The 109,341-nt window shown below is 71.3% G+C and carries 108 protein-coding genes, 2 pseudogenes and 1 riboswitch (1 of these 111 only partly in view); of the genes and pseudogenes, 59 read left to right on the forward strand and 51 right to left on the reverse strand.

Features of this window, described 5'->3' with window-relative positions; all coding sequences use genetic code 11:
* Positions 1–226: 226 nt before the first annotated feature.
* From NYP07_RS00005 to NYP07_RS00020, 4 genes are all read left to right on the forward strand, one after another.
* Positions 227–1,996, forward strand: coding sequence for a GGDEF domain-containing protein (locus NYP07_RS00005; protein WP_268146030.1), 1,770 nt, complete (start codon positions 227–229; stop codon positions 1,994–1,996).
* A gap of 95 nt (positions 1,997–2,091) precedes the next feature.
* Positions 2,092–3,426, forward strand: a complete 1,335-nt coding sequence (locus NYP07_RS00010) for a hypothetical protein (protein ID WP_268146032.1) — start codon at positions 2,092–2,094, stop codon at positions 3,424–3,426.
* Positions 3,423–5,150, forward strand: coding sequence for an MORN repeat-containing protein (locus NYP07_RS00015; RefSeq protein ID WP_268146034.1), 1,728 nt, complete (start codon positions 3,423–3,425; stop codon positions 5,148–5,150). The genes NYP07_RS00010 and NYP07_RS00015 overlap by 4 nt, the downstream gene beginning before the upstream one ends.
* A gap of 81 nt (positions 5,151–5,231) precedes the next feature.
* Positions 5,232–5,423 (forward strand): hypothetical protein, encoded by a 192-nt coding sequence (locus NYP07_RS00020; protein WP_268146036.1) that lies wholly within the window; start codon positions 5,232–5,234, stop codon positions 5,421–5,423.
* A gap of 18 nt (positions 5,424–5,441) precedes the next feature.
* Here NYP07_RS00020 and metW read toward each other — a convergent pair whose 3' ends face one another.
* Both metW and metX read right to left on the reverse strand, forming a co-directional pair.
* On the reverse strand, positions 5,442–6,017 hold the full coding sequence (gene metW / locus NYP07_RS00025) for a methionine biosynthesis protein MetW (protein ID WP_268146038.1): 576 nt from the start codon (positions 6,015–6,017) through the stop codon (positions 5,442–5,444).
* Positions 6,014–7,153, reverse strand: coding sequence for a homoserine O-succinyltransferase MetX (gene metX, locus NYP07_RS00030; protein ID WP_268146039.1), 1,140 nt, complete (start codon positions 7,151–7,153; stop codon positions 6,014–6,016). Before metX ends, metW begins: the two co-directional genes overlap by 4 nt.
* Before the next feature lie 47 nt (positions 7,154–7,200).
* Positions 7,201–7,276: riboswitch (SAM riboswitch) on the reverse strand.
* 63 nt (positions 7,277–7,339) lie between these two features.
* Between metX and NYP07_RS00035 the strand changes: the two genes are divergently transcribed.
* From NYP07_RS00035 to NYP07_RS00050, 4 genes and pseudogenes are all read left to right on the forward strand, one after another.
* Entirely contained in the window at positions 7,340–8,281 is a 942-nt protein-coding gene (locus tag NYP07_RS00035; protein WP_268146041.1) for an HlyD family secretion protein, read from the forward strand.
* Positions 8,278–8,943 (forward strand): annotated as a pseudogene (gene ccmA / locus NYP07_RS00040) (heme ABC exporter ATP-binding protein CcmA); the annotation flags it as partial. The gene NYP07_RS00035 and the pseudogene ccmA, both read left to right, overlap by 4 nt.
* Before the next feature lie 80 nt (positions 8,944–9,023).
* Positions 9,024–10,151, forward strand: coding sequence for an ABC transporter permease (locus tag NYP07_RS00045; protein ID WP_268146050.1), 1,128 nt, complete (start codon positions 9,024–9,026; stop codon positions 10,149–10,151).
* A 93-nt stretch (positions 10,152–10,244) separates the two neighbouring features.
* Entirely contained in the window at positions 10,245–10,718 is a 474-nt protein-coding gene (locus NYP07_RS00050) for a hypothetical protein (protein WP_268146052.1), read from the forward strand.
* Here NYP07_RS00050 and NYP07_RS00055 read toward each other — a convergent pair whose 3' ends face one another.
* The 5 genes from NYP07_RS00055 to bufA2 form a co-directional block, all read right to left on the reverse strand.
* The gene (locus NYP07_RS00055; protein ID WP_378989794.1) at positions 10,719–12,089 is read right to left on the reverse strand and encodes an amidase; all 1,371 of its coding nucleotides are present in this window, start codon (positions 12,087–12,089) and stop codon (positions 10,719–10,721) included.
* Complete coding sequence (locus NYP07_RS00060) at positions 12,089–12,625, reverse strand: peroxiredoxin (protein WP_268146056.1); 537 nt, start codon at positions 12,623–12,625, stop codon at positions 12,089–12,091. Before NYP07_RS00060 ends, NYP07_RS00055 begins: the two co-directional genes overlap by 1 nt.
* A gap of 68 nt (positions 12,626–12,693) precedes the next feature.
* On the reverse strand, positions 12,694–13,473 hold the full coding sequence (locus tag NYP07_RS00065; protein ID WP_268146058.1) for an HvfC/BufC N-terminal domain-containing protein: 780 nt from the start codon (positions 13,471–13,473) through the stop codon (positions 12,694–12,696).
* Positions 13,470–14,306, reverse strand: a complete 837-nt coding sequence (gene bufB / locus NYP07_RS00070; RefSeq protein WP_268146060.1) for an MNIO family bufferin maturase — start codon at positions 14,304–14,306, stop codon at positions 13,470–13,472. Before bufB ends, NYP07_RS00065 begins: the two co-directional genes overlap by 4 nt.
* A gap of 197 nt (positions 14,307–14,503) precedes the next feature.
* The gene (gene bufA2 / locus NYP07_RS00075; protein WP_268146062.1) at positions 14,504–14,761 is read right to left on the reverse strand and encodes a BufA2 family periplasmic bufferin-type metallophore; all 258 of its coding nucleotides are present in this window, start codon (positions 14,759–14,761) and stop codon (positions 14,504–14,506) included.
* A gap of 219 nt (positions 14,762–14,980) precedes the next feature.
* Here bufA2 and NYP07_RS00080 point away from each other — a divergent pair, with 219 nt between their 5' ends.
* The 3 genes from NYP07_RS00080 to NYP07_RS00090 are packed head-to-tail and all read left to right on the forward strand — an operon-like array spanning position 14,981 to position 18,449.
* Positions 14,981–15,862, forward strand: a complete 882-nt coding sequence (locus NYP07_RS00080) for an N-acetylmuramic acid 6-phosphate etherase (RefSeq protein WP_268146064.1) — start codon at positions 14,981–14,983, stop codon at positions 15,860–15,862.
* Positions 15,859–17,211, forward strand: a complete 1,353-nt coding sequence (locus NYP07_RS00085) for an MFS transporter (protein ID WP_268146066.1) — start codon at positions 15,859–15,861, stop codon at positions 17,209–17,211. Before NYP07_RS00080 ends, NYP07_RS00085 begins: the two co-directional genes overlap by 4 nt.
* Positions 17,208–18,449, forward strand: coding sequence for a glycoside hydrolase family 10-like protein (locus NYP07_RS00090; protein ID WP_268146069.1), 1,242 nt, complete (start codon positions 17,208–17,210; stop codon positions 18,447–18,449). Before NYP07_RS00085 ends, NYP07_RS00090 begins: the two co-directional genes overlap by 4 nt.
* On the opposite strand, the gene NYP07_RS00095 is transcribed toward NYP07_RS00090, so the two are convergent.
* On the reverse strand, positions 18,440–19,228 hold the full coding sequence (locus NYP07_RS00095) for a DeoR/GlpR family DNA-binding transcription regulator (protein ID WP_268146071.1): 789 nt from the start codon (positions 19,226–19,228) through the stop codon (positions 18,440–18,442). The two genes, NYP07_RS00090 and NYP07_RS00095, sit on opposite strands and share 10 nt — an antisense overlap.
* A gap of 233 nt (positions 19,229–19,461) precedes the next feature.
* Here NYP07_RS00095 and NYP07_RS00100 point away from each other — a divergent pair, with 233 nt between their 5' ends.
* From NYP07_RS00100 to NYP07_RS00135, 8 genes are read left to right on the forward strand one after another with little or no spacing between them, the layout of a single operon-like run.
* Positions 19,462–21,729: a TonB-dependent receptor gene (locus NYP07_RS00100; protein ID WP_268146073.1), complete on the forward strand. Its 2,268-nt coding sequence runs from the start codon at positions 19,462–19,464 to the stop codon at positions 21,727–21,729.
* Entirely contained in the window at positions 21,729–22,862 is a 1,134-nt protein-coding gene (locus NYP07_RS00105; RefSeq protein WP_268146075.1) for an alkaline phosphatase D family protein, read from the forward strand. Before NYP07_RS00100 ends, NYP07_RS00105 begins: the two co-directional genes overlap by 1 nt.
* Positions 22,859–23,920, forward strand: a complete 1,062-nt coding sequence (locus tag NYP07_RS00110) for an ABC transporter substrate-binding protein (protein WP_268146077.1) — start codon at positions 22,859–22,861, stop codon at positions 23,918–23,920. The genes NYP07_RS00105 and NYP07_RS00110 overlap by 4 nt, the downstream gene beginning before the upstream one ends.
* Complete coding sequence (locus NYP07_RS00115; RefSeq protein ID WP_268146079.1) at positions 23,917–24,693, forward strand: alkaline phosphatase family protein; 777 nt, start codon at positions 23,917–23,919, stop codon at positions 24,691–24,693. Before NYP07_RS00110 ends, NYP07_RS00115 begins: the two co-directional genes overlap by 4 nt.
* Positions 24,684–25,523, forward strand: coding sequence for a hypothetical protein (locus tag NYP07_RS00120; protein ID WP_268146081.1), 840 nt, complete (start codon positions 24,684–24,686; stop codon positions 25,521–25,523). Before NYP07_RS00115 ends, NYP07_RS00120 begins: the two co-directional genes overlap by 10 nt.
* Positions 25,520–26,332 carry an ABC transporter permease subunit gene (locus NYP07_RS00125; protein ID WP_268146083.1) on the forward strand — a complete coding sequence of 271 codons (813 nt, stop codon included), beginning with the start codon at positions 25,520–25,522 and terminating at the stop codon, positions 26,330–26,332. Before NYP07_RS00120 ends, NYP07_RS00125 begins: the two co-directional genes overlap by 4 nt.
* Entirely contained in the window at positions 26,308–27,321 is a 1,014-nt protein-coding gene (locus tag NYP07_RS00130) for an ABC transporter ATP-binding protein (RefSeq protein ID WP_268146085.1), read from the forward strand. Before NYP07_RS00125 ends, NYP07_RS00130 begins: the two co-directional genes overlap by 25 nt.
* Positions 27,322–27,377: 56 nt before the next feature.
* Positions 27,378–28,598, forward strand: a complete 1,221-nt coding sequence (locus NYP07_RS00135; RefSeq protein ID WP_268146087.1) for a glycerophosphodiester phosphodiesterase family protein — start codon at positions 27,378–27,380, stop codon at positions 28,596–28,598.
* A gap of 19 nt (positions 28,599–28,617) precedes the next feature.
* Here the strand turns inward: NYP07_RS00135 and NYP07_RS00140 are convergent, their stop codons facing one another.
* A complete protein-coding gene (locus tag NYP07_RS00140) occupies positions 28,618–29,190 on the reverse strand; it encodes a cytochrome b (RefSeq protein ID WP_268146089.1) in 573 nt (190 codons plus the stop codon).
* Positions 29,191–29,311: 121 nt separating this feature from the next.
* On the opposite strand from NYP07_RS00140, the gene NYP07_RS00145 reads away from it, so the two are divergent.
* Together NYP07_RS00145 and NYP07_RS00150 are read left to right on the forward strand one after the other, a co-directional pair.
* Complete coding sequence (locus tag NYP07_RS00145; protein WP_268146091.1) at positions 29,312–30,055, forward strand: proteasome-type protease; 744 nt, start codon at positions 29,312–29,314, stop codon at positions 30,053–30,055.
* 2 nt (positions 30,056–30,057) lie between these two features.
* Positions 30,058–30,822: a substrate-binding periplasmic protein gene (locus NYP07_RS00150; RefSeq protein WP_268146093.1), complete on the forward strand. Its 765-nt coding sequence runs from the start codon at positions 30,058–30,060 to the stop codon at positions 30,820–30,822.
* A gap of 115 nt (positions 30,823–30,937) precedes the next feature.
* Here the strand turns inward: NYP07_RS00150 and nadC are convergent, their stop codons facing one another.
* Both nadC and NYP07_RS00160 read right to left on the reverse strand, forming a co-directional pair.
* Positions 30,938–31,810, reverse strand: a complete 873-nt coding sequence (gene nadC, locus NYP07_RS00155; RefSeq protein WP_268146095.1) for a carboxylating nicotinate-nucleotide diphosphorylase — start codon at positions 31,808–31,810, stop codon at positions 30,938–30,940.
* Complete coding sequence (locus NYP07_RS00160; protein ID WP_268146097.1) at positions 31,810–32,508, reverse strand: fumarylacetoacetate hydrolase family protein; 699 nt, start codon at positions 32,506–32,508, stop codon at positions 31,810–31,812. Before NYP07_RS00160 ends, nadC begins: the two co-directional genes overlap by 1 nt.
* 421 nt (positions 32,509–32,929) lie before the next feature.
* Here NYP07_RS00160 and NYP07_RS00165 point away from each other — a divergent pair, with 421 nt between their 5' ends.
* The 3 genes from NYP07_RS00165 (at position 32,930) to NYP07_RS00175 (ending at position 36,114) form a co-directional block, all read left to right on the forward strand.
* A complete protein-coding gene (locus tag NYP07_RS00165; protein WP_268146099.1) occupies positions 32,930–33,685 on the forward strand; it encodes a septal ring lytic transglycosylase RlpA family protein in 756 nt (251 codons plus the stop codon).
* 72 nt (positions 33,686–33,757) lie between these two features.
* Positions 33,758–34,954 (forward strand): GGDEF domain-containing protein, encoded by a 1,197-nt coding sequence (locus NYP07_RS00170; RefSeq protein WP_268146101.1) that lies wholly within the window; start codon positions 33,758–33,760, stop codon positions 34,952–34,954.
* Entirely contained in the window at positions 34,951–36,114 is a 1,164-nt protein-coding gene (locus tag NYP07_RS00175; RefSeq protein ID WP_268146103.1) for a GGDEF domain-containing protein, read from the forward strand. Before NYP07_RS00170 ends, NYP07_RS00175 begins: the two co-directional genes overlap by 4 nt.
* A 130-nt stretch (positions 36,115–36,244) precedes the next feature.
* On the opposite strand, the gene NYP07_RS24085 is transcribed toward NYP07_RS00175, so the two are convergent.
* The 10 genes from NYP07_RS24085 to NYP07_RS00220 all read right to left on the reverse strand — a co-directional run bounded on the left by NYP07_RS24085 (position 36,245) and on the right by NYP07_RS00220 (position 42,900).
* Positions 36,245–36,661, reverse strand: coding sequence for an SMI1/KNR4 family protein (locus NYP07_RS24085; protein ID WP_378989776.1), 417 nt, complete (start codon positions 36,659–36,661; stop codon positions 36,245–36,247).
* A gap of 116 nt (positions 36,662–36,777) precedes the next feature.
* Entirely contained in the window at positions 36,778–37,083 is a 306-nt protein-coding gene (locus NYP07_RS00180; RefSeq protein WP_268146105.1) for a HigA family addiction module antitoxin, read from the reverse strand.
* Between the two features lie 42 nt (positions 37,084–37,125).
* Positions 37,126–37,395: a type II toxin-antitoxin system RelE/ParE family toxin gene (locus tag NYP07_RS00185; protein WP_268146107.1), complete on the reverse strand. Its 270-nt coding sequence runs from the start codon at positions 37,393–37,395 to the stop codon at positions 37,126–37,128.
* A gap of 127 nt (positions 37,396–37,522) precedes the next feature.
* Positions 37,523–38,542 carry an alpha/beta hydrolase gene (locus tag NYP07_RS00190; protein WP_268146109.1) on the reverse strand — a complete coding sequence of 340 codons (1,020 nt, stop codon included), beginning with the start codon at positions 38,540–38,542 and terminating at the stop codon, positions 37,523–37,525.
* A gap of 49 nt (positions 38,543–38,591) precedes the next feature.
* Positions 38,592–39,023 carry a type II toxin-antitoxin system VapC family toxin gene (locus tag NYP07_RS00195; protein WP_268146111.1) on the reverse strand — a complete coding sequence of 144 codons (432 nt, stop codon included), beginning with the start codon at positions 39,021–39,023 and terminating at the stop codon, positions 38,592–38,594.
* Positions 39,010–39,246 carry a FitA-like ribbon-helix-helix domain-containing protein gene (locus NYP07_RS00200; RefSeq protein WP_268146113.1) on the reverse strand — a complete coding sequence of 79 codons (237 nt, stop codon included), beginning with the start codon at positions 39,244–39,246 and terminating at the stop codon, positions 39,010–39,012. Before NYP07_RS00200 ends, NYP07_RS00195 begins: the two co-directional genes overlap by 14 nt.
* A 92-nt stretch (positions 39,247–39,338) precedes the next feature.
* Positions 39,339–39,725 (reverse strand): VOC family protein, encoded by a 387-nt coding sequence (locus NYP07_RS00205; protein WP_268146115.1) that lies wholly within the window; start codon positions 39,723–39,725, stop codon positions 39,339–39,341.
* Between the two features lie 20 nt (positions 39,726–39,745).
* Positions 39,746–41,884: a M13 family metallopeptidase gene (locus NYP07_RS00210; RefSeq protein WP_268146117.1), complete on the reverse strand. Its 2,139-nt coding sequence runs from the start codon at positions 41,882–41,884 to the stop codon at positions 39,746–39,748.
* Between the two features lie 106 nt (positions 41,885–41,990).
* On the reverse strand, positions 41,991–42,401 hold the full coding sequence (locus tag NYP07_RS00215; protein WP_268146119.1) for a VOC family protein: 411 nt from the start codon (positions 42,399–42,401) through the stop codon (positions 41,991–41,993).
* 85 nt (positions 42,402–42,486) lie between these two features.
* Positions 42,487–42,900 (reverse strand): helix-turn-helix transcriptional regulator, encoded by a 414-nt coding sequence (locus NYP07_RS00220; protein ID WP_268146120.1) that lies wholly within the window; start codon positions 42,898–42,900, stop codon positions 42,487–42,489.
* A gap of 71 nt (positions 42,901–42,971) precedes the next feature.
* Here NYP07_RS00220 and NYP07_RS00225 point away from each other — a divergent pair, with 71 nt between their 5' ends.
* On the forward strand, positions 42,972–44,177 hold the full coding sequence (locus NYP07_RS00225) for an erythromycin esterase family protein (RefSeq protein WP_268146122.1): 1,206 nt from the start codon (positions 42,972–42,974) through the stop codon (positions 44,175–44,177).
* A gap of 3 nt (positions 44,178–44,180) precedes the next feature.
* On the opposite strand, the gene NYP07_RS00230 is transcribed toward NYP07_RS00225, so the two are convergent.
* Entirely contained in the window at positions 44,181–44,672 is a 492-nt protein-coding gene (locus tag NYP07_RS00230; protein WP_268146124.1) for a hypothetical protein, read from the reverse strand.
* A gap of 82 nt (positions 44,673–44,754) precedes the next feature.
* A complete protein-coding gene (gntR, locus tag NYP07_RS00235; RefSeq protein WP_268146126.1) occupies positions 44,755–45,786 on the reverse strand; it encodes an HTH-type transcriptional regulator GntR in 1,032 nt (343 codons plus the stop codon).
* A 151-nt stretch (positions 45,787–45,937) separates the two neighbouring features.
* On the opposite strand from gntR, the gene NYP07_RS00240 reads away from it, so the two are divergent.
* Complete coding sequence (locus tag NYP07_RS00240) at positions 45,938–46,465, forward strand: gluconokinase (protein ID WP_268146128.1); 528 nt, start codon at positions 45,938–45,940, stop codon at positions 46,463–46,465.
* A 32-nt stretch (positions 46,466–46,497) separates the two neighbouring features.
* Positions 46,498–47,805, forward strand: coding sequence for an MFS transporter (locus tag NYP07_RS00245; RefSeq protein ID WP_268146130.1), 1,308 nt, complete (start codon positions 46,498–46,500; stop codon positions 47,803–47,805).
* On the opposite strand, the gene NYP07_RS00250 is transcribed toward NYP07_RS00245, so the two are convergent.
* Genes NYP07_RS00250 through NYP07_RS00260 form a run of 3 tightly spaced genes read right to left on the reverse strand, consistent with a single transcriptional unit; the run spans position 47,786 to position 52,445 of the window.
* Entirely contained in the window at positions 47,786–48,838 is a 1,053-nt protein-coding gene (locus NYP07_RS00250; RefSeq protein WP_268146132.1) for a 2-oxoacid:ferredoxin oxidoreductase subunit beta, read from the reverse strand. The two genes, NYP07_RS00245 and NYP07_RS00250, sit on opposite strands and share 20 nt — an antisense overlap.
* Positions 48,835–50,670, reverse strand: a complete 1,836-nt coding sequence (locus NYP07_RS00255; protein ID WP_268146134.1) for a 2-oxoacid:acceptor oxidoreductase subunit alpha — start codon at positions 50,668–50,670, stop codon at positions 48,835–48,837. The genes NYP07_RS00250 and NYP07_RS00255 overlap by 4 nt, the downstream gene beginning before the upstream one ends.
* A complete protein-coding gene (locus NYP07_RS00260; RefSeq protein WP_268146136.1) occupies positions 50,667–52,445 on the reverse strand; it encodes an FAD-dependent oxidoreductase in 1,779 nt (592 codons plus the stop codon). The genes NYP07_RS00255 and NYP07_RS00260 overlap by 4 nt, the downstream gene beginning before the upstream one ends.
* Before the next feature lie 126 nt (positions 52,446–52,571).
* Here NYP07_RS00260 and NYP07_RS00265 point away from each other — a divergent pair, with 126 nt between their 5' ends.
* From NYP07_RS00265 to NYP07_RS00285, 5 genes are all read left to right on the forward strand, one after another.
* Positions 52,572–53,558 carry a KpsF/GutQ family sugar-phosphate isomerase gene (locus NYP07_RS00265; RefSeq protein ID WP_268146138.1) on the forward strand — a complete coding sequence of 329 codons (987 nt, stop codon included), beginning with the start codon at positions 52,572–52,574 and terminating at the stop codon, positions 53,556–53,558.
* The gene (locus NYP07_RS00270) at positions 53,558–54,136 is read left to right on the forward strand and encodes a KdsC family phosphatase (RefSeq protein WP_268146140.1); all 579 of its coding nucleotides are present in this window, start codon (positions 53,558–53,560) and stop codon (positions 54,134–54,136) included. Before NYP07_RS00265 ends, NYP07_RS00270 begins: the two co-directional genes overlap by 1 nt.
* The gene (lptC, locus tag NYP07_RS00275) at positions 54,133–54,795 is read left to right on the forward strand and encodes an LPS export ABC transporter periplasmic protein LptC (protein ID WP_268146142.1); all 663 of its coding nucleotides are present in this window, start codon (positions 54,133–54,135) and stop codon (positions 54,793–54,795) included. Before NYP07_RS00270 ends, lptC begins: the two co-directional genes overlap by 4 nt.
* Positions 54,792–55,565 carry an SDR family oxidoreductase gene (locus tag NYP07_RS00280; RefSeq protein ID WP_268146144.1) on the forward strand — a complete coding sequence of 258 codons (774 nt, stop codon included), beginning with the start codon at positions 54,792–54,794 and terminating at the stop codon, positions 55,563–55,565. The genes lptC and NYP07_RS00280 overlap by 4 nt, the downstream gene beginning before the upstream one ends.
* A 75-nt stretch (positions 55,566–55,640) precedes the next feature.
* On the forward strand, positions 55,641–55,796 hold the full coding sequence (locus tag NYP07_RS00285) for a hypothetical protein (RefSeq protein ID WP_268146146.1): 156 nt from the start codon (positions 55,641–55,643) through the stop codon (positions 55,794–55,796).
* 312 nt (positions 55,797–56,108) lie between these two features.
* Here the strand turns inward: NYP07_RS00285 and NYP07_RS00290 are convergent, their stop codons facing one another.
* Positions 56,109–56,624, reverse strand: coding sequence for an RNA recognition motif domain-containing protein (locus NYP07_RS00290; RefSeq protein WP_268146148.1), 516 nt, complete (start codon positions 56,622–56,624; stop codon positions 56,109–56,111).
* A gap of 236 nt (positions 56,625–56,860) precedes the next feature.
* Between NYP07_RS00290 and NYP07_RS00295 the strand changes: the two genes are divergently transcribed.
* From NYP07_RS00295 to NYP07_RS00340, 10 genes are all read left to right on the forward strand, one after another.
* Positions 56,861–57,760, forward strand: coding sequence for a hypothetical protein (locus tag NYP07_RS00295; RefSeq protein WP_268146150.1), 900 nt, complete (start codon positions 56,861–56,863; stop codon positions 57,758–57,760).
* Positions 57,757–58,530 (forward strand): helical backbone metal receptor, encoded by a 774-nt coding sequence (locus NYP07_RS00300; RefSeq protein ID WP_268146152.1) that lies wholly within the window; start codon positions 57,757–57,759, stop codon positions 58,528–58,530. The genes NYP07_RS00295 and NYP07_RS00300 overlap by 4 nt, the downstream gene beginning before the upstream one ends.
* 40 nt (positions 58,531–58,570) lie before the next feature.
* On the forward strand, positions 58,571–59,212 hold the full coding sequence (locus NYP07_RS00305) for a MarC family protein (RefSeq protein WP_268146154.1): 642 nt from the start codon (positions 58,571–58,573) through the stop codon (positions 59,210–59,212).
* A 110-nt stretch (positions 59,213–59,322) separates the two neighbouring features.
* Complete coding sequence (gene nosR / locus NYP07_RS00310; protein ID WP_268146156.1) at positions 59,323–60,639, forward strand: response regulator c-di-GMP phosphodiesterase, NosR family; 1,317 nt, start codon at positions 59,323–59,325, stop codon at positions 60,637–60,639.
* Positions 60,636–61,199, forward strand: coding sequence for a response regulator (locus NYP07_RS00315; protein WP_268146159.1), 564 nt, complete (start codon positions 60,636–60,638; stop codon positions 61,197–61,199). Before nosR ends, NYP07_RS00315 begins: the two co-directional genes overlap by 4 nt.
* Positions 61,196–63,289: an ATP-binding protein gene (locus NYP07_RS00320; protein ID WP_268146161.1), complete on the forward strand. Its 2,094-nt coding sequence runs from the start codon at positions 61,196–61,198 to the stop codon at positions 63,287–63,289. Before NYP07_RS00315 ends, NYP07_RS00320 begins: the two co-directional genes overlap by 4 nt.
* A 151-nt stretch (positions 63,290–63,440) precedes the next feature.
* Positions 63,441–65,099, forward strand: coding sequence for a GMC family oxidoreductase (locus tag NYP07_RS00325; RefSeq protein WP_268146163.1), 1,659 nt, complete (start codon positions 63,441–63,443; stop codon positions 65,097–65,099).
* A gap of 109 nt (positions 65,100–65,208) precedes the next feature.
* On the forward strand, positions 65,209–67,074 hold the full coding sequence (locus NYP07_RS00330; RefSeq protein ID WP_268146943.1) for a B12-binding domain-containing radical SAM protein: 1,866 nt from the start codon (positions 65,209–65,211) through the stop codon (positions 67,072–67,074).
* Positions 67,075–67,314: 240 nt separating this feature from the next.
* Positions 67,315–67,566, forward strand: a complete 252-nt coding sequence (locus NYP07_RS00335) for a peptidylprolyl isomerase (protein ID WP_268146945.1) — start codon at positions 67,315–67,317, stop codon at positions 67,564–67,566.
* A gap of 52 nt (positions 67,567–67,618) precedes the next feature.
* On the forward strand, positions 67,619–68,383 hold the full coding sequence (locus tag NYP07_RS00340; protein WP_268146165.1) for a ParA family protein: 765 nt from the start codon (positions 67,619–67,621) through the stop codon (positions 68,381–68,383).
* A gap of 135 nt (positions 68,384–68,518) precedes the next feature.
* On the opposite strand, the gene NYP07_RS00345 is transcribed toward NYP07_RS00340, so the two are convergent.
* Positions 68,519–69,901 (reverse strand): sensor histidine kinase, encoded by a 1,383-nt coding sequence (locus NYP07_RS00345; protein ID WP_268146167.1) that lies wholly within the window; start codon positions 69,899–69,901, stop codon positions 68,519–68,521.
* The gene (locus NYP07_RS00350) at positions 69,902–70,570 is read right to left on the reverse strand and encodes a response regulator (protein WP_268146169.1); all 669 of its coding nucleotides are present in this window, start codon (positions 70,568–70,570) and stop codon (positions 69,902–69,904) included.
* 115 nt (positions 70,571–70,685) lie between these two features.
* Here NYP07_RS00350 and NYP07_RS00355 point away from each other — a divergent pair, with 115 nt between their 5' ends.
* From NYP07_RS00355 to NYP07_RS00370, 4 genes are read left to right on the forward strand one after another with little or no spacing between them, the layout of a single operon-like run.
* Complete coding sequence (locus tag NYP07_RS00355) at positions 70,686–71,528, forward strand: alpha/beta hydrolase (RefSeq protein WP_268146171.1); 843 nt, start codon at positions 70,686–70,688, stop codon at positions 71,526–71,528.
* Entirely contained in the window at positions 71,512–71,775 is a 264-nt protein-coding gene (locus NYP07_RS00360) for an acyl carrier protein (RefSeq protein ID WP_268146173.1), read from the forward strand. Before NYP07_RS00355 ends, NYP07_RS00360 begins: the two co-directional genes overlap by 17 nt.
* On the forward strand, positions 71,775–72,995 hold the full coding sequence (locus NYP07_RS00365) for a beta-ketoacyl-[acyl-carrier-protein] synthase family protein (RefSeq protein WP_268146175.1): 1,221 nt from the start codon (positions 71,775–71,777) through the stop codon (positions 72,993–72,995). Before NYP07_RS00360 ends, NYP07_RS00365 begins: the two co-directional genes overlap by 1 nt.
* 55 nt (positions 72,996–73,050) lie before the next feature.
* A complete protein-coding gene (locus tag NYP07_RS00370; RefSeq protein ID WP_268146177.1) occupies positions 73,051–75,789 on the forward strand; it encodes a M16 family metallopeptidase in 2,739 nt (912 codons plus the stop codon).
* A 16-nt stretch (positions 75,790–75,805) separates the two neighbouring features.
* On the opposite strand, the gene NYP07_RS00375 is transcribed toward NYP07_RS00370, so the two are convergent.
* Entirely contained in the window at positions 75,806–76,048 is a 243-nt protein-coding gene (locus NYP07_RS00375) for a hypothetical protein (RefSeq protein WP_268146179.1), read from the reverse strand.
* Positions 76,049–76,161: 113 nt separating this feature from the next.
* On the opposite strand from NYP07_RS00375, the gene NYP07_RS00380 reads away from it, so the two are divergent.
* From NYP07_RS00380 to NYP07_RS00390, 3 genes are read left to right on the forward strand one after another with little or no spacing between them, the layout of a single operon-like run.
* On the forward strand, positions 76,162–76,461 hold the full coding sequence (locus NYP07_RS00380; protein ID WP_268146181.1) for a hypothetical protein: 300 nt from the start codon (positions 76,162–76,164) through the stop codon (positions 76,459–76,461).
* A gap of 58 nt (positions 76,462–76,519) precedes the next feature.
* A complete protein-coding gene (locus NYP07_RS00385; protein WP_268146183.1) occupies positions 76,520–77,392 on the forward strand; it encodes a Tll0287-like domain-containing protein in 873 nt (290 codons plus the stop codon).
* A 9-nt stretch (positions 77,393–77,401) separates the two neighbouring features.
* A complete protein-coding gene (locus NYP07_RS00390; RefSeq protein ID WP_268146185.1) occupies positions 77,402–78,862 on the forward strand; it encodes a serine/threonine-protein kinase in 1,461 nt (486 codons plus the stop codon).
* A 4-nt stretch (positions 78,863–78,866) separates the two neighbouring features.
* Here NYP07_RS00390 and NYP07_RS00395 read toward each other — a convergent pair whose 3' ends face one another.
* Complete coding sequence (locus NYP07_RS00395; protein ID WP_268146187.1) at positions 78,867–79,781, reverse strand: class I SAM-dependent methyltransferase; 915 nt, start codon at positions 79,779–79,781, stop codon at positions 78,867–78,869.
* 23 nt (positions 79,782–79,804) lie between these two features.
* Between NYP07_RS00395 and NYP07_RS00400 the strand changes: the two genes are divergently transcribed.
* Positions 79,805–80,728, forward strand: coding sequence for a glutaminase (locus NYP07_RS00400; protein WP_268146189.1), 924 nt, complete (start codon positions 79,805–79,807; stop codon positions 80,726–80,728).
* Here NYP07_RS00400 and NYP07_RS00405 read toward each other — a convergent pair.
* The 4 genes from NYP07_RS00405 to NYP07_RS00420 form a co-directional block, all read right to left on the reverse strand.
* Entirely contained in the window at positions 80,725–82,797 is a 2,073-nt protein-coding gene (locus NYP07_RS00405; RefSeq protein ID WP_268146191.1) for a protein-disulfide reductase DsbD family protein, read from the reverse strand. The genes NYP07_RS00400 and NYP07_RS00405 overlap by 4 nt on opposite strands.
* A 34-nt stretch (positions 82,798–82,831) precedes the next feature.
* Positions 82,832–83,368 carry a tRNA-uridine aminocarboxypropyltransferase gene (locus NYP07_RS00410; protein WP_268146193.1) on the reverse strand — a complete coding sequence of 179 codons (537 nt, stop codon included), beginning with the start codon at positions 83,366–83,368 and terminating at the stop codon, positions 82,832–82,834.
* A 161-nt stretch (positions 83,369–83,529) separates the two neighbouring features.
* A complete protein-coding gene (locus NYP07_RS00415) occupies positions 83,530–84,108 on the reverse strand; it encodes a hypothetical protein (RefSeq protein WP_268146195.1) in 579 nt (192 codons plus the stop codon).
* A gap of 263 nt (positions 84,109–84,371) precedes the next feature.
* Positions 84,372–84,554: a hypothetical protein gene (locus tag NYP07_RS00420; RefSeq protein ID WP_268146197.1), complete on the reverse strand. Its 183-nt coding sequence runs from the start codon at positions 84,552–84,554 to the stop codon at positions 84,372–84,374.
* A 150-nt stretch (positions 84,555–84,704) separates the two neighbouring features.
* On the opposite strand from NYP07_RS00420, the gene NYP07_RS00425 reads away from it, so the two are divergent.
* Positions 84,705–86,087: a leucyl aminopeptidase family protein gene (locus NYP07_RS00425; RefSeq protein WP_268146199.1), complete on the forward strand. Its 1,383-nt coding sequence runs from the start codon at positions 84,705–84,707 to the stop codon at positions 86,085–86,087.
* 162 nt (positions 86,088–86,249) lie between these two features.
* Here NYP07_RS00425 and NYP07_RS00430 read toward each other — a convergent pair whose 3' ends face one another.
* The 3 genes from NYP07_RS00430 to NYP07_RS00440 all read right to left on the reverse strand — a co-directional run bounded on the left by NYP07_RS00430 (position 86,250) and on the right by NYP07_RS00440 (position 88,932).
* On the reverse strand, positions 86,250–87,125 hold the full coding sequence (locus tag NYP07_RS00430) for a ProQ/FinO family protein (RefSeq protein ID WP_268146201.1): 876 nt from the start codon (positions 87,123–87,125) through the stop codon (positions 86,250–86,252).
* 82 nt (positions 87,126–87,207) lie between these two features.
* Complete coding sequence (locus NYP07_RS00435; RefSeq protein ID WP_268146203.1) at positions 87,208–87,888, reverse strand: DUF4197 domain-containing protein; 681 nt, start codon at positions 87,886–87,888, stop codon at positions 87,208–87,210.
* 48 nt (positions 87,889–87,936) lie between these two features.
* Positions 87,937–88,932, reverse strand: coding sequence for a sensor domain-containing diguanylate cyclase (locus tag NYP07_RS00440; RefSeq protein ID WP_268146205.1), 996 nt, complete (start codon positions 88,930–88,932; stop codon positions 87,937–87,939).
* Positions 88,933–89,138: 206 nt separating this feature from the next.
* Between NYP07_RS00440 and NYP07_RS00445 the strand changes: the two genes are divergently transcribed.
* Positions 89,139–91,847, forward strand: coding sequence for a bifunctional acetate--CoA ligase family protein/GNAT family N-acetyltransferase (locus NYP07_RS00445; RefSeq protein WP_268146207.1), 2,709 nt, complete (start codon positions 89,139–89,141; stop codon positions 91,845–91,847).
* Positions 91,848–92,071: 224 nt separating this feature from the next.
* Here the strand turns inward: NYP07_RS00445 and NYP07_RS00450 are convergent, their stop codons facing one another.
* Both NYP07_RS00450 and NYP07_RS24090 read right to left on the reverse strand, forming a co-directional pair.
* Positions 92,072–93,013 (reverse strand): nucleoside hydrolase, encoded by a 942-nt coding sequence (locus tag NYP07_RS00450; RefSeq protein WP_268146209.1) that lies wholly within the window; start codon positions 93,011–93,013, stop codon positions 92,072–92,074.
* A 523-nt stretch (positions 93,014–93,536) separates the two neighbouring features.
* A pseudogene (locus NYP07_RS24090) lies at positions 93,537–93,783 on the reverse strand (fumarylacetoacetate hydrolase family protein); the annotation flags it as partial.
* Positions 93,784–93,817: 34 nt separating this feature from the next.
* Between NYP07_RS24090 and NYP07_RS00460 the strand changes: the two are divergent.
* From NYP07_RS00460 to NYP07_RS00470, 3 genes are all read left to right on the forward strand, one after another.
* Complete coding sequence (locus NYP07_RS00460) at positions 93,818–94,711, forward strand: hypothetical protein (protein ID WP_268146213.1); 894 nt, start codon at positions 93,818–93,820, stop codon at positions 94,709–94,711.
* Between the two features lie 122 nt (positions 94,712–94,833).
* Complete coding sequence (locus NYP07_RS00465) at positions 94,834–95,115, forward strand: BTH_I0359 family protein (protein WP_268146215.1); 282 nt, start codon at positions 94,834–94,836, stop codon at positions 95,113–95,115.
* Positions 95,116–95,210: 95 nt separating this feature from the next.
* On the forward strand, positions 95,211–97,523 hold the full coding sequence (locus tag NYP07_RS00470) for an ATP-binding protein (RefSeq protein ID WP_268146217.1): 2,313 nt from the start codon (positions 95,211–95,213) through the stop codon (positions 97,521–97,523).
* A 2-nt stretch (positions 97,524–97,525) separates the two neighbouring features.
* On the opposite strand, the gene NYP07_RS00475 is transcribed toward NYP07_RS00470, so the two are convergent.
* From NYP07_RS00475 to NYP07_RS00490, 4 genes are read right to left on the reverse strand one after another with little or no spacing between them, the layout of a single operon-like run.
* Positions 97,526–98,047 (reverse strand): GNAT family N-acetyltransferase, encoded by a 522-nt coding sequence (locus tag NYP07_RS00475; RefSeq protein WP_268146219.1) that lies wholly within the window; start codon positions 98,045–98,047, stop codon positions 97,526–97,528.
* A 14-nt stretch (positions 98,048–98,061) separates the two neighbouring features.
* Positions 98,062–98,580, reverse strand: coding sequence for a GNAT family N-acetyltransferase (locus NYP07_RS00480; protein ID WP_268146221.1), 519 nt, complete (start codon positions 98,578–98,580; stop codon positions 98,062–98,064).
* Entirely contained in the window at positions 98,577–99,149 is a 573-nt protein-coding gene (locus tag NYP07_RS00485; protein ID WP_268146223.1) for a helix-turn-helix domain-containing protein, read from the reverse strand. Before NYP07_RS00485 ends, NYP07_RS00480 begins: the two co-directional genes overlap by 4 nt.
* Positions 99,150–99,193: 44 nt before the next feature.
* Entirely contained in the window at positions 99,194–100,192 is a 999-nt protein-coding gene (locus NYP07_RS00490) for a questin oxidase family protein (RefSeq protein WP_268146225.1), read from the reverse strand.
* 33 nt (positions 100,193–100,225) lie between these two features.
* Between NYP07_RS00490 and soxR the strand changes: the two genes are divergently transcribed.
* On the forward strand, positions 100,226–100,702 hold the full coding sequence (soxR, locus tag NYP07_RS00495; RefSeq protein ID WP_268146227.1) for a redox-sensitive transcriptional activator SoxR: 477 nt from the start codon (positions 100,226–100,228) through the stop codon (positions 100,700–100,702).
* Between the two features lie 68 nt (positions 100,703–100,770).
* A complete protein-coding gene (locus NYP07_RS00500; RefSeq protein ID WP_268146230.1) occupies positions 100,771–101,547 on the forward strand; it encodes a ferredoxin--NADP reductase in 777 nt (258 codons plus the stop codon).
* A 158-nt stretch (positions 101,548–101,705) separates the two neighbouring features.
* Here the strand turns inward: NYP07_RS00500 and NYP07_RS00505 are convergent, their stop codons facing one another.
* Positions 101,706–102,710: a bile acid:sodium symporter family protein gene (locus NYP07_RS00505; RefSeq protein WP_268146232.1), complete on the reverse strand. Its 1,005-nt coding sequence runs from the start codon at positions 102,708–102,710 to the stop codon at positions 101,706–101,708.
* Between the two features lie 86 nt (positions 102,711–102,796).
* On the opposite strand from NYP07_RS00505, the gene NYP07_RS00510 reads away from it, so the two are divergent.
* Entirely contained in the window at positions 102,797–103,702 is a 906-nt protein-coding gene (locus NYP07_RS00510; RefSeq protein WP_268146234.1) for a LysR family transcriptional regulator, read from the forward strand.
* Here NYP07_RS00510 and NYP07_RS00515 read toward each other — a convergent pair.
* The 6 genes from NYP07_RS00515 to NYP07_RS00540 form a co-directional block, all read right to left on the reverse strand.
* Entirely contained in the window at positions 103,689–104,504 is an 816-nt protein-coding gene (locus tag NYP07_RS00515) for a LytR/AlgR family response regulator transcription factor (RefSeq protein WP_268146236.1), read from the reverse strand. The genes NYP07_RS00510 and NYP07_RS00515 overlap by 14 nt on opposite strands.
* 16 nt (positions 104,505–104,520) lie before the next feature.
* Positions 104,521–104,922, reverse strand: a complete 402-nt coding sequence (locus tag NYP07_RS00520; protein WP_268146238.1) for a hypothetical protein — start codon at positions 104,920–104,922, stop codon at positions 104,521–104,523.
* Entirely contained in the window at positions 104,919–106,340 is a 1,422-nt protein-coding gene (locus tag NYP07_RS00525; protein ID WP_268146240.1) for a sensor histidine kinase, read from the reverse strand. Before NYP07_RS00525 ends, NYP07_RS00520 begins: the two co-directional genes overlap by 4 nt.
* 461 nt (positions 106,341–106,801) lie before the next feature.
* Positions 106,802–107,368 (reverse strand): YceI family protein, encoded by a 567-nt coding sequence (locus tag NYP07_RS00530; RefSeq protein WP_268146242.1) that lies wholly within the window; start codon positions 107,366–107,368, stop codon positions 106,802–106,804.
* A gap of 40 nt (positions 107,369–107,408) precedes the next feature.
* On the reverse strand, positions 107,409–107,942 hold the full coding sequence (locus NYP07_RS00535) for a YceI family protein (protein ID WP_268146245.1): 534 nt from the start codon (positions 107,940–107,942) through the stop codon (positions 107,409–107,411).
* 14 nt (positions 107,943–107,956) lie between these two features.
* On the reverse strand, positions 107,957–108,493 hold the full coding sequence (locus tag NYP07_RS00540; RefSeq protein WP_268146247.1) for a cytochrome b: 537 nt from the start codon (positions 108,491–108,493) through the stop codon (positions 107,957–107,959).
* A 188-nt stretch (positions 108,494–108,681) separates the two neighbouring features.
* Here NYP07_RS00540 and NYP07_RS00545 point away from each other — a divergent pair, with 188 nt between their 5' ends.
* A protein-coding gene (locus tag NYP07_RS00545) for a PEP-CTERM/exosortase system-associated acyltransferase (RefSeq protein WP_268146249.1) crosses the window boundary here: on the forward strand, positions 108,682–109,341 show its 5' portion. 156 nt of this gene lie beyond the right edge of the window; 660 of the gene's 816 nt are visible here — the first part of the coding sequence; the start codon lies at positions 108,682–108,684; the stop codon falls past the right edge of the window.

The following is a 109,341-nucleotide window of genomic DNA, read 5'->3' on the forward strand; positions in this document are numbered from 1 at the left end:
CATACGGGCCTTCGCGAGGCCAGCGCCGCAGGCAGTCACCATGGGGGCACGGAAGTCAGTTCCTACCCTCGGTCCACCTCCTCGTCGATGTCAACAAGCAGGAGGTTGCCCAATGAGCCTGGCCGGCGGCGGACGCCTCGATTGCGGCCCCGGGATGCCTTGCGGGCACCATGGGGAGGCCGTGAACAGGTTCTGCGCTCTGATAATCCCTCTACGCTCCGCCGCCATGCGCCTGACCCGCCTCTTCCTGCTCACCACCGGGCTGCTGCTCAGCCTGGTGACGGCGCTGTTGCTGCGCTCCGTCTGGGCCGACTGGCGCCATGTCGACGCCGCCGAGCTCGGCCTGGCCGCCATGCAGCGCGCCTATCTGGACATGAAGGTCGCCGAGAAGGCCTCGGCCGAGCGCGGCCCGGCCATCCCGGTGCTGAACGACACCGAGCCGCCCGACCCCGCCAAGCGGGCCCGCCTCGAGGACTTCCGCCGCAATTCGGATGCCGCCTTCGACCAGGCCCTGGCCGCGCTGGCCGGCTCCACCGACCCGGCCTCGGTGTCGGCCCGCGCCCAGCTGGACCAGGCCCGCGCGGAGCTGGCGCGGGCGCGCGTCGAGGTCGACCGCGTCGCCGCGCTGCCGCATGCCGAGCGCAGCGCGCCGGGCCAGCGCATCACCCGCGCGCCCATCGACCAGATGTTCGCCGTCATCGACACGGTGCAGAGCGCCGTGACGACGCAGTCCGCCGCGGCCGAGGCGGTCTACCCCGAACTGGCCATGCCCCTGGTCGGCGCCCGCTACGCGGCCGAGCTGCGCGAGTACGCCGGCCGGCTGGGCTCGCAGTTCACGACGCCGCTGGCCACCCAGCAGCCGCTGGGCCACGAGGACGAGCGCGAGATCGCCGTGCTGACCGGGCGCATCGAGCAGCTGCACAAGCTCATCAGCCTGCAGGCGCGCGTCAGCCGCGCCGGCGCGGCGCTGCAGGCCGCCATCGCCACGATGGACGCGCGCTACTTCGGCACCGACCTGCCCTTCGTGCGCGAGCTGACCGAGCGCGGCCTGAGCGGCCAGCCCTATGGCATGGACTCGGCGGCCTTCGTCGGCCGCTATGTGCCGCCGATGAAGACCATTGTCGAGCTGCGCGACACGCTGTTCGCCGCCGCGCGCGACGCCGCCACGGCCCGCGTCGCCCAGGCCCGCCGCGACATGGCCATCAACGCCGCGCTGGGCCTGACGGTGCTGTGCATCGAGCTGGCCGTCTTCCTGCTGATCCGCCACCGCGTGCTGCTGCCGCTGCTGCGCGGCACGCAGGCGATGAACACCATCATGGACGGCCGCGGCCTGCCCAGCGACCACCTGCCGCCGGCCACGCGCGGCGACGAGATCGGCGACATGCAGCGTGCCGTCGCCGCGCTACGCGACGCGACGCTGCGCCGCCGCACGCTGGAGGCCGAGCGCGAGCAGCTGATCGCCCAGCTGCGCGTGGCCAGCGACACCGATTTCCTGACCGGCCTGCCCAATCGCCGCGCCTTCGCCGAACAGGCCGCAAGGCTGCTCGCCCAGGGCCGCCGCCACGGCTGGCCGCTCGCCCTGCTGGTCTTCGACCTGGATCACTTCAAGCGCATCAACGACCTGCACGGCCACCCCGCCGGAGACGCGGTGCTGCGCGCCGTCGCCGAACAGGCGCGCGGCCAGGTCCGCCAGGGCGAGCTGCTGGCCCGCCACGGCGGCGAGGAATTCATCATCCTGGCCGTCGACTGCGCCCCCGACGCGGCCGGCCAGTTGGCCGAACGCCTGCGCCGGACGCTGGCCGACGCCACCATCATGCTGCCCGGCGAGGCGAGTCTGCGGGTGACGGCCAGCTTCGGGCTGGCCTGCACCGAGGCGCGCGCGCTGGCCGACCTGGAAGACCTCTACCGCGATGCCGATCGGGCGCTCTACCGCGCCAAGGCCGAGGGCCGCGACCGGGTCTGCCGCAGTGAGACCCTGTTCAAGGTCCTCTCATAGCGCCCGGCTCGACGCCGGCTGATGTCACAAGGCGCTGGCAGGATCGGGGAAAACGACGGCCCGGTCCCACGAGACCTGCACTTAGGCTCGATCCCATGCGCCCCCTCCTGCTGCTCCTTGCCACCTTGCTGCTGGCCGGCTGCGCGTCCGCCCCCAAATTCACGGTGGACGACGGCCGCAAGGTCGACGAGCCGCTGCTGGCCGGCATGCGCGCCTACGGGGCCGGCGAGCGGCTGATCCGCCCGGCCATCGCGCGCAGCGCCGCACTGCAGGACAGGGACTGCGACAAGCAGTGGGAGCTGCCCTTCGCCGTGGCCACCAGCGCCGGCTGGAGCCCCGACGATCGCGTCGCCTGGGTGCGCGCGCTGCAGGTGGACGAGCGCCTGACCGTCATCGCCGTCACGCAGGATTCGCCGCTGCCCATGGGCACGCGCCTCAACCGCATCGGCGCCCAGGCCAGCGACGACGGCGAGCGCCTGCTCGAATGGCTGGCCGAGGCGCGCGACGCGGGCCGGCCCTTCCACGTCGGCACGGCCGCGGGCCAGGATGCCCTCGTCGCGCCCTTCGAGGTCTGCCGCGGCTACACCCGCTTCGCGCCGCCCAACACGCCGCAGCTGCAGGACTACCACTGGCTGCTGAGCCTGCACCCGCTGGCGTTGACCGAGGCCGAGCCCACGCCCGACGAGGCGCTGTGGCTGGTGCTGTGGACCCAGGGCCTGTCCGAAGAGGGCGGCGCCCGCATGAAGACCTACCACTACGCGATCAAGATCGCCGGCACGCTCTACAACCTCGCCACGCTGGCCTCCGGCGTGAAGGCCGCGGCCATGGCGGCCGACGCGGCCCTCAGCGCGGCCAAGAACGCCGCCGCCAACGTGGCCAGCGATATCCTCAGGCAGCAGCTCATCGAGCAGGGCAAGGCGCTGGCCGCGCAGAGGATCCGCGACGGCCTCGCCGACGCCGCCCAGCAGATCAGCCGCCAGCAGGTGCTCAACCTGATGCAGGCCGCCGCCGCCAACCGCGGCTCGCTGGGCGGCATCTCGCGCATCGCCGCCACCGTCTTCGAGCGCGCCGACGCCTGGGCCTTCGCGCGCATGGCGGCCCTGGGCGCGCCGCCGCTGGCCGGCTTCACGCTGCACCAGAAGCTCGTCGAGCGCAGCCTCTACGCCAACGCCTTCCTGTTCGACGCCGACCGCCTGGCCGCGCTGAACAAGCTGGCCGCCGCGCGAGGCTTCGAGGCCGAGGTCACGGCCATCCTCGGCGGCTTCAGGGCCGACACGCTGCTGGCCGAGATCGGCGCGATGCCGCTGGCCTCGGTCCAGGCCCGCTTCTCCTTCGACAGCGCCGACGACCCCGGCGCCGGCCGCTTCTCGCGCGGCCTCGTCGACGCCATGCTCGAACTGCCCACCGAATCGGCCCCCAGGAAGAAATGAAGCCGGCCCGCCTCGCCTTCGCCCTGCTGCTCGCCACCACGGCAGCCCCCGCCCAGACACCTCCGGCCGATGCCGCCAGCGCTCCCGAGGCCCCGGCCTCCGCCGCTTCCGGGGCCGAACCCCTGCCGGCGCCCAGCTGCGCCGTATTGACCAGCCGCGCGCTGTCGGCCGACCTCAAGGCCGCCACGGCCCAGTCGCAGAACCAGCCGCTGCAGGCCCAGGTCAAGCTCTACGACGAGGCCGTGGCCCAGTGGGGCTCGGCCATCACGACATGCGAGGGCCGTGCCCGCGAGCGCGCCGAGCGCAACCTCGCCGACAGCCAGAAGACCCGCGACGGGCTGGCCGAGAAGCTGCAGGCCGGCAGCCAATGCGAGAGCGCCCACCGCGACGCCTCGGCGCTGCAGGACCTGGCGCGCACCGCCTTCGGCGAACGCCGCTTCGCCGAAGCCGCCAGCCTCTACCGCAAGGCCGAGGGCATGTGGGACCTGGCCGTCGACCAGTGCAGCGGCAGCCAGCAGCAGACCGCCCAGCGGCGCCGCGAGCAGAGCGAGATCGACGGTTACAACGCCGAGTTCTGCGCCCCGCCCTTCGAGCGCGCCCGCGACTTCTCCACCAAGCTGCGCAACGGCGGCGCGGCCCTGCCGCTGGCCGAGCGCCAGACCCAGAGCCAGATCGGCGAGACCCTGTGGCGCGACACCGCCAGGCTCTGCAAGGGCAGCGCCCAGGAGCTGGCGATGAACAACGCGCAGGCCCTGGCCCGCGAGCGCGGCACGCCCTGGGTGTCCACGCCTCTGCCCGGCGCACCGCCGGCCATCGCCGTGGCCGCCGTGCCCAAGCCTGCCCCTGCCGCCGCAGCCCCCGCCACCGCCAGGCCGGCCACCGGCACGCCGGCGCCCGCGACAGCCGCCGCAGCCACCAACGCCGCCAAGGTGCCGCTGCGCCAGGCCGCCGCCGTGCCCATCGCCCCCTTGGCCACCGCCCCGGCGCCCGAGGCCAAGCTCTTCGACAGGACGGCGGGTGACACCCACTACGTCGGCCAGTTCGTGCGCGAGGACGACGACACCGTCAGTGGCACCGGCCGCGTCGAGTGGAAGAACGGCGACGCCTACGAAGGCGCACTGGTGCACAGCCGGCGCCAGGGCGCCGGCGAGATCCGCTGGGCCAGCGGCCAGCGCTACAAGGGCGACTGGGCGGGCGACCGCGCCACCGGCCGCGGCCTGATGGTGTTCGCCAACGGCAACCAGTTCGACGGCACGCTGGTGGACGGCCAGCCCGAGGGCGAGGGCAGGCTGACCTATGCGTCGGGCGACGTCTACACCGGCCAGATCCACCAGGGCCTGCCGCATGGCAAGGGCGTCTACGTCTGGACCAGCGGTCAGCGCTACGACGGCGAATGGGTCAACGACAAGCCCCAGGGCCGGGGCCGCATGCGCTTCACCAACGGCAACCAATACGAAGGCCAGCTCGCCGCCGGCCTGCCGCAGGGCCAGGGCCGCATGGTCTTCCCGAGCGGCGACGTCTACGAGGGCCAGTTCGAGGTCGGCAAGGCCCATGGCGAGGGCCAGTACGCCTGGAAGAGCGGCGAACGCTACGAGGGTGCCTGGGCGCGCGGCCTCAAGCACGGCCAGGGCATCTTCTACTGGCCGACCGGTGACCGCTGGGAAGGCGTCTTCAAGGACGACGAGCGCACCGACGACGGCTATATGGTCCGCAAGGGCAATTGAGAGGTTGAGAGTCTTGATGCAGGTCAGCCCGCCCCCGCGCTGCGGCGGTGTAACCTGTACGCATTCTCAGGAGTCTTCCCCATGAAAACCTTGCTCACCGCCGCCGCCCTGGCCCTCGCCTTCGCCGCTCCCGCCGCCGAGGCCCGCGTCGCCCGCCACCACGCGGCCAGCCACGCCAGCAGCCCCGTCAAGGCCCAGGCCGGCGCGAAGAAGGCCGCCAAGGCCAAGCACAAGAAGCACGCCAGGAAGGGCGGCCGCAGGAAGGCCGGCTGATCCGGGCCGGCCCCGCCCCTATTCGCGCTCGAACCTGAACACCGCCACGCTGGCCATCAGATTGGGCAGCGCGCGCACGACGCGGCCGCGCTGCAGGCCGAAGGCGTCCAGCACCTTGAGGCGGTTCTTGCGCGCCAGCACCTCGAAGTCGGCGAAGGTGCCGACGCGGATATTCGGCGTGTCGTACCACTCGTAGGGCAGGGCCCGCGTGACGGGCATGCGGCCGGTCAGCACCTGCAGCCGGTTGGGCCAGTGCGCGAAGTTGGGGAAGCTGACGATGCCCGTCTTGCCCACGCGCGCCGTCTCCTTGAGCATCTGCTCGGCATTGCGCAGATGCTGCAGCGTCTCCAGCTGCAGCACGACGTCGAAGCTCTGGTCCTCGAAGATGGACAGGCCTTCCTCCAGGTTGCGCTGGATCACGCTGACGCCGCGCTTCACGCAGGCCAGCAGGTTGGCGTCGTCCAGCTCCACGCCGTAGCCCGTGCAGCCCTTGTGCCTGATGAGGTGCTCCAGCAGCTCGCCGCTGCCGCAGCCCAGGTCGAGCACGCGCGAGCCGGGCGGCACCAGGGCCGCGATGGCGGGATCGAAGCTCATCGCGTCAGCTCCGTGGCAATGCGCTCGAAATAGGCCCGCAGCAGCCCGTGGTAGCGCGGATCGTCGAGCAGGAAGGCGTCGTGGCCGTGCGGCGCGTCGATCTCCGCGTAGCTCACGTCCAGGCGGTTGTCGAGCAGGGCCTTGACGATCTCGCGCGAGCGCGCCGGCGAGAAGCGCCAGTCGGTCGTGAAGCTGGCGATCAGGAATTTGGCCCGCGCCTTGGCGAAGGCCAGCGCCAGGTCGCCGCCGTGCTCGGCCGCCGGGTCGAAGTAGTCCAGCGCGCGCGTGATGAGCAGATAGGTGTTGGCGTCGAAGTAGTCGCTGAACTTGTCGCCCTGGTAGCGCAGATAGCTCTCGATCTGGAACTCGATGTCCTGGGTGCTGTAGCCCAGCTCGCCGCCCTTGAGCTCGCGGCCGAACCTCTCGGCCATCACGTCGTCGCTCAGATAGGTGATGTGGCCGATCATGCGCGCCACGCGCAGGCCGCGCTTGGGCACCACGCCGTGGGCGTAGAAGTGGCCGCCGTGGAAGTCGGGGTCGGTCACGATGGCGCGGCGGGCCACCTCGTTGAACGCGATGTTCTGCGCCGACAGATTGGGCGCCGTCGCGATGGCGATGCAGTGCGACAGCCGCTCGGGGTAGCGCAGCGCCCAGTCCAGCGCCTGCATGCCGCCGAGCGACCCGCCCAGCACGGCCGCCAGCTTCAGGATGCCGAAGCGCTCGACGACGCGGGCCTGGGCGTCCACCCAGTCCTGCACGGTCACGACGGGGAAGTCCGCGCCCCAGGCCCGGCCCGTCGCCGGGTTGGCATGCATCGGCCCCGTGGAGCCGAAGCAGGAGCCGAGGTTGTTCACGCCGATGACGAAGAAGCGGTCGGTGTCCAGCGGCTTGCCCGGGCCGATCAGGTTGTCCCACCAGCCATCGCTCTTGGCCTGGCCGGCATAGGTGCCGGCGACATGGTGGCTGGCGTTCAGCGCATGGCAGACCAGCACCGCATTGCTGCGCTCGGCATTGAGCCGGCCATAGGTCTCGACCATCAGGTCGTAGGCCGGCAGGCTGGCACCACTGCGCAGCGGCAAGGGTTCGTCGAAATGGAAACTCTGCGGCGACACGTCGCCGACGCTTCGGCCCGTCATGGCCCACTCCAAAAGCAAAAAAACCGGCGGCCACTGTTGCGGGACGCCGGCTGTGCTCGGAGTCCTGTTTAGCGGCATTTGTAGAGCGCCCGCAATCCGGAACAAATCGGCGCTGTGAGGCGACAGTTTAGCGGAGGCCGCCGCGCAGCGGCTGAACGATGATGGCCGGGCTCGAGGAGGCTGCCGATGAGAGTTGCGCTGTTGCTGATCCCCGCCCTGCTGGCCGGCTGCGGCGACAGGCCGCCCGACGGCTGGACCGGCTATGCCGAGGCCGAGCTGGTCTATGTCGCGCCGCCCGTGGCCGGCCGGCTGAGCGACCTGGCCGTGCGCTCCGGCGAGGCCGTGGCCGCCGGCCAGGCGCTGTTCGCGCTGGACGCGACGCCCGAGCTCGCGGCCGATGCCGAGGCGCAGGCCCGCGCGCAGAGCGCCCAGGCCCAGGCACTGGACGCCGACAAGGGCCGGCGCGCGCCCGAGCTGGCCGTCACGCAGGCGCAGCTGGACCAGGCCCGCGCCGCCGAACGCCTGGCCGCCGGCGACCTCGCCCGGCAGCAGCAGCTGCTGGCCCAGGGCTTCGTCGCCCGCGCCCGCGTGGACGACGCGGCGACGACGCTCGCGCAGGCCCGCGCCCGCGTCGCCGAGCTGGAGGCGGCGCTGCAGGTGGCCCGTCTGCCGGCCCGCGATGACGCACGCAGCGCCGCGCGTGCGCTGGCCGAGGCCGCGCAGAACAGCCGCGCGCAGACGGCCTGGCGCGTCGCGCAGAAGCGCCAGAGCGCGCCGGTGGCGGCCCGCGTGCAGGACGTCTTCATGCGCCCCGGCGAATGGGTGGCGGCCGGCCAGCCGGTGCTGGCCCTGCTGCCGCCGGCCAACCGCAAGGCGCGCTTCTATGTGCCGCAGTCGGCCGTCGGCGGCCTCAGGCTGGACGCGCGCGTGAGCCTGCATTGCGATGGCTGCGGCGCGGCCATTCCGGCACGCATCAGCTTCATCGCCAGCGGCCCCGAGTACACGCCGCCCGTCATCTACTCCAACCAGCAGCGCGACAAGCTGGTCTTCCTCGTCGAGGCGCGGCCGCTGAAGGTCGAGGACGCGGAGCGGTTGCATCCGGGCCAGCCACTGGACGTGACGCGATGACCGAGCTGACGATCGACGTCAGGGGACTGACCAAGGCCTATGGCGGCCGCAGGGTCGTCGATGCCGTCGACATGCAGGTCGCCACCGGCCGCATCGTCGGCTTCCTCGGGCCCAACGGCAGCGGCAAGACGACCTCGCTGCGCATGCTCTGCGGCCTGCTGACGCCCGACGCCGGCGAGGGCCGCGTGCTGGGGCTGGACTTCCGCCGCGAGGCCGCGGCGGTCAAGCGCCAGGTCGGCTATATGACGCAGAAGTTCGGCCTCTACGAAGACCTGTCGATCCGCGAGAACCTGGACTTCATCGCGCGCCTGTTCTCGATGCCCGACCGCCGCGCGGCCGTCGACGCCGCGCTGCAGCGCCTGGGCCTGGCCACGCGCCAGCAGCAGCTGGCCGGCGCGCTGTCCGGCGGCTGGAAGCAGCGCCTCGCGCTGGCGGCCTGCCTGCTGCACCGGCCGCGTCTGCTGCTGCTGGACGAGCCCACGGCCGGCGTCGACCCCAAGGCGCGGCGCGAGTTCTGGGACCAGATCCACCGGCTCGCCGGCGAGGGCATCACCGTGCTCGTGTCCACGCACTACATGGACGAAGCCGAGCGCTGCCACGAGCTGGTCTACATCGCCTACGGCCGCGTGCTGGCGCGCGGCACGGCCGCATCCATCGTCGCCGAAGCCGGCGCGCGCGACCTGGAGGACGCCTTCGTGCGCCTCGTCGGCCGGGCCAACGACAACTTCGGGCAGGCCGGCTGATGCAGTCGCTGGCCCGCAGCTTCGCCATCGCGCTGAAGGAGGTGCAGCAGATGCTGCGCGACCGGCTCACTTTCGCGATGGCCGTCGGCATCCCCATCATCCAGCTGGTGCTGTTCGGCTATGCGATCAACACCGACCCCAAGGGCCTGCCGACCGCCGTCGTCAGCCAGGACAGCAGCCCGATGGCGCGCAGCGTCGTCGCGGCGCTGCAGACCAGCGGCTATTTCCGCATCGTCGAGAGCGGCATCGCCGAGTCGCGCGGCGACGCGCTGCTGCAGAGCGGCGACATCCAGTTCCTCATCGTCGTGCCCGACGACTTCGGCGCCCGCATCGTGCGCGGCGAGCGGCCGGTGCTGCTGATCGCGGCCGACGCGAGCGACCCCTCGGCGTCGGGCAATGCCATCGCCGCGCTGAACCAACTCGGCCAGACCGCGCTGAACCGCGAGCTGCGCGGCATGCTCGCGCCGCTGGCGCCCCGGCCGCCGCCCTTCGACCTGCGCATCCAGCGCCGCTACAACCCCGAGGGCCTGACGCGCTACAACATCGTGCCCGGCCTGATCGGCACCATCCTGACGATGACCATGGTCATGCTGACCTCGCTGGCCATGACCCGCGAGCGCGAGCGCGGCACGATGGAGAACCTGCTCGCGACGCCGGTGCGGCCCTTCGAGGTCATGGTCGGCAAGATCCTGCCCTATGTCGTGCTCGGCTATGTGCAGCTGGGCGTCATCCTCGGCGCGGCCTTCCTGCTCTTCCAGGTGCACATGGTGGGCAGCGCGGCGCTGCTGCTGGCGATGATCGGCGTCTTCGTGCTGGCCAACCTCGGCGTCGGCTTCACGTTCTCGACCATCGCGCAGAACCAGCTCCAGGCCCTGCAGCTGACCTTCTTCTTTTTCCTGCCGTCCATGCTGCTGTCGGGCTTCATGTTCCCCTTCCGCGGCATGCCGGCCTGGGCGCAGACGCTGGGCGAGGCGCTGCCGCTGACCCATTTCCTGCGCATCGTGCGCGGCGTCATGCTCAAGGGCGCGGGCGCGGCCGAGCTGCTGCCGGAGCTGTGGCCCATGCTGACCTTCCTGGCCGTGGCCGGCGGCGTGGCGCTGCTGCGCTACCGCCGCACCCTCGACTGAACGACAAGCCTTGGCCATTTTTTCCCTGTCAGCCCCGTGTTGGCATGACGCCACCGTCGAGCGGGCAGAATCGCAGCAGCCGTCCCGCCCATCATGCGACCGATCCCCACCCCGCCCCTGCAACGACGCGTCCATCCCAGCTTCGGCCGCGTCAGCGTCGGCGTGCAGGGCCGCGTGATGATGTCCATCGCCGAAGGCCCCTTCGATGCCGGGCTGATGGCCGCCGTGAAGCGCGCGATCGCGCTGGCCGGCAAGCGCCTGCCGGCCGACCGCCGCTTCGGCGACCTGCTCGAGATCCGCGGCAGCCTGGAGATGAACGCCGACGCGCTGGCCGAACTGCGCGCCAGCATCCACAGCTTCTCGGACCGCGGCGTCGTCGCGATCTCCACGGTCTTCCTGGTGCGCCCGGGCATCCCCGGCATCGAGAGGCTGCCGGCGCTGATGGACATCTGGCGCTCCAGCCGCCCGGTGCGCCGCGCCGACGACTTCGACGCGGCATGGGCCCTGGTCAATGCCGACCTGGCCGCCGCCGGCCTGCCGACGCAGGCCCCGCCGCCGCGGCCCTGATCAGACCGGCCAGCGCCGCTGCGCAGGGCGCAGCCGCTCCCAGGCCGCGCCCAGCGCCAGCACGCCGGCATCGTCGAAGCGGCGGCCGACGATCTGCAGGCCGATGGGCAAACCCGCGTCCGTGTAGCCCGCATTGATGGCCAGCGCCGGCTGCTCGCTCATATTGGCGGGCAGCGTGAACGCGATGTGCTCGAAGGGCCGGGCCGGGTCGTGCAGCGGGCTGGCGAGGTGGGCCGGGTAGGCGGGCATGGGGCTGACGGGCGACAGCACGAAGTCGAAGGGTTCGCAGGCGGTGTTGGCCGCCTCGCGCAGCGCCTGCATCTGGCTGTAGCCGCGGAACACCGTGCCGCCGTCGTAGCCGGCCGCGGGCGCCACCCAGTCGCGGATATAGGCCAGCACCTTGTCGCGCCGCCCGGGCTGCAGGGCCGAGATGTCCAGCCAGGAGCGCATGCGCCAGAAGCGGTCGATGCCGTCGGCCATCTCGGGCGTCGTGAAGGCGGCCAGCGGCTCGACGCCGGCGCCGGCCTGCTCGAAGGCCCGGGCCGCGCCCACGATGGCGGCTTCGACCTCGGGCCGCACGGCCTCGCCCCAGCCTGCGTCCAGCAGCAGGCCGATGCGCAGGCCACGCAGTTCCAGCGGCCTGGGCAGCACGGCGCCCGGCGGCAGCTGCGTCGGGTCGCGCGCATCGGGCCGGGCCAGCGCGGCCAGCATCAGCGCGGCGTCCTCGACGGAGCGCGCCAGCGGCCCGGCGACGCGGCCGGCATAGCCGGGCTTGATGGGCACGCGGCCGTGGCTGGGCTTGAGGCCGACGAGACCGCACCAGCCGGCCGGCAGGCGGATGGAGCCGCCGATGTCGGTGCCCAGGTGCAGCGGGCCGTAGCCGGCCGCCGCCGCCGCGGCCGCGCCGGCGCTGGAGCCGCCCGGCGTCATGCGCAGGTCCCAGGGGTTGCGCGCCGGCTCGGCATGGAGGCTGGACAGGCCCGAGCTCAGCATGCCGTAGTCGGGCATGGTGGTGCGCGCCCAGGCGATGGCGCCGGCCTCGCGCAGCCGCGCGGCGGGCGGGGCCTCGAAATCGAAGCGGGCGTCGCCGGGCGTCGCGGCCGTGCCGGCACGATTCGCTGCGCCGGGCACGGCGATGTTTTCTTTCAAGGTGACGGGGATGCCGTCCAGCGCCAGCGCGCTGCCGGCCCGCCAGCGGGCCTCGCTGGCGCGGGCCGCGGCCAGCGCCGCGTCGGCATCGACGGCGCACAGCGCATGCAGCTCGGCCTCGCGGCGCCCGGCCTGGGCCAGCACGGCCTGCATCAGGTCGACCGGCGACAGCTCGCGCGAGCGATAGGCCGCCAGCAGCGCCGCCGCGCCGAGGCCGGCGATCACTTCTTCAGCTGCTGAACGGCCTTCAGCATCGCGTCGATATGGCCTTCGGGGCTCATGCTGGCGTGGACGGCGGCGATCTTGCCGTCGCTGCCGATCAGATAGGACACGCGGTCGGCCATGCCCGGCAGCAGCTTGAGCGCCGCGTCGTAGTCCTTCATGACCTTGGCACCGGCGTCGGCCGCGACGGCGAACTTGTTGCGGCAGGCCTCGACGCTGAATTTCTTCAGCGTGTCGATGTCGTCGTTGGACATGCCGATGACGGTGGCGCCCAGGGCCTTGAACCTGTCGCTCGCCTCGGCGAACTGGTGGGCCTCGACGGTGCAGCCGCTCGTGAAGGCCTTGGGATAGAAGTACAGCACCACGGGGCCGTTCTTCAGCGCATCGGCGAGATGGAACCTGAAGGCCTGGCCGCCGACGGCGGCATCGGCGCTGAAGTCGGGGGCCGGCGCGCCGATGCCGAGGGCGGCGTGGGCGGCGGGGATGAGCAGCGCGGCGAGCAGGGCCGCGAGCGGGGCCTTCAGGTGTCGGGACATGGTGGACCTCGGTGGTGGTGGCGTGGCCGCAGGATAGCCAAGCCGCAATGGCCGGGCGGGCCAACGGGTCAGGGCCGGCGCAGCAGCCCGTCGGCCAGCCAGCGCTGCAGCGCGCCGACGACGGCGGGCGCCGCGGCATCGGCATCGCCGAGCTCGTCGGCGGCGCGCTCGCAGAGCAGCGCGAAGGTCTGGCCCGCGGCGACGGCGTCGAGCAGCCTGGCCTCCAGCGGCTCCAGCGAGCGCCAGCGCGTCTCCTGGCCCTGGCGCCAGGCCAGCAGCTCATGCGCATGGGGCACGGGCTCGGGCAGCTCGGGCGGGTCGGCGCCGGACTCCGGCTCCCACTCGCGCAGCGCCCGCCAGGCAGGCTCGATGGCATGGGCCAGGGCCACGCGCTGCACGCTGGCCTGCAGATGCAGCACCAGGCCGGCCCAGTCGTCGGGGCCCAGCGCGACCAGCGCTGCGGCATCGGGCGGCGCCGCGTCGGCGGCGTCGAAGGCGGTGCGCAGCGCCCAGTCCATGCGGGCGATGTCGACGAGGCCCGCGTGCGGCACGAGGCCCTCGCCGGCCTCGGCCATGAAGCCGGCCAGCTCGTGGCCGAACCAGCGGATGGACGGGTGCCGGCTCGGCCGCGCCGCGACATAGGCCTGAGCCAGCGCGTCGAAGCCCGCGTCGCCCAGCGCGCGCGACAGCACCGTGTAGTTGTCGGCCAGCGCCGCGGCCAGCCGGACGCGGTAGGCATGGCGGTAGACCTCCAGGCCGGTGGCGCAGTCGCCCGCCAGCAGGCCGGCCGCATCGGCGCCGTCGCGGATGGCGGCGGCGAGCCGGCGCTGTTGCGTGACGAGGCTCATCGCAGGGCCTCCGCGGCCTGCGCTGCCACATGGCGCGCGACGCCGAGCTCGGCCAGCAGCTCGGGCAGCGGCGGGATGTGGTCGTCGCGCTCGATCATCGTCGGCACCGCGCCGAAGCGCTTCACGGCGTACTGGTAGAGCCGCCAGACTTCGTCGCGCACCGGGTGGTCGTGGGTGTCGATGACGATGTCGCCGCGGTCCTCGTGGCCGGCGAGGTGGATCTGGCGCACCGGCTCGACGGGGATGCCGTCAAGGTAGGCCATGGGGTCGAAGCCGTGGTTGCGGCCGGAGACGTAGACGTTGTTGACGTCCAGCAGCATCTTCGCGCCGGTCTGTTGCAGCAGTTGCGCGATGAAGTCCCACTCGGTCATCTCGTCGGCCGCGAAGCGCACATAGCTGGACACGTTCTCCAGCACCAGCGGCCGGCCGAGGATGTCCTGCACCTGGGCGATGCGGCCGCCGACATGGTCGAGCGCGGCACGCGTCAGCGGCACCGGCAGCAGGTCGTGCAGCTGGCTGTGTGCGTCGGCGCTCCAGCACAGGTGGTCGGAAACCCAGCCGGGCTCCAGCCGGTCGGCCAGTGCCCTGAGCTCGCGCAGATGGCCGAGGTCCAGCGGCGCCGGCCCGGCGACGGACAGCGACACGCCGTGCATGACGAGCGGGTAGTCCGCGCGGATGCGTTCCAGATGCGCCAGCGGCGGCCCGCCCGGCACCATGTAGTTCTCGGAAATGATCTCCAGCCAGTCGGGCCGCACGGCCGCATCGACGCCGGCCTCGAAGGCCGCGTAATGCTCGACGCGCAAGCCGAGGCCAAAGCCTTGGATATGGGTCATATCGACAAAAGAAGTTGACGCGAGGCCGAAGGCTCCCGCGCCATCAAGCAGCAGCCGTGGAACTGGCTTTGCCAGGCCACTGGCTGCTGCCAAGGCCAGAGGCCTTGGCCTTCGCCAGGCACAAACAGTCCTCAGGACTGTTTGTGTCCGGGCTCAGCCCCCTTGAGGGCGAGGCGCTCAAGCGCCTCGGGGGTAGGTTACTTCTCCACCTTGCCACCACCCTTGGTGCACTCTTCGGCGGACTTCTTGCTGACCCAGCCCTGGCCCTTGCAGCTGTTGTGGCCCTTGCACTCGTTCTTCGCGGTCTTGCACTCGGAGGTGCCCTTGCAGCTGTTGACGCCGGAACACTTGACCATGCCGTCGGCCGCGACGGCGGCCGTCGGGAAGGCGGTGGTCGCGAACAGGGCGGCGGCCGCAGCGGCAATGCCCAGGCCGGTCTTGAGGGATGCGTTCATTTGGAGTCTCCAGAAAAGAGAAGTGGTTGAGATCGGGTATCACCACAGGTCGATCCGGTCGGTCCCGCATCGACTTGCCAGCTTGTGTCGAGCGACTCGGCGAGTCCTTACAGCCAGCCGGCAGATTCTGATGACCTGTCCTTATGACTGCAATGGCGCGTGGCATTCGTCATGGGCCGGGGGCGAGCTAGAGTCCGCTGGCCAAGCCACCCCCTTCCCATGCTGAACACCGAGACCCCGAGCACCCGGCACCCCGACCTGGACAGCTACGCCACGCCGGCGCTGCTGGATGCATTCATCGACGACCAGGCCGCCGCCGTCGCCGCCGTGAAGGCCGCCGCCCCGCAACTGGCCGCGGCCGTGGACGCGGCCCTGCCGCGCATCCGCGCCGGCGGCCGGCTGCTCTATGCCGGCGCCGGCACGTCCGGCCGGCTGGGCGTGCTCGACAGCGTGGAGCTCTACCCCACCTTCTCGTGGCCGCGCGAGCGGGCCGTCGCCGTCATCGCCGGCGGCGCGGGCGCGATGTTCGTCGCCGTCGAGGGCGCCGAGGACGACCGCGCCCGGGGCGCCGCCGACCTCGCCGCGCTGCGGCCCGGCCCCGACGACGTCGCGCTGCTGCTGGCCGCCTCCGGCGCCACGCCCTATGTGCTGGGCGCCATCGAGGCCGCGCGCGCGGCCGGCGCGCTGACCATAGGCTTCGCCAACAACCCCGGCGCGCCGGTCACGGCCCAGGCCGACATCGGCATCACGCTGGACACCGGCCCCGAGGTCATCTCCGGCAGCACGCGGCTCAAGGCCGGCACGTCGCAGAAGATCGCGCTGAACACGTTCTCGTCGGCGCTGATGGTGAAGCTCCACAAGGTCTACGGCAACCTGATGGTGGACCTGAAGGCCACCAACGCCAAGCTCGTGCGGCGCGCACTCGCGCTGACGGTACGCGCCTCGGGCGCGAGCGAGGCCGATGCGCAGGCGGCGCTGGCGCAGTGCGACCACCATGTGAAGACGGCCCTGGTCATGCTCAAGCGCGGCGTCGGCGCGGCCGAGGCGCGCGCGCTGCTCGATGCGGCCGACGGCAGCGTGAGCAAAGCGCTCGCGGCATGACCGAGGCCGCGGCGCCGGGCCGCCCCAAGCAAGGCCGCATCCCCCCGGGGGATCGCCCGCCGTACCCGGCGGGCGAGGGGCCGGCATCCCCTTGGGCCTGGGTGCCCAGCCTGTACTTCGCGCAGGGCATCCCGTACGTCGTCGTCATGACGCTGTCGGTGGTGCTCTACAAGAACCTCGGCATCTCCAACACCGACATCGCCCTCTACACGAGCTGGCTCTACCTGCCCTGGGTGCTGAAACCGCTGTGGTCGCCGCTGGCCGAGCTGTTCGGCACCCAGCGGCGCTGGGTGACCGTGCTGCAGTTCTTCATCGGCGCCGCGCTGGCCGGCGTGGCGCTGACCCTGCCGATGGAGCGCGCCTTCCAGCTGTCGCTGGCCGTGTTCTGGCTGATGGCCTTCGCGTCGGCCTCGCACGACATCGCGGCCGACGGCTACTACATGCTGGCCCTGCCCCGGCACAGCCAGGCCGCCTTCGTCGGCGTGCGCTCCACCTTCTACCGGCTGGCCAATATCGGCGGCCAGGGCGGCCTCGTCTACCTCGCGGGCGAGCTGACCGAGCGCAGCGGCAGCGCGGCCGCCGCGTGGACGGCCGTGTTCTGGCTGCTGGGCGCGCTGTTCGTCGCGCTGGCCGGCTGGCATGCCTTCGTGCTGCCGCGCCCCGCGGCCGACATCAGGGGCCCGGGTCGCAAAGCCGCACGCGGGCTGGCCCGCGAGTTCCTCGCCGTGTTCGCGAGCTTCTTCCGCAAGCCCGGCATCGTCGTCACGCTGGGCTTTCTGCTGCTCTACCGCTTCCCGGAGGCGCAGCTGCTCAAGCTGGCCTCGCCCTTCCTGCTCGACCCCGCGGACAAGGGCGGCCTGGGCCTGTCGACCAAGGCGGTGGGCATCGCTTACGGCACGGTCGGCCTGACGGCGCTGACGTTGGGCGGCCTGGCCGGCGGCTGGGTCATCGCGCGTTTCGGGCTGAAGCGCGCGCTGTGGCCGCTGGTGCTGGCCATGCACCTGCCCAACCTGGCCTTCCTCGCGCTGGCGCTGGCGCAGCCCGGCAGCCTGTGGGTCGTCAGCGGCGCGCTGGCCGTGGAGCAGTTCGGCTACGGCCTCGGGTTCACGGCCTATCTGATGTACATGATCCTGGTCGCCGAGGGCCCGCACAAGACGGCGCACTACGCGCTGTGCACCGGCTTCATGGCGCTGGGCATGATGATCCCCGGCATGTGGAGCGGCTGGCTGCAGGACCACATCGGCTATGTGCCCTTCTTCGGCTGGGTGCTGCTGGCCACGCTGCCCAGCTTCATGATGACCGCCCTGATCCGCATCCCCGAAGGCTTCGGCAGCAAGGAGTCCGCATGAAGCGCCGCGACCTCCTCGGCCTCGCGACGGCACCGCTGCTGGCGGCCTGCGGCACGCCGCCGTCAACGCAACCCACGCCGCCCCCCGAGGCCGCGCCGGCGCCGGCCGCTTCCGCGCCGCTGCCCGCGCCGCCGCCGCGCGAATGGCGGGCCGCCTGGGTCGCCACGGTCGCCAACATCGACTGGCCCAGCCGCCGCGGCCTGGGCGCCGAGGCCCAGCAGGCCGAGATCCGCGGCCTCTGCGACGCGGCCGCGCGCACCGGCCTGAACGCGCTGATCCTGCAGGTGCGCGCCAGCGCCGACGCGCTCTACGAGTCGACGCTGGAGCCCTGGAGCGAGGTCCTCACCGGCACCCAGGGCAGGCACCCCGGCTACGACCCGCTGGCCGTGTGGCTGGACGAGGCCCGCGCGCGCGGCCTGGAGCTGCACGCCTGGTTCAACCCCTACCGCGCGCGGCACAGCACGGCCAGGTCGGCGCCGGCCGACAGCCACCTGAGCCGCAGCCACCCCGGCTGGGTGAGGCGTTATGGCGACCAGCTCTGGGTCGACCCCGGCGAGCCCGCCGCCGCCGAACACACGCTGGCCGTGGTGCGCGACGTGCTGTCGCGCTATGCGCTGGACGGCGTGCACATCGACGACTACTTCTACCCCTACCCGGTGCAGGACGCGGCCAAGGCCGACCTCGACTTCCCCGACGAGCCGAGCTGGCAGGCCCATGTCGCCGGCGGCGGCGCCCTCGACCGGGCCGACTGGCGGCGCGACAACGTCAACCGCCTCGTGCAGCGGCTCTACGCCCTCGTGCACGAGGTGCGCCCCGGCGCGCGGCTCGGCATCAGCCCCTTCGGCCTGCCGCGGCCCGATGCGCGCCCGCCCGGCATCAGCGGCTTCAGCCAGTTCGACAAGCTCTTTGCCGACGTCGAGCTGTGGCTGCGCGAGGGCTGGCTGGACTATCTCGCGCCCCAGCTCTACTGGCCGCGCGCTCAAGTTCCCCAGGCCTTCGAGACGCTCTTGCAGGCCTGGCGCGCGCTGAACCCGCTGGGCCGGCCCATCCATCCGGGCCTGTTCACGAGCCGCATCGACGCGACGCCGCAGAGCTGGCAGCCCGAAGAGATCCTCGGCCAGATCGACAGCATCCGGCGCCTGTCGCCCGGCAGCGGCCACATCCACTTCAGCATGGCCGCGCTGGCGCAGAACCGCCGCGGCATCGCCGATGCGCTGCGCCGCGGCCCCTATGCCTGAGCGGCCCCAGGCCCCAGAACGCGCTTGACGCCCGCGACCGCGAACGCGGCGAGCAGCCCGGCGTCCGCGCCGCCGTCGGTCACGAGCACGTCCACGTCGGCGGCCGGGCAGATCTGGATGCGGCTGGCCTGGCCGAGCTTGCTGGAGTCCGCCAGCACGACGCGCTTGTTCGCGCGGCCCAGCATCGCGCGCGCCACGGTGGCCTCGTTCCACAGATAGTCCATCGCGCCGTTGACCGCGTCGAAGCCGACCGGCGACACCAGCGCCCAGTCGACCTGCAGCCGGCCGATCTCGGCCACCGTCTGCTCGCCATAGGTGGCGGGCACGTCGGTCTCGATGCGCCCGCCCAGCAGCCTGACCTCGCAGTCCGGCCGACGGGCCAGCACCATGGCCGCCTCCAGCGAGTTGGTGACGACGGTCAGGCCCTCGCGCCGGGCCAGTTCCTCGGCCAGGGCCAGCGTGGTCGAACCCGCGTCCAGGAAGCAGGCCTGGCCAGGCTGGACCAGCGCGGCGGCCAGCCGGGCGATCTCGCGCTTCTGCGGCTGCTGCAGGCCGGTGCGCTCCAGATAGGCCGGCTCGGGCGGCACGGCCGGCGCGACGGCCGGCGGCACCGCGCCGCCGTGCACGCGCGCCAGCTGGCCCGAGCGCTCCAGCTCGATCAGGTCGCGCCGCACGGTCTCCTTGGACACGCTCAGGGCCTCGGCGAAGTGTTCGGTGGTCAGACGGTGATGGGTCTGGAGCAGGTCCAGGATGCGGCGGTGTCGTTCAGCAACCCACATGAGCGGCAGGAAAGGCGGACAGGAAAAGTGGCGGGGCCGAGTAGGCCAGGGCCGTATGGCTTTTGTGTGAATACGAGGTTGGATGTGGAAATCCGTGGATATCCAGTCACAGCCACCGATTTGTCGCAGAACTGTCGTGGATTTTTGTGACATTGCAGCCCGTCACACCACCGACCCCGGGTCTTCCCGAGGCCGCCACCCTCAGCCTCCACACGCGCAACGCGCCCCACATCATGCGATCTGCAGTTCATGCCCTCACCCCCCTGGCCGCCCTGCTGGGCCTGGCCTTCACAGCCCTGCCGGCCCTGGCCCAGAGCAGCGAGACCACCGAGCTCGAACGCGTCACCGTCACGCTCGGCCGCGGCCAGATCCGCTCCGTGCAGGGCCTGACCAAGGCCGACTTCGAGGCCGCCGCCGCGGCCGGCCAGAGCCCGCTGGCCACCGTGTCGCGCCTGCCCGGCGTCAACTTCCAGTCGGCCGACCCGCTGGGCAACTACGAGTGGTCCACCCGCTTCACGGTGCGCGCCTTCTCGCAGAACCAGCTCGGCTTCACGCTGGATGGCGTGCCCCTGGGCGACATGAGCTACGGCAACCTGAACGGCCTGCACATCAGCCGCGCCATCTCCAGCGAGAACGTCGCCCGCGCCGACCTGTCGCAGGGCACCGGCTCGCTGGACACGCCCTCGTCCAGCAACCTCGGCGGCACGCTGCAGTTCTATTCCTCCGACCCGGCCAAGGCCTTCGGCCTGCAGGTTTCGCAGACGCTGGGCAGCAACAGCAACCGCCGCACTTTCGTGCGCCTGGACAGCGGCCAGTCGGCCCTGGGCGGCATCTACGCCAGCTACACCCACCAGCAGGCCGACAAGTGGCGCGGCCACGGCCAGCAGCGCCAGGACCAGTTCAACTTGAAGTACGTGAAGGACTTCGGCGAGACCCGCCTGTCGGCCTTCGTCAACACGTCCAACCGCCGCGAGATCGACTACCAGGACATGTCGCTGGAGATGGTCAACCGCCTCGGCTACAACTGGGACAACTATTACCCCGACTTCAACGCCGCCGTCCAGTCGGCCAAGGGCATCTGGACCCAGGGCGAAACCAGCGTGGACGACGCCTACTACGCCGGCTCGGGCCTGCGCAAGGACACGCTGGCCGGCGTGACGCTGGACGCCAGGCTGGCCGACGGCCTGCGCCTGAAGACCACCGTCTACAACCACCACAACGACGGCCGCGGCCTCTGGTTCACCCCCTACACCTCCTCGATGGACGGCCCGCCCGACGCGAGCGGCAACCCCACCAAGGGCACCCCCGTCGCGCTGCGCACGACCGAATACGCCATCCGCCGCGGCGGCCTGACCGCGACGCTGGACTACGAGATCGGCGCCCACCAGCTGCGCGCCTCGCTCTGGCACGAGGACAACGACTTCAACCAGGCCCGCCGCTTCTACAACGCCAGCCCGAACGCCATCCCCAGCCCCTACGACTTCCCGAGCAACCCCTTCCTGACGCAGTGGCAGTACGCCTTCAACACGAAGACCGACCAGTTCTCGCTGTCAGACACCATCGCGCTGGCCAAGGACCTGACGCTGGGCGCCGGCTTCAAGTCGCTGCGCGCCAAGATCGACGGCAACCTGCTGGTGGGCAGCAACAAGCCGAACGGCTCCATCACGGCCAGCAAGGGCTTCCTGCCCCAGGTCGGCCTGAACTACCAGCTCAGCCGCACGGACGAACTCTTCACCAGCATCTCGCGCAATATGCGCGCCTACCAGGGCGCCGGCACCGGCACGACGCCCTTCGCGACGACGCAGGCGGGCTTCGACGCGATCAAGGGCTCGCTGCACCCCGAGACCTCGGACAACTTCGAGGCCGGCTGGCGCACCAGCAGCAAGCTGTATGAGGCGGCCGTCACCGCCTATGTCGTCAACTTCAAGGACCGCCTGCTCGGCGTGACCCAGGGCTCGGGCATCCAGGGCAACCCGACGGTGCTGAGCAACGTCGGCGGCGTGCGCACCAAGGGCCTGGAAGTCGCGCTGTCGCTGCGCCTGATGCCCGGCCTGAGCTGGTACAACAGCCTGAGCCTGAGCAACTCGACCTACCAGGACAACGTCACCAGCAAGGACGCCAGCAACAACACCGTCACGGTCGCCACCGCCGGCAAGCACGTCGTCGACGCGCCCGACCAGATGGTCAAGAGCATCCTCAGCTACGACGACGGCCAGTGGTTCGGCAACTTCGGTGCCGACTACATGTCCAAGCGCTACTACAGCTACCTGAACGACGCCGCGGTGTCGGGCCGCACGCTGTTCAACCTGAGCGGCGGCCTGCGCACCAAGTCGCTGGGCTTCCTGGCCGAGGGCAGCGTGCAGGTCGGCGTGACCAACCTGACCGACCGCAAATACATCTCGACGGTGGGCAGCAATGGCTTCGGCAACAGCGGCGACAGCCAGACGCTGCTGCAGGGCGCGCCGCGCCAGTTCTTCGTGACCCTGACCGGCAAGCTCTGATGGGCACGTCGCTCGACCGGCGCCAGCTGATGCTGGCCGCCGGGCTGGCGGCGGTGGGCGTGAGCGCGCAGGCGGGCTCGCGCCCGCTGGCGCTCGCGGCGCCCACCGACCCACACCAGCTCCAGCAACTGCGAATTGCCTTCGGCTCCTGCGCCAAGCAGTCCAGGCCGCAGCCCATCTGGGCCGCGGTGCGGGCCGCGCGGCCGGAGCTGTTCCTGTTCCTCGGCGACAACCTGTACGCCGACGCGCAGGACGCCGACACGCTGCGCCAGCGCTATGCCGAGTTCCGCCGCGTCGAGGCGCTGCAGTCCTTCCGCCGCGACGTGCCGCATCTCGCGATCTGGGACGACCACGACTTCGGCGACGACGATGTCGGCGGCGACTACCCGCTGAAGGCCCTGTCGCAGCAGCTCTTCTGCGACGAATGGGGCGAGCCCGCCGACTCGCCGCGCCGCACGCGCCCGGGCATCTACGAGGCCTACCGCATCGAACGCGGCGGCCGCACGGTGCAGGTGCTGATGCTGGACCTGCGCTTCAACCGCACGCCCCTCGTCGCCGACCCCGCGCTGAAGCAGGGTTATGCAGCCATGTACGCGAAGGCCAAGCTCGGCGGCGGCGCGATGAAGGGCTGGTACACGCCCAACCTCGACCCGGCCGCCACGCTGCTGGGCGAGCCGCAATGGGCCTGGCTGGCCGAGCGCCTGGCCGAGCCGGCCGACGTGCGCCTGCTGTGCTCCAGCGTGCAGCTGGCCGCCGAGGGCACGGGCTGGGAGGGCTGGAGCAACTTCCCGCTGGAACGCCAGCGCCTGGTGGACCTGATCCGCGAGAAGCGGGCCGAAGGCGTCGTCGTCATCAGCGGCGACATGCACTACGCCGACCTGTCGCGCTGGGACACGCCCGCCTGCTACCCGCTGTGGGACCTGACCTCCAGCGGCCTGACCGAGGTCTGGGACATCCCGACGCCCAATGCGCGCCGCGTCTCCGAGGTCTATGCTGGCGTCAACTTCGGCCTCGTCGACCTGGACTTCTCCAGGCCGGTGCCCGAGCTGACCCTGGCCATCCGCGACGTGAAGGGCGACACCCGCCTGCAGCAGCGCCTGAGCCTCGACCAACTCCGCTTCACCAAGGCATGAGCACCACACTCACCCGCCGCGACCTCCTCGCCGGCCTGGCCGGCGCCACCGCTTCGGGCCTCGCGCCGCGGGCGCTGGCCCAACCCACCGCGCTCGAAAAGGCCGCCCGCGCCGAAGGCCGCATCGCCAGCGTCGGCATGCCCGACGACTGGGCCAACTGGCGCGCCACCTGGGCCGATCTGCAGCGCCTCTACGGCCTCGCCCATGTCGACACCGACATGAGCAGCGCCGAGGAGATCGCCAAGATCGAGGCCGAGCGCGCCAACGCCAGCATCGACATCGGCGACGTCGGCTTCGAGTTCGGCGCCATCGCCAAGGCCCGCGGCATCACGCGCGCCTACAAGCCGACGACCTGGAGCCAGATCCCCGACTGGGCCAAGGATCCCGATGGCCACTGGGCGCTGGCCTACACCGGCACCATCGCCTTCGCCGTCAACAAGCGCCTGCTGAAGGACGTGCCGCGCAGCTGGAAGGCGCTGTTCGCGGCCCAGCCGCGCGTGCTGATCGGCGCCGTCGGCCGCGCGGCCCAGGCCAACGCGACCGTGCTGGCCGCGGCCCATGCGCTGGGCGGCGACGAGACCCGGCTGCAGCCCGCGCTGCAGGCCTTCGCCCGGCTCGCCAAGGCCCGCAGGCTCATCAGCACCGACCCCTCGCCCGCGCTGATGGAACGCGCCGAGGCCGAGGTCTTCCTGATGTGGGATTTCAATGCACTGAGCTACCGCGACAAGCTGCCCAACGCGGCCGACTACGAGCTGCTGATCCCCAGCGACGGCAGCATCACCAGCGGCTACACGACGCTGCTGAACAGCTATTCCAAGCGCCCCAACGCCGGCAACCTGGCGCGCGAATACATCTTCAGCGACGCCGGCCAGCTCAACCTCGCGCGCGGCAACGCCCGCCCCATCCGCGTGGACCACATGGCCCTGCCCGAGGACGTGAAGAAGAAGCTGCTGCCGGCCGCCCAGTACGCCGCCGCGCGCCCGCTCAAGCCGCAGGTCTGGACCGAGGAAGTGAAGAAGCTACCCAGGGCATGGCAGCGAGAGGTGCTGGGCGCATGAACAAGCTCGTCCTGCTGCTCGTCGACGGCCTGCGCGCCGACACCGCGCGCGACTACCTCGGCTACGTCCAGGCCCTGAACGAGGCCGGCCGCGCGCACTGGAGCAACCTGCGCTGCGAGCTGCCCAGCCTGTCGCGCCCGCTCTACGCCACCGTGCTGAACGGCCGCACGCCGCTGGACCACGGCATCCTCGGCAACGTCCAGGCCGGCCAGCGCTGCGGCAGCACCGTCTTCGACGACCTCGCCGCCGCCGGCCGCAGCTCGGCCGTGGCGGCCTACCACTGGGTGTTCGAACTGCTGACCGGCGCCGTCTTCGACCCGCTGGCCCACCGCGAGACCGCCCTGCCCCAGCTCGGCATCGAGGCCGCGCGCTGGTACTGGGAGGACGACTATCCCGACTCCCACCTGCTGGCCGACGCCGAGGCCCTGCGCCTGGCGCACGCGCCCGACTTCCTGTTCGTGCACCCGATGGGGCTGGACCTGGCCGGCCACCGCCACGGCGGCGAGTCCACCGGCTACAGCTTCGCCGCCCGCAAGCTGGACATGGTGCTGGCCCAGGCCCTGCCGCGCTGGCATGCCGCCGGCTACGACCTGCTGCTGACCAGCGACCACGGCATGCACGCCGACCACTGGCACGGCGGCCCGCTGCCGGTGGAGCGCGACGTGCCGCTGGTCTGGCTGCCGCACCAGGGCGGCGCCGAAGCCCCCGCCGGCTGGCCGGCGACTCAGACCGGCATCCGCGGCTTCGTCGCCCAGCGTCTCGGATGCGCCTGACCCCGGCCCGCGCCTGGCTCACCGCCGGGCCCATGCTGCTGCTGATGGTGGCGGCCCTGCTGCTGCCCTTCGGCTGGCGCAGCGCGGACCTGCTGCGCGCCTGCCTGGGCGGCGGCGAGTGCGCGCTGCACGAGCTGTGGGCCGACCGCTTCTACATCGACGCCATCGCGCGCACCGTGGGGCTGTCGGCCGCCTCCACCGCGCTGGGCCTGGTGCTGGGCCTGGGCGCGGCCCTGCACCTCGTCGCCCACCCGCGCTGGGAGAAGCCGGTCGCCGTGCTGGCCGGCCTGGGCGCCAACTTCGCCGGCGTGCCGCTGGCGCTGGCGCTGACGCTGCTGCTGGGCAGCCAGGGCGTGCTGACGACGCTGGCGCAAAAGAGCCTCAGCCTGGCCGGCCTGCTGCAGGGCTGGGACCTGAACAGCGACGCCGGCCTGCTGCTGGCCTTCACCGCATTCCAGGTGCCGCTGGCCGTCGTGCTGTTGATGGCGCCGGTGCGCCTGCTCGACCCGGCGCTCGCCGAGGCCGCCGCGACGCTGGGCGCGCGCCCCGCCACGTTCTGGCGCCGCGTGGGCCTGCCGCTGCTGGCGCCCAGCCTGATCGAGACGGCCAGCCTGCTGTTCGCCAACGCGGCGGCGGCCTACGCAACGCCGTTCGCGCTGGCCGGCACCGCCAGCCCGGTGCTGGCCGTGCGCATCGCGGCGGCCGTCAGCGGCGACATCTTTTCGCAGCCGGAGCTGGCCACGGCGCTGTCCCTCGTGATGGCGGTGCTGCTGCTCGCCGTCATCGTCGGCGGCCGGCTGTGGTCAGCGCGATTGAGGCGTTCGGCATGAAGACGCCGAAGTCAGCCAACCGCCCCTGGCGCCTGCCCGCCTTCGCCTTCTGGGCCGCGGCCCTGCTCGTGCTGCTGCCGCCGCTGGCCGTGCTGGCCTACGCCTTGAGCGAGCGCTGGGACCAGGGCCTGCTGCCGCAGGGCGCCACGCTGCACTGGCTGGCCGGCCTCGCGGCCGACGAACGCGTGCGCACGGCGGCCTGGAACTCGGTCTGGGTCTCTGGCGCCGCCGCGGCGCTGGCCGTCGTGCTCGGCGGCGCGGCCAGCCTGGCCGGCCATCTCGCGTCGCCGCGCCTCAAGGCCCTGCTGGATGCGCTGGCCCTGCTGCCCTATGCCATCCCGCCGGTTGTCGTCGCCATCGGCGCGCTGGACCTTTTCGTCGGCCGCTGGGGCGATGTGCTGGACCTGCGGGCCGTCTACGTCGGCCTGCTGGCCGCGCTGCTGTTCCCGCTGGTGCACCAGACGCTGTCGGCCGCGCTGCAGCAGCTGGACGCCCAGCCGCTGATCGACGCCGGCCGCACGCTGGGCGCGTCCGACGGCCTGCTGCTGCGCCGCGTGCTGCTGCCGCTGCTGCTGCCGGCCTTCGCCGCGGCCGGCCTGCTGGCCTGGACGACGGCGGCCATGGAGTTCGCCATCGCCAACCTGCTGCTGGCCGGCTCGCTGGAGCTGCTGCAGCCCCTCGTCAACGGCCTGCGCGGCGCCAACGGCCATCTCGCGGCGGCGCTGATCGTCGTCAGCCTCGTCATCGTCACCCTGCTCGGCACCCTCGTGCATCTGCTCACCTCATGGCGAACCCCAGCGCGCTCCTGATCCACCAGGCCGGCCTGGCCCTCGGCGGCCGCGCCATCCTGCAAGGCATCAACCTCGACCTGCCCCCCGGCCAGGTGCTGGCCCTGCTGGGCGGCTCGGGCTGCGGCAAGACCACGCTGCTGCGCGCCATCGCCGGCCTGCAGCCGCTGGACAGCGGCAGCGTGCAGCTCGACGGCCGCGACGTGTCGGCCTTGCCCACGGCCGAGCGCGGCATCGGCGTCGTGTTCCAGCACTACGCCCTCTTCCCCAACCTCAGCGTGCGGGACAACATCGGCTTCGGCCTGCAGGCGCGCGGCGAAGCCGCGGCGGCGCAGCAGGCCCGCGTCGCCGAGCTGCTGGCCCTCGTCGGCCTCGCCGAGCACGCCGCCAAGCGCCCGGCCCAGCTCTCCGGCGGCCAGCGCCAGCGCGTGGCCCTGGCGCGCGCGCTCGCGCCGCACCCGTCGCTGCTGCTGCTGGACGAACCCTTCTCGGCGCTGGACGAATCCTTCCGCGTGCCGCTGCGGCGCTCCTTCCGCCAGCTGCAGCGCGAGCTGGGCCAGAGCTGCGTGCTCGTCACGCACGACCGCGACGAGGCCTTCGAGCTGGCCGACCAGGTGGCCGTGATGTTCGACGGCCGCATCGAGCAATGCAGCCCGCCGGCCGAGCTGTGGCAGCGCCCGCGCACGCGCCGCGTGGCCGACTTCCTCGGCGCCTTCAACCGGCTGGATGCGCGCAGCGCGCCCGAACCCTGGCGGCGCGACGGCGGCTGCTGGATCGCGCCGCTGGCCGCGCTGCAGATCAGCTCACCCGACACGCCGGCCGAGGCCTGGCGCTTCGCCGCCCGCGTGCTGGCCGCCCACCCCGGGCGCCAGCACACCAGCGTCGAGCTGCAGGCCTGGGGCGAGCAAGCGCTGACGCTGAACCTGGTGCCCGACGCGCCCGCGCCGGCTCCCGGCATGCTGCTGGACCTGGCCCTGCCGGCCACGGCCCTGCAGTGGCTGGCGGACTGACATCGATCCATCACGAAACGGGCCTAGCGTCGGCAGGCTGTTTCTCTGGAGCTTTCATGCACCGTCTCTTCGCCGCCCTCTGCCTCTCGCTGCCGTTGTCCGCGGCGCAGGCCGCCCTGCCCGTGCAACTCGGCCCGCGCCCCTTCTTCCTCGTCGAGGACATGGCCGACGGGCCGCTGAAGCAGAAGCTGCAGGCCTGCGCCGCCACGCGCACCGAGTACAAGCCCACGCTGTTCTCCATCGGCCACCGCGGTGCGGCGCTGCAGTTCCCCGAGCACAGCAAGGAGAGCTATGAGGCCGCCGCGCGCATGGGTGCCGGCATCGTCGAGTGCGACGTGACCTTCACCAAGGACAAGGAGCTGGTCTGCCGCCACGCGCAGAACGACCTGCACACGACGACCAACATCCTCGCCACGCCGCTGGCGGCCAAGTGCATCAAGCCCTTCACGGCCGCCGAGTTCGACGCCGAGGGCAAGCTCGTCAAGCCCGCCGCGGCCGAATGCCGAACCAGCGAGCTGACGGTGGCCGAGTTCAAGAGCCTGAAGGCCAAGATGGACGCCTTCAACCCGCGCGCCCGCACCGTGGCCGAGTACATGGCCGCCACGCCCGCCTGGCGCACCGACCTCTACGCCGGCCCCGGCACGCTGATGACGCTGGACGAGGCCATCGCCCTCTACAAAAAGCTGGGCGTGAAGATGACGCCCGAGCTGAAGGCGCCCAGCGTGGCCATGCCCTTCGACGGCTTCAGCCAGGCCGACTACGCGCAGAAGATGATCGACGCGCACAAGGCCGCCGGCGTGCCGCCGGGCGACGTCTACGCGCAGACCTTCTTCAAGGCCGACGTCCTCTACTGGGTGGCTCACGAGCCCGAGTTCGCGAAGCAGGCCGTCTTCCTCGATGCCGCCGAGAAGCCGGCCGACCTGCCGACGGCCGAGCAGCTCAAGCAGTACCGCGCCGAGGGCGTGCGCATCGTCGCGCCGCCGCTGTTTGCGCTGCTGGCGCTGGACGCGAACGGCCAGCTCGTGCCCTCGGACTATGCGCGCAACGCCAAGGCCGCGGGGCTGGACATCATTTCGTGGTCGCTGGAGCGCTCGGGGCCGCTGGTGGGCCCGGGCAACAAAGGCTTCTACTACCAAGGCGTCGGCCACACGCTGACGCGCGATGGCGACCTCTACCGCGTGCTGGACGTGCTGGGCCGCGACATCGGCATCCGCGGCCTGTTCTCGGACTGGCCGGCCACGGTCAGCTTCTATGCGAACTGCATGGGCTTGAAGTAGGCCGCGGCCCGAGGCCGGCTCAGCGCCCCGTGCGCCACGGCAGCATGGCCGCCAGCACGCCGTCCCGGCGCGCGAAGTGGTGGTAGAGCGCGCCGGCCGCATGCAGGCCGGCCAGCCACATCAGCGCGTCGCCGAGCCAGCCGTGCACATCGCCCCAGTCCGCCGCCTCGCCCAGCGGCGAGCCCGCGATCCAGGGCAGCTGCTCCACCCGCACGCCGCCCAGCAGGGTCAGCGGGTGGCTCTCGCTGCCCAGGGCCAGCAGGGCCGTCAGCGGCAGGGCCAGCAGCAGCGCCCACAGCGCGCCATGCACCAGCAGGGCCAACACCCGCATCCCCGCCGGCATGTCGAAATGCGGCTTGCCCGGGCGCAGCGCCACCCACAGCAGGCGCAGCAGCGTCAGCGCGAACACCAGCAGGCCCAGGGACTCGTGCCAGACGATGTCCAGCCGCGTGCCGGGGTCGACGCCCTCGTGCATCAGCCGCCCGAAGCCGTCCGGACCCAGCATGAAGGCGGCCGTCGCGGCAATCGCCGTCAGCCAGTGGAGGGCGCGGCTGATGGGGTCGTAGCGGAGGGAGGACGTCGGTTGGGCCATGGCGCGGGCATGAGTTTGAGGCGATTGTGGCGGCTGCCCGGCGCACCGCCATCGGGGCGGGCCTGGGCGGCCCGGGCGCCGGTCACGATAATCGTTGCAGCATGTCAGCCTCGACCTCCCCATGACCTATTGCGTCGCGATGCGCCTGCGCTCGGGCCTGCTGTTCGCCTCCGACACCCGCACCAATGCGGGCGTCGACCACATCGCGAGCTTTCGCAAGATGTACCAGTTCCAGATCCCGCACCAGCGCGAGATCGTCGTCCTGGCGGCCGGCAACCTGGCGACGACGCAGTCCGTGCTGTCGCTGCTGAATGCGCGCCTGAGCGGCGACGGCGAGCATCTGCTCAACGTGCCCAGCCTCTACGACGGCGCCGTGCTGCTGGGCCGCACGCTGAAGGAGGTCGTCGCGCGCGACGCCGGCGGCGGCATGCAGGGCCAGGGCGTGGACTTCGGCGCCAACTTCCTGCTCGGCGGCCAGATCAAGGGCGAGGGCCCGCGGCTCTTCCACGTCTACCCGCAGGGCAATTTCATCGAGGCCACCGAGGACACGCCCTATTTCCAGATCGGCGAGAGCAAGTACGGCAAGCCCATCATCGACCGCGTCATCAGCTACGAGACGACGCCGCTGGACGAGGCGGCCAAGTGCACGCTGGTGAGCTTCGACTCGACCATCCGCTCCAACCTGTCGGTGGGCCTGCCCATCGACATGCTGATGCTGCGCGCCAACCGGTTCGAGCAGGCCATGAAGCCGCCGCACCGCATCGGCCGCGACGACCCCTATTTCCTGTCGCTGCGCGACGGCTGGAGCAAGGGGCTGCGCGAGGTCTTCGACGAGCTGCCCAACGAACCCTGGTTCGACAGCTGACCATGCCCTGGCGCCACCTCCTGACCGCCTGCGCCCTCGGGGCGGCGCTGTCCTGCGCGGCCCAGGACATCACGGTGCTGCGCACGGTGGCCCAGTCCGGCAACCTGCCCAAGTTCAACGTCGGCGACGCCCACAGGCCGGGCTTCTGCGTGGAGATGCTGCACGCCATCGAGGCCACCGACAGCGCGCTGCGCTTCGAGGGCCTGGAGCAGGCCCTGCCCCTCAAGCGCATCGCGGGCCTGCTGGAAAGCGGGCGGGTCGATGTCTTCTGCGGCCTGGCGCGCACGCCGGCCCGCGAGGCGAAGATCAGCTTCCTGCCGCACATCGTCTATGTCACCCGGCACAAGCTGGCCGTGCGGGCCGACGACCCCTTGCGCATCCACAAGCTGGAAGACCTGCGCCGGCTGTCGCCCGACGAGCCGGTCATGGTCAACCGCAGCAGTGCCTATGAGCAGATCCTGCTGGATGTCGGCCGCATCCCGCTCGACGCCAGCCTGTCCGACCCGATCACCAGCCTTCGCAAGCTGGTCAACCACCGCGGCCGGGCCTACTACTTCAGCGACATGGAGCTGAACTACTACATCCAGCGCGACCAGCTCCAGGACAAGGTCAGGCTGCTGCCCCAGGTCTTCCACGAGGACCGCCCGCTGTTCGCCTACCGCCAGGACCTGCCGCAAGCCGCCGTCGAGCGGCTGCGCGGCGCCCTCGACAGGCTGCAGGCGGACGGCAGCCTCCACCGCATCGCCGCCCGCTACGGCGCGCGCTGAGCCGGCCGGCTCTACGGGTTTGCAATCAAAGCGATAACAAGGCGCGAAGCCGCAGACAGTGCTCTGGCACGGCAAGGCGAAGCAACGCGGTTAGCGCTTTGATTGCGAAGCCGTATCACACCGGCCCGAGCACCCGCATCGAGTAGTCCACCGCGCGCACGTCCTTGGTCAGCCGGCCGACGGAGATGCGGTCCACGCCGGTCGCGGCGATCCAGCGCAGCTGCTCCAGCGCGACGCCGCCCGACACCTCCAGCAATGCCCGAGCCGAATACGCGGCGTTCACCGCCACGGCCTCGCGCATCATGGCCTCGCTGAAGTTGTCCAGCAGCACGCTGACCGCGCCGGCGGCGAGCGCCTCGTGCAGTTGGGCGATGGTCTCGACCTCGATCTGGATATCCACGCCCGCGTTCAGCGCCCGGGCCGCGCGCAGCGCCTGGCCCACGCCGCCGGCCGCGGCGATGTGGTTTTCCTTGATGAGGATGCCGTCATAGAGCGCCAGCCGCTGGTTCTGCCCGCCGCCCACGCGCACCGCGTACTTCTGCGCCAGGCGCAGGCCGGGGAGGGTCTTGCGCGTGTCGAGGATGGCGCAGCCTTTCGGGTTCGGGCTCGCGCCGGCCACTGCGTCGACGTGGGCGCGCGTGAGCGTCGCCGTGCCGGACAGCAGCTGCAGGAAGTTCAGCGCCGGCCGCTCGGCGCTCAGCAGCGCGCGGCCGTCGGCCTCGATGCGGCAGACGATGCCGTCGGCCGCCATCGCGGCGCCTTCGTCGTAGAGCCAGTCGATGCGGCTCGTCGCGTCCAGCGCGGCGAACACGCCGTCGAACCAGTCGCGCCCGCACAGCACGGCCTGCTCGCGCACCCGCACCTGGGCGGCCACGCGCCGGCCCGCGGGCACGAGCTGTGCGGTCCAGTCGCAGCCGCCGATGTCCTCGGCCAGGGCCTCGCGGATGTTGCGGGCGCGGGCCTGCGCCAGGCTTTCCTGCGCGACCATCACTCGGGCTCCCCCACGGTCAGCGTGATCTCGCCCAGGCCCTCGATGCGGCCCGTCACCACGTCGCCCGGCACGACGGCGCCCACGCCGGCCGGCGTGCCCGTGTAGATCAGGTCGCCCGGGTGCAGGCGGTAGAGGTGGGACAGGTTGGACACGATCTCGGCCTGGTGCCAGATCATGTCGGCCAGGTCGCCGTGCTGCTTCTGCACGCCGTTCACGGCCAGCGTGATCGCGCCCTTGTCGAGGCGGCCGATGTCGGACACGCGCACGATCTCGCCGAGGATGGCCGACTGGTCGAAGCCCTTGGCCGTGTCCCAGGGCCGGCCGGCGGCCTTGGCCTCGGCCTGCAGGTCGCGGCGCGTCATGTCCAGGCCCGCGGCATAGCCCCAGATCGCGGCCACCGCGGCCTCGGGCGTGAGCTTGAACACCGGTGCGCCGATGGCCAGCACCAGCTCCATCTCGTAGTGGTAGTTGCGGGTCTCGGTCGGGTAGGGCACGGTGCTGCCCGAGGGCGTCATCGCGGTCGCCGGTTTCGTGAAGTAAAACGGCGGCTCGCGCGTCGGGTCTGAGCCCATCTCGCGGGCATGATCGGCATAGTTGCGGCCGACGCAGAAGATGCGGCGGACCGCGTAGCGGGCGCCCGTGCCGCGCACGGCGGCGCTGGGAATCTCGGCCGGAGGAAAGACGAAATTGCTCATGGCATGGCATCGACGATGGGGGATCAGCGTGCAGCATACTGGGCGAGGAGTCTGTGTGACTGAGCGTGGCGCCCGCGCCGGGGCGATTTGCGGGGCCAGGCAAGGCGCCGGCGAGGCGTGGGTCGGGACCCACAACGAGCCGGCAACGCCGCATGGCCCCGCAAATCGCCCCGGCCCTTCGGGTTGGGCCTGGCTGGGGCGCATGCCGCGTTGCTCGTCGTTGCGGGCACGAGCCCGCGGCCTCCTCGCGCCTTGCCTGCGCCCCAGCCAGGCCCAACGCGGGCACCACGCTCAGTCACACAGACTCCTGCTGCTGCTCACGCTGGCGCTCCTGACCGGCTGCGCGACACGCCCGGTCGCGCCCACCGCTCCCGCCGGCCGTGACGGCGGGCCGGCCAGCCCGCCGGCCGAGCTGCACAAGGTGCCCGACGCCGAGCCGCGCGTCGAGCCCATCCGCAACGGCGGCCCGAACAAGCCCTACGAGGTGGCCGGCGAGCGCTACGAGCCCATCACGACGGACGCGCCCTATGCCGAGCGCGGCCTGGCCTCCTGGTACGGCAACAAGTTCCACGGCCGGCCGACGTCCAGCGGCGAGGTCTACAACATGTATGCGATGACGGCGGCGCATGCGACGCTGCCCATCCCGAGCTATGCGCGCGTGCGCAACCCGGCCAACGGCCGCGAGGTCATCGTCCGCATCAACGACCGCGGCCCCTTCCACAAGGGCCGCATCATCGACCTGAGCTACACGGCCGCGCTCAAGCTCGGCCTGCTGCACGGCGTGGCGCCGGTGGAGGTCAGGCGCCTCACCTATGCCGAGATCCGCGCCGGCGCCTGGCAGAAGCCCGCCAACGAGCCACCGCCCGTCTTCGTGCCCGATGCGCCGCCCGGCTCGCCGCAGCGCGAGACGACGGCCACCGCGACCGCCGCCACGACGGGATCGGGCTACTGGCTGCAGTTCGGCGCCTTCGGCAGGCTCGACGCCGCCGAGGCGCTGCGCGAGCGCGTCGCCCAGGCCGACCTCGGCCTGCTGCCGCTGCTGACCATCGTGCGCGAGGCCGGCCTGAACCGGCTGCGCGCCGGCCCCTTCCCGAACGCCGACGAGGCGCGTGCCCAGGCCGACAAGTTGCGCACCGAGAACGGGCTGGAGTCCAGCCTCGTCGAGCCGCGCCGGTGATCAATACCCGGGCCGGCCGGGCCGGCGCCGAGCCGTTGTCGGAGAAGATGTGCGGCTCAGCCACCGCAGCGCATGGAATTCCTCGACGTCCCGACCGTCCTCCAGGTCAGCGCCCTCTTCAACCTGATGGCGGCCCTGGCCTGGCTGCTGCTCGCCCAGCTGTTCCGCATGGCGCCGCGCGCCAGCCGGCTGATGGCGGCGATGCATCTGGTGCGCATCGCGTCGCAGGGCTGCGGCGACTGCATGGCCGGCTGGCCCGCGCTTGCGCAACGCGCCGTCCCCGAGTTCGGCCTGCTGGCCTGCGCGGTGCTGCTGCTGCTGGCGCTGCGGCGCATGCTGCGCAGCCGCCGGCGCCCGCACGACGTCGCCTGGCTGGGCGGCCTGGGCGCGCTGGCGATTGCGGCCGGCCTGGCCAGCGGCGACGGCCTGGCGCCGCAGCTCGCCGGCACGGCCAGTGCGACGCTGCTGGCGGCCCTGGCCGTGCGCGAGGTCGGGCGCGGCGCCGGCGCGCGCCTGTCGCCCGTCGCCGCCGCGCTCGCGACCCTGCCCTTCGCCGCGCTGGCCGGCCTGGGCCTGGCCCATGCCGCCGAGCTGCTGCTCGTGCCCGGCTGGAGCGGCCGCGTCCCCGGCGGCGCGCCGCCCTCGCCGGCGCGCGCCGTGCTCTGGTTCGTCATCACGGCCAGCATCACGCTCAGCCTCATCGCGCTGATGATCTGGCGCCTCGTCACCCGCATCCAGCACCTCACCTATCGCGACCCGCTCACCGGCGCGCTGAACCGCCGCGCCTTCGAGCAGGCGCTGGCCGAGGCCCAGGCCCAGCTGCAGCGCGGCCACGGCTTCGCGGTCGCGATGATCGACATCGACCACTTCAAGCGCATCAACGACGAGCACGGCCACCCGGCCGGTGACGCCGCGCTGCGGCACTGCCTGCGCATCTGGCAGGCCGGCCTGCGCGAGGTGGACTGCCTCGGGCGCATCGGCGGCGAGGAGTTCTGCGCGCTGCTGCCGCTCGCCGACCCGGCCGACCTGAACAGCGCTGCCGCCGTGGTCGAGCGTCTGCGCGCCAGCCTCGCCGCCCAGCCACTGCAATGGAAGGACATGGAGCTGCAACTGACCGCCAGCTTCGGCGTGGCCCTGCCCGCCACCGACGACCCGGCCGGCGACGTGGCCCTGGCGCGCGCGGACGCCGAGCTCTACCGCGCCAAGGCCGAGGGCCGCAACCGCGTCTGCGTCGCGCAGCCGCTGTTGTCGGAAGCGGCGCCGACATGATCGTCACCCAGGCACAGACCCTGACCCTGCTGGCCGCCCTCATCCTGGTGTCCGGCGCGGCCGCCCTGGTCTGGACCTCGCTGGCCTTCACCGCGCGCATCGCGCCGCGGGCCTCGCTGACGGTGGCCAGCGCCAACGCCGCCACCGCGCTGGCGCTGGCGCTGCATGCGCTGCGCGGCACGCTGCCCGACGCCCTCGCCTACTGGCCCGGCGACGTGCTGGCCGTGGCCGCCTTCGCTCTGCTCGGCGCGGCCGTGCCCGCCGTCACGATGCGCCGGCTGATCTGGAAGCCGGGCGCCGCCGTCGTCGCGGCCTGCGCGCTGACGCTGGCGGCCCTGCCCTACGACGGCGACCTGCGCTGGCAGGCCCGCCTCGTCAACGCGGCCGGCGCCGGCCTCGCGCTGACGGCCGGCCTCGCCGCCTGGCGCAGCCTGGGCCGCTGGGCCAGCGGCCGGCGCACGCCCGCGCCGCTGGCCCTGCCCCTGCTGCTGATCGCGGCGCTGATGGCCGCACGCTGCGCCGAGAGCTTCGTCCACCCGGGCGCCGCGCCCGACCTGCGCCTGCCCACCGGGTTCAACCTCGGCTTCCTGTGGGCCAGCCTGGTGCTGGTGCTGCTGCAGAACGCGACGCTGGCCTTCCTCGTGCTGATGCGCCTGATCCTGCGCATCGAGCACCTGCTCGACCGCGATCCGCTGACCGACACGCTGAACCGCCGCGCCTTCGACCAGTCCCTGGCCCTGGCCCATGCGCGCTTCGGGCGCGGTCGCGGCTACGCCCTCGTCATGATCGACATGGACCGCTTCAAGCAGCTCAACGACACGCTGGGCCACGCGGCCGGCGACGCCGCGCTGCGCCAGATGGTGAAGGAGCTGCAGCCCTGCCTGCGCGAGGTGGACCGCTTCGGGCGCCTGGGCGGCGAGGAGTTCTGCGTGCTGCTGCCCGACACCGGCCTCGCCGGCGCGGCACTGGTGGCCGAGCGCATGCGCTGCCTGATCGACGCGACACCGCTGCGCTGGCTGGAACAGGACTGGCCGCTCAGCGCCAGCTTCGGCATCGCCGAGGCCAGGCCGGGCGACAGCGGCCCCGACGCCGTGCTGGCGCGCGCCGACGCGGCGCTCTACCGGGCCAAGCATCAGGGGCGCAATGTGGTTCAGGGGTGAGGGGAGGCGGCTGCCCGTGCTGGCTGTGCAGCCAGCGGCAGTGGTTGCTTTTCATGGCCTGCGGCAGGCGCGGTGCTTTGTTTGGAAGACGGAGGCGGTGGCGGTTGTTGGCCGAGGGCCGCCGAAGGGCCTATGCGCGCTCCCCGAGCCAAACCTTCCGCAGCCAACTTGCCAGGTCTGGCCATGTCTCTTGCGAGTAGCCGTTGTGCGTCCAAAACCTGACGACCCCGGCCGGGTCCAAGCAGTAAAAATCCGCGTTGTCCTCGCAGATTGGCAACCACTCTCTCGGAACACCGAGTGCACGAGCGCTTGCGACAACTCCTGGCAGGTAGGTGTGGGAACCGGGCTCACAGACTGTCGCAGGCTCCAAGGTGCCGAGGGTTATGTCGCTGGCCTCAAGCAGGAATCGCCGATAGTCATCAGGGAATGACATGCCGACTTGCCGCTCAGAGGCGGCAACCTCCGTGGGCGTCGGCAGGCGGAGCGGGAGAGGCATGAGCTCATTTTGCGCACGCAGCTCGGCCAGTACGGCACTGAGGATGGTCATTTGCACTCCGCTAGGTTTCCCAAATCAGCGCGCCCGAACCTGTCGTTTGTCGAGGGCCGCTCCTGGCCGCCACAAGCCATTCATTCAAGAAGCGCAAATCGGCCGACTCGCGACGCTCATGCCGCGAGCTTCAACGGCCTGATTTCCTTGGCGATGGCCTTGCCCGCAGCGCTCTCTGCAATACGAAGGTCATACGCGGTCTGCAGGTTCAGCCAGCCTTGTGCCTCGCTGCCGAAATATCGCTCCAGCCGCAAGGCGGTATCCGCAGTCACGCCGCGCTCACCCTTGGTGATTTCGCTGAGGCGCGAATAGGGCACATGCAGGGCCAGGGCAACCGCGCGAACACTGACGCCCATGGGCTTGATGTAGTCCTCCAGCAGAACTTCGCCCGGGTGGACAGGACGCATGCCGTTCTTGAACATGATGCACTCCATTGCAATTCAGGATGTCTAGGGCGGGTCGCGTCAGTGCGGGTCTTCGATGATCACGTCGAAGGGGCCGCTGCTGCCCCACTTGAACGTCAACCGCCACTGGTCATTGATTCGCACATGCCAAGCGCCGTGATATTCCTTCAGGTCGTTGCCAGGCGGCGCCTTCATGAAATTCAGTGCCGGCGCCGCGTCGAGCTGGGCCAGCTTGCGCTCAGCCGCAGTTTTGATGTTTGCAAAGCGACGGCTCTTCCCGGTCGTGAACAAGGCCTCCGTGTCGGGGCACGCAAAGGACTGGATCGCCATGGCGGGAGGTTATCCGTTAACCGGATAACGGTCAATCTTGTCGATGCTCGCGCCTGGACGAGGCGGGCCTCGACCGGGCCAACCACCGGGCGCAATTTGGTTCCGGGGTGAGGCCGCACAGCTGGTATCAGCGCCGGAAATAGGCGTCCACGCCAATCAGCGTCTCGGCCAGGATCTGGCTCCAATAGTGGAAGCTGTGACCGCCCGCGTCCTCGCGGTAGTCGGGCGCCTGGCCCCGCTCGCGTAGCGCGGCGACGAGAGCGCGGTTCGTCGGGAGCAGTTCGTCCCCGCGGCCGCAGCGCATCACCAGCTCGACCGGCAAGCCGGCGCGGCGCAGTTGCTCGACCAGCTCGGGCGGGTAGTAGCCGCTCAGCGCATAGGCCAGGCCCCAGCGCTGCGGTGCCGCCAGCGGCAGCCGGACGGCTCCGGTGCCGCCCATCGACATGCCCGCGATGGCCGATTGCGCCCGCGTCGGCGCCAGGCCGTAGCGGGCTTTCAGCCACGCCGGCAGCTCGTCGACGATGAAGCGCTCGGCCGGACCCTCGTAGCGCCGGCCGTTGCTGCTCGGCATGACGATGACCAGGGGCCGGATGCTGCCGGCCGCGATCAGCCGGTCGGCATAACGCTCGATATGACCGGTACGCCACCACTGGTCGGCATCCATGCCGCCGCCGTGCAGCAGGGTCAGCACCGGCAGCGGCTGGCCGCGCTCGAAGCCCGGTGGCAGATAGACGTTGACCTTGACCGTCTCGCCAAAGGCCGCCGACGGCACCTGCCAGGCCTCGACGCGCCCGCCACCGGCAGCCAGCGGCGTCCACGCCCCCTCGCCGACGAAGAGGAAGGAATGCTGGCCGCCCCGGCCGTCTGCATCATGGTCGGACGTGGCCGAGTCGGGCACCCAGCGGCCGTCGACGACGAACTTGTAGAGCCACTGGCCCGGCGCCAGGTCCAGGCGCGTCCGCCAGACGCCGTCGGCGCCACGCGCCATCGCCTGCTTGTGCGCATCCCAGTCCGTCATTTCGCCTGCCAGGTCGACCCGGCGGGCCTCAGGCGCCGCAAGGGCGATGGTGACGGGGTCGGCCCGCAAGCCCGTTGCGCAGCATAGGGCGAGGCAGGCGGTCAGGCGGGAAATCAGCGGGCGTTTCATGGGGCGTGCAGCAGGTCGGATCGGGCAGGATCCTTGAGATCAACGGCGTTCAAGACGGCGCTTGATCGCGAAAAGGATTCAACAGCTTGACACCGCTGGCTCGGAAATGCCGCACGTTTCTCGTGACCACCGTCAAGTCGTGCACCAGCGCGATGGCCGCGATCTGCTTGTCGAGTTCGTGCTCTGGATGCGGCACGCGCAAACGGCCCCACACCTGGGCAGCGTCCGCGTCGAAGGCAAGGATCAGATCCGCGTAGTCGTGGAGGACGGTGTGCATCCAATGCTCCAGCAACCCCGCTTGCGGCTCATCGCCGCGATGGCGGATCAGCTCGATGCCTCTACGCAGTTCGCCAATGGTGACGACCGACAGGTACAGCGCCTCATCCCGAGCTGCCGCCGCGCGCAAGAACGCCAGGACGCCTGGATCGGCGCGCTCGCGCTTGCGCGCCTCGCTGATCACGTTCGTGTCAATCAAATACATCCGGGGCTTCCGCAGCGCTGTCGACGCGCTCGAAATCGCTGTCTTCACCGACGTCGGGAATCGCCGCCAGCACCGCGGCAAGGGATCGTTTCCGAGGCCGTCGCAGTGCCGCCGCCAGGATCTCGCGATGCTCCGCCTCCGCACTGCGGCCATGCGCGACCGCACGCTCCTTGAGCGCCGTGACCAGCGCTTCGTCGATTCCTCGCACCAACAGGTTTGCCATATCTGCCAGCCTCCAATTGCTATCAATGATAGCAATCTGCAAGTGCGCGTGGTGATCGACGGCATGGGCCGATCAGCACACGCCAGGCCACCTCACCCCACCTCGTGGCACACCGCCTCGATGTTGTTGCCATCCGGATCGAGCACGAATGCGCCGTAGTAGCTGGGGTGGTAGTTGGGCCTCAAGCCCGGCGGGCCGTTGTCCGTGCCGCCGGCCGCGAGGGCGGCCTTGTGGAAGCCGTCCACCGCCGCGCGCGTGGGCACGCGGAAGGCGATGTGGACCGGCGGCTGGATGGGCCGGCCCTGGCGTATCCACAGATCAGACCCATCGGCATGGCAGAAGCCCGCGCTGGGCGACTGGCCCGCGGCGGCGGCGGGCAGTTCCACCAGGCGCGAATGGCCGGTCGGCGCGAGTGCGGCCAGGTAGAAGGCCTTGCTCTTCGCGTAGTCGCCGACGGTGAGGCTCAGGTGGTCGATCATCTTGCCTCCGAAGGGTCAACTCACCACACCTTGCAGCGCTCCGCCGCCGGCTTCACGAGCTTGGCGCCGGGCTTGCAGGCGAAGGCCTTCTCGAATTCCGGCATGTTGACGACGACGCCGTTGATGCGCCACCTGGCCGGCGAGTGCGGGTCGATCCTGGCGTGCACGCGCAGCGCCTCGGGGCGGGCGTCGGCGCAGTCCCACTGCGCGAAGCCGACGAAGAAGCGCTGCTCGGGCGTCATGCCGTCGCGAAGAGCCGTCGATGGGCCGCCCCGAGCCGGCTCAGCCCCCGTGGGGGGCAGCGGCGTACCCGCCGCGTGGGGGTCCGAGCCCTCCAGCGTCTTGCCGGTCATGTGCATCTTCCAGGCTTCCCAGGCGAGGATGAGGCCGCCCAGGTCGGCGAGGTCTTCGCCCAGCGTCAGCCTGGAGTTGATCCTGATGTCGTCGACGACGGTGTAGCCGGCGTACTGGTCGGCCACGCAGGCCGCGCGGCGCTCGAACTCCTTGCCGTCCTTCGGTGTCCACCAGTTCTTCAGGTTGCCCTGGGCGTCGAACTGGCGGCCCTCGTCATCAAAGCCGTGGGTCAGCTCGTGGCCGATGGTGCCGCCGGTGTTGCCGTAGTTGGGCGCCTCGTCCAGGCGCGCGTCGTACAGCGGCGCCTGCAGCACGCCGGCCGGGAAGTTGATGTCGTTCATCTGCGCGTCGTAGTAGGCGTTCACCGTCTGCGGCGTCATGCCCCACTCGCCGCGGTCGACGGGCTGGCCGATCTTGGCCAGGCGGCGCCGGGCCTCGAACGCATTGCCGGCCACGACGTTGCCGAGGAAGTCGCCACGCTGCACGGCCAGCGCCGAATAGTCGCGCCAGCGCTCGGGGTAGCCCACCTTGTTGACGATGGCCTTGAGCTTCTGCTGGGCGCGCGCCTGGGTCTCGACGCTCATCCAGGCCAGGCTGGCGATGCTGCGCGACATGGCGGCCTCGATCTCGTCGGTCATCTGCACGGTGGCGGCCTTGAGCTCGGGCGTGAAGTTGCGCGCGACGAACTCCTGGCCCAGGGCCTCGCCCATCTGCAGGTCGACGAGCTGCACGCAGCGCTTCCAGCGCGGCTTGATCTGCGGCTGGCCGGTCAGCGTGTGGCCGTAGAAGTCGAAGTTGGCCTGCACGAAGCCGCTGTCCAGTGCGTTGCTAAGGCTGCTGGCCAACTGCCAGCGCAGATAGGTCTTCAGGTCGGCCAGGCCCATGCCCTTCAGGCGCGCGGCGAAGGCCTTGAAGAAGGCCGGCTCGGTGACGTTGTAGCGCACCTGGCCGGCCGGCGTGCCCAGAGCGGCCTGGAAGGCGGCCCAGTCGAAGCCGGGCGTCAGGGCCTGCAGGCCGCGCGCATCGACGACGTGGAAGGTCTTGTAGGGGTCGCGCTTGTCGACCTTGCTCAGCGACGCCCTGGCCAGCACGGTCTCGGTGGCCAGCACGCTGCGCGCGGCGGCCTTGGCGGCGGCGGGTGCGTCGCCGAGCAGCTCGAAAGTGCGGGCCATATGGGCCTCGTAGGCGCTGCGGATCTTCAGCGTCTTGTCATCGCGCTTCAGGTAGTAGTCACGGTCGGGCAGGCCCAGGCCGCCTGCGCTGGCGAAGGCGATCTGGCGCGTCGCGTCGGCAAAGTCCTGGCCGGCGCTGAAGCCGAAGAAGAGGCGGTCATTGCCGGCGGCGAGCTGCAGCCCGGCCAGCAGGGCCGGCAGCGCCTGCTTGTCCTGCAGCGCCGCGATGCGGTCCAGCGTCGGCTGCAGCGGCCTCAGGCCGGCAGCCTGCACGGCGCCCTCGTCCATGCAGGCGGCGAAGTAGTCGCCCAGCTTGGCCTGGGTCGGGCTGCGCCCGGTGGCGGGGTCGCCGAGCTTGTTCAGCACGCCCCAGAGGTAGCGCTGGTTCTCGTTGGCCATCTTGGCGTAGACCGACCAGCGCGACTGGTCCGCCGGGATGGGGTTGTGCCGGCTCCAGGCGCCGCAGGCATAGCGGTAGAGGTCTTCGCAGGGGTCGGCACTGCGGTCCATGGCCGTCACGTCCAGGCTGGGCGTGTAGGGCAGCGCGTCCAGCGGGCCCTCCGCGGCGGCCGGGTCGGCGGCATGGGCATGGAGCGCAGCGGCCAGCAGGGCCGGCAAGAGCAGTCGTTTCATCGCGGGCGGGAGAGATTTGAAGTGGCGCGATTGTGGGTGCTGCGCGCGCCCCGGCCATTGGGCATGCCCGCGGTCGGGGGATGTGGCGCGCCAGCCCTCGGGCGGCTCAGCGCGCCTGCTGGATGCGCACCATATTGCCGGCCGGGTCGCGCACGCCGCAGTCGCGCACGCCATAGGGCTGGTCGGTCGGCTCCTGCACGATGTCGGCGTCGGCCGCCTGCAGCTTCTGGAAGGTGGCGTCCAGGTCACGGGTGGCGAGCAGCACCATCGCGAAGCTGCCCTTGGCCATCATCTCGGCGATGGTGCGCTTCTCGGCGTCGGTGACGCCGGGCGTGGCCTGCGGCGGGTAGAGCACGATGGACGTGCCGGGCTGGCCTTGGGGGCCGACGGTGATCCAGCGCAGGCCGTTGTAGCCCACGTCGTTGCGCACCTCGAAGCCCAGCGCGTCGCGGTAGAAGGCCAGCGAGGCCTCGGGGTCGCTCTGCGGCAGGAAGCTCGAGTGGATGGTGATGTCCATGGTTGCTGTTTCCTTGGGAGGAGCACGGGAAAGCCGTCGGAGCCAGTCTAGGTTTGGCGCCGTTACGGCGCTTCTCGATTCCTGATCAGTTGCGGACGGGCCGCGTCACCTGCCTGGACACGCAGGACGGCATGCCCTCGGTGGCGCCCGCCGCGTCGCGCCGGTAGACGCTGGGCGGCACGCCCACCAGCGCGGTGAAGCGGGCGCTGAAGCTGCCCAGCGACGCGCAGCCCACCTCGAGGCAGACCTCGGTGACGCTGAGGTCGCCGCGGCGCAGCAGCGCCATCGCGCGCTCGATGCGCCGCGTCATCAGATAGGCGTAGACCGATTCGCCATAGGCCGCGCGGAACTGGCGGCTCAGGTGGCCGGCCGACATGCCGATGCCGCAGGCCAGCGCCTCCACGTCCAGCGGGCGGGCGTAGTCGCGGTCGATGCGGTCGCGCACGCGGCGCAGGCGGGCGAGGTCGCGCAGCTGGGTGTCGACGGCTGGAGCGGGCATGGGCGCGAGGATATGCCGGCCCTGATACCAGTTGGCAATCGCTATCCTGCCGCCTCCCGATGGAGGTGGCGATGAACAGCAAGTGGATGGTGCTGGCCGTGCTGACGCTGAGTCTGGCCGGTGCCCGGGCGGCGCCCGACGACGCGGCGATGGACTGGGTGCGCGCCCAGATGAAGCCGATGACGGCGGCCACGCCGGACGCGCTCGGCGATGCGCAGCTGCAGGCCTTCGGCGACGCGGTCGGCGAGGCCCGCGTCGTGGCCCTGGGCGAACAGACCCACGGCGGCCGCCAGGAGTTCGAGCTCAAGACCCGGCTGCTGCGCTATCTGCACGAACGCAAGGGTTTCGACCTGCTGCTGCTGGAGAGCGGCGTGTTCGACGTCGCGCTGCTGCAGCAGGCCATGCGGCGCGGCGACAAGCTCGACGCGCTGGCGCCGGGCAATGTCTTCTATATGTACGCCAACAGCGACGCCGGCCGCGGCCTGCTGCGCTATCTGGACGAACAGCAGGCGGGCCCGCGGCCGCTACTGCTGGCGGGCATCGACAGCCAGCTCAGCGGTGCGCTCAGCCGCAGCGAACTGCTGCCGCGGCTGCGCGCCCGCCTGCCGGGCGACGGCGCCGGCTGGCCGCTGTTCGAGCGCCTGGCCGGCCGGCTGATGCAGCTGGACCGCTCTCCACCGCCCGCGGCCGAGCAGCGGGCCTTCGACGCGCTGGCCGGCCGGCTGCACGCCACGCTGTGCGCCGTCGGCGGCGACGCGCTGCTGTGCCGCAGCCTGGCCGGCCTGCAGACCCAGGCCGCCAGCCTCTGGCGCGGCGACTACCAGCGCGACCATGCGATGGCCGACAACGTCCTGTGGCAGCTGCGCGACCTCTACCCCGGCAGCAAGGCGGTGATCTGGGCCCATATCGGCCATCTGGCCCGCGGCATGAGGATCGACGCCCGGCATCGCTACGCCGGCGACATCCTGGGCGAGAAGCTGGGCCGCGGCTACTTCGTGCTGAACCTGACCGCGCTGCGGGGCAGCTTCGTGGACTACGCGTCGGGCGAGGTGCAGGCCATCCCGCCGGCCCTGCCGCGCAGCGTCGAAGCGGCCCTCGCGAACGACCCGGCCGGCTTCGCCTTCCTGCACGCACCGCAGCGGCTCGCGGCCAGCCTGGCGGCGCGCGGCATGGACTTCGGCTACGCCCTGCCCGCGGACGCGGGCACAGGCCTGGGCGCGCAGTGGGACGGCCTGTTCTACATCCGCGACATGGCGCCGGTGAAGATGCAGCGTTGAGCTTCAGCGCTTGGCGTCGGCAGCCGGGCAGGCCCTGGCCGCGGCCAGGCCTTTCAGATAGCCGCGCCGCACGCCGCCGGCCACGATGGCCGCGCTGACATGGCGGGCATAGCGCTCCGCGCCGCTGAGCTTGCGCACCCAGCCGCGGAAGGGGATGACGCCCTCGGCCGTGCGCTGCAGCGCGCCGGTGGCGGCATCCTCGCCACGGTCCAGCAGGCCGGGGTTGGCGCCACTGACGGGTGCGTCGATGTCGGGGCCGAGGACTTCGTCCAGCGCATGGATGCCCGCCGCCAGGCCCGCGCAGCTGGCGTCGGCCGGCGGCGCATAGGGCGCCGCGGCGGCGGCCTTGAGCACGTCGGGGATGTCGGCGCGCACGACGTTGAGGTCGCTCAGCGGCGTCGTGGCCGCGGCCGCGACCTTGTCCTGGCTGGAACTGGCGCAGGCGCTCAGCACGAGGGCGGCGGCGACGGCGAGGGGGAATGGGTGTAGGCGCATGGCCCGCGGATCATCTCAGGCTCTCGCCGGGAAGGACGCGCGACGCGACGGGCGAGGTGCTTTTTCACCCGCCCCATCGCATTCAGCTACTCGCGCGCACGACGAGCTCGAAGCCGAGGTCGAGCTGCTGCGCCGCCGGCGCCTCGCCGCGCAGGCGCGCCAGCAGCAGCTCCGCCGCGCGCAGGCCGACCTCGGCGCGTGGCGTGCGCACCGTCGTCAGCGGCGGCGCCGTGTAGGCGCTCTCGGGCAGGTCGTTGAAGCCGGCGATGGCGATGCCGCCCGGCACGGCGAGCCCCAAGCGCGCGGCCGCCAGCAGCGCGCCGTGGGCCAGGTCGTCGTTGTTGAAGAAGATCGCATCGACGGCCGGCCGCAGCGCGCTGATCTGCTCGAACATGCGCACGCCCAGGGCCACCGACGACGGCGCCGGGTCGCGCCACTCCAGCCGCTCGTCGTGGCAGCCGGCCTCGACGAGGACGCGGCGCCAGCCCTCCAGGCGCTGCAGCGTGCGCGGGTCGAGCTGGGCGGCGGCGAAGGCGATGCGGCGATGGCCGCGCGCCAGCAGATGCCGCGTCATCGCGGCGGCGGCGTCGAGCTGCGAGAAGCCGACGCTGCAGAGCCGGGGCTCGGGCGTCGTCTCCATCATGTAGACGCAGGGCAGATCCTGCTCGGCCAGCATGCGGCGCGTTGCGGCGGTCTGCGCGAGGCCGCACAGCAGCAGGCCGGCCGGCCGGTGCAGCAGATGCTCCCGCACCAGCTGCTCCTCCTCGGCCGGGTCGTAGTGCGTGACGCCGATCAGCGTCTGGAAGCCCGCGCCGCGCAGTGCCTGCTGGGCGGACTCCAGCAGCTCGACGAACAGCCGGTTGGTCAGCGACGGGATCAGCACGGCGACGTGGCTGCTGCGCCGCGACGCGAGCGCGCGCGCGGCGGGGTCGGGCACATAACCGATCTTCTGCGCGGCTTCCTGCACGCGGCGGACCAGTTCGGCGTCCACGCGGCGTTCGCCACGCAGCGCGCGCGATGCGGTCATCGGGCTGACCTCGGCGACCCGGGCCACGTCGGCGAGCGTCGTGCGGCCCGTCGCGCGAGGGGAGCGGGGGGTTGCAGGCTTCTTCATCTAGGCAAAACCCCGAATGACGGGTGCTCGTCGTCCATTTAGGATAGCGCTATCCAGATTGGGTCATGAAAGTTGTTGCCATCTTATGCCGGCAATTTCAATATGCGCCCCATTTTTCCAACGAATGAGGTAGCGCTACCCAGGAGGCAAGATGCTGTCAGACCATCCGGGCGCGGGCGCCCCGCCGCTGCGCCTCGTCGTCATGGGAGTGGCCGGCTGCGGTAAGTCGACGCTGGCCCAGGCCCTTGGCGCCGCGCTGCGGCTGCCGACCATCGAGGGCGACGACTTCCACCCGCCGCGCAACCGCGAACTGATGCGCCAGGGCATCGCCCTCACCGACGCCGACCGCGCCGGCTGGCTGGCGGCCCTCGGTGCCGAACTGGCCCGCCACGCGAGCGGCGCCGTGCTCAGCTGCTCGGCGCTGAAGCGCGCCTACCGCGACCGGCTGCGCGACGCCGCACCGGGCCTGCGCTTCGCCTATCTGGCGCTGGACGAGGCCACCGCGCTGGCACGCGTGCAGTCCCGCGCCGGCACGCACTACTTCAACCCCGGCCTGGTGCGCAGCCAGTTCGAGACCCTGGAAGCCCCGGACGGCGAGCCCGGCGTGCTGAACCTGGACGCCACGCAGCCCGTGGCGGCCCTGCGCAACGCGGCGCTGAACTGGCTCGCGCGAGCCTAGCCCGCCTACCCATTCGAACAAGGAGACAAGCCATGACCTCGACCCCAGTTCCCCAAGTACCGCGCCTGCGCTGGCGCATCGCCGGCCTGATCGGCTCCGGCGTGCTGATCAACTATTTCGACCGCATCAGCATCTCCGTGGCCGGGCCGCAGCTGCAGCAGGCCTTCAACCTCAGCCCGACCGACCTGGGCCTGCTGTTCAGCGCCTTCTTCTGGAGCTATGCGCTGCTGCAGATCCCGGCCGGCCTGATCCTGGACCGCTTCGGCGTGACCTGGATCGGCCGCTGGGGCGCCTTCCTGTGGGGCGTGGCTTCGCTGATCAGCGCCTGCGCGACCGGCTTCGCCGGCATCTTCGCGGCGCGCATGCTGCTGGGCATCGCCGAGGCGCCCAGCTTCCCGGCCAATGCCAAGGCCACCGGCTTCTGGTTCCCGCGCACCGAGCGCGCGATGTCGACCGCGCTGTTCGACGCGGCGGCCAAGTTCTCCAACGTCATCGGCGTGCCGCTGATCGCGCTGGCCGTCGTGCACCTGGGCTGGCGCTGGGGCTTCGGCCTGGTGTCGGTGTTCAGCTTCGCCTACTTCGCGGCCTTCTACCTGATCTACCGCGACCCGAGCCAACACCCCAGGCTCAGCCGCGAGGAACACGCCTACATCACCGCCAACGGCGCCACGCCGGAGGGCCAGCTCTCGGCCAACCCGGCGGGCATGCTGGCCTATCTGCTGAAGAGCCGCAAGGTCTGGGGCCTGTCGCTGGGCTTCGCGGCCTATGGCTATTGCTTCTACCTGTTCCTGACCTGGCTGCCGGGCTACCTCGTGCAGACCATGCACATGAGCATCCTGAAGTCGGCCGGCTTCGCGGCCATCCCGTGGATGTGCGCGACGCTGGCCGACCTGCTCGTCGGCGGCTGGCTGATCGACCACCTGATCGCCAAGGGCCACGACGAGACCCGGGTGCGCAAGACGGTGCTGCTGGCCGGCATGACGCTGGGCCTGGCCGTCTTCGGCGCGACGACGACGACCGACCCGGTCGTCGCCATCGTCTGGATCTCGATCGCGCTGAGCGGCCTGGCCGCGGCAGCGCCGGTGGGCTGGTCGCTGCCGTCGCTGATCGCGCCCAAGGGCGGTGTCGGCACGGTCGGCGGCATCATGAACTTTGCGAACAACATGATGGGCGCCGTGGCCCCCATCGTGACCGGCGTCATCGTCGGCCAGACGCAGTCGTTCACGAACGCCTTCATCGTGGCCGGCGTCGTGCTGCTGGCCGGCATGGCCGCCTTCGTCTTCCTGCTGGGGCGCATCGAGCCCCTGCCCGAGCCCGACCTCAGCGCAGGCCCGCGTTGATCTTCGCCAGCGCCGCGGCGCCGGGGCAGAGCTCTTGCTCGCCCTGGCCGTTCAGCGGGCGCGCGGCCGTGTGCTGGGCGGCATGCCAGTCGCGGGCCGCCGGGTCGACGTAGAGCAGGCCCGTCGCGATCTCGCCTTCCGCGGCGCGCCGCTGCATGGCGGCCATCGCGCCGAGACGGTCGGTCGGGTCGTGGTCGGGCGCGACCTTGCGCAGGCGCAGCGTCGTGCCGTCGGACTGGGGCAGGTCGATGACGTCGGGCGAATGCAGGGCGACCTGCTCGGGCGCGAGGTCGATGAAGTCGATGCGGTTCAGCGCCTCGTTGTGCTCCCGGACATGGTCGTAGCTGCGCGTGGAGCCGGCGTGGTTGTTGAAGGCCACGCAGGGGCTGATGACGTCGATGAAGGCCGCGCCGCCATGGCGGATGGCGGCCTCGATCAGCGGCACCAGTTGGGCCTTGTCGCCGGAGAAGCTGCGTGCGACGAAGCTGGCGCCGAGCTGCAGGGCCAGGGCCGCGAGGTCGATGGCGGCGTCGTTGTTGGTGGCGCCTTTCTTGGCGACCGACCCCTTGTCGGCCGTGGCGCTGAACTGGCCCTTGGTCAGGCCGTAGACGCCGTTGTTCTCGACGATGTAGACCATGCGCACGCCGCGCCGCATCGCATGCGCGAACTGGCCCAGGCCGATGGAGGCCGAGTCGCCGTCGCCCGAGACGCCGAGGTAGAGCAGCTCGCGGTTGGCGAGGTAGGCGCCGGTCAGCACGCTGGGCATGCGGCCGTGCACGGTGTTGAAGCCGTGGCTGGCGCCGAGGAAGTAGTCGGGCGTCTTGCTGGAGCAGCCGATGCCGCTGAGCTTGGCCACGCGGTGCGGCTCGATGTCGAGCTGCCAGCAGGCCTGCACGATGGCGCCGGAGACGGAGTCGTGGCCGCAGCCGGCGCACAGCGTCGAGACCTTGCCCTCGTAGTCGCGGCGCGTGTAGCCGACCTTGTTCTTCGTCAGGCTGGGGTGGTGCAGCCTGGGCTTGGCGAGATAGGTCATGCGGCGCTCCTGGGTGTCGTGGCCAGTGCGTGCACATGGCGCGTGATCGCATCGGTGATGAAGCGGGCCGTGATGGGCGTGCCGTCGAAATGCAGCACCGGCGTGAGCCGCGCGGGCGCGATCTCCAGCTCGTTGACCAGCAGGCGGCGCATCTGGGCGTCGCGGTTCTGCTCGACGACGAAGACCGTGTCGTGGGCGGCGATGAATTCCGCGACGGCGGGTGGAAAGGGGTAGGCGCGCAGCCGCATCGCGTCGATGTGGATGCCGGCGTCGGCCAGGCTCGCCAGCGCCTCGTCCATGGCCGGCGACGTGGAGCCGAAGTAGAGGACGGCGACGCGGGTCTTCTGCGCGGCGGCGCGCACCAGGGGTTGGGGCGCGAGCAGGGCCGCGGTGGCGAATTTGCGCTTCAGCCGCTCGACGTTGCGGACGTAGTCGTCGCCGCGCTCGGAGTAGCTGGCCTGCTCGTTGCGCGTCGTGCCGCGCGTGAAATAGGCTCCCTTGCTCGGGTGGGTGCCGGGCAGCGTGCGCCACGGGATGCCGTCGCCGTCCACGTCCTTGTAGCGGGCGAACTCCTGGCCGGCCTCCAGCTGCTCGGCCGTCATGAGCTTGCCGCGGTCGTAGCGGCGCGCGTCGTCCCATTCCAGCGGCCGGCACAGGCGCTGGTTCATGCCGATGTCGAGGTCGCTCATCAGCAAGACGGGCGTCTGCAGCCGTTCGGCCAGGTCCAGCGCCGCGGCCGCGAACTCGAAGCATTCGCGCGGGTCTTCGGGCAGCAGCAGCACCTGCTGGGTATCGCCGTGGGACGCATAGGCGCTGGAGAGCAGGTCGGCCTGCTGGGTGCGCGTGGGCATGCCGGTGCTGGGGCCGCCGCGCTGCACGTCGACGACGACGAAGGGGATCTCGGCGAAATAGGCCAGGCCCAGGAGCTCGGTCATCAGCGACACGCCCGGGCCGGACGTGGCCGTGAAGGCGCGCGCGCCGTTCCAGCCCGCGCCGGTGATGATGCCGATGGACGCGATCTCGTCCTCGGCCTGCACGATGGCGTAGCGCTTCTCGCCGGTGGCGGCGTCCACGCGGAACTTGCCCGCGTATTTCTCGAAGGCCTCGGCCACCGACGACGACGGCGTGATCGGGTACCAGGCGCAGACGGTCGCGCCACCGTAAACGCAGCCCAGGGCCGTCGCGGCATTGCCTTCGAGGAAGATCTTGTCGCCCACCGCGTCGGCGCGCTTCACCCTGAGGCCGAAGGGCTGCACGGAGAGATGGTCGCGCGCGAACTCGCGGCCCGCGTGCAGCGCGCGCACATTGGAGTCCAGCAGCCTCTCCTTGCCGCGGTACTGCTCGGCGAACAGCTTCTCGATGGCCGCGGCCTCGATGCCCATCAGCTCGCTGAGCGCCCCCAGCACGAGGATGTTCTTGAACAGCGTGCGTTCGCGCGGCACGTCGTAGGTCGCGTTGCAGATGGCCGTGGCCGGCATGCCGATGACGTGGACGTCGGGCCTGAACGAACTCGGCGGCATCGGCTTCGTCGAGTCGTAGAACAGATAGCCGCCGGGCTGGATCTCCGCCAGGTCCTGGTCCCAGGTCTGCGGGTTCATCGCCACCATCAGGTCCACGCCGCCGCGCCGGCCCAGCCAGCCGGCTTCGCAGACGCGCACCTCGTACCAGGTCGGCAGGCCCTGGATATTGCTCGGGAAGATGTTGCGCGGGCTGACCGGCACGCCCATGCGCAGGATGGCGCGCGCGAACAGCTCGTTGGCGGACGCCGAGCCCGAGCCGTTCACGTTGGCGAACTTGACGACGAAGTCGTTGGTGGCTTCGATGCGGCTCATGCAGCCTCCTTGCGCGTCGCGTGGTCGCGGCAGGCCGCGCCGGCCTTGGCCGTCACAAGCAGGAACTTCTGCATATCCCACGCGCCCGTCGGGCAGCGCTCGGCGCACAGGCCGCAGTGCAGGCAGACGTCCTCGTCCTTGGCCATCACACGGCCGGTCTTCAGCCCGCCCTCGACGTAGATGTCCTGCATCAGGTTGAGCGCCGGCGCCCTGAGCCGGCCGCGCAGGTCGTCGCCGTCCTCGGTGAACGTGATGCAGTCCATCGGGCAGATGTCCACGCAGGCGTCGCACTCGATGCAGAGCTTGGGCGCGAACACGGTCTGCACGTCGCAGTTCAGGCAGCGCCGGGCTTCCTTGAGCGCGGCCTTGGCATCGAAGCCCAGTTCCACCTCGACCTTGATGCTGGCCAGCGCCTTCTCGGCCGCGGCCCAGGGCACCTTGCCGCGCAGGTCCAGGCTCACCGCGTTGTCGTAGCTCCACTCGTGGATGCCCATCTTCTGCGACACAAGGTTGACGTGGGGCGCCGGGCGCCGGCGCAGGTCCTCGCCGTGCAGCAGCCGGTCGATGCTGACGGCGGCCTCGTGCCCGTGGGCCACGGCGGTGATGATGTTCTTGGGCCCGAAGGCCGCGTCGCCGCCGAAGAACACCTGCGGCAGCGAGGACTGGAAGCTCTGCTTGTCCAGCACCGGCAGGCCATGCTCGTCGAAGGCGATGCCGGCATCGCGCTCGATCCACGGGAAGGCGTTCTCCTGGCCGACGGCGATCAGCACCTCGTCGCAGGGGATGACGACTTCCTCGCCCGTCTGCGCCTTGCGAAAGCGCATGCCGGTCAACCGGCCGTCCGCATGCTCGAAGGCCAGCGGCACATGGAAGTCCAGGATGGGAATGCCCTCGTGCTCGGCGTCCTCCTTCTCCCACGGCGAGGCCTTCATCTGCGCATAGCCGCTGCGCACGGCGACCGTGACGCTCTCGGCGCCTAACCGCCTCGCCGAGCGGCAGCAGTCCATCGCCGTGTTGCCGCCGCCGAGCACGATGACGCGCGGCTGCACGGCCGTGACATGGCCGAAGCTGACGCTGGAGAGCCAGTCGATGCCGATGTGGACCTGGGGCCGCGTCTCGTCCCGCCCCGGCAGCGCCAGGTCGCGCCCGCGCGGCGCACCGCAGCCGACGAAGACGGCGTCATAACCCTCGGCCAGCAGCGCCTTCATCGAATCGACGCGCTGGCCGGCCCGCCACTCCACGCCCAGGCCGAGGATGTAGCCGCACTCCTCGTCGATGACCCGCTCCGGCAGCCGGAAGCGCGGGATCTGCGTGCGGATGAAGCCGCCCGGCTTGGCCTCGCCATCGAACACCGTGACGGCATAACCCTCCAGCGCCAGGTCGCGCGCCACCGCCAGCGAGGCCGGCCCCGCGCCGACGCAGGCCACGCGCCGGCCGTTGCGCGCCGCCGGTTTGGGCAGCATCGCGCGGAACTCGTCCGTCTTGCTGTCCGCGGCCACGCGCTTCAGGCGGCAGATGGCCACCGGCTCGGGCTTGGCCGCCTGCTTCTCTTCCACGCGGCCACGCCGGCAGGCCGGCTCGCAGGGCCGGTCGCAGGTGCGCCCGAGCACGCCGGGGAAGACATTGCTGACCCAGTTGACCCAGTAGGCCTCGTCGTGCCGGCCCTGGGCGATGAGCCGGATGTATTCGGGCACCGGCGTGTGCGCCGGGCAGGCCCATTGGCAATCGACGACCTTGTGGAAATAGGCCGGGTCCGAGATGTCGGTCCGCTGCACGGTGTCTCCTCCGTCGTGCGCCGGGCGCATGGCCGGGCTGCTGTCGGGCCAGTCTAGGCCGACCGCCCCTCGCCCGGCTCTGTGGAAACCCTCTGCGGGCCGCAGGGCTTTGTCTACACTGCCCCGATGTCTTCCGTTTCCTTAGCCGCCGGGCGCGCGATCGCGATGGGCCGAGCGGCCCTCGAGGTCGAGGCCCGTGCACTGACCGAACTGGCGCCGCGCCTGGGCGAGGCCTTTGCCGGCGCCATCCAGACCATGCTCGCCTGCCGCGGCCGCGTGGCCGTCATGGGCATGGGCAAGAGCGGCCATGTCGGCCGCAAGATCGCCGCGACGCTGGCCTCCACCGGCACGCCGGCCCTGTTCGTCCACCCCGCCGAGGCGGCCCACGGCGACCTCGGCATGGTCACGCTGGGCGACGTCGTGCTGGCCCTGTCCAATTCCGGCGAGAGCGACGAGCTCAACGCCATCCTGCCCGTGCTCAAGCGCCTGGGCGTGCCCGTCATCGCGATGACCGGCCGGGCCGAATCCAGCCTGGCGGCCCATGCCGATGTGGTGCTGGACAGCGCCGTCGCCGAGGAGGCCTGCCCGCTGCAGCTCGCGCCCACGGCCAGCACGACGGCCCAGATGGCCCTGGGCGACGCGCTGGCCGTGGCCCTGCTCGACGCGCGCGGCTTCAAGGCCGAGGACTTCGCCCGCTCCCACCCCGGCGGCGCGCTGGGCCGCAAGCTGCTGACCCATGTGCGCGACCTGATGCGCTCCGGCGACGCCCTGCCCCGCGTGGCGGCCGGCACGCCCTTCACCGCGCTGATGCGCGAGATGAGCGCCAAGGCCCTCGGCATGGCCGTGATCGTCGATGACGACGATCACGTCCATGGAATTTTCACGGACGGCGACCTGCGCCGCCTCGTCGAACAGGGCCGCGACCTGCGCGGGCTGACGGCCGCCGAGGTGGCCCACCCCAGGCCGCGCACCGTCGGTGCCGACGCGCTGGCCGTCGACGCCGCCGACCTGATGGAATCGGCCCGCATCACCGTCGTCCTCGTCGTCGATGCCGATCAGCGCCTGCTGGGCGCCATCAGCATCAACGACCTGATGCGCGCGAAGGTGATCTAGTGGCTGCGCTGCGATTCCCGCCCGAGTTGCTGGTCAAGGCCCAGGGCAGCGGCCTGGGCGTCAAGCTCGCCATCTTCGACGTCGACGGCGTACTGACCGACGGCCGCATCTACATCGGCGAGGCCGGCGAGAGCTTCAAGGCCTTCGCGACGCTGGACGGCCACGGCCTGAAGATGCTGCAGCAGGCCGGCATCACGCCCGTCGTCATCACCGGCCGCGACAGCCCGGCCGTGCGCCGCCGCGTGGCCGACCTGGGCCTGCCCCATGCCGTCTACGGCGTGAAGGACAAGCTCGCCGCCGCCACGCCGCTGCTGGCCCGGTTGGGCGCCAGTTGGGGCGAAGTGGCCGCGATGGGCGACGACTGGCCCGACCTGCCCCTGCTCAGCCGCGCCGGCTTCGCCTGCGCGCCGCCCGGGGCGCATGCCGAGGTGCTGGCCGCGGCCCACCACGTCACGCGCGCGCCGGCCGGTTTTGGTGCCGCGCGCGAGTGCTGCGACCTGCTGCTGATGGCCGGCGGCCACTACGAGCGCCTGCTACACGCCCACCACGACACGCTGGACGGCGGAGCACAGCCGTGAGCGCAGCGACGACGCTGCCCCCCCCCGCGCCGCGCCGCCGCCAGGCCCAGCCCTGGCTGTGGCGGGCCCAGGGCCTGCTGTTCAACTACCTGCCGCTGCTGCTGATGGCCCTGCTGGCCGGCGGCACCTGGTGGCTGGTCAAGAACACGCCGCTGGTCGACGCGCCCGCCGAGCAGGCCGCGCCACGCCACGAGCCCGACTACCGCATGACCCGCTTCGAGGTCCAGCGCATCGCGTCCGACGGCCGGCTGCGCGTGCAGATCGCCGGCGCCGAGCTGCGCCACTACCCCGACACCGACACCGTCGAGATCGACCAGGCGCGCGTGCGTGCCATCGCGCCCGACGGCAGCCTGGCCATCGCCGAGGCCAGGCGCGCGATCAGCAACGGCGACGGCAGCGACATGCAGCTGATCGGCGACGTGCACCTGCGCCGCCTGCCGCCCGGCGCCGGCGAGGACGCGCCCGCCCAGCTCGACGTGCGCGGCGAGTTCCTGCAGGCGCTGGCCAACAGCGAAATCCTGCGCTCCCACCTGCCCGTCACCATCCGCCAGGGCGGCTCGACGCTGAACACGCGGAACTTCGAATACCGCCACCTGACCGGCCAGCTCGGCTTCAGCGGCAAGGCCCAGGGCCAGATCGAGAACCGGAGCGCACGATGAGCGAACTCGTCTTCATCACCGGCGCGTCCAGCGGCATCGGCCAGGCGCTGGCGCTGCGCTACTACGAGGGCGGCGCCCGCCTCGCCCTCGTCGCGCGCCGCACCGCCGAGGTCGAACGCTGGGCCGCCGAGCACCGGCTCGACGCGGCCCGCTACAAGGTCTACGGCGCCGACGTGGCCGACCTCGACGCGATGGCCCGCACCGGCCGCGACTGCATCGCGGCCCTGGGCCTGCCCGACATCGTCATCGCCAACGCCGGCATCAGCGTCGGCATGGACACGGCGCATTTCGACGACCTCGACCTGATGCGCCGCACCTTCGCGACCAACAACGTCGGCTTGGCCGCGACCTTCCATCCCTTCGTCGCGGCGATGAACGAGCGCGGCTCGGGCACGCTGGTCGGCATCGCCAGCGTCTCTGCCATCCGCGGCCTGCCGGGCCACGGCGCCTACTGCGCGAGCAAGGCCGCCGTCGTCGCCTACTGCGAAAGCCTGCGCGGCGAATGCCGGCCCTTCGGCGTGCGCGTCGTCACGCTGCTGCCGGGCTATATCGACACGCCGCTGACGCGCCGCAACCGCTACGGCATGCCCTTCCTGATGCAGCCGGACGACTTCGCCGCCCAGGCCGTGCGCGCCATCCGCGCCCAGGCCAGCTACCGCGTCATCCCGTGGCAGATGGGCGTGCTGGCCAAGCTCCTGCGCCTGCTGCCCAATTGGCTTTACGACCGCGCGCTGGCCGGGCGGCCGCGCAAGCGCCGCCAGCACGAGTAGTCGCGCGACAGCCCTCGGACATAGGGAGTGCACCGGGCTGCCGGCCGTGGTCTCGAGTCGAAGAGCAGCCTGAAGATGGACGGCGACAAGATCGTCGGCTTCGCCGGCAGCGGCACCGGCCGCTATGTGCTGGCCACGGGCACCGCCGCGGCCTATCTGCACAAGGCCTTCAGCTACGCCGTCCACTCCACCGGCTTCAACCAGTTCGTCGTCGACGTGACGGTGCAGTGACGGCGGGCGGGCGCCCGCGGTCGGGGCGTCCCGCTGGGCGCAAAGGCCCACGAGAAAGGCGGCACAAACGAAGAATCCGCCACGGCCTCCGCCGAGGGCTGGCGGCCTGTGCGCGTCCTCGAGATCCAGCGCGCCTACGGCAAGGACGCGCCGAGATCGAGGGCGTGCGGCTCAAGTCCGGGTCCAAACGCCCCAGTGGGGCCGCGCGAAGAGCGCCTCCCGGACCCACACAAAGCAAAGGCGCCCGAAGGCGCCTTGCTGTGCTGGGAGCGTGCCTCGTGCCTTGCTTGACGCAGGGCGCGAGGCCGGGGATCAGTAACCGCCGCCGCCGTAGCCGCCGCCACCCGAGCGGCCACCGCCGCCGTAGCCGCCGCCACCGCCGGAGCGGCCACCACCACCGTAGCCGCCACCGCCGCCGCCGTAGCCGCCGCCACCCGAGCGGCCGCCACCACCGTAGCCGCCACCGCCGCCGCCGTAGCCGCCGCCACCCGAACGGCCACCGCCGCCGTAGCCGCCGCCACCGCCGAAGCCGCCACCGCCCGAACGGCCGCCGCCGCCGCCGAAGCCGCCCGGACGCTCTTCACGCGGACGAGCCTCGTTGACGACGATGGCGCGACCTTCCAGGGCCTGGCCGTTCATGCCGTTGATGGCGGCTTGCGCCTCGGCATCGGAGCCCATTTCGACGAAGCCGAAACCCTTGGAGCGACCGGTTTCACGGTCCATCATGACCTTTGCGGAGGTCACGGTGCCGAACTGACCGAACGCCTCTTGCAGCGATTCGTCACGCACGCTGTAGGCCAGATTGCCCACATAAAGCTTGTTTCCCATGGGGAAGCCCTTCTCTCTTCTCTAAACCCAAAAAACCATGTGGAGCTTCAACCCATCGTGAACCATTCAAGCGAAGGTGCGGCGTCCAGACACAGGCAATTGATTATGGTGCGGGGTCAAGGAATGCGTAACGGCACTCCGGCAAGTGTTGTTTTTCCGAGCTAGCACAAACCCTCGCGCCACCGGGCGCTCAGGTTTCCGTCATCGATACCATCGCCGCCGCCCCCTCTCAAGCCATGACGCCGCCCCTGCTTTCCGCCCTCGCCCGCGTGCTCGCCAGCATCGACGCCCCGCGCAATCTGCGCGCGCTCTACGGCCTGCTGACGGGCTTCTGCATGGCCGGCCTGCTGCTGGCCATGGCACGCTCGGCGCTGGGGCGCGACCAGGCCCTGCTCAGCGCGCTATGGCTTGGCCTGGGGCTGGCTGTCGCCTTTTTCAGCGTCAACGCCACCGGCCTGATGCTGATGGACCAGGCCCGCGGCCTGCCGGTGCGCGACCCCCAGGACGCCTTCGCCGCCGCGCTGCACTGCGCCCACCGCGTGCTGCTGGCCCTGCTGGCCTGCGTGGCGCTGGCCGCGCTGGCCCTGCTGCTGCTGGCGGCCCTGCTGTGGGCGACGCGCCTGCCCCTGCTCGGCCCGCCGCTGCTGGCCGTCGTGCTGCCGGCCGGCGTGCTGCTGCTGGGCGGCATCAGCTTCGTCCTCGTCGTACTCGTCGGCCCGCTGGCAGGGCCGGCCGTCTGGGCCGGCCGGCACAGCGGCGGCGTGCTGCGCTTTCTGCGCGAACGGCTGCGCCACGGCCTGCCCGAGACGGCGCTGCTGATGGCTGCCGTCTATCTGCTGGCCGCGCTGGCGACCGCGGCGGTCAGCTTCGTCGTCGTCAGCGGCAGCCAGCTGCTGGCCGGCCTGGCCATCCTGGGCGCCGGCGTCGAGCTGCCGGCCCGGCAGCTGCTGGCCGGCGTCGTGGGCCTGGGGCCACGCGGCCTGGGCGCCAGCGGCATACCGCTGCAGGGCGGCAACCTGGGCCTGGCCGCATTGATCGGTGGCGGCGTGGTGTTCGCGCTGGCCCTGGTGCTGCCGACGCTGGTCTGGCTGCGCGGCTGCTGCGCGGTCTACCTGGCGCTGACCGAGAACGAATGACCTCCCCCCGCATCGCATCGCTGGTTCCCAGCGCCACCGAGACGCTGGTGGCGCTGGGCCTGGCGCCCTGCCTCGTCGCGCGCACCGGCTTCTGCATCCATCCGGCCGAGGCGGTCGCCGCGGTGCCCAAGGTGGGCGGCACCAAGGACGTGAACCTGGCCAAGCTCCGGCGGCTGGCGCCGACCCATGTCGTCGTCAACGTGGACGAGAACCGCCGCGAGACGGCCGAGGCCCTGCGCGAGTTCGTGCCCGAGATCATCGTCACCCACCCGCGCCGGCCCGAGGACAACCTGGCCCTGTTCGAGCAGCTGCGCGCCGCCTTTGCCGGCCAGCCGGGCGTCGACGAGCGCGCCGCCGCGCTGTCGGCCGGGTTCTCCGCGGCCCTGGCGCGCTGCCGCGGCCGCGGCTGGCCGGGCGAGAACGTGCTCTACCTGATCTGGCGCGAGCCATGGATGACGGTGGCGCGCGACACCTATATCTCGACGCTGCTGGCCGAGGCCGGCTGGCGCAGCTGGCCCGACATGGCCGGCGGCGAGCACGGCGCCGGCCGCTACCCGGCGCTCGCCGGCGACGAAGCCTGGCTTCACGACATCGACCGGGTGCTGCTCAGCTCCGAGCCCTACCGCTTCGGCCCCGAGCACCTGGCCGAGGCCCAGGCGCTGTGTCCGCGGGCCAGGGTGCAGCGGGTCGACGGCGAGCTGCTGAGCTGGTGGGGCGCGCGCGGCGCGGCGGGGCTGGACTATCTGCGCGGCCTCGCCGCGGCGGGTTGAAACGCCCTGCGCGGCGCGGCCAGCCGCCACAATCTGCCGCATGGACATCTACAAGCCCCTCGTCGCGCTGCTGGCCATCGTCAACCCGGTCGGCGTGGTGCCCTTCTTCATCCATTTCACGAGCAGCTTCACGCGCACGCAGCGGCGCAACACGATGATCGTCAGCGCCAGCACGGCGGGCATCGTCATCGCGATGAGCGCGCTGTTCGGCCTGAAGATCATCGAGTTCTTCGGCATTTCCCTCGCCAGCTTCCAGGTCGGCGGCGGCTGCCTGCTGCTGATCAGCTCGCTGCAGATGCTCAACGCCCAGCCGGCCGAGGCGCGCAAGGAGGACGTGTCCGAGGGTTCCAGCAAGGTCGACGCCGGCGCCAGCATCGCCGTCGTGCCGCTGGCCATCCCGCTGCTGACCGGCCCGGCCACGATCTCCACGATGGTCATCTACGCCGACAAGACCCGCCACTGGTGGGAGCTGGCCGTGCTGTGCGGCTACGGCGTCGTCGTCGCGGCGGTGACCTTGCTGACCTTCTCGGCCAGCAGCAAGATCGCCCGGGTGCTGGGCCGGACCGGCATCAACATCATGACGCGGCTGATGGGCCTGATCCTCGCGGCGCTGGCCGTGGAGCTGCTGAGCGACGGCCTCATCAAGCTCTTCCCGGTGCTGGCCGTGCGCACCGTGAGCTGACGGCAGCGCCGCCCTGTCGGACTCGCCGTTAGGCATCATGGTTGCCGCTTTTGCGGCCGACATGCCTAAACTTCGTTCTCAGTGGCAATGTCATGCTCAGGGAGAGCGGGATGAATACGACCGCATCTGATTCGCCCGTCGTGCTCTTCGTCGATGACGAGCCGTCCATCCTCAGCGCTCTGCGCCGGCTCTTCAGGCCCCAGGGGTACCGCGTGCTGCTGGCGGAGAGCGGCCCCATGGGCTTGGACCTGCTGGAGAGGGAGCCGGTCGACCTCGTGGTCTCGGACATGCGCATGCCGGAGATGGACGGGGCCACCCTGCTGGAAAAGGTGCGCGAACGCTGGCCGACGGTGGGGCGCATCCTGCTGACCGGCTATGCCGACATCGGCTCCACCGTCGCGGCGATCAACCGCGGCCAGATCCACCGCTATGTCGCCAAGCCCTGGGACGACCGCGAGCTGGTGATGTGCGTGCAGGACGGCCTGGAGCGCCGCCGCCTGGAGCAGGAGAACCGAGCGCTGCTGCGCCTCACGCGCGAACAGAACGACGAGCTGCAGGCTCTCAACACCGACCTTGCCGCCCGCGTGAAGGCACGCACGGCCGAGCTCGAACAGGTCAATGCCATGCTCGAGACCTCGTTCGCGCAGGTGCAGGAGAACTTCCTGCTCTCGATCAACGTCTTCTCGGGCCTCGTCGAACTGCGCTCCAGCGGCCTGGCCGGCTATTCGCGTCAGGTGGCCGATCTGGCTCGGCGCACCGCCCGCCGCCTCAACGGCGGGGCGATGCTCGAGGAGGATGTCTACATCGCCGGGCTGTTGCACGAGATCGGCAAGATCGGTTTTCCGGACACGCTGCTGCGCAAGCCCCTGTCGGCCATGTCCAGCGACGAGCTGGCGCTGTATCGGCGCCATACCCTGAACGGCGAGGCGGCCTTGCTGCCCCTGGGCAGGCTCCAGCGCGTCGCCCGCTATGTTCGCTCGCATCACGAGCGCATCGATGGCAAGGGCTTCCCGGACGCCCTCAGCGGCGAAGGGGTGCTGCTGGGCGCGCAGATCCTCAGCGTCTCCAGCGACTTCTACGCCGCGCAATCGGGGCGGCTGTCGCTCATGCGCTACTCCCCGGCCGAGGCGCAGGCCCTGATCCGCGGCGGTGCCGGAACGCGCTACGAGACCCATGTCGTCGAAGCCTTCGAGCTGGCATTGGGCGACGAGCCGACCGACAAGCCTGACGACCGCGAGATGCAGGCTTACGAGGTCGCCCCCGGCATGGTGCTGTCGAGGGATCTGCTGTCCCCGCAAGGCACCCTGCTGCTGGCCGCAGGCTTCGTTTTCGACGTCCGCGTCGTCAAGCAATTGCGCGAATTTGCCGGCCGTGAGGGCATGAAGCTCAAGATCTTCGTCAAGCTGCCGGAAGGAGGGCATCCATGAGCGAGCACATCCTGCTTGTCGACGACGAGCCCCACATCCTCACGGCCCTTCAGCGCCTGATGCACAACGGACTCAAGGATGCCGGGGGCGGCCGCTACCAGGTGGAATGCTTCACCGACGCGACGTTGGCCCTGGCCCGGGCCAGGGAACGCGCCTTCGCCCTCGTCATCTCGGATCAGCGCATGCCCGGGATGACAGGCGTGCAGTTCCTGACGGCGCTGCGGCAGATCCAGCCCGATTGCGGCCGCATCGTGTTGTCGGGCTACGCGGACCTGAACGCGCTGATGGCCGCAATCAACGAGGCCGCCATCGACCGCTTCATCTCCAAGCCCTGGACCGACTTCGAGCTGCTCAGCGCGGTGCGCCAGGCGCTGCGCATCCGCGAGTTGTCCATGGAGAACCAGCGCTTGGCCGATCAGGTGCGCCAGCAGCACGGCGTGCTCAGCGCGCAGGAAGCCGAGATGCGCCGCCTGGAGCGCATGGAGCCTGGAATCACCCACGTCCAATGGGGCAGCGATGGCTCCTTCATCCTCGAGGATCCAGGCGAGGCCAGGCGGTGAACGCCGACCCGTTGAGCGGCGATTTCCGGCTCGCCCTGCAGGCGGTCACCACGCCGACGCTGGTGCATGGCGTCGACCAGATCCTGCTCGCGAACGCCGCGATGCAGCGGCTGCTGGGCTATGCGGAGGACGAGCTGCGGCAGATGCCGCCGCACGGCTGGGCGGCGGCCGAGCACGCCGAGGAGCTTAGGCGCTATGGGGAGCGCTGCCTGAGCGAGGACGGCGAGTTGCCGGCGATCGAGATCGCGGCCAGCACGGGCAGCGGCGCCCGCCGGGTGCTGGAGGTCAAGGGCCAGCGGGTCGTGCTGGGCGACCAGGCCTGCGTGGTGCTGAGCGGGCAGGATCTCAGCGACATCCGCCACGTCCAAAACAGCCTGCTGGACATGGGCCGCGTGCTCACGCAAATTCTCGAGAACAGCCCCGTCGCCACCTTCGTCATCGACAAGGCACACCGGGTCACGCACTGGAATTCCGCCTGTGCCCAAACGACCGGCCGCGAGGCGGCCTATATGCTGGGCCGGGAAGACGCCTGGTGCGCCTTCTATCCCCGGGCCAGGCCGCTGTTGGCGGACCTGATCGTGGACGGGCTCGCGAAGCAGGAAGGCGAGCATTTGTACGGCGGGCGTTGCGACCCATCGCCCCACATCGCCAACGCCTATGAGGTGGAGAGTTTCTTTCCCGACTTCGGCGAGGGCGGGCGCTGGCTCTTCTTCACGGCCGCACCGATCATCGACTTGCAGGGGCAGATCATCGGAGCCATCGAGACCTTGCAGGACGTCACGCGCCGCCGTCAGGCCGAAGACGAACTGCGCCGTCATCGCAGCGAGCTCGAGAACATGATCGCTGACCGAACGGCCGAATTGCTCAGCACCCACCACGAGCTCGAAGCCTTCCTGGAGAACGCGTCCGTCGGCATCATCGCGACGGCCAACAACCGCGTGCAGCGGGGCAACAAGAAGTTCGCCGAGATGTTCGAGCTCGGCGACGTCCCGGCGCACGGCCTGGAAACGCGACGCCTGTTCAAGAGCGACGAGGACTTCATGGCTCTGGGGCGGATTGCCTACCCGGTGCTGTCCCAGGGCGACTCCCTGCTTCACGAGATGGAGGTCTGCACGCTGGCGGGACATCGGCTGTGGGTGCAGATCATTGCCTATGTCGCCAGCCCTTCGGAGCCGACGGCGGGCACATGGTGGCTGTTGCAGGACCGCACCGAAGTGCGTCGGGTGCAACGCGAGCTTGAGCTGAACTACGAGCGCATCAAGCAGACCAATTCGCGGCTCGAGGAGGCGCAGAACCAGTTGCTGCAGTCCGAGAAGATGGCGTCCATCGGCCAACTCGCCGCCGGCGTCGCCCACGAGATCAACAACCCCATTGGGTTCGTCAGCTCCAACCTCGGGTCGCTGCGGGGCTATATCGAGCCCGTCTTCGGACTGCTGGCCCTCCTCACGCGCCTGCCGGCCGCCACGCTGCCCGCCGAACTGATCGCCGAGGTCAAGCGCGTCGACGACGCCGTCGACCTGGACTTCATTCAGCAGGACTTGCCGCAGTTGCTCAACGAGAGCGAGGACGGGTTGCTGCGAGTGAAGAAGATCGTCCAGGACCTGAAGGACTTTTCGCGCGTCGACCACGCCGACTGGCAGGACGCCGACCTCAACGCCGGCCTGGACTCCACGCTCAACGTCGTCATGAACGAGGTCAAGTACAAGGCCGAGGTGCGCAAGAACTATGGCGCGCTGCCACCGGTTCACTGCATCGCGGCCCAGCTGAACCAGGTCTTCATGAACCTCATCGTCAATGCGGCTCATGCCATCCCCGAACGTGGCACGATCACCCTGGCCAGCCGCGCGGAAAACGGCTGGGTCTGCATCGAGGTCGCCGACACCGGCACCGGCATGACCGAGGAGGTCAAGCGGCGCATCTTCGAGCCCTTCTTCACGACCAAGCCGGTCGGCAAGGGCACGGGACTGGGCCTGTCGCTCTCCTTCTCCATCGTGCAGAAGCATCGCGGGCGTATCGAGGTGGACTCCCAGCCCGGCGCCGGCACGCGTTTTCGCGTTTGGATTCCTGTGCGGGCCACCCAGGCTGGCTGATGCAGCCGGGCGCCGCCTGCCGACGCACAGGCGCGCGATCTCGACGTTATGGCGCGAATTCGCGGGCCCGTTCGACGAGCGCAGCGCCCGACCGGACCGGCCCGCCTCGGCCGCGCGGACTCCCGGGCCTGGCGGTGATTTACGCTAGGGCATGTCCAAAGAAGGTTTCGACACCATCATCGTCGGCGCCGGCACGGCCGGCTGCCTGCTCGCGAACCGCCTCAGCGCCGACCGGAACAAACGCGTGCTCCTCATCGAGGCCGGCGGCAAGGACGACTACCACTGGATCCACATCCCGGTCGGCTACCTCCACTGCATCGGCAACCCGCGCACGGACTGGTGCTTCAACACCGAGGCCGAGCCGGGCCTGAACGGCCGCAGCCTGCGCTACCCGCGCGGCAAGGTGCTGGGCGGCTGCTCCAGCATCAACGGCATGATCTATATGCGCGGCCAGAGCCGCGACTACGAGCACTGGGCCGAGCTGACCGGCGACGACACCTGGCGCTGGGAACGCGTGCTGCGCGCCTTCCGCCGCCACGAAAATCACTGGCGGCTGGACGCCCCCGCCGCCGCGCCCCAGGGCTTTGCCGCCGTGCACGGGCACCGGGGCGAATGGCGCGTCGAGCAGCAGCGCCTGCGCTGGCCCATCCTCGACGCCTTCGCCGCCGCCGCACAGCAGGCCGGCATCCCGGCCACCAGCGACTTCAACGCCGGCACCAACGAGGGCGTCGGCTATTTCGAGGTCAACCAGAAGAAGGGCTGGCGCTGGAACACGGCCCAGGCCTTCCTGCGCCCGACGGCCCTGGGCCGGCCCAACTTCGAGCTGTGGACCGGCGCCCAGGTGCGCAAGCTGCGCCTGATGCACGACAGCTCCGGCGCCGGCGGCCTGCGCTGCAGCGGCGTCGAGGTGCTGACGCCGCATGGCGTGGAGCAGCCGTGGCTGAACTCGGGCGGCGAGGTCATTCTTGCGGCCGGCTCAGTAGGCTCGCCGCAGATCCTGCAGCTCAGCGGCCTGGGGCCGGGTGCGCTGCTGCAGGGCCTGGGCCTGACCGTGGAGAAAGACCTGCCCGGCGTCGGCGCCAACCTGCAGGACCACCTGCAGATCCGCGCCGTCTACAAGGTGCAGGGCGCCAGCACGCTGAACACCCGCGCCGCCACCTGGTGGGGCAAGGCCATGATCGGCCTGGAATACGCGCTGCGCCGCAGCGGCCCGATGAGCATGGCGCCGTCGCAGCTCGGCGCCTTCACGCGCTCCAGCCCCGACCGCGCCTGGCCGGACCTGCAGTACCACGTCCAGCCGCTGTCGCTGGACGCCTTCGGCGAGCCGCTGCACGGCTTCGACGCGTTCACGGCCAGCGTCTGCAACCTGAACCCGACGAGCCGCGGCACGGTGCGCATCACGGCGCCCGACGTGGCAGTGGCGCCGGCCATCCGGCCCCATTACCTCAGCACCGACGAGGACCGCCGCATCGCCGCCGAAAGCCTGCGGCTGACGCGCCGCATCGTGTCGCAGCCGGCACTGGCCGCCTTCAAGCCCGAGGAATACCGGCCCGGGCCGCAATACCAGACCGACGAGGAACTGGCGCGCCTGGCCGGCGACATCGCGACGACCATCTTCCACCCCGTGGGCACCTGCAAGATGGGCCGCCCGTCCGACCCGATGGCCGTCACCGACCCGCGGCTGCGCGTGCGCGGCGTGACCGGCCTGCGCGTGGCCGACGCGAGCGTGATGCCGACGATCACGAGCGGGAACACGAACTCGCCGACGCTGATGATTGCGGAGAAGCTGGCGGGGTGGATGGGGGGCTGAGCCGCCACTGAGCCGCCCAGGCGCCGGGCCGAAGGCCACGTCAGGGACAATTGCCCGGGTGGAAACTCCCGCCGCAACGAAGCTTCGCGTGCTCTCCGTCATCCCCCCGATGACGCAGCTGAACACGCCCTACCCGTCCACCGCCTACCTGACCGGCTTCCTGCGCTCGCAGGGTGTCGCCGCGCAGCAGGTGGACCTGGCGCTGGCCCTCGTGCTGGACTTGTTCTCGCCCGCCGGCCTCGCGCAGATCCACGCGTGCGTCCAGGCCCTGCCCGACGACCGGCGCACGCCGCAGACCGCCTGGTTCGCCGCCGAGTTCGGGCCCATTGCCGCCGCCACGCCGCGGGCGCTGGCCTTTCTGCAGGGCCGCGACCCGACGCTGGCGCATCGCATCAACACGCGCTGCTTCCTGCCCGAGGGCGTGCGCTTCGCGTCGCTGGACCATTACATCGGCGCGGAGGGCGAAGACCCGCTGGCCTGGGCCTTCGGTGCGCTGGGCCTGCAGGACCGCGCCCGCCACCTGGCCACGCTGTTCCTGAACGACCTCGCCGACGTGCTGCGCGACGCGGTGGACCCGCGCTTCGAGTTCGTCCGCTATGCCGAGAAGCTGGCCGCGGCCCAGCCGCATTTCGACCCGCTGGCCGAGGCCCTGGCCGAGCCGCCGCATCTGATCGATGCGACGCTGCAGCGCCTGGCGCTGGAGGCGCTGCAAACCCATGCGCCCGATGTCGTGCTGCTGTCCGTGCCCTTCCCCGGGTCGGTCTACGCGGCGCTGCGCATCGCACAGGCCATCAAGGCCGCGCGGCCCGAGGTGGCGTGCGTGCTGGGCGGCGGCTATGTGAACACCGAGCTGCGCGAGCTCGCCGAGCCGCGGCTGTTCGACTTCGTCGACTATGTGACGCTGGATGCCGGCGAGCGGCCGCTGCTGGCGCTGCTCGAACACCTCTCGGGCAAGCGCTCGAAGGCGCGGCTCGTGCGCAGCTTCTGGCGCGACGACGGGACCGTGACGTACACCAACTTCGTCGAGCCCGACATCGCCTTCGACGCCGTCGGCACGCCGACCTGGGACGGGCTGCCGCTGGACCGCTATCTGTCGCTGCTGGACATGCTCAACCCGATGAACCGGCTGTGGAGCGACGGGCGCTGGAACAAGCTGACCGTGGCCCACGGCTGCTACTGGAAGAAGTGCAGCTTCTGCGACGTCAGCCTGGACTACATCTCGCGTTACGAGGCGGCGTCTGCCTCCGTGCTGGTGGACCGCATCGAAGCCATCGTGAGGGAGACCGGGCAAACCGGCTTCCATTTCGTCGACGAGGCCGCGCCGCCCAAGGCGCTGAAGGCCCTTGCGGAAGAACTGCTGCGGCGGGGCGTGGCCATCAGCTGGTGGGGCAATATCCGCTTTGAAAAAACCTTCACGCCGGAGCTCTGCCAGTTGCTGGCCGACAACGGCTGCATCGCGATCTCGGGCGGGCTGGAGGTGGCGTCCGACCGGCTGCTGAAGCTGATGAAGAAGGGCGTCAGCGTCGAGCAGGTGGCGCGCGTCACCAAGGCTTTTGCCGATGCCGGCGTGCTCGTGCATGCCTATCTGATGTACGGCTTCCCGACGCAGACGACGCAGGACACCGTGGACGCGCTGGAATACGTGCGCCAGCTGTTCGAGAACGGCTGCATCCACAGCGGCTTCTTCCACCGCTTCGCCTGCACCGTGCATTCGCCGGTGGGCCTGAACCCGGCTGACTACGGCGTCACGCTGCAGCCGCTGCCGCCGGGGCGCTTCGCGAAGAACGACATCGCCTTCATCGACCCGACGCCCACCGACCACGACGGCCTCGGCCAGGGGCTGAAAAAGGGCCTCTACAACTTCATGCACGGCATCGGCGTCGACAGCGACATCCGCAGCTGGTTCCCGGTGCGCGTGCCCAGGACGACGGTGCCGCGGCAGTTTGTCGAACGTGCCCTCGCCAACCAGCGCTGATGTTCACCTTCACCCTCGGCCCGGGCTGGGGCCCGCTCACCACACCCGCTGAGGCAGCACCATGCAAAGACGCCACCTGCTCTCTCTCGCCGCACTGCCGCTGGCCGCGCAGGCCGCGACCGTCCGCACCCGCGTGGACACGCCGCTCGGCCCCTTCGCCATCGAGGTCGATACCGCCGTCGCGCCCATCACGGTCGCCAACTACCCGGCCTATATGGACCGAGGCCTGCTGGAAAGGGCCTGCGCCACCGCGACGGCACGGTCTCGATGGCGCGCGGCGCGCCCGGCACGGCGGCGGCCGAGTTCTTCGTCTGCATCGGCGACCAGCCCGAGCTGGACTACGGCGGCCATCGCAACCCCGACGGCCAGGGCTTCGCCGCCTTCGGTCGCGTCGTGCAGGGCATGGAGGTCGTGCGCGCGCTGCACGCGCGGGCCGGCGCCAAGCAGTGGCTGAGAACACCCATCGCGATAGGTCCCGTGCAACGCAGCTGAACCACTTTATTGGTGCGATGCACAATCACCGCATCCAAACGGAGGTGCGGCGATGCGGCGGGTCGTGTTCAACCAGAAGGGCGGCGTGGGCAAGTCCACGATCACGAGCAATCTCGCGGCGATTGCCGCGGCCGCGGGCCAGCGCGTGCTCGTCATCGACCTGGACTGCCAGGCCAACACGACGCGCTATCTGCTCGGCGACGCGGCGGACGAGGAGCACGCCGGCTCGGCCGCCTTCTTCGCGCAGACGCTGAAGTTCAGCGTGCGCGAGGTGGACACCGGCGAGTTCGTCGTCCCGAGCGCCTGGGAGAACCTGGACGTGATGCCGGCCTCGGCCGAGCTGGACGAGCTGCACGGCAAGCTGGAGAGCCGCTACAAGATCTACAAGCTGCGCAATGCGCTGCAGCTGCTGGACGACCAGTACGACGAGATCTGGATCGACACGCCGCCGGCGCTGAACTTCTACACGCGCTCGGCGCTGATTGCGGCCCAGGGCTGCCTGATCCCCTTCGACTGCGACGACTTCTCGCGCCGCGCGCTCTACGGGCTGCTGGAGGCGGTCGAGGAGATCCGCGCCGACCATGCGCCCGAGCTGAGCGTGGAGGGCATCGTCGTCAACCAGTTCCAGGCCCGCGCGACGCTGCCGCAGCGCGTCGTGCAGGAGCTGCTGGACGAGGGCCTGCCGGTGCTGCAGCCCTTCCTGTCCAGCAGCGTCAAGGTGAAGGAGTCGCACGAGCTGAGCCGGCCCATGATCCACCTGGACGCGCGCCACAAGCTGACGCAGGAGATGCTGGCGCTGTACGAGTCGCTCGGCTGAGCTTGTATTCCGGGCCGAGCGCCGGGCCGCTCCCAAGCCGGCCCGCGCCGGCGATGTGCTCGACGGTCGAGCCGTCGAGCATCGCCGCCCCCGCGGGGGCGGACCAGCGTACCCGCTGGGCCGGGGGCTCCGTGCTCAGGGCCGCGGCAGCGTGAGGCGCACGCGCAGGCCGGGGCCGGCGTGCGCGTCCAGCAGCTCCAGCCGGCCGCCGTGGCGGCTGGCGATGTCGGCCGCGATGGCCAGGCCCAGGCCGCTGCCGATGCCGACGGCGCTGCTGCCGCGCCGGAAGCGCTGCGTCGCCGCCGCGCGCTCGGCCGGCGGGATGCCCGGGCCGTTGTCCTCCACCTCCAGCCACGGCCCTGCGGCGTCGCTGCCGCAGCGCACCGTGATGCGGGCGTCGGGGCCGGCGTAGTTGACGGCGTTGTGGATCAGGTTCTCGAGCAGCTCGCGCAGCAGGAAGGCATGGCCCAGGGCCGGCGCGTCGGCCAGCTCGAAGCCCAGGTCCACGCCGCTGGGCAGCGCGCGATGGGCCCAGTCCTGGCCGCTCTCGGTGGCGATGTCGCGCAGGTTCAGCGCGGCGCCGACGTCGACGCTGCGGTCCTCGGCGCGCGCCAGCGACAGCAGCTGCTGGGCCAGCCGCGCGCTGCGCTGCACGCGCTGGCGCAGCCGGGCCAGCAGCGGGTCCAGGCGCTGGTCGTGAGGCTCCAGCAGGGCCAGCTCGATCTCGGTCTGCAGCGAGGTCAGCGGCGTGCGCAGCTGGTGGGCCGCATCGGCCAGGAATTCGCGCTGCGTCTCGGCCGCGCTCGCCAGGCGCTCGAACAGGCGATTGAAGGCGGACTGCAGCGGCACCAGCTCGCGCGGCATGCGGGCCGACAGCGGCGTCAGCCGGTGCAGGTCGCGGTGCTCCAGCTCGGCGCTGAGCTCGGTCAGCGGCGACAGGCCCTGGCGGATGGTCCACCAGGCGGCCAGCGCCAGCAGCAGGGTCAGGCCGGCGCCGTTCAGCGCGACCAGGCCGCCGATCTCGCTCTGCAGCGCGTCGCGCTTGTGCAGGGTCTCGGCCACCAGCACCTGGCAGACGCCCGCGCCGCAGTCCTGGCCGAGCTGGGCCAGGCGCAGCTCACGCCCGCGCAGCCGGACTTCGCCGTAATAGGTGCCGCCCACGGGCTGCGCGGCCGGGCGCGGCTGCAGTTCGGCCAGACCGGCGTCGCCCTGCAACACCTCGCCGTGCGGGCCGAGCACGAGGTAGAAGACGTCGTCCTGGCGGTCGAAGCGCAGCGCGCGGTCCATCGTCGCGCTGATGTCGATGCGCGGTTCGCCGCCGCGGACGTCGATCTGGCCCGCCAGCGTCAGCGCCGTGTCTTCCAGGGCCTCGTCCAGCCAGGTCTGTGCGCTGTGCTGGACCTGCTCGTAGAGGGCGAGGCCCAGCAGCGGCAGGCCCACCAGCAGCGGCAGTATCAGGCCGACGAACAGCCGGCGCTGCAGGCTGGCACGCACGCGGCCGCTCAATGCCTCGGCCACTCAGCCGATTTCCTCGAGCAGATAGCCCAGGCCGCGCACGGTGCGCAGCTGCACGCCGCCGGGCTCGATCTTGGCGCGCAGGCGCGACAGGCAGACCTCGATGGCGTTGTCGCTGACACCCTGGTCCCAGGCATTGCTGGCCAGCGCGATGTGCTCCTTGGGCACGACCTTGCCGGCGCGCGCCATCAGGAAGCCCAGCACGTCCCACTCGCGCGCCGACAAGGCCAGCGGCTCCTCGTCGATGTAGGCGCGGCGCGCCTCCTGGTCGATGCGCAGGCGGGCCAGCTGCAGCTGGTTGCTGGTGCGCGCCTGGCTGCGGCGCACCAGCGCGCGGGCGCGGGCGACCAGCTCGGTCAGCGCGAAGGGCTTGACGAGGTAGTCGTCGGCGCCGCCCTCCAGGCCGCGCACGCGGTCTTCCACCGCGTCGCGGGCGGTCAGGATCAAGGTGGGCACCGACAGGCCGTCGGCGCGCACGCGGCGCAGCGTCTCGAAGCCGTCGATGCCGGCCAGGCCGATGTCGAGGATGAGCAGGTCGTAGGCGTCCTCGCGCAGCGAGCGCGGCACCGGCTCGCCGCGCGCCGTGCAGTCCACCACCCAGCCCTGGGAGCGCAACGCGCGGGCGGTGGTTTCGACGAGTTGTTCGTCGTCTTCGACGAGCAGGATGCGCATGGTGGGAAGTATGGCGCCGGGTGGGCCGGGGTGCTGACATGGGGCTGTCACATAGTCAGCTCACGGCAAGGCTTGAGTCATGCGTACGACGGCCCTGGCTCGGACACTGTCGGCTATGGAATCGTTAGAAGAGAGCCGCCCGGCGGTGCTATTGTTTCACGGCCTGTGCGCCAACCCGATGGAGCTCGCCCCGGTCGCCAAGTCGCTGCGCGAGGTCGGCTACGTCGTCGAAACGCCGGCCATGGCCGGCTACGGCGTCAGCAGCGCCACCGGCGAGCAGCTGCCCGTGCCGCCCTTCGAGCACTGGCTGGCCGAGGCCGAGGCCGCCTTCGACCGGCTGGCCGCCAAGCACGGCCGCGTGGCCATCGGCGGCCTGTGCATGGGTGCCGTGCTGGCCCTGGCCCTGGCCGCGCGCCGCCCGGCCGCGGCCCTGGTGCTGATCTCGACGACCCTGCATTTCGACGGCTGGAACGTCTCGCCCTGGCGCCGCCTGCTGCCGCTGGCCTATCTGCCGATGTTCCGCCGCCGCATGAGCTTCAAGGAGACGGCCCCCTTCGGCCTGAAGAACGAGCGCCTGCGCGCCTGGGTCGAGCAGGCGATGGCCTCCAACCGCGTCTCGGCCGTCGGCGCCGCGCGGCTGTCGGCCGCGTCGCTGTACGAGGCCACGCGGCTGATCCGCCATGTGCGCGGCCGCCTCGCCGGCCTGAGCGCCCCCGCCGTCGTGCTGCATGCCACCGAGGACGACGTCTCCGGCCCGCGCAGCGTGCGCGAACTGCAGGGCCGCCTCGGCCAGGCGCCCGAGGTGCACTGGTTCCACGACAGCTACCACATGCTGACGCTCGACAACGAGCGCATCGCCGTGGCCCGCACCGTGCGCGACTTCCTGCTGCGCCGCCACCCGCTGGCCACGCTCAGCCCCACTTCTGCATTCGGAGATTTCCATGAGCAACACGCTTGACCAACTCTGCAGCATCGCCCAGCGCGAACTCGGCGCCGAGGCGCTGAACGACAAGGTCGACACGCCCTTCTCCGAGCTCGGCATGGACTCCCTCGGCCTGGTCGACTTCATGTTCACCGTGGAAGACCATTTCCACGTCAGCATCGAGCACGACCGCGCGCTGCAGAACCCGACGCTGACCGGCCTGGCCGCGCTGGTGGACGAACTGCTCGCGGCCAAGGCCGAACCGACCGCCGCCGCGGCCTGATGACCCGGGTCTGGATCACCGGACTGGGTGCCGTCAGCGCGCTGGGCCAGGGGGCCGACGCGCTGGCCGACGCGCTGCTGGCCGGCCGCTCCGGCGTCGCCGCCCAGCCGGGCAGCGAGGAGCATGCGCTGCGGCCCTATGCCGCCGCCGCCGTGACGGTGCCGCTGGCCGCAGGCATGCCGCCGGCCCAGCGCAACCTCTACGACCGCCACGGCCTGCTGGCCCTGGAGGCCGCCGCCGAGGCCTGGGCGCAGGCCGGCCTGCCGGCCACCGCGACCGAGCCCGACCGCGCCGCCGTCGCCTGGGGCACGGGCCTGGGCGGCTCGACGTCGATGGAGCTCTCCTACACGCAGATGTTCACGGCCCGCCCGCCGCGGGTGCACCCCTACACGGTCGTGCGCGTGATGGCCAACTCGGCCGCCTCCCACCTGGCCATGCGCCACCAGCTGCGCGCGGCCCAGCTGGCCGTGTCCAACGCCTGCGCGTCGTCGGCCCAGGCCATCGGCGAGGCGCTGTGGCTGCTGCGCAATGGCCGCGCCGACATCGCCCTGGTCGGCGGCTCCGAGGCCATGCTGCACATCGGCAGCGCGCTGGGCTGGCAGGCCATGGGCGTGATGGCGCCGCTGGACGCCGAGGCCCCCGAGCAGAGCTGCCGCCCCTTCGACGACGCCCGCAAGGGCCTGGTGCTGGGCGAAGGCGCCGCGGCCCTGGTCATCGAGACCGAGGCCCATGCCCGCGCGCGCGGCGCCGCGCCGCTGGCCATCCTGGCCGGCTACGGCCACAGCGTCGACGCCGTGCACCTGTCGCGCCCCGACGCGGCCGGCCAGGCGCGCGCGATGGCGGCCGCGCTGCGCGACGCCGGCCTGGCGCCGGCCGACATCGGCTACATCAATGCCCACGGCACGGCCACCGAGGTCGGCGACGCGGTCGAGGCCGAGTCCATCGGCGCGGTGTTCGGCACGCGCGCCGTGCCGGTGTCGGCCACCAAGGCGCTGCATGGCCACCTGATCGGTGCCGGCGGCGCGCTGGAGCTGGTCGCCACCGTGCAGGCCCTGCGCCGCCAGGCGCTGCCGCCCAGCGCCCACGTGCGCAGCAGCCAGCTGAACGAACAGGTCGATATCGTCACCGGCAGCGCCCGCGCAGCGACGCTGCGCGCGGCGATGTCCAACTCCTTCGCCTTTGGCGGCAGCAACGTGGCATTAGTCACCACGCTGGCCTGAGTCGGCGTCAGCGGCGGCTGGCTATGCTGGCCGCCCCGTGACTCCCTGCTCCGCCATGCGACTGCTGCCCCGCCACGCCGCCCTCCTCCTCGCCCTGCCCCTGCTCGCCGCGGCCGCGCCGACGGCAGCACCGCTCGCTCCCGTGCGCGAGGCCGAGGGCGTGCGCGAGTACCGCCTGCCCAACGGCCTGCAGGTGCTGCTGATTCCCGACGCCACCAAGCCCACCGTCACGGTCAACGTGACCTACCGCGTCGGCAGCCGCCACGAAGGCAACGGCGAGACCGGCATGGCGCATCTGCTCGAACACCTGATGTTCAAGACGACGCAGCGCTTTGCCAATGTCGGCGCGGAGCTGTCCAAGCGCGGCATGCAGTTCAACGGCACGACCAACGCCGACCGCACCAACTACTTCGAGACCTTCCCGGCAGACCCGGCCCAGCTGGGCTGGGCGCTGGCGATGGAGGCCGACCGCATGACCGGCGCCAAGGTGCTGAGGAGCGACCTCGACACCGAGATGACCGTCGTGCGCAACGAGATGGAGGCCGGCGAGAACAACGCGCTCAACATCCTCGTGCAGCGCACCCAGGCCGCCGCCTACCAATGGCACCCCTATGGCCGCAGCACCATCGGCGCGCGTTCCGACGTCGAACATGTCGCCATCCCCAGCCTGCAGGCCTTCTACAAGCGCAACTACCAGCCCGACAACGCGACGCTGGTCGTCGCCGGCGCCTTCGACCCGCAGCGCACGCTGGCCGAGGTGCAGCGCCTGTTCGGCGCCCTGCCCCGGCCGACGCGCGTGCTGCCGCCCACCTACACGGTCGAGCCCGTGCAGGAGGGCGAGCGCCTCGTCACGCTGCGCCGCCCGAGCGGCATGCAGGGCGTGCTGGCGAGCTACCACGTCCCGCCGCTGGCCAGCCCCGACTTCGCGGCCTTCGAGGTCGCCGTCACGGCACTGGCCGACACGCCCAGCGGGCGCCTGCACAAGCGCGCCGTCGAGCCCGGCCTCGCGGCCCAGGCCTTCGGCTGGCCCGGCCGCAACACCGAGCCCGGCCTGCTCAACCTCGGCCTCGTGCTGAAGTCGGACAACGACGTCGACCGCGCCCAGCAGCTGCTGGTCGACACCGTCGAGAGCCTCGCCAAGGAGCCCATCACCGCCGAGGAGCTGCAGCGCGCCCAGGCGCAATGGGCCAAGAACTTCGACGAGCTGATGGCCAACCCGCAGAACCTGTGCGTGGCGCTGTCCGAGGCCATCGCCGCCGGTGACTGGCGCCTGCTGTTCCAGCTGCGCAACCGCGTCGAATCGACCACCGTCGACGGCGTCAACACGACGCTGCGCCAGTGGCTGCTGCCCAGCAACCGCACGCTGGGCCGCCTGTACGCGACGGCCGCCCCCGAACGCAGCCCGCTGGCCCTGCCCATCGCCGCGGCCGACGCGCTGAAGGACTTCGTGCCCAAGGCCGCCCTGGCTGCCGGCGAAGCCTTCGACACCAGCCCGGCCAACTTCGACCGCCGCACCGAGCGCTATCAGCTTGCCAACGGCCTGCGCGTGGCCCTGGTGCCCAAGCGCTCACGCGGCGAAACCGTGGAACTGGCGCTGAACCTGCACTACGGCAACGTGGACAGCCTGCGCGGCAAGCGCCCCGAGGCCGCCCTCGTCGGCGAGGCCCTGGCCCTGGGCTCCAGGCAGCACACGCGGGCCCAGATCGCCGACGGCTTCGACAAGCTCAAGACCCGCTTCTCCGCCGGCAGCAGCCCCACCGGCGACGCCCATGTCTCGCTGAGCAGCCACCGCCCGCAGCTGCAGCAAGCCCTCGCGCTGATGGCCGAGGTGCTGCGCGAGCCGAGCTTCCCCGCGGCCGAGGTCGAGCAGGCCGTGCGCCAGCAGGTGGCCCGGATCGAGGAGGCCGCCCAGCAGCCCCAGGCCGTGGCCTCGCATGCGCTGGAACAGGCGCTCAGCGCCGCCTACCCCGCCGACGACCCGCGCCACCGGGGCAGCTTCGCCGAGGGCATTGCCGCGCTGAAGGCCCTGACGCCGGAACGCCTGCAGGCCTTCCACCGCGAGTTCTGGGGCGCCGCCCACGGCGAGCTGGTGCTGGTGGGCGACTTCGACGCCGCCGAGGTCAAGCCGCAGATCGAACGCCTGTTCGGCGGCTTGAGCGCGGCCCAGGCCTATGTGCGCGTGCCCCAGCCCCTGCCGGCCGTGCAGGGCCTGAAGCTCAGCGAGACGCTGAAGGACAAGGCCAACGCGATGGTCTTCGGCGCATTGCTGCTGCCGGTGAACGACGACCACCCCGACTACGCCGCGCTGCGCATCGCCGCCCATGTGCTGGGTGCCAGCGGCTTCGACTCGCGGCTGCTGACCCGGCTGCGCCAGAAGGAGGGTGTCTCCTACGGTGCCGGTGCCTGGCTGAACGCGTCCAGCTTCGAGCCCAATGCCCGCCTCGGCATGGCCGCCATCTTCGCGCCCGAGAACCGGGGCCGCGTCGAGGCCGCGCTGAACGACGAGCTGGCCCGCTTCGTCCGTGAAGGCATCACCCAGGCCGAGCTCGACACCGCCAAGCGCGCGATGAAGGCCCAGAGCGACACCTGGCGCAGCGACGACGGCGCCGTGGCCGGCGCCATCGCCGGCCACCTGGAGCGCGCTCGCCAGTTCAAGTGGAACGCCGAACTGGACGCGCGCGGCGAGGCATTGACTCTGGCGGAGGTGAACGCGGCCATCAAGCGCTGGATCGACCCGACCAAGGCCAATTGGTCGTGGGCGGGGGATTTCGACAAGCCGCAGGCTGCGAAGTGAGGCACTGGCGGCGGCCTCAGGCGCCGCTGCCGAACTCCTTCAACCATTGCCGCAGCTTCTTGCGCCCGTCGCTGTTCGTGCCGCGGTAGGTCTTCAGCGCCAGCGCGAGGAACTGCTGCTCGGCCGGCGTCAGACCTGCGGGCTCGCGTTCCTCGTCGATCCAGCCGGCGGGCTTGTCGCAGTGATGCTCGATCTGGCGCGCCAGCTTGTCGCCGATGGCCTTCCCTTCGGGTTGCGCGAGCTGGTGGACGTGGCGCACACGCTCAAGCAGGTGGTCTGCGTGAAGGGTTGACGGGGCGAAAACCCGCCCTCGAGCGGCATTTGACGCAAGTCGGGCGCCCCTTTCTTCCTTTCGACGCTAGGCTCCCGGCCATGCGCTATCTGGATTTCGAACTCAGCGAAGGCAGCGACGGCGTCACGACGCTGGATGCGATGGCCGCCACGCCGGCCGGCCGGCATGCCGAGGTGCTGGCGGAGGCGCAGGCCGTGCTGGCCTGGTGCCGGCGCGAGTTCCCGCACACCCAGGGCCCCGTCGACGAGGGCCTGGACTGGGACCACGACCTCCACGTCGGACTGGAGGACGGCGGCTGGCACACGGTGTCGCTGACGCTGACCGGCTCGCCGCGCTTCGTCGAGGCCTTCCTGGCCGCCTTCGGCACACCCCCGGGCTGATCCGCGCTGGCGACTTCATCGGCGGGCACTACCATCGGCGGTTCGTCTGGGGCCGCCTATGAAACTGCTCGTCAAATTCAATCTCGTCTACGTCCTCGTGATGGCGCTGGGCATCGGCCTGAGCGGCTATATCGCCCGCCAGCTGCTGCAGGACAACGCGAAGCAGGAAACCGTCGCCAGTGCGCAGATGCTGATGGAGAAGGCACTGGCCGTGCGCAGCTACACCAACACGCAGATCAAGCCGCTGCTGGCCGCGCAGATGGCCGACAAATTCCTGCCGCAGACGGTGCCCAGCTACTCCGCCACCGAGGTGCTGGGCACGCTGCTGGCCAAGCACCCCGAGTTCGCCTACAAGGAGGCGACGCTCAATCCCACCAACCCGCGCGACCGCGCCACCAGCTGGGAGGTCGACATCGTCGGCCAGTTCCGCAGCGATGCCGAGCTGAAGGAGGCCGTCGGCACGCGCGACACGCCGGCCGGCCCCTCGCTCTACATTTCCCGGCCGCTGCGCATCACCGACCCCGCCTGCCTGGCCTGCCACAGCAGCGTGGACGCCGCCCCCGCCACCATGGTGGCCAAGTACGGCCCGGCCAACGGCTTCGGCTGGAACCTGAACGAGGTCATCGGCGCCCAGATCGTCTCCGTGCCGCTGGGCGTGCCGCTGCAGCGCGCCGACCAGACCTTCAAGGTCTTCATCACGTCGCTGGTGGGCGTGTTCGTCGCGGTCGGCATCGTGCTCAACCTGATGGTGTGGCTGCTGGTCGTGCGCCCGGTCACGCGGCTGTCGGCCCTGGCCGACCGCGTCAGCCAGGGCGACCTGGATGCGCCCGAGTTCAAGGCCGGCGGCCGCGACGAGATCGCCACGCTGTCCGACTCCTTCTCCCGCATGCGCGCCAGCGTCGTGCAGGCGATGAAATTGCTGGACGCGTAATTCGACGGCATGGGCGACACCAAGCATCCCGCGCAGCTCGGCAAGTACCGCATCACCGCGGTGCTGGGCGAGGGCGCGATGGGCGTGGTCTACAAGGGCTTCGACCCCGACATCCAGCGCACCGTCGCGCTGAAGACCATCCGCGCCCAGCTCGACACCGATGACGCCAGCCCCGGGGCGCCGGCCTCGCGCTTTCGCAACGAGGCCCAGGCCGCCGGCCGGCTGATGCACCCGGGCATCGTCGCCGTCTACGACTTCGGCCGCGACCAGCAGATCGCCTACATCGCGATGGAATACGTCGAGGGCCGCTCGCTGGCGAGCTACCTCAGCTCCAAGGTCCGCTTCACCGACACCGACATCCCCGGCATCATGAGCCAGCTGCTCGACGCGCTGGACCATGCACACAGCAAGGGTGTCTGGCACCGCGACATCAAGCCCGCCAACATCATCATGATGGCCAACGGCCGGCTGAAGGTGGCCGACTTCGGCATCGCGCGCATCGAGAGCACCCACCTCACGCAGACGCACTACATGGTCGGCACGCCCAGCCACATGGCGCCCGAGCAGTTCCTCGGCAAGCCCATGGACCGGCGCGTCGACATCTACGGCGCCGGCGTCGTGCTCTACCAGCTGCTGACCGGCCGCGCGCCGTTCGCGGGCACGACCGAGGCGCTGATGTACAAGGTCGTCAACGAGCTGCCGCCGCCGCCTTCCACCGTCGAGGGTGCCAGCCGCCCCGGCTGGTACGACGCCGTCATCGCCCGCGCGCTGGCCAAGCGCGCCGAGGATCGTTACCCCGATGCCGAGGCCTTCCTGCGCGCCCTCTTCGACGGTGCCGGCCAGAACATCGACGACACGGGCTGGGAGAAGACGCTGATGATGGCGCCGCCGCGCCCCGCGAGCCCGCCGCTGTCGCCGCCCACCTTCGCGCCGCCTTCGATGGGCAGCCCCTCGGCCGGCACGCCGCTGCCCGCGCACTGGGACAAGGCCCAGCTGACGCAGGCCGAGCTGACGCTGGCCAAGCATGTCGGCCCGCTCGCCAGCGTCCTCGTGCGCCGCGCCGCGCGCGAATGCGCTGACATCAACGAGCTCTACGCCAGGCTGGCCGAACAGGTCACCGACCCGCGCGCCCGCGATGCCTTCCTCGGCCAGGCCAGCCTCGTCACCGGCGGCAGCGTGCGCACGGCGGGCGGCAGCAGCGGCACGCCGTCCGCCGCGGCCTCCAAGGGTGCAGCCGGCTCCAAAGGCTCGGCCGGCGCCACCACGCTCGGCGGTCCGCTGAACGACGCCGTCATCGACAAGGCCCAGGCCCTGCTGGCCCAGCATGTCGGTCCCATCGCCAAGGTGCTGGTCAAGCGCGCCGCGGCCGGCATCGACAGCCGGGCGGTGTTCTTCAACCGGCTGGCGGAGGCGGTGAGCGACCCCAAGGCCCGCGAGAAGCTGCTGGACGAACTCGCGCGGCTGCGCTGAGCCGTCAGCCCCGGCGCGCGAACGCCAGCACCTTCAGGGCCCGCTCCTCGGACACATCGGCGAACGCCGCCGGGTTCGCCACCCGCTCCACGAACGCCAGCTCCGGCGCGTTCTCCGCGACAACGCCGCGCAGGAAGTCCAGCCCCAGCTCCGGCGCATTCAGGCACAGCAGCGCCTGCCCACCCGGCGCCAGCAGTGCCGGCAGCCGCCTGGCCAGCCGCGCGTAGTCCTTGGTCGCGACGAAGCTGCCCTTCTGGAAGCTGGGCGGGTCGCAGATGACGAGGTCGCAGGGGCCGCCGCGGGTCAGCTTGCCCCAGGAGTTGAAGATGTCGTGGGCCAGGAACTTGGCGCCCGCCTTCACACCGTTCAGCTCATGGTTGCTGCGGCCCGTGGCCAGCGCGCCTGACGCCATGTCCACGTTGACCACCTCGCTGGCCCCGGCCTGCAGCGCGACGACCGAGAAGGCGCAGCTGTAGGCGAACAGGTTCAGCACCTTGGCGCCGGGCTGCACATGCTCGCGCACCCAGCGTCGGCCCTCGGCCATGTCGAGGAAAAGGCCGTGGTTCTGGCCGCGCAGCAGGTGCACGAGATAGCGCGTGCCGGCCTCGGTGACGACGTGGGGTTCGGGCACGGCGCCGGCCATAGCCCGCGTCTCGGCACCGGCGCCGCGGCATTGGTAGACCCAGTTCAGCGGCTCGCCTTCGGGCGCGATGTCGCGCCAGCGCGCGGCCAGCGCCGCGCCGACGGCGGCGAGGGCTTCGTCCGGCAGCGGCTGGAAGCTGGTGAGCAGCAGCACCGGCGGGTAGGCGTCCAGCGCGAGATGCTCGCAGCCGGGGAGCAGGCCGCCGCGGCCGTGGAAGAGGCGCCTGGCCTCGGTGGGGAAGGCCATCGCGGCGATGGCGTCGAACAGGGCTTGCATGAGGCGGGATTCTCAAGTCCAGAATGCCGCTCATGGACTTCCAGCTCATCCTCGACGAGATCGACGCCGAACTGCGCCCGCGCCTGAGTGCCGTGGAGGGCAAGGTCGCGAGCTATATCCCGGCGCTGGCGCGCGTGTCGCCGGCCCGCTTCGGCATCGCGCTGCGCACCTGCGCGGGCGAGACGGCCCAGGCCGGCGACAGCGCCGTGCCCTTCTCCATCCAGAGCATGTCCAAGGTGTTCTCGCTGACGCTGGCCATCCGCGCGCTCGGCGAGGCGCTGTGGGAGCGCATCGGCCGCGAGCCCTCGGGCAGCCCTTTCAACTCGCTGGTGCAGCTGGAGTCGGAGCGCGGCATCCCGCGCAACCCCTTCATCAATGCCGGCGCCATCGCGGTGGCGGACCGGCTCGTGTCGCAGGGCGACGCCAAGGCCGAGCTGCTGGCCCTGCTGGGCCGGCTGTGCGGCGAGCCCATCGCCATCGACGCCGAGGTCGCGCGCTCCGAGGCCGACACGGGTTTCCGCAACACGGCGCTGGCCAATTTCATGAAGGGCTTCGGCACGCTGGACAACGACGTGGCCACCGTGCTGGACGTCTACTTCAACCAGTGCGCCATCGCGATGAGCTGCGAGCAGGTCGCCTGCGCGGCCGGCTATCTGTGCCGCGACGGCCGCCACCCGCTGGCCGGCACGCCGGTGCTCAACGCCGCGCAGACCCGGCGCGTCAATGCGCTGATGCTGACCTGCGGCACCTACGACGCGGCCGGCGAGTTCGCCTTCCGCATCGGCCTGCCCTGCAAGAGCGGCGTGGGCGGCGGCATCATGGCCGTGGTGCCGGACCGGCTCACGCTGTGCGTCTGGTCGCCCGCGCTGGACCGCACCGGCAACTCCTGGCTGGGCCGGCAGGCGCTGGAGCTGTTCGTCGCGAAGACCGGGCTGTCGGTGTTTTAGAACCTGTTCAAGGTCTCGACGACCAGGCCCGGCGTCAGGATCTGCGGCAGCACCTGGGCCTCGGCCGCGCCGGGCGCGTAGTAGAGGTAGAGCGGCACGCCGGAGCGGCCATGGGCCTTGAGCACGGCGGTGATGGTCGGGTCCTCGCGGGTCCAGTCGCCCTTCAGGTAGACGACGCCGGCCTTGGCGAAGGCGTCCTTCACCTCGGGGCGCGACAGCGCCACGCGCTCGTTGACGAGGCAGGAGATGCACCAGGCCGCCGTCAGGTTGACGAACACCGGCTTGTTCTGCGCGCGCAGTTCGGCCAGGCGCTCGGGGCTGAAGGCCTCGATGCTGGCCTCACCCGCCGCATGGGTTTCGGCCGCCACCGGCTTGATCCAGCTCGTCGCGCCCAGCGCCAGCACGACGCTGATGACGGCCGCGCCCGTGCCGACGGCGCTTGCGCCGCTGCGGTGGCGCCACCACAGGCCGAAAGCCATCAGCACCAGACCGCCCAGCGCCAGCGCAACGCCGTCCGGCCCGGCCTGCTGGGCCAGCACCCACAGCAGCCAGACGACGGCCGCAAACATCGGGAAGGCCAGGGCCTGCTTGAAGGTATCCATCCACGCGCCCGGGCGCGGCAGCCAGCGCTGCGCGGCCGGCCAGAAGGCCAGCACGAGGAAAGGCAGGGCCAGGCCCAGGCCCAGCGCGAGGAACACGGCCACCATCACCGCGGCCGGCTGGGCCAGCGCGAAGGCCAGCGCCGCGCCCATGAAGGGCGCCGTGCAGGGCGTGGCGACCACGGCCGCCAGCACGCCGGTGAAGAAGCTGCCGGCCAGCCCGTTGCGCGCGGCCAGCCCGGAGCCCAGGCCGGTGAAGCTGCCGCCGATCTCGAACAGGCCCGACAGGTTCAGGCCCACCAGGAAGAGCAGATAGGCCACGACCAGCACGAAGACCGGCGAGTGGAACTGGAAGCCCCAGCCGACCTGCTGGCCACCGGCGCGCAACGCGATCAGCACGCCGGCCAGCGCGACGAAGCTGAGCAGCACGCCGGCCGTATAGGCCAGGCCCTCGGCGCGATGGTTGCCCTTGTTCACGAGGGCCAGGGCCTTGATGGACAGCACCGGGAAGACGCAGGGCATCAGGTTCAGGATCAGGCCACCGACCAGGGCCAGGGCCAGCGCGGGCAACAGGCCGAGGTCGCTGTCGGGCGCAGTGGCGGGCGCTGCGGCCCCGGTGGCGGCGGGCGCGTTCAGGTCGGCCGGGCCGGGGCCCTTGCCGGCGCCTTCGGGCATGGGCGCGGAGACTTCCCAGGCCTGCTCGCCGGCGGCCGTCGTCAGCACGAGGACGCCGCCCAGCGGCTTGCCGGCCGCCAGCGGCTCGTCGCCGGCCGGCAGCTCCAGCGCCCAGCCGCCGCCCTCCGGCTTGAGGGGCTGGGGCGCGCTGTGCGCCACGGCGCCCCAGGTCTCGGCAAAGAAATAGGCCTTGGTGACGCCGGCGGTCGGGCCGCCGAGCCGCACGCCCTGGGCCGCGGGCTTCAGGGTCATGGCGAAGGGCGCGGGCCTGGGGATGGCGCCGCGCCACTCCTCGATCTGCGCGGCGTCGGGGCCGGCCTTGGCCTCGGCCGCCACCGGCAAATCCAACCCAAGGCTGACCTGCTCGGGGATGCAGACGTCCTTGCAGACCAGCCATTTCACGTCGGCGGCCGGCCTGAAGCGGCTGCCGGGCCTGGCGTCGGTCGGCACGGTCAGCTCGACGAGCAGGGCCGCGCGGCCCTCGTAGCCGTAGTTGACGATGGGGCCGATGGCCTGGATGGACGGCGTCGGCCACTGCAGCGGGCCGGCCTGGGCGCCGCTCCAGTCCAGGGTCGTGGCCTGGCCGGAGTCGCCCGGGTTCTTCCAGTAGGTGTGCCAGTGCGGCCTGATGTCCTGCTCCAGCGCGACCGTGAAGCGCTGCCCCGGCGCGACCGCGGCCTGGCTGGACACCAGGCGGGCCTGGACATGCTCGGTCGCGGCCTGGGGCGGCGCGGCCAGGGCCATCAGCGGAGCGGCCAGCAGGGCCGGGAAAAGGGGGCGCAGGAACGAAAGCATTCTGAAATCCTAGGCCAAAGCCATTTCACCGCGTTTAGTCACCCCGTCTCGACAGGCCCGCGCGGACGAATTCGTCGAAGGCCGCCCACAGCGGATCGAAGCGTTCAGGGATGCCCTCCAGCAGCGCCAGCGCATGCAGGCCGGCCTCCAGCGTGGACAGCTGGCCGGGCCGGTGGGCGCGGCGGATGGCGTAGCGACTGGGCTGGGGCGGCAGGCTCAGGCGCGGCAGCGCGGCCAGCCAGGGGTTGGCGGCCAGCAGCCGGCGGCTCTGGCGCCAGCTGCCGTCGAGCAGGATCAGGCGGCTGACATCGGCGGGCGGCGGGCCGGCGCCGGGGTAGAGCAGCGCCGTGCCGGGCCCGGCCAGCGCCGTATCGAAGACCTCGCCGCGCAGCAGCCGGGCCGCGGGACTCAGGCCCAGGGTCAGGAAGGCCGCCGTGTTCTTCGCATGCCCGGCCTCGGCCGGGTGCTGCAGCACGACCAGCCCGGTGCGCACCGCCACGGGCGGCGGCAGCGTCGCGCACAGGCAGGTGGCGGCCGGCCGCTCGCAGCGCGGGCAGACCGCGCGAGGCATCAGAGCTTGAGAGTTTTTCGGCCGTGCCCGAAAGGCGCGTCAAAACGCCGCCGATCTAGGCGCAAAGCACAGCCATAGCTCGGGCTATGGCGAGCATTTGCAACGACGAGCGGGGGTGTTTTGGCGTGCAAGGCGGGCATGGCTGAAAGACTCTCAAGCTCTCAGCTCGGCTGCGGCGGGACCGAGTGCGGCGCCTGGGTGGACTCGGCAGCGTCCATGCCGGCCGCGGCCGGCGGCTCGCCTTCGCCGTGACGGCGGAGCGAGCGCGTGCCGGGCAGGCCCAACTGGCGCCTTCTGGCCCAGCGCCCGGCCAGCCAGATGCCGGCCAAGACGCCGAAGATGTTCAATGCGCCGAACAACGGCGCCGCGCCGGACGACAGCAGCATGGTCTGCAGCGGCGCCGAATAGGCACGTGGCCTCAGTGCGAAGCTGAAGGCCCCGAAGATCAGCCAGCCGGCCCAGGCCACGCCCACGCCCGACATCATCCAGGCGACATAGGGCCGGTGGCGGCGGCGCGTCGGGCGCAGCGTCAGAAAGGCCCAGAAAGTCGCGAGCAGGAAGAGCAGCAGCATGATGGCCAGCGCCTCGCCGAGCATGACGGGCAGGCTGCCGCGCCCGCCCAGCGCCGTGTAGACCTGGCGCGGCAGCCCGATGGCGGCGTACTTCATCGCGGCGCCCGCGCCGAAGCAGTAGAGCAGGAGTCCCGAGACGAAGGCAATGGAACGGCGGGCAGCTTTCATGGGGGCGCATTCTCGGTGAGCCGCGCGCCGGGCCGGGCCGAGATTTCCCGACGGGCAAAACGAAGCCCGCGGTCCGGGGGGACGGCGGGCTTTGGGGGATGGCTTGTCACTCATGCCATCCGGCCTGCATGCCGGATGGCCTTCGCCGGGCGTCGCGCAGTGCGAAGGCACTGCGCTCTTGGGGGCTCATGGCGACCGGCCTGCATGCCGGTCGCCCTTCGTGAGGCGTCGCCCAGTGCGCAGGCACTGGGCTCGGTCCTCACTCAGCGCTTGCGGTCGAAGCGCAGGGCGCGGGCGAGGCCGCGGCGTTCGCCGCTGTAGAAACCGGTGTCGAAGGCTTCGTGCTTGCGGCCCTTGTCGACGGATTCCTCGGCGCCCCAGGCCAGGCCCATCTCGGGCGCGGGGATGCGGCGGTGCTGCGATTCGGTGCGGGGCTGGATCTTCATCATGGCTGTCTTGCCTGTCTCGCGGCCCGAAAGCGGCGCGATTGGGTGGCACAACGCCGGCCCGGCAACGGCGGTTGACAGGCCACTCACATTTCTTTGCATGTCGATTTATCGACAATGCCGGCTCTACGAATTCCAGGATTCCACGCCATGAGCGTCCAGCTGAAGAAATCCCTGCCGGCCAAGGCCGTGCCCATCACCGTCGTCGACCGCGCCGCCTTCCAGGCGCTGGCGCCCGGCCTGCCGGAGGCGACCCGGCAGTGGCTGGCCACGGTCGGCTTCGTCGGCGCCGCGGACAGCCATGCGCTGCTGCCGGGCGCGGACGGCCAGCTGGCCGGCGTCTTCGCCGGCGTGGCCCACGCCGCCCACCCCTTCGCGCTGAGCCATCTGCCGCTGGCCCTGCCGGAAGGCGTCTACAAGCTCGACGACGCCGGCCTGGCTCTGCACCACGAGGCGGCGGCGCTGTCCTGGGAGCTGGGCGGCTACCGCTTCGATCTCTACAAGCCGGCCAAGCGCGCGCCGGCCACGCTGGCGCTCAAGGCCGGCGCGGGCGCCGAGCGCGGCCTCGCGCTGGCCACGGCCATCGCGGCCACGCGCGACCTCGTCAACACGCCGGCCGAGCACATGGGCCCGGCCGAGCTGGCCGGCGCCGCCAAGGCCCTGGCCAGGCAATACGGCGCCCGCTTCAAGGAGGTCGTCGGCGACGCGCTGCTGAAGCAGAATTTCCCGAGCATCCACGCGGTCGGCCGCGCGAGCACGCGCTCACCTCGCCTGATCGAGCTGAACTGGGGCAACCCCAAGCACCCCAAGCTGGCCCTGGTCGGCAAGGGCGTCTGCTTCGACAGCGGCGGCCTGGACATCAAGAGCGCCGACGGCATGCGCCAGATGAAGAAGGACATGGGCGGCGCGGCCAATGCGCTGGGCCTGGCCGGTCTCATCATGGCCTTCAAGCTGCCGGTGCAACTGCAGCTGCTGATCCCGGCGGTGGAGAACGCGATCTCCGGCAACGCCTACCGGCCCGGCGACGTCATCAAGACGCGCAAGGGCCTGCACATCGAGATCGGCAATACCGACGCCGAGGGCCGCGTCGTCCTGTGCGACGCGCTGGCCTATGCGGCCGAGGGCCGGCCGGACCTCGTCATCGACCTGGCCACGCTGACCGGCGCGGCCCGCGTGGCGCTGGGCGCCCAGCTGCCGGCGCTGTTCGCCAAGCACATGGACACGGCGCGCGACCTCGTCGACCTGGGCCTGAAGCTGGACGACCCGCTGTGGCATATGCCGCTGTGGGCGCCCTACCACGCCGGCATCGAGAGCTCGATAGCCGACATCGTCAACACCGGCAAGAGCGCGCTGGCCGGCGCGATCAACGCCGCGCTGTTCCTGGAAGACTTCCTGCCGGCCCAGCAGGACTGGCTGCACGTCGATCTGTTCGCCTGGAACGACACGGCCCGGCCGGGGCGTCCGGTGGGCGGCGAGGCGCAGACCCTCCGCACGCTGCTGACCTACCTGGAGCAGCGCTACGCGGCGGCCTGAGAGCTTGAGAGTCTTTCACCCATGCCCGCCTTGCACGCCAAAACGCCCCCGCTCGTCGTTGCAAATGCTCGCCATAGCCCGAGCTATGGCTGTGCTTTGCGCCTAGATCGGGGGCGTTTTGACGCGCCTTTCGGGCACGGCCGAAAAACTCTCAACCTCTGATTACTCGGCCGGATCCTGGGCCGGCGGCTGATCGGCGGCCGGCTCGGCCTTGGCGGCACGGGTGGCGGCCTGCAGGGCCTGGGCCATCTGGGACATCTGGGCCTGGGCGGGCTGCTCGACCTGCTGGGGCGCGGGCTTGCGGCCCGGCTGCGGCGGGCGGCCGCCTTCGCCGCGCGGCTGGTCGCGCCGGCCGTCTGCGCGCTGCTCGGGGCGACGCGGGCCGCGGCCCTCGGGCCGGCCGCCACCGGGGCGGCGGTCATCGCGGCGGTCCTCCCGACGCGCGTCTCGCGGCGGGGCCGGCGGCGCCTCGGCGCGCTCCTTGCGCGCGATCTCCAGCAGGCCTGGCAGCTCCTCGGGCACGACGCCCTTGAGCACGCAGAAGTTGGCCTCGGTCAGCGTCGTGCGCTCGAAGTCCCACAGCAGCTGGGCGCGATTGCGGCGCTGCTGCGCTTCCAGCTGGTGGCGCTCCTGCTCGGCCTGCTCGCGCTCCTGGCGCGCGCCGCGGCGGCGGGCCAGCTCTTCGCGGGCCGCGCCGAGGTGTTCCTCGCTGATCTCGCCGGCCGGGTTGCCGTCCAGGTCGAAGCGGGTCCGGCCTTGAGTCAGCGCGATCAGATAGCCGGTGCTGCCGGTGTGGCGGCGCAGGAAGGCGCTGAGCTGGGCCTTGCTGAACTTGCCGGGGGCGCGCTCCTGGATGTCGGCCTGGATGCGCAGCTTGACGGGCTTGGGCTTGCCCGTGAACAGGGCGGGAAACAGCGCCTTCAGCTCCGCCGTCGCGTCGCGCACGGGCGCCGGCTCAACAGGAGCGGCGGGCGCGGCGGGCGCGGGAGCGGGGGTGTCGTCGGCCGGGGCGGCGGTTTCGGGAAGATCGGAATTCATGAACGGGGCCTGAAAACAGGGTGCGGATTGTCGTTCACGCCACCCGCCCGCCCAAGCCCAGGGCCGAACCGCCTGCAAAGGCTCAGCCGCCGAGGCCTCCGAACACCTTCTTCAGGATGGCGCTGCCGGTGCCGACCGGGTCCTGGCGGATCTTCTTCTCCTCCTCGCCGAGGATCCGGTAGAGCCCGTCCAGCGCGCGGGCCGTGACGTACTGCTGGATGTTGGCGTCCTCGCCGCCGACGAGGCCGAAGCCCGAGGCCTTCTTGGCCACCGCGTTGTACTTGTCGGCCAGCGCGACCTTCTCGGTCGCCTGGGTCACGATGGGCAGGAACTGCCGGCCCAGCGGCTCGCGCGTCTTGCCGGCGAAGAACTGCGTGACCGAGTCGTCGCCGCCCTTCAGGATCTTCAGCCCGTCCTCGACGCTCATGTCCTTCACGGCCTTGACCAGCAGCGGCCTGGCGGCCGGCACGGCGGCCTCGGCGGCGCGGTTCATCGCGGTGACGAGTTCGTCCAGCCTGCCGCCCTGGCCGGTGGCGCGCAGCAGCCGGGCGGCGTCCTTCAGGTGGCCGGGCAGCTCGATCTTCACGAGTGGGTTGCCGAGGAATCCATCGGGCCGGCCGAGCAGGGCCACGGCCGAATTGGCGCCGCGCTCCAGCGCCGTGCGGATGCCGGCATTGGCGTCGCCCTCGGTCAGGCCCAGCGCCCAGGCGGGGCGCAGCAGCAGCAGGGCGGGGGCACTGGCGATGACGAGGCGGCGTTGCATGGCGGGCTCCAGGGGGCGGGGCCGCCATCTTCCCACCGTCCGCGCCGTTCAGGCGGCGTGCTGCAGGCTGCGCTTGTGGTGGTACATGCGCTGGTCGGCCAGCTCGATGAGGCGCGCCACGTCGGCCCCATCCTCGGGGAAGCAGGCCGCGCCCATGCTGGCGCCCACCTGCAGCAGGCGGTCTTCGAACTCGAAGCTGCCGTTCAGGTCGCGGGCCAGCCGCCGCATCGTCGCGTCCAGGCCGCCGTTGGCCGCCACGGGCCGCAGCAGCACGCCGAACTCGTCGCCGCCCAGGCGCGCGGCCGTGTCGGACTGGCGAACGCCTCCCGCCAGGCGGCGCGCGAACTCCAGCAGCGCCGCATCGCCGGCGCGGTGGCCATGATGGTCGTTGATCGGCTTGAGCCCATTCATGTCGAGCATCATGACCGCCAGCGGCTGGCTGTCGCGCACGGCCTGGGCCAGGGAGGCGTGCAGGCGGTCGAGGAAAAGGGCGCGATTGGGCAGGTCGGTCAGGCTGTCGTGGGTGGCCTTGTGGAAGAGCTCGCCCGGCGTGTAGCGGGTCGCGAAATACATGGCCGACGCGACGAGCTCGGAGATCAGCCCCAGCAGCGACACATGCTTGTCGTTGAACTGGCCGGGGCGCCGGGACATCGCCTTCAGCACGCCGACCGTCACGCCGTGGTGGCGCAGCGGCACGACGACCAGCGCGCGCAACCCCAGGCGCTCGCAGGCCGCACGGTCGGCCCGCGCGTCGCTCAGCGCGTCGTCGCAACGCAGCGCCTGCCCCTGGGCGACGCACAGGCCCGACAGGCTGCTGCTGCGCTTGAGCCTCAAGCCCAGGCTGCCCTCGGCCATGCCGGTGGCTGCGCGATAGACCATGTCTTCGCCCTCAATCATTTCGACCACGGCGCCGTCGGCCTCCACCAGGTCCAGGGTGCGCCTGGCCACCAGATCGAGCAGGCGGCTCAGATCGAGGTCAAGCCCCAGACTGGCCACTTCGGTCTGCATCGCGATGACCTCAAGCAGTTTTTCCCTGCTCGGCATCCGTCCCTCCTCGATGTCGCCTGCATGCGACGGCGCGCCCTTTGTGGCCCGAGCGCTGCGTTGTCTCCCGGATCAACAGTGTCTCACGCAGGCAGAAATGATGTCGCCTCTGAAATGGACGCCATCTATGCGTGTTTTCGACGCCTTCGCGGGCTTGCGCCGCGCTCGGGCCGAGGCCTGCCGGGGTGTGGACTAGAGTCCGGCGCATGGACACCCACTTCCTCGCGCCGCTGTTCACGCCCCGTTCGGTCGTGGTGTTCGCCGGCCCGCCGGACGAGCCCGCGCGCCAGACCCGCCAGGCCCGCGTGCTGCGCGCCGCGCTGCAGGCCGCGCCGGGCGCCAGTCCGCCGCAGTTCCTGCACGGCGAGACGACCGGCACGCTGGGCGAGCTGGCGCGCTCGCGGGCCGACCTGGCCGTCATCGCGCTGCCGGCCGACGAGATCGCCGCGGCGCTGGAGGTGGCCTGCCGCATCGCCTGCCGCTCGGCGCTGATCGTCAGCGACGGCATCGAGCCCGAGCAGGCCGCCCAGCTCAAGCGCATCGCGCGCCGCGAGGGCGTGCACCTGCTCGGCCCCAACTGCCTGGGCTTCCAGCGCCCGCACCTGAACCTGAACGCGAGCGCAGCCGGCCCGCTGGCCGCCGAGGGCTCGCTGGCGCTGGTGTCGCAGTCGGGCGCGCTGACCTCGGCCATGCTGGACTGGGCACAGCAGAACCACGTCGGCTTCAGCCAGGTCGTGTCGCTGGGCCCCAACGCGGCCGTGGACCTGGCCCAGGTGCTGGACTTCCTGGCCACCGACACGCGCACGCAGAGCATCGTCGTCTACCTGGAGGGCATCTCCAGCGCCCGCCGCTTCATGAGCGCGCTGCGCTCGGCCGCGCATGCCAAGCCGGTCGTCGTGCTGAAGGCCGGCCGGCGCAGCGCCGGCAACGAGGCGGCCCTGACGCACAGCCGCGCCATCGTCGGCAGCGACGACGTCTTCGACGCCGCGCTGCGCCGTGCCGGTGCGGTGCGGGTGCGCAGCTTCGTCGAGCTGTTCTCGGCCGCCAAATGCCTGGCCGCGCGCTACCGGCCGGTCGGCAAGCGCCTGGCCATCGTCACCAACGGCGGCGGCCCCGGCGTGCTGGCGGCGGACTGGGTCGGCGAGATCGGCCTGCAGCTGGGCAGGCTGTCGCCCGAGATCGCCCGCACGCTGGCGCCCCGGCTGCCCGGCCTGGCCTCGCTGGCCGACCTGATCGACCTGTCCGCCGCCGCGACGCCCGGGCACTTCCGCATCGCCATCGAGGCCGCCGCGCAAGACCCCGCCATCGACGGCCTGCTGGCCATCTACGCGCCGCAGATCGGCTCCGACGCGACCGAGACGGCCCGCGCCGTCGCCGCGGCCAAGGCCGCCACGGCCAAGCCGCTGCTGGGCTGCTGGATGGGCGACGCCTCGGTGCTGGAGGCGCGCCGCGTGTTGAACGAGGCGGCCATCGCGAACTTCCGCACACCGGAGGCGGCGGTCGGCGCCTTCGGCAATATCGCCAGCTTCTATGCCAACCAGCAGCTGCTGCTGCAGACGCCACCGCCGATGTCCAGCCTCGCGCAGCCCGACGTCGAGGCCGCGCGCCTGCTCATCGAGAGCGTGCTGGCCGAGCGCCGCCGCACGCTGACCGAGATGGAGAGCAAGGCCCTGCTCGCAGCCTTCCACATCCCCGTCACGCAGACCGTGCTGGCGCGCAGCGCCAACGAGGCCATGATGCTGGCGACCCAGCTCGGCTTCCCGGTCGCGCTGAAGATCGACTCGCCCGACATCGCCCACAAGAGCGATGTGCAGGGCGTGGCGCTGAACATCCAGAGCGGCGCCGCCGCGCGCGACACCTACAACGAGATGGTGGCCCGCGTGAAGCGGCTGCAGCCGCAGGCACGCATCAACGGCGTGACGGTGCAGAAGATGGCGCGTGCACACCACGGCCGGGGCGGTCAGGAGGTCTGCGTCGGCCTGGTGACGGACGAGGCCTTCGGGCCGACCATCGTCTTCGGCGCCGGCGGCACGATGATCGAGCTGATCGCCGACCGCGCGATGGAGCTGCCGCCGCTGAACCAGTTCCTCGCCCGCCGCCTGATCGAGCGCGCCCGCGTCGCCGAGGCGCTGACCGAGGGCCGCGCCGGCAGCCCGCCGGCCGACCTGGAGGCGCTGGAGCGCGTGCTGCAGCGCGTCAGCGAGATGGTCTGCGAGTTCCCGCAGCTGCGCGAGATGGACATCAACCCGCTGATCGTCGACGAGCACGGCGCCGTCGCCGTGGACGCGCGCGTCGTGCTGCAGCCGGGCCAGCAGGCCGGCAGCCCCCGCGCCTTCGACTACCCCCACCTGGCCATCCTGCCCTACCCGGCCCGCTTCGAGCAGGTCTGGCCGCTGGCCGGCGGCGGCGAGGTGACGGTGCGGCCGGTGCGCCCCGACGACGCGCAGATGCTGCAGGAGCTGGTGCGCGGCCTCAAGCCGGAGAGCCGCTACTTCCGCTTCGCCAGCGCGATCAAGGAGCTGCCGCCGGGGCTGCTGGCGCGGCTGACGCTGATCGACTACGACCGCGAGATGGCGCTGGTGGCCGTCTGCTGCGAACGCAGCGCGCGCGACGACGGCGGCTTCGACGAGCGCGAGCGCATCGTCGGCGTGTCGCGCATCATCAACAACCCCGACCAGACCAGCTGCGAGTTCAGCCTGCTGGTGGCCGACGACTTCGGCGGCAAGGGCCTGGGCTCGCGGCTGATGGAAGGCATCACCGACGCCGCGCGCGAGAAGGGCCTGACGGACATCGAGGGCCTGGTGCTGAGCAACAACAGCGACATGCTCAAGCTGATGCGCGGCCTGGGCTTCTCGGTCAAGCCGCACCCGGAGGAGCCGGACTTCCGGCTCGTGAGCCGGTCACTGCAGGGCTGAGGAAAAACGCCCCTCGCCCAGCCTCGCCCCCGCTGAACGCGGGCGAGCCTGGTCGGTCCCCCGCGGGCACGGCGATGCTTGCGGCATCGAGCCGCAAGCACATCGCCATGACGGGCCGGCTTGGGGACTGGAGTCGGACACAGGCAGTCCCTGCGGACTGCCTGCGCCTACGAAAGGCCATGGGCCTCTGGCCCAGGGCAGGCCCGGCGCTCGGCCCGAAGGGTTCAGCCCAATCGAGCCAGACGCTCCGTCAGCAGCGCGAAGAAGCCGTCGGCGTCCGCGTGGCGCAGCACCTGGGCGTTGGCGGCCAGGCCGGTGACGCCCCACCAGTCGATGACGCTCATGCCGCGCGTCAGCTCGCTCCGCGTCTCGATGCGCACATTGCAGTCGCGGCTCTGGAACAGCGCGGGCCGCAGCAGGAAGGCGATCACGCAGGGGTCGTGCAGCGGGCCGCCGTCCTGGCCGTATTTCTCCTCGTCGTAGCGCTCGAAGAACTCCATCCAGGCCGCGGCGACGCTGCCGGCGCGGTTGCCGAGCGCGCGGATGGCGGCGATGCGCGCCGCCGTCGTCAGCACCTCGTGGGTGACGTCCAGCGGCGCCATCGTGATGGGCACGCCGCTCGTGAACACCTCGTGCGCGGCCTGCGGGTCGACGTAGAAATTGAACTCGGCCGCCGGCGTCACATTGCCGCCCTCGAAGAAGCCGCCGCCCATCAGCACGATGCGGCGGATGCGCGGCGCGATGTCGGGGGCCTGGCGCAGCGCTAGCGCGATATTGGTGAGGGGCCCGAGCGGGCACAGCGTCACGCTGCCGGCCTCGCGCTCGCGCAGCGTCTGCACGATGAAGTCGACCGCGTGACGGCCGTCCAGCGCCAGTGTGGGCTCGGGCAGGTCGACGCCGTTCAGGCCGGTGTCGCCATGCACATGCTCGGCCGTGACCAGGGGCACGTCCAGCGGCCGGTCGGCGCCGGCGCAGATGGGCACGTCGCGGCGGCCGGCCAGCTCCAGCACCTTGCGCGCGTTCAGCGTCGTCAGCGCCAGCGGCACATTGCCGGCCACGGTGGTCACGCCGAGCAGCTCCAGTTCGGGGCTGGCCGCGGCCAGCAGCAGCGCGATGGCGTCGTCCTGACCCGGGTCGGTGTCGATGATGATGGGCTGGCGGGTCATGGCGTGTCCGGGGCGATGTCGAGGTCGATGGCGCCGAAGAGGCTGGCGCCCTCGGCGGCCTTGAGGTCCAGGTGCAGGCTGTCGCCGGCGGCCAGCGCGAGGTCCAGCGCGCCGAGGGCGATGCCGGCGACCTGGCCGGACCGCAACGGGCGCAGTCGCGCCAGCCGGGCCAGCGCGGCGCCGGGCTTGGCGTCCACGTCGCGCGGCTCCTGCCGGCTGCCGTTGTGCAGGCGGTGCAGCCGGGCCTGCAGCCGGCCGGCGCTCCAGCCCGCGCCCAGTTCATCGGGCGTGACGGCCAGCGGCGCGAGCTGGGTGGCGATCAACTCGTCGTCGACGCGCCAGTCGATGGCCAGCGTCAGCAGGCGCAGCGCATCCAGCGCGGCGGCCGGGTCGCTGGCGGCGGCCAGGTCGCCCGCGATGGCCGCCAGCGCGGGCCGGCCCTCGGCCGGTGCGCGCAGCGGCTGCTGCGGCGCCGAGAAATTGCCGGCGTCGCGCTGCACGCCGCCGTCGGCGTCGACGACGGCCCAGCCGCAGCCGCGCGGCAGCGGCGCCACGCATTTCGCGGGCTCGAAGGGGAAGGCATGGCGCAGCTTGCCGTGGTTGAGCTGCACGGCCAGGTCTTCGAGCTGGGGCGCGACGAAGCCCCAGTCGTCGAGGACCTGCTGCAGGCGCGTGGCGATGCCGTTGGCGTAATGGGCCTGGGTCAGGTCGCGCGACACGACGACGAGGTGGCCGTCGCGCGAGCCGTCGGCGTAGCTGGCGAGTTTCATGAGCGGGAATCCGGGGAGATGGCAGCATTGTGCGATGCGCGCTCATCTCCTCCCGCCCCGCGCCGCCCTGCTCGCGCTGGCGGCCAGCCTGTTCGCGCACGCGGCGCTGCTGGGCGGCGAGCGGGCGCGCGAGGACGCCGCCCGGCCGGCGCGGGCCGTCAGCATCGCGCTGCTGCCGCCGCCCGTGCTGCCGGTCGCCCTGCCCGAGCCCGCGGCGCCAACCCCGCCCGCGGCCCAGCCCCGTGCCGCCCGCCCCGGCAAGCAGCCGCCCGCCCCCGCCGTGGAGGCGCCCGCCGCCGTACCGGACGCACCGCTGCTGCGCCTGGCCGGCCCGGCGGCCTGGCATTACCGGCTGCGCCAGGCCGGCCAGGACGGCGAGGCCGTGCTGGACTGGCGCCCCGAGGCCGACGGCCGCTACAGCCTGCGCCTGACCCGCCAGGTGGGCGAGCGCGCGCTGCCCGCCTGGGAAAGCCTGGGCCGCATCGGCGCCGGCGGCCTGGCGCCCGAGCGCTTCGCGCTGCAGCGCGGCGGCCAGGACCGCCAGGCCGTCAATTTCGACACCGAAGGCCGGCGCATCAGCTTCTCGGCCAGCCCGGCGCAGTTGGAGCTGCCCGAGGGCGCCCAGGACCGGCTCTCCTGGTGGCTGCAGCTCGCGGCCCTGGTGCAGGCCGCGCCGGCACCGGGCGGGCGCTGGCGCGTCTGGGTGGCCAGCCCGCGCGGCGAGCTGCGCGAATGGGTGTTCGAGGCCGTGGACGCCGCGCCCGACGACGCCGGCACGCTGCACCTGCGCCGCCAGACGCTGGGGCCGCACGACCCGGGCATCGAGCTGTGGCTGGACCCGGCGCGCTCCTACTGGCCCGTACGGCTGCGCCAGGGCGATCCGGAAGCGCGGGGTTACGAAATCCGTTTGGACGCTGTGAACTCCTGACGCTTCTCGTGCGTTGGAGGCCTGGGGGATGGCCCGAACTGCCGGGCCTTCTGCCAGTATCTCCACCGACAGGGCTTGAAAACCGGGTCGCCAACCGCAGCTGAAGCCACGAGGAGCACTCCATGCACATGCTTTACAACTCCGACAGCTTCATCGTCGTCCAGTTCGACGTGCCGCCGGCCGAGCCGCAGGCGGTGGCCGCCGGGCCGCAGCTGAACCGCGGCGGCTTCGAGATCGTCGACAAGTTCGCCCGCAAGGAAATCTTCATCGAGGGCGCGCTGGCCGAGTCCTTCCAGCAGGGCGTGCAGGCGCTGATCGAGGACGGCGAGCCGTCGGAGGACGACCTCGACGCCTTCATCGAGCGCTATGCGGTGATGGGCCAGCAGCCCGTCGTGATGCACTGAACACTTGGGGATCGATCCTGCATTGATCTGCCGCCAAGCCTGATACAAGATGGGTTCGCGCCGGCCGCCGCGGCCGCGCAAGGAGCCCATCGACCATGGTGAAGCGAGCTGCCGTTGAGACAGCCCCCCGGGGACCGGGACGCGTGCTGCCTTCGCCCGGCCTGGACAGCGCCCCGGTGCTGGACCGCATGTGCTCGCAGTTCGTGCTGACGCTGACCGTCAAGCACGCCGGCCGCTTCAACCTGCGGCGCGATTTCAACGGCCTGCTGTCCTTCACCGGCCGCCACCTCGTCTGGCCCACCCGCGTGCTGCAGAGGCTGCGCGGCTATCTGACCCAGCGCTGCGCCGGCAACGAACTGTGGCGCGGCCACGAGGCACTGGGCGACGAGGCCTTCCTCGAACGCTTCGGCCAGTGGAGCGGCCCCTTCTCGGAAGGCACGCTGTTCTTCTACCTCGACGAATACGTCAAGGACGCGCCCAAGGACATGCTGGCCCTGCTCGCCACCACCTGCGAGCACCTGGACCGCCAGCTCAGGCGCGAATCGACGCTGGTCGAGAAGAACATCGACGCGCTGGGCCAGCTGCTGCAGCTGAACCCGGCCGAACGGGCCATCCTGCTCTACGGCACGCTGGCGCGCTACCAGCGCGAGCTGCGGGGCGCCCTCGTCGAGTTCAAGGTCAACACCGCGCAGGAGGCCTTCGCGGCGATCGCGGCCGTGGCCGGCGTGGACGAGCGCGAGGTGGCCGAGGCCTTGCGCGCCGGCTCGCGGCTGGAGCGCATCGGCATGGTCGAGAACCTGATCTCCGAGCACAACATCACCGACCTGGCCGACCTGATGAAGGTCAGCGACCAGCTGCCGCCGGTGCTGATGCGCGAATACCAGGGCCCGCACGACCTGATGGCCGTGTTCACGCGGCCGGCCGCGGCCAGTACGCTCGCACCCGGCGACTTCCAGTTCGTCGTCGAAGACCTGGAGCTGCTGCAGGGCCTGCTGCGCCAGGCCGTCGCGACGCATGCGACCGGCGTCAACGTGCTGCTCTACGGCCCGCCGGGCACGGGCAAGACCGAGCTCGCCAAGGTGGCCGCCGCCGCCGCGGGGCTGGACCTGTACGAGGTCGAATACGCCGACCGCGACGGCAACTCGCTGTCGGGCCGCGACCGCTACCGCTCGCTGCAGATCAGCCAGGTCTTCCTGAAGGCCAGCGCCAACGTGGCCCTGCTGTTCGACGAGGTCGAGGACGTGTTCCCGCCGCTGTCCAGCGACACGGCCTCGCTGCTGAACCGGCTGGACGCCAGCGCCGAGGGCGGTATCGGCAACTCGGTCAGCGGCAAGGCCTGGGTCAACCAGATCCTGGAAACCAACCCGGTGCCCGTAATCTGGGTCACCAACCGCATCGAGCAGATCGACCCGGCCTTCCGCCGCCGCTTCCAGTACCACCTGGAGCTGAAGTCGCCGCCGCCGGGCGCGCGCCGTGGGCTCGTGGCCAAGGCACTGGGCGACGTGGCGGTCAGCGAGGGCTTTGTCGCCAAGCTGGCCGAGCGGCCGGGCCTGACGCCGGCGCAGATCCGCACCGCGGTGCGCTTCGCGCAGCTGGCCGGCGCCGCCGGCGATGCCGAGAAGCTCATCGAGCGCCAGCTGCTCAATGCCGACAAGGCCCTGGGCCGCGACGACGGCGCCAGCTTCGTGCGGCCCTGCGTGACCCGCTACGCGCTGGAGCTGCTGAACTGCGAGAGCCGCTTCGAGATCCCGCGCATCGTCGAGGCGCTGCGGCGCAAGGGCAGCGGCCAGCTCTGCTTCTACGGCCCGCCCGGCAGCGGCAAGACCGCGCTGGCCGAACACATCGCCCAGGCCCTGGGCCGGCCGCTGATGGTGCGCCGCGCCAGCGACATCGCCAGCAAGTTCGTCGGCGAGACCGAGCAGAACATGGCGCGCATGTTCGAGACGGCGCAGACCGAGGGCGCCGTGCTGCTGCTGGACGAGGCCGACAGTTTTTTGCGCAGCCGCAGGCATGCCGAGCGCAACTACGAGGTCAGTGAGGTCAACGAGATGCTGGCCGGCATGGAGCGCTTCGCCGGCCTGTTCATCTGCACGACCAATCTGTTCGACGACCTGGACGAAGCCGCGCTGCGGCGCTTCGCGTTCAAGATCCGCTTCAAGGCGCTGAGGCCCGAGCAGCGCGCCGCCATGTTCGAGCGCGAGGCCGGCGCGGCGCCCACCGACGAGCAGCGCTCAAGGCTGGCCGCGATGGACTGCCTGACGCATGGCGACTTCGCGGCCGTGCGCCACCAGGTCGAGATCCTCGGCGAGGCCTTCACGCCGGACGAGTTCCTGGCGCAGCTGGAGGCGGAGCATCGGGCCAAGCCCGAGGTGCGCGAGCGCCGCGGCATCGGGTTCAGGGCGGGCTGAACTCAGCCGTCGACGGGGTGCTCAGGTGTATCCAGCACCAGCTGAAAAAAGCCCAAGTCCAGCCAGCGGCCGAACTTGAAGCCGGCCTGCATGATCGTCCCCGAGTGGGTGAAGCCCAGCTTCTCATGCAGCGCGATGCTGCCCCGGTTGGTCATGTCGATGCCGCCGACCATCACATGCACCTGCCGCTGTCGCGCCGCCGCGATGAGGCGCTGCATCAGCAGCAGGCCCAGGCCCTTGCCGCGATGGTCCTTGTGCACATAGACCGAATGCTCGACCGAGTATTTGTAGGCCGGCCACGCGCGGAAGCTGCCGTAGCTCGCGAAGCCGAGCAGCGCGCCCTGCGCGTCGACCGCCCCGATGACCGGGAAGCCGTTGGCCTGCTTGGTCCTGAACCAGCCGTCCATGGACTCGCGCGGGCGCGGCTGGTAGTCGTACAGCGCGGTCGAGTTGACGATGGCCTCGTTGAAGATGTCGAGGATGGCGTCGGCATGCGCATCCGGCGTGCAGGCGATGAATTCCATGCGGTCCTCCGGGATCAAAGGTGACGGAAGTAGTAGCTGGTCGAGCAGGGTTCGCCGTCGGGCATCAGCGCGTAGTTCGGGATGTCGCCGGCGCGCCGCCAGCCCGTGCGCTCGTAGAGCCGCGACGCATCGCTGCCGCTGACGGTGTCCAGCACCAGCGTCGTCCTGCCGAGTGCGCGCGCCTTGGCCTCCAGCGCGCGCAGCAGCCGCTCGGCCACGCCGCGGCGGCGCGCCCGGCGGTGGACCAGCATCTTGCTGACGTCCGCCCGGTGCGGCTGGTTGTCGGGCAGGTCGGTCACGAGGGACAGCGTGCCGCAGATGCGGCCGGCCTCGTCCTCGGCGACGAAGAGATGGCGCTCGCCGGCCGCGACGCCGGCCGCAACCTTGCGCCAGAAGGCCTGGGGCCGGCCTTGGGCCAGCGGCAGCATGAAGCCGACCGAAGCGCCACCCTCGACGCAGTCGCGCAGCACCTCGGCCAGCTCGTCCACGCGCGCCAGCGCTTCGGCGCCATCGAGTTCGCGGATCGTGCTCATGGCTTGCCGGCTCCGGTGAGGGCCACGAGGTAGCGGGCCGGCCGCGTTCCAGGATTGTGGAAACGGATGGGCGCATCCAGCCGCATGGCCAGGCAGTCGCCGGGGTGCAGTTGCCAGAGGTCCTGGCCGTGGCCGATCTCCATGACGCCGTCGATCATCCAGACGAGCTGCTGGATTTCGCCGTCGCGCGCAGCGGATTCGAAGGCCACCCGCTGGCCCGGCGGAAAGATCACGTCGACCAGTTGCAGCGGCGAAGCCCCCGCAGGCGAAACATTGCGGCGGCGGTAGCCCGAGCCCGGGTCGTCCCAGACCGGCTGGTCGGCCACGCGGGCCAGCGGCGAGGGCGCCGCCGCCGGTGCGGGACCGGCCTCGAACATCGACGCGACGCTGACGCCGAGGGCGCTGGACAGCTTGTCCAGCACGACGGCCGTCGGGCTGCTCCGGCCGCGCTCGATCAGCGAGATGTTGGAGCGGCTGACGCCGCTCTTCTGCGCCAGCGCGTCCAGGGACAGGCCGGCGGCGGTGCGCAGCTCATGCAGGCGGCGGCCGATGCGTTGGGTCAGGTCCATGCATCCAGTTTACTGAAATTCCAGTTTGCTGGATATTCCATCCATCATAATGGAATTGCACGTTCTACTGCGCGCCGCCAGGCAGGGTCGGGCCAGCGCCGGTCCAGGCGCCAGGCGGCATGGGTGAGCTTGATGACGTGGACGTCGTCGTGCTCGCAGGCAGCCGCGATCAGCGCGGGCCAGGGGCAGCTGGGCGAATGATCCAGCGTCAACGCTGGCGCGGCGCCGCTGGCAAGCAGGCCGGCCGCGGCGGCGACGCTGAAGCCACGCGCCAGATCGTGCGTCGGCCACCAGGGCTCCAGCACGCTCATCGCGTGGCAGGCCGTCAGCAAATGCAGCACGGTGAAGTTGCCGGTCGCGGCATAGGTGCGCGCGGCCAGCAGCGCAAGGTCGCGCAGGGTGTCGGGCCTGTGGAGCAGGCGACCGGCCACAGCGGCGAAGTCAGGCGAGGTGCCCCAGGCTCGCATGCGGTCGGCGATGAAGCTGCCGGCGGGATAGTCCGGGCGCGGCAGCTGCCGCAGGGCCTGGAGCCAGTCGGCCAATGCCAGCGGCGGGCCGTCGTGCGTCGTCGGCAGCGGCAGGTGGTGCGCGGCCCAGTGCGCCAGGCCGGCGGCCAGCTCGCCTTCGTGGCCGGCCAGCACGGCATGGCCGGTGCGGATCAGGCCATGGAAGGCGATGGCCCCGGCACCGTCAAGCAACACCGGCAGTGCTTCCCGTAGCGTGACCGCCGAGCCGACCGCCTCGATGCGAGCAGCGAAATGAGCGTGCCACGCGACCTCGCTGTCCGGCCGGCCCAGGTCACGCTCGAAGCCGACGCTGGCCGGACGCGCCGAGACGCGTGGTTCCAGCTGGGTCTCATAGGCCTCGCTCCAGGCCTGCAACCGCTCGACAGAAGCCCCCAGCTCCAGCAACGCCTGCTGGGCCATGGGCAAGTGGTTGCTCAGGCGGCCCCGGTAGGTGGGCGACAGCGCCGCGCCGGCGTCGAGCAGGTGGTGCAGTTGGGCGAGCGTGGCGGGAGCGGGCGTGGCGGTCTTCATCGGCATGGCAATGCGTCTCGGCTGTGGGAACATGGTGCCATGCTCGAAGTTCAAGTGGACTTGAAGTCAAGCGCCGCCCCACTGACCATCGGCCAGCTGGCGCGGCGCGCCGGCGTCGCGACGAGCGCGCTGCGCTTCTACGAGGCCGAGGGCCTGATCGCCGGCAGCCGCAGCGCCGGCGGGCATCGCCAGTACCCGCGCCATGCGCTGCGCCGCGTCGCCTTCATCCGCGCGGCGCAGGCGGTGGGGCTGACGCTGCCGCAGATCCGGGCGGCCCTGGCGACACTGCCCGACGGCCGCACGCCCACCAAGGCGGACTGGGCGCGGCTGTCGGCCAGCTGGGCGCCACTGCTGGATGCGCGCATCGCGGCCCTGCAGCAGCTGCGCGAGCGGCTGACGGGCTGCATCGGCTGCGGCTGCCTGTCGCTGAAGGCCTGCTCCCTCTACAACCCGCAGGACCGGGTCGCCGGGCAGGGCGCCGGCGCCAGGCTTCTGCGCATCGAAACGCCGTCTTGACCCATCACAACGGCGGCCATCCACTTCCCGGCGAAAATCCCCCGGGTTAACCCGCCACTTTGATCGCCATGAGTGCCTTTCACGAAGAAACCGTCCTGACCGTCCACCACTGGACCGACCGCCTGTTCAGCTTCACGACGACGCGCGACCAGGCGCTGCGCTTCTCCAACGGCCACTTCACGATGATCGGCCTCAAGGGCGACAACGGCAAACCACTGCTGCGCGCCTACAGCATCGTCAGCGCCAACTACGAGGAGAACCTGGAGTTCCTCAGCATCAAGGTGCCGGACGGCCCGCTGACCTCCAAGCTGCAGCACATCAAGCCGGGCGACAAGATCATCGTCGGCCGCAAGCCCACGGGCACGCTGCTGATCGACTACCTGCTGCCGGGCAAGAACCTCTATCTGCTGGGCAGCGGCACTGGCCTGGCGCCCTTCATCAGCGTCGTGCGCGACCCCGAGACCTACGAGCGCTTCGAGAAGGTCGTCATCGTGCACGGCGTGCGCGAGGTGGCCGAGCTGGCCTACCACGACCACCTCACCGTCGACCTGCACCAGCACGAGTTCCTCGGCGAGTTCGCCAGCGAGCAACTGCTGTACTACCCCACCGTCACGCGCGAGCCCTACAAGAACATGGGCCGCATCACCGACCTGATCCAGACCGGCAAGCTGCAGGCCGACCTGGGCCTGCCGCCGCTGGACCCCGAGAACGACCGCATCATGCTGTGCGGCAGCCCCGCGCTGCTGAAGGACATGCAGGAGATGCTGGAGATCCGCGGCTTCAAGGAAGGCAGCACGACGACGCCGGGCGACTACGTCATCGAGCGCGCCTTCGTCGAAAAATAAGCGCCCCTCGCCCGGTCTTGCCGCGCTGAACGCGGGCAAGCCCAGTCGGCCCCCCAAGGGGACGGCGATGCTCGCGGCATTGAGCCGCGAGCACATCGCCCGGCGGGCCGGCTTGGGGCGGCCCGGCGCTCGGCCCGGAAGGCGCGGCCTGGTTTCGTTCAGCCCGCCGGCAGAACCCCGCCCTGTGGCCCGCGCGCATAGCGCCGCGCGACCGACGCGCAGACCATCAGCTGCAGCTGGTGGAAGACCATCAGCGGCAGCACCAGCAGGCCCACGGCCTGGCCGGCGAACAGGATCTGGGCCATGGGCACGCCGCTGGCCAGGGTCTTCTTGGAGCCGCAGAAGACGATGGCGATCTCGTCCTCGCGCGAGAAGCCCAGGGCCCGGCTCAGCACCGTCAGCAGCGGCATGACGATGGCGAGCAGCAACGCGCAGATCGCCAGCAGCGCCGCCAGCGTGGCCGGCGGCAGATGGCGGTAGAGGCCCTCCACGGTGGCCGCGCTGAAGGCGCCATAGACCACCAGCAGGATGGTGCCCTGGTCGCTCGCGCGCACCCAGGCCTTGTGCGCCGCGACCCAGGGGGCGGTCCAGCGCTGCAGGGCCTGGCCGGCGATGAAGGGCAGCAGCAGCGTGCCGACAATGCCCTCGAAGCTGTGCCAGGACAGCTGCACGGCGCCCGCGCCGGCCGACGCGCCGACCCAGTTCGCCATCGCCGCCATCAGCAGCGGCGTCAACGCCATGCCGAGGATGTTGGACGTGGACGCGCTGCACATGGCCGCGGCCACGTTGCCGCGCGCCAGCGACGTGAAGGCGATGGACGACTGCACCGTGGACGGCAGCGCGCAGATGAAGAGCACGCCCAGGTAGAGCGTCGGGCCGACCCAGGGTTCCAGCCAGGGCCGCAGCAGCAGGCCCAGCACCGGGAACAGCAGGAAGGTGGCCGCGAACACCAGCGCATGCAGCCGCCAATGCAGCAGGCCCTGCCAGACGGCGCGGCGCGACAGCTTGCTGCCGTGCAGGAAGAACAGCAGCGCCACGGCGGCCTGGGCCAGCCCGTCCAGCACGGCGACGCCGCGGCCCTGCACCGGCAGCAGCGTGGCCAGCGCGACGGTGGCGAGCAGCATCAGGACGAGGTTGTCGGGCAGCCAGGCAGGACGTTTCATGGCCGGCATTGAACCGGAGCGGGCGCCGCTTGAGAAATGGATTAATCGGATGATTTAATCCAAGAACTCAATAGATCGACCGAGTCATGCCCTCCCCCCACGTCACGCTGCGCCAGTTGCGCGTGCTGCTCGCCGTGGCCGAGCACGGCGGCTTCGGCCGTGCGGGCGGCGACATCGGGCTGTCGCAGCCCGCCGTCAGCCAGGCCATCCGCGGCCTGGAGGCGGCGCTGGGCCTGAAGCTGCTGGACCGCACGACGCGCGAGGTGCTGCTGACCGCCGCCGGCCAGGCCCTCGTCGGCCCGTTGCGCCGCCTGCTGGGCGAGCTGGACGGCGTGCTGGACGAGGCCCGCGGCTCCGGCGCGGCGGCGCGCGGCATCGTGCACGTCGCCAGCGCGCCGACGATCTCGGGCGGGCTGATGCCCCAGGTGCTGGCCGCCGCGCGGCTGCGCTACCCGGACATCCAGGTCCGCCTGAGCGACCAGGCCCAGCAGCTCGCCATCGAGGGCGTGCACGAGGGCGCGGTGGACTTCGCCGTGCTCGTCGGCATGGAGGACGAAGACCCGCTGATCGAGCAACAGGCCCTGTTCGACGAGCGCTTTGTGCTCGTCTGCCCGGCCGGGCATGCGCTGGCCGGCCGCAAGCTGCTGAAGCTCGCGGACCTGGCCGGCTGGCCGCTGGTGCTGCTGGACCACAGTTCGGGCAGCCGCCCGCTGATCGACCGCGCGTTTGCGCGCACCGGCGTTGTGGCGCAGGTGGCCATCGACGTGGGCCATCCGGCCACCGCCTTCCGCATGGTGCAGGCCGGGCTGGGGGTGTCGGTGCTGCCGGCGCTGTCGCTGCCACTGCCGGACGCCCGCGCGCTGCGCGCCGTGCCGCTGGAGGCGGCGCTGGGCCGCCAGGTCGTGCTGGCCCGGCGTCGCCAGCGTTCGCTGTCCCCGGCCGCGCAGCGACTGTGGGACTTGATTGCCAGTCTGGCGGCTACATCCCTTTGAAGAGGTGGGTGTAGCTGCGGCTGACTTCCAGCTTCTCGCCCAGGCCCTTCACGCCGACGAGCTGGCGGCCGCGGAAGTCGCGCGTGATGCCGTCGATGGCGCGCGCGTTGACCAGGGTCGAGCGGTGGATCTGCCAGAACAGCTGCGGGTCCAGCTCGTCCACCAGCTCCTTGATGGGCTTGCGGATCAGCGCTTCGAGCCGGGCGGTCTGCACGCGGGTGTACTTCTCGTCGCTGATGAAGAAGAGCACGTCCTCGACCGGGATCATCTGGATGGCCTGGCCGACCGTGGCCTGGATCCACTGCAGGTATTGCGGCTTGGCCGAAGGGTTCATCTGCGATGACAGCTTGTGCAGCAGCTGCTGCAGCGGCACGGGCCCGGTGTCGGCGCTCTCCGCGCCCTCGCGCTGGGCCAGGCGCTTCTTGATGCGGGCCACGGTGAGCTGCAGGCGCTCGCGTTCGGCGGGCTTCAGCACATAGTCGGCCACGCCCTGCTCGAAGGCCTCGACGGCGTACTGGTCGTAGGCCGTGATGAAGACGATCTCGGGCACCAGCCAGTCGTCGTCCTCGGGCAGCTGCGCGATCTGGCGGGCGGCGTCCACGCCGGTCAGGCCGGGCATGCGGATGTCGAGGAAGACGAGGTTGGGCTTGTGGGCCTTCGTCAGCTCGACGGCCTCGAGGCCGTTCTTGGCCTCGGCCACGATCTCGAGCTCCGGCCAGACCTCGGTGAGGCGGCTGCGCAGCTGCTCGCGCATCAGTCGTTCGTCGTCGGCCAGGACGGCCCGGATCGGTGGGTTTGTCATGGCCGGCGATGCTAGTTCAGACGGCGCCCGGTTTGGCGTTCACCGCGCGGTGGCGGTTGCGCAGCACGACGAAGAGCAGCAGGCCGAGCAGTATCAGCGGCGAGCCCAGCACGGCGCCGACGCCGAGCAGCGCGGCCAGGCCCAGCCCGAACACGCCGGCCAGCATCAGCAGCGGCAGCGCCAGCCCGAGCAGCAGGGCCAGCGGCACGACGATGCAGCAGACGACGCCGGCGACGAAGAGGCCGATGCCGGCGCCCAGCCAGTCGCCGAAGTCGCCGCTGCCCAGCGACAGTTCCTCGTCGTTCATCACGATGTGCAGGTCCGGGCCGTGGTGGTGCAGCAGCGCGAAGCCGCCGAACATCGCGGCCAGCACCATCAAGGCGGTAGCGATGAACAGGATCTTGAACAGGGTCTTCATGCTGCGGCTCCTTCGTCGTTGCGGCTGCGGTAGGGCACGGTGATCGTGACCACGGTGCCCGAGGGTTGGTTCTCGGTGACGGTGACGCTGGCGCGGCTGCCATGCAGCAGCTGCAGGCGTTCGCGGATATTGGCCAGGCCCACGCCGGTGCCGGAGGTGGCGGCGCGGCCAAAGCCCAGGCCCGTGTCGGCGACCGTGACGGCCAGCTTGCCGTGCACGATCTCGGCCTTGACGCTCAGCCTGCCGCCCTCGGCCTTGGGCTCCAGGCCGTGCTTGATCGCGTTCTCGACCAGGCCCTGGATCATCATGGGCGGGAACTCGGCCGACATCAGGCCCTCGGGCACGTCGATCTCGGTCTGCAGCCGCTCTTCCATGCGCACCTTCAGGATCTCGAGGTAGGGGCGGATGACGGCCAGCTCGCGGCCCAGGTCGCGCAGGCCGCCGTTGGCATTGGCCTCGCGCATCGTCGGCATGGAGGCGCGCAGCAGCGCGATCAGGTTGCGCTGCATCTGGCTGGCGCGCGGCGGGTCGGTCTCGATCAGGTGGTCGATGCTGGCCAGCGTGTTGAACAGGAAGTGCGGCTCGACCTGGGCCTGCATCGCGGCCATGCGGGCCTCGACGACCTGGCGCTTCAGGCTCTCGGCCTCGGCCGTCTCGGCGGCCTGCGCGGCCTTGACCTCGGCCTGGATGCGGCCCTTGTACATGGCCTTGATGACGGCCGAGGCCAGGATCCACAGGATGGCGAAGTCGACCAGGGAGTCGCCCAGCTGCACGACGGTCACGCGGCGGCGGGTCGAGGACGTGGCCATCTCCTCCGCGGCGTCGTGCAGCGCCTGCTGGGCCACGGTGGCGGCGTCCTGCGCCTCCTTGACGGCCTCGGCCTCCTGCTTGAGCTGGTCGAGCTTGTCCTTGGCGGCCTCCAGCGCGGCGCGGATGTCTTCGGGCTTGGCGCTCTTGGGGAAGTCGATCGCGACGGTGGCGTTGTCGTCGGCCTCGTCCTGGCCGGCGGCGTCGCTGGCGGCCGGGCGCACCGGCTGGATGCGCACGCCGCGCTCGTCGACCTTGATCTCGTAGTGGACGCCCTTGTCGGCCTCCTTCTTCTTCTCGCTCTTCTCGACGGCCTTGCGCGCCTGGTCGGCGGCCTTCCTGGCCTCGGCTTCGAGCTTGGCCTGGCGGCGGCTGGCGCCGTGGTCATGCTCCTCGACGGTCTCGCTGATATGCCAGGTGAAGGGCGGCAGGTTCTTCAGCACGTTGACGCCGATCAGCAGGGCCAGCGCCAGCAGCACGAAGCGCTTCCAGCTGATGCCGACCAGCCAGCCGGCGTAGACATGGAAATAGCGCACCGCGGCGGCGGAGAAGCGCTGCCAGCGCTCGATCCAGAGCTTCTGCTGGGGGCTGGGGGTGAAGGGGGTGCTCATGGCCGTTTTTCGTCGTTGGAGCCACTGTACGCAGGCGATTCGGGCACAGTGGGGCCGAAGCGACACGCCGGCCGGTGCGCCGGACGAACTGCAGGGCCGCGCGACAGGCCGTGCGGCGCGGCGTGACACCCTTGTGGAAGCCCCGGCAATCGTTCACGGACGACTGCCGCGCAGCCTAAATCCGGCAGTTGAGCAGGCCCGAGGGCATGGCGAAGCGGCCGGCTGGCAAGGCGCGCCGACGAAGTGGGCTGCTGCCCACGAGGAGAAGCAACGCGGCCAGCAGGCCGAAGCGCCAGGCCAGCGGGCTTGCAGCGCTGTTCACCGAAGTGGTGAATGCCGCGCCAAGGCCAAGGGCTTGACCTGCCGAGACTTTCGATGAGCAGGAAGCGGTCAACTGCCGGATTTGGGCTTAGCAAAAAGCCCGCGCAAGGCGGGCTGGTGCAGGCGGGACGCAGCAGCGCTTACTGCTTGACGGCTTCGACCTGGATGACGATGCGGACGTTGTCCGGGATGCCGGGCACGCCGTAGCTGACGCCCCACTGGCTGCGCTGGATGGTGGTCTCGAAGTCGCCGCCGCAGACCTCGCGCTTGAGCATCGGGTTCTCGTAGCAGTTGAAGCTGGTCGCGGTCAGCGTGACCGGGTTGGCCTTGCCGCGCAGCGTCAGCTCGCCGGCCACGCTGGCCAGCTTGTCGCCGTTGAACGTGAACTTGTCGCCGACGAACTTGGCCGTCGGGAACTCGGCGGCGGCGAAGAAGTCCTTGCTCTTCAGGTGGCCGTCGAAGGGGCCGACGCCGCTGGAGATGGAGTTCATGTCGAGGGTGACTTCGACCTTGCCGGTCTTGGCGGCCTTGTCCAGCGTGATCGTGCCTTCCTTTTTGTCCCAGCGGCCGCGGTTGGTGCTGGTGCCGAAGTGCTTGGCCTCGAAGAACACGGTGGTGTGGCTCGGGTCGACCGCGTAGGTGGCGCTCTGGGCCTGAGCGGCGCCGACGGCGGCGAGCAGGGCGGTGAGCAGCAGGGCTTTCTTCATCGGGAGGGTCTCCAGGGGGTGGGTGGGATAGAAGTTGTTCTCAAAGGCCGCTGAAGGCCAGCTTGAACTTGACGGTCACGTCGTTGGCGACCATCGACGTGTCGGCCCATTCGCCGTCGCCGATCTTGAAGTCCAGACGCTTGATGGCCACGCTGCCGCTGGCGACGCCGGCCGCCAGCGTGATCGGCACGACGACGTCGCGCGAGGCGCCCTTGATCGTCAGCTTGCCGGCCACTTCGTATCTGCCGGGGCCGGCGGCCTTGATGGCGCTGGACACGAAGCTGGCCTTGCCGTTGCGCTTGGTGTCGAACCAGGGAGAGCCGGCCAGCTCCTTGTCGAAGCCCGGGTCGCCGAGGGACACGCTGCCGAGGTCCACCGTGAAGGCGATCCTGCCGGCCTCGGGCTTCCTGGCGTCGAAGTCGAGCTGGGCCTCGAACTTCCTGAACTTGCCGTCGACGGGCACGCCCATCTGCTTGAAGGTGAAGCTCAGGTCGCTCTTGTCGGGCTGCAGCGTGGCGGCCTGGGCGGCGATGGCGCCGGCGGCGAGCAGCAGGGCGGGGAGCAGGCGTTTCATGAAGGCATGTCCTTTCAGGCGCGGCCGGGCCACATGCGGGCGAGCAGGCCGTCTTGGTCGATGAAGTGGTGCTTCAGCGCGGCGCCGACATGGGCCAGCACCAGCGCGGCCAGGCCATAGGCGGCCAGCCCGTGCAGTTCCTTGAAGAGGTCGGCCAGCGCCTTGTCCTTGGGCACGAAGTCGGGCAGCGGCAGCACGCCGAACCAGACGACGGGGAAGCCCGCGGCCGAGCTGTAGGCCCAGCCCAGCAGCGGCACCGCGAAGAAGGCGAGGTAGAGCAGGCCGTGCATCGCATGCGCGGCGCTCGCCTGCCAGGCGGGCATGGGGAGGTCGGCCGGCGGGCGGTGCGTCAGGCGCCACAGCAGCCGCAGCGCGGACAGGGCCAGGATGCCGATGCCGGCCCATTTGTGCCAGTTGAAGAGCTTGAGCCGCAGCGGCGAGAACGGCAGGTCGGCCATGTACAGGCCCACGCCGAACGCGCAGACGATGGCCAGCGCGAGCAGCCAGTGCAGCACGATGGCGGTGGAGGTGTAGCGGGGGGCGGGGCTCATGGTGGCAGCAGTGTGCGGCCGGCAGCCCCCGGAGCGGTTCACCGGCCTTGTTGCCAATGTTCATCGATTTTGAATGTGCCTGCGACTGCGCGGCCAGCACACCGGTGCCGCTCGGTGCGAAGCGAGGGGGCCATTTCCGCACCCGGCGGCATCCAAACCGGTGACACTAGCGCTCAAGACGATTCAAGATGCAACCATGGCTCAGCCCCGGCCGCCGGCCGGCGGGGGCCGACAAGGGGGGTGAAGTGTCCGACGCGATGTCATCCAGCCGCAATCTGGGCGAGAGCTTCAATGAGTATTTCGAGCTGCTGCCGGCGCTCGACGAAGCCACCCGGAACGAGGTCTACCGCGTCCGCCACGAGGTCTATTGCCGCGACCTCGGCTGGGAGGCCCTGCGCGAAGACGGCATGGAGAAGGACGAGTTCGACGCCAGCGCCGTGCACTGCCTGCTGCGCCACCGCCACACCGGCGAGCCTGTGGGCTGCACGCGGCTGATCATGGCCGACGAAGCCCACCCGGAGGCGCTGCTGCCGGTCGAGGCGAGCTGCGCCGAGGTGCTGGACCGCCGCATCATCGACCCGGCCAGGCTGCCGCGCCGGACCGTGGCCGAGGTGTCGCGCCTGGCCGTCATGCGCAACTTCCGCCAGCGCAAGGGCGAGTCGCAATCGGCGTCGTCGATGAGCGACAACGACTTCGAGCCGCGCGGCCAGCAGGCGCGCTTTCCCTACATCCCGGTCAGCCTGTACTTCGGTGCGGCCGCGATCGCGCGCCGGCTCGGCCGCGAGCATGTGCTGGTGCTCACCGAGCCGCGGCTGGCCGCGCACTTCGCGCGGCTGGGCGTGCACATC

The sequence above is a fragment of the Pelomonas aquatica genome, assembly GCF_026712205.1.
GTDB classification, from domain to species: domain Bacteria; phylum Pseudomonadota; class Gammaproteobacteria; order Burkholderiales; family Burkholderiaceae_C; genus Pelomonas; species Pelomonas aquatica.

Excerpts from the sequence above, each read along its gene's own strand:
- NYP07_RS00005 (WP_268146030.1), top strand. The coding sequence starts at position 227 with ATGCGCCTGACCCGCCTCTTCCTGCTCACCACCGGGCTGCTGCTCAGC.
- NYP07_RS00010 (WP_268146032.1), top strand. The coding sequence starts at position 2,092 with ATGCGCCCCCTCCTGCTGCTCCTTGCCACCTTGCTGCTGGCCGGCTGC.
- NYP07_RS00015 (WP_268146034.1), top strand. The coding sequence starts at position 3,423 with ATGAAGCCGGCCCGCCTCGCCTTCGCCCTGCTGCTCGCCACCACGGCA.
- NYP07_RS00020 (WP_268146036.1), top strand. The coding sequence starts at position 5,232 with ATGAAAACCTTGCTCACCGCCGCCGCCCTGGCCCTCGCCTTCGCCGCT.
- metW (WP_268146038.1), bottom strand. The coding sequence starts at position 6,017 with ATGAGCTTCGATCCCGCCATCGCGGCCCTGGTGCCGCCCGGCTCGCGC.
- metX (WP_268146039.1), bottom strand. The coding sequence starts at position 7,153 with ATGACGGGCCGAAGCGTCGGCGACGTGTCGCCGCAGAGTTTCCATTTC.
- NYP07_RS00035 (WP_268146041.1), top strand. The coding sequence starts at position 7,340 with ATGAGAGTTGCGCTGTTGCTGATCCCCGCCCTGCTGGCCGGCTGCGGC.
- NYP07_RS00045 (WP_268146050.1), top strand. The coding sequence starts at position 9,024 with ATGCAGTCGCTGGCCCGCAGCTTCGCCATCGCGCTGAAGGAGGTGCAG.
- NYP07_RS00050 (WP_268146052.1), top strand. The coding sequence starts at position 10,245 with ATGCGACCGATCCCCACCCCGCCCCTGCAACGACGCGTCCATCCCAGC.
- NYP07_RS00060 (WP_268146056.1), bottom strand. The coding sequence starts at position 12,625 with ATGTCCCGACACCTGAAGGCCCCGCTCGCGGCCCTGCTCGCCGCGCTG.
- NYP07_RS00065 (WP_268146058.1), bottom strand. The coding sequence starts at position 13,473 with ATGAGCCTCGTCACGCAACAGCGCCGGCTCGCCGCCGCCATCCGCGAC.
- bufB (WP_268146060.1), bottom strand. The coding sequence starts at position 14,306 with ATGACCCATATCCAAGGCTTTGGCCTCGGCTTGCGCGTCGAGCATTAC.
- bufA2 (WP_268146062.1), bottom strand. The coding sequence starts at position 14,761 with ATGAACGCATCCCTCAAGACCGGCCTGGGCATTGCCGCTGCGGCCGCC.
- NYP07_RS00080 (WP_268146064.1), top strand. The coding sequence starts at position 14,981 with ATGCTGAACACCGAGACCCCGAGCACCCGGCACCCCGACCTGGACAGC.
- NYP07_RS00085 (WP_268146066.1), top strand. The coding sequence starts at position 15,859 with ATGACCGAGGCCGCGGCGCCGGGCCGCCCCAAGCAAGGCCGCATCCCC.
- NYP07_RS00090 (WP_268146069.1), top strand. The coding sequence starts at position 17,208 with ATGAAGCGCCGCGACCTCCTCGGCCTCGCGACGGCACCGCTGCTGGCG.
- NYP07_RS00095 (WP_268146071.1), bottom strand. The coding sequence starts at position 19,228 with ATGTGGGTTGCTGAACGACACCGCCGCATCCTGGACCTGCTCCAGACC.
- NYP07_RS00100 (WP_268146073.1), top strand. The coding sequence starts at position 19,462 with ATGCGATCTGCAGTTCATGCCCTCACCCCCCTGGCCGCCCTGCTGGGC.
- NYP07_RS00105 (WP_268146075.1), top strand. The coding sequence starts at position 21,729 with ATGGGCACGTCGCTCGACCGGCGCCAGCTGATGCTGGCCGCCGGGCTG.
- NYP07_RS00110 (WP_268146077.1), top strand. The coding sequence starts at position 22,859 with ATGAGCACCACACTCACCCGCCGCGACCTCCTCGCCGGCCTGGCCGGC.
- NYP07_RS00115 (WP_268146079.1), top strand. The coding sequence starts at position 23,917 with ATGAACAAGCTCGTCCTGCTGCTCGTCGACGGCCTGCGCGCCGACACC.
- NYP07_RS00120 (WP_268146081.1), top strand. The coding sequence starts at position 24,684 with ATGCGCCTGACCCCGGCCCGCGCCTGGCTCACCGCCGGGCCCATGCTG.
- NYP07_RS00125 (WP_268146083.1), top strand. The coding sequence starts at position 25,520 with ATGAAGACGCCGAAGTCAGCCAACCGCCCCTGGCGCCTGCCCGCCTTC.
- NYP07_RS00130 (WP_268146085.1), top strand. The coding sequence starts at position 26,308 with ATGGCGAACCCCAGCGCGCTCCTGATCCACCAGGCCGGCCTGGCCCTC.
- NYP07_RS00135 (WP_268146087.1), top strand. The coding sequence starts at position 27,378 with ATGCACCGTCTCTTCGCCGCCCTCTGCCTCTCGCTGCCGTTGTCCGCG.
- NYP07_RS00140 (WP_268146089.1), bottom strand. The coding sequence starts at position 29,190 with ATGGCCCAACCGACGTCCTCCCTCCGCTACGACCCCATCAGCCGCGCC.
- NYP07_RS00145 (WP_268146091.1), top strand. The coding sequence starts at position 29,312 with ATGACCTATTGCGTCGCGATGCGCCTGCGCTCGGGCCTGCTGTTCGCC.
- NYP07_RS00150 (WP_268146093.1), top strand. The coding sequence starts at position 30,058 with ATGCCCTGGCGCCACCTCCTGACCGCCTGCGCCCTCGGGGCGGCGCTG.
- nadC (WP_268146095.1), bottom strand. The coding sequence starts at position 31,810 with ATGGTCGCGCAGGAAAGCCTGGCGCAGGCCCGCGCCCGCAACATCCGC.
- NYP07_RS00160 (WP_268146097.1), bottom strand. The coding sequence starts at position 32,508 with ATGAGCAATTTCGTCTTTCCTCCGGCCGAGATTCCCAGCGCCGCCGTG.
- NYP07_RS00170 (WP_268146101.1), top strand. The coding sequence starts at position 33,758 with ATGGAATTCCTCGACGTCCCGACCGTCCTCCAGGTCAGCGCCCTCTTC.
- NYP07_RS00175 (WP_268146103.1), top strand. The coding sequence starts at position 34,951 with ATGATCGTCACCCAGGCACAGACCCTGACCCTGCTGGCCGCCCTCATC.
- NYP07_RS24085 (WP_378989776.1), bottom strand. The coding sequence starts at position 36,661 with ATGACCATCCTCAGTGCCGTACTGGCCGAGCTGCGTGCGCAAAATGAG.
- NYP07_RS00180 (WP_268146105.1), bottom strand. The coding sequence starts at position 37,083 with ATGTTCAAGAACGGCATGCGTCCTGTCCACCCGGGCGAAGTTCTGCTG.
- NYP07_RS00185 (WP_268146107.1), bottom strand. The coding sequence starts at position 37,395 with ATGGCGATCCAGTCCTTTGCGTGCCCCGACACGGAGGCCTTGTTCACG.
- NYP07_RS00190 (WP_268146109.1), bottom strand. The coding sequence starts at position 38,542 with ATGAAACGCCCGCTGATTTCCCGCCTGACCGCCTGCCTCGCCCTATGC.
- NYP07_RS00195 (WP_268146111.1), bottom strand. The coding sequence starts at position 39,023 with ATGTATTTGATTGACACGAACGTGATCAGCGAGGCGCGCAAGCGCGAG.
- NYP07_RS00200 (WP_268146113.1), bottom strand. The coding sequence starts at position 39,246 with ATGGCAAACCTGTTGGTGCGAGGAATCGACGAAGCGCTGGTCACGGCG.
- NYP07_RS00205 (WP_268146115.1), bottom strand. The coding sequence starts at position 39,725 with ATGATCGACCACCTGAGCCTCACCGTCGGCGACTACGCGAAGAGCAAG.
- NYP07_RS00210 (WP_268146117.1), bottom strand. The coding sequence starts at position 41,884 with ATGAAACGACTGCTCTTGCCGGCCCTGCTGGCCGCTGCGCTCCATGCC.
- NYP07_RS00215 (WP_268146119.1), bottom strand. The coding sequence starts at position 42,401 with ATGGACATCACCATCCACTCGAGCTTCCTGCCGCAGAGCGACCCCGAG.
- NYP07_RS00220 (WP_268146120.1), bottom strand. The coding sequence starts at position 42,900 with ATGCCCGCTCCAGCCGTCGACACCCAGCTGCGCGACCTCGCCCGCCTG.
- NYP07_RS00225 (WP_268146122.1), top strand. The coding sequence starts at position 42,972 with ATGAACAGCAAGTGGATGGTGCTGGCCGTGCTGACGCTGAGTCTGGCC.
- NYP07_RS00230 (WP_268146124.1), bottom strand. The coding sequence starts at position 44,672 with ATGCGCCTACACCCATTCCCCCTCGCCGTCGCCGCCGCCCTCGTGCTG.
- gntR (WP_268146126.1), bottom strand. The coding sequence starts at position 45,786 with ATGAAGAAGCCTGCAACCCCCCGCTCCCCTCGCGCGACGGGCCGCACG.
- NYP07_RS00240 (WP_268146128.1), top strand. The coding sequence starts at position 45,938 with ATGCTGTCAGACCATCCGGGCGCGGGCGCCCCGCCGCTGCGCCTCGTC.
- NYP07_RS00245 (WP_268146130.1), top strand. The coding sequence starts at position 46,498 with ATGACCTCGACCCCAGTTCCCCAAGTACCGCGCCTGCGCTGGCGCATC.
- NYP07_RS00250 (WP_268146132.1), bottom strand. The coding sequence starts at position 48,838 with ATGACCTATCTCGCCAAGCCCAGGCTGCACCACCCCAGCCTGACGAAG.
- NYP07_RS00255 (WP_268146134.1), bottom strand. The coding sequence starts at position 50,670 with ATGAGCCGCATCGAAGCCACCAACGACTTCGTCGTCAAGTTCGCCAAC.
- NYP07_RS00265 (WP_268146138.1), top strand. The coding sequence starts at position 52,572 with ATGTCTTCCGTTTCCTTAGCCGCCGGGCGCGCGATCGCGATGGGCCGA.
- NYP07_RS00280 (WP_268146144.1), top strand. The coding sequence starts at position 54,792 with ATGAGCGAACTCGTCTTCATCACCGGCGCGTCCAGCGGCATCGGCCAG.
- NYP07_RS00285 (WP_268146146.1), top strand. The coding sequence starts at position 55,641 with ATGGACGGCGACAAGATCGTCGGCTTCGCCGGCAGCGGCACCGGCCGC.
- NYP07_RS00290 (WP_268146148.1), bottom strand. The coding sequence starts at position 56,624 with ATGGGAAACAAGCTTTATGTGGGCAATCTGGCCTACAGCGTGCGTGAC.
- NYP07_RS00295 (WP_268146150.1), top strand. The coding sequence starts at position 56,861 with ATGACGCCGCCCCTGCTTTCCGCCCTCGCCCGCGTGCTCGCCAGCATC.
- NYP07_RS00300 (WP_268146152.1), top strand. The coding sequence starts at position 57,757 with ATGACCTCCCCCCGCATCGCATCGCTGGTTCCCAGCGCCACCGAGACG.
- NYP07_RS00305 (WP_268146154.1), top strand. The coding sequence starts at position 58,571 with ATGGACATCTACAAGCCCCTCGTCGCGCTGCTGGCCATCGTCAACCCG.
- nosR (WP_268146156.1), top strand. The coding sequence starts at position 59,323 with ATGAATACGACCGCATCTGATTCGCCCGTCGTGCTCTTCGTCGATGAC.
- NYP07_RS00315 (WP_268146159.1), top strand. The coding sequence starts at position 60,636 with ATGAGCGAGCACATCCTGCTTGTCGACGACGAGCCCCACATCCTCACG.
- NYP07_RS00325 (WP_268146163.1), top strand. The coding sequence starts at position 63,441 with ATGTCCAAAGAAGGTTTCGACACCATCATCGTCGGCGCCGGCACGGCC.
- NYP07_RS00330 (WP_268146943.1), top strand. The coding sequence starts at position 65,209 with ATGACGCAGCTGAACACGCCCTACCCGTCCACCGCCTACCTGACCGGC.
- NYP07_RS00340 (WP_268146165.1), top strand. The coding sequence starts at position 67,619 with ATGCGGCGGGTCGTGTTCAACCAGAAGGGCGGCGTGGGCAAGTCCACG.
- NYP07_RS00350 (WP_268146169.1), bottom strand. The coding sequence starts at position 70,570 with ATGCGCATCCTGCTCGTCGAAGACGACGAACAACTCGTCGAAACCACC.
- NYP07_RS00355 (WP_268146171.1), top strand. The coding sequence starts at position 70,686 with ATGGAATCGTTAGAAGAGAGCCGCCCGGCGGTGCTATTGTTTCACGGC.
- NYP07_RS00360 (WP_268146173.1), top strand. The coding sequence starts at position 71,512 with ATGAGCAACACGCTTGACCAACTCTGCAGCATCGCCCAGCGCGAACTC.
- NYP07_RS00365 (WP_268146175.1), top strand. The coding sequence starts at position 71,775 with ATGACCCGGGTCTGGATCACCGGACTGGGTGCCGTCAGCGCGCTGGGC.
- NYP07_RS00370 (WP_268146177.1), top strand. The coding sequence starts at position 73,051 with ATGCGACTGCTGCCCCGCCACGCCGCCCTCCTCCTCGCCCTGCCCCTG.
- NYP07_RS00380 (WP_268146181.1), top strand. The coding sequence starts at position 76,162 with ATGCGCTATCTGGATTTCGAACTCAGCGAAGGCAGCGACGGCGTCACG.
- NYP07_RS00385 (WP_268146183.1), top strand. The coding sequence starts at position 76,520 with ATGAAACTGCTCGTCAAATTCAATCTCGTCTACGTCCTCGTGATGGCG.
- NYP07_RS00390 (WP_268146185.1), top strand. The coding sequence starts at position 77,402 with ATGGGCGACACCAAGCATCCCGCGCAGCTCGGCAAGTACCGCATCACC.
- NYP07_RS00395 (WP_268146187.1), bottom strand. The coding sequence starts at position 79,781 with ATGCAAGCCCTGTTCGACGCCATCGCCGCGATGGCCTTCCCCACCGAG.
- NYP07_RS00400 (WP_268146189.1), top strand. The coding sequence starts at position 79,805 with ATGCCGCTCATGGACTTCCAGCTCATCCTCGACGAGATCGACGCCGAA.
- NYP07_RS00405 (WP_268146191.1), bottom strand. The coding sequence starts at position 82,797 with ATGCTTTCGTTCCTGCGCCCCCTTTTCCCGGCCCTGCTGGCCGCTCCG.
- NYP07_RS00410 (WP_268146193.1), bottom strand. The coding sequence starts at position 83,368 with ATGCCTCGCGCGGTCTGCCCGCGCTGCGAGCGGCCGGCCGCCACCTGC.
- NYP07_RS00415 (WP_268146195.1), bottom strand. The coding sequence starts at position 84,108 with ATGAAAGCTGCCCGCCGTTCCATTGCCTTCGTCTCGGGACTCCTGCTC.
- NYP07_RS00420 (WP_268146197.1), bottom strand. The coding sequence starts at position 84,554 with ATGAAGATCCAGCCCCGCACCGAATCGCAGCACCGCCGCATCCCCGCG.
- NYP07_RS00425 (WP_268146199.1), top strand. The coding sequence starts at position 84,705 with ATGAGCGTCCAGCTGAAGAAATCCCTGCCGGCCAAGGCCGTGCCCATC.
- NYP07_RS00430 (WP_268146201.1), bottom strand. The coding sequence starts at position 87,125 with ATGAATTCCGATCTTCCCGAAACCGCCGCCCCGGCCGACGACACCCCC.
- NYP07_RS00435 (WP_268146203.1), bottom strand. The coding sequence starts at position 87,888 with ATGCAACGCCGCCTCGTCATCGCCAGTGCCCCCGCCCTGCTGCTGCTG.
- NYP07_RS00440 (WP_268146205.1), bottom strand. The coding sequence starts at position 88,932 with ATGCCGAGCAGGGAAAAACTGCTTGAGGTCATCGCGATGCAGACCGAA.
- NYP07_RS00445 (WP_268146207.1), top strand. The coding sequence starts at position 89,139 with ATGGACACCCACTTCCTCGCGCCGCTGTTCACGCCCCGTTCGGTCGTG.
- NYP07_RS00450 (WP_268146209.1), bottom strand. The coding sequence starts at position 93,013 with ATGACCCGCCAGCCCATCATCATCGACACCGACCCGGGTCAGGACGAC.
- NYP07_RS00460 (WP_268146213.1), top strand. The coding sequence starts at position 93,818 with ATGCGCGCTCATCTCCTCCCGCCCCGCGCCGCCCTGCTCGCGCTGGCG.
- NYP07_RS00465 (WP_268146215.1), top strand. The coding sequence starts at position 94,834 with ATGCACATGCTTTACAACTCCGACAGCTTCATCGTCGTCCAGTTCGAC.
- NYP07_RS00470 (WP_268146217.1), top strand. The coding sequence starts at position 95,211 with ATGGTGAAGCGAGCTGCCGTTGAGACAGCCCCCCGGGGACCGGGACGC.
- NYP07_RS00475 (WP_268146219.1), bottom strand. The coding sequence starts at position 98,047 with ATGGAATTCATCGCCTGCACGCCGGATGCGCATGCCGACGCCATCCTC.
- NYP07_RS00480 (WP_268146221.1), bottom strand. The coding sequence starts at position 98,580 with ATGAGCACGATCCGCGAACTCGATGGCGCCGAAGCGCTGGCGCGCGTG.
- NYP07_RS00485 (WP_268146223.1), bottom strand. The coding sequence starts at position 99,149 with ATGGACCTGACCCAACGCATCGGCCGCCGCCTGCATGAGCTGCGCACC.
- NYP07_RS00490 (WP_268146225.1), bottom strand. The coding sequence starts at position 100,192 with ATGCCGATGAAGACCGCCACGCCCGCTCCCGCCACGCTCGCCCAACTG.
- soxR (WP_268146227.1), top strand. The coding sequence starts at position 100,226 with ATGCTCGAAGTTCAAGTGGACTTGAAGTCAAGCGCCGCCCCACTGACC.
- NYP07_RS00500 (WP_268146230.1), top strand. The coding sequence starts at position 100,771 with ATGAGTGCCTTTCACGAAGAAACCGTCCTGACCGTCCACCACTGGACC.
- NYP07_RS00505 (WP_268146232.1), bottom strand. The coding sequence starts at position 102,710 with ATGAAACGTCCTGCCTGGCTGCCCGACAACCTCGTCCTGATGCTGCTC.
- NYP07_RS00510 (WP_268146234.1), top strand. The coding sequence starts at position 102,797 with ATGCCCTCCCCCCACGTCACGCTGCGCCAGTTGCGCGTGCTGCTCGCC.
- NYP07_RS00515 (WP_268146236.1), bottom strand. The coding sequence starts at position 104,504 with ATGACAAACCCACCGATCCGGGCCGTCCTGGCCGACGACGAACGACTG.
- NYP07_RS00520 (WP_268146238.1), bottom strand. The coding sequence starts at position 104,922 with ATGAAGACCCTGTTCAAGATCCTGTTCATCGCTACCGCCTTGATGGTG.
- NYP07_RS00525 (WP_268146240.1), bottom strand. The coding sequence starts at position 106,340 with ATGAGCACCCCCTTCACCCCCAGCCCCCAGCAGAAGCTCTGGATCGAG.
- NYP07_RS00530 (WP_268146242.1), bottom strand. The coding sequence starts at position 107,368 with ATGAAGAAAGCCCTGCTGCTCACCGCCCTGCTCGCCGCCGTCGGCGCC.
- NYP07_RS00535 (WP_268146245.1), bottom strand. The coding sequence starts at position 107,942 with ATGAAACGCCTGCTCCCCGCCCTGCTGCTCGCCGCCGGCGCCATCGCC.
- NYP07_RS00540 (WP_268146247.1), bottom strand. The coding sequence starts at position 108,493 with ATGAGCCCCGCCCCCCGCTACACCTCCACCGCCATCGTGCTGCACTGG.